This is a genomic window from Antrihabitans stalagmiti (assembly GCF_016482825.1).
Taxonomy (GTDB): domain Bacteria; phylum Actinomycetota; class Actinomycetes; order Mycobacteriales; family Mycobacteriaceae; genus Antrihabitans; species Antrihabitans stalagmiti.
The window spans coordinates 622,171-734,920 of sequence record NZ_JAEMNV010000003.1; the positions used below are offsets into that span (position 1 = coordinate 622,171).

Annotated in this window: 114 protein-coding genes and 2 riboswitches (2 of these 116 running past the window's edge); of the genes, 65 read left to right on the plus strand and 49 right to left on the minus strand. The window is 63.9% G+C overall.

Features of this window, described 5'->3' with window-relative positions; translation table 11 throughout:
- The 4 genes in view from JGU71_RS11620 to JGU71_RS11635 are tightly spaced (at most 41 nt apart) and all read right to left on the minus strand, a layout consistent with a single transcriptional unit that may run on beyond the window.
- Positions 1-371, minus strand: the 5' portion of a protein-coding gene (locus tag JGU71_RS11620; protein ID WP_307829601.1) for a hypothetical protein. 106 nt of this gene lie to the left of the window's left edge; 371 of the gene's 477 nt are visible here — the first part of the coding sequence; its start codon is at positions 369-371; its stop codon lies beyond the left edge, outside the window.
- Positions 362-808 (minus strand): hypothetical protein, encoded by a 447-nt coding sequence (locus tag JGU71_RS11625; protein WP_199704274.1) that lies wholly within the window; start codon positions 806-808, stop codon positions 362-364. Before JGU71_RS11625 ends, JGU71_RS11620 begins: the two co-directional genes overlap by 10 nt.
- Before the next feature lie 41 nt (positions 809-849).
- Positions 850-1,512: a permease prefix domain 1-containing protein gene (locus tag JGU71_RS11630; protein ID WP_199704275.1), complete on the minus strand. Its 663-nt coding sequence runs from the start codon at positions 1,510-1,512 to the stop codon at positions 850-852.
- The gene (locus JGU71_RS11635; RefSeq protein WP_199704276.1) at positions 1,497-1,835 is read right to left on the minus strand and encodes a helix-turn-helix transcriptional regulator; all 339 of its coding nucleotides are present in this window, start codon (positions 1,833-1,835) and stop codon (positions 1,497-1,499) included. Before JGU71_RS11635 ends, JGU71_RS11630 begins: the two co-directional genes overlap by 16 nt.
- A 72-nt stretch (positions 1,836-1,907) precedes the next feature.
- Between JGU71_RS11635 and JGU71_RS11640 the strand changes: the two genes are divergently transcribed.
- The 11 genes from JGU71_RS11640 (at position 1,908) to JGU71_RS11690 (ending at position 12,178) form a co-directional block, all read left to right on the plus strand.
- Positions 1,908-2,573, plus strand: coding sequence for an LppX_LprAFG lipoprotein (locus tag JGU71_RS11640; protein ID WP_199704277.1), 666 nt, complete (start codon positions 1,908-1,910; stop codon positions 2,571-2,573).
- A gap of 8 nt (positions 2,574-2,581) precedes the next feature.
- The gene (locus JGU71_RS11645) at positions 2,582-3,328 is read left to right on the plus strand and encodes an ABC transporter ATP-binding protein (protein ID WP_199704278.1); all 747 of its coding nucleotides are present in this window, start codon (positions 2,582-2,584) and stop codon (positions 3,326-3,328) included.
- On the plus strand, positions 3,325-4,062 hold the full coding sequence (locus tag JGU71_RS11650) for an ABC transporter permease (RefSeq protein ID WP_199704279.1): 738 nt from the start codon (positions 3,325-3,327) through the stop codon (positions 4,060-4,062). The genes JGU71_RS11645 and JGU71_RS11650 overlap by 4 nt, the downstream gene beginning before the upstream one ends.
- A gap of 25 nt (positions 4,063-4,087) precedes the next feature.
- Positions 4,088-4,870, plus strand: coding sequence for an SDR family oxidoreductase (locus JGU71_RS11655; protein WP_199704280.1), 783 nt, complete (start codon positions 4,088-4,090; stop codon positions 4,868-4,870).
- The gene (locus JGU71_RS11660) at positions 4,870-5,559 is read left to right on the plus strand and encodes a TrmH family RNA methyltransferase (protein WP_199704281.1); all 690 of its coding nucleotides are present in this window, start codon (positions 4,870-4,872) and stop codon (positions 5,557-5,559) included. The genes JGU71_RS11655 and JGU71_RS11660 overlap by 1 nt, the downstream gene beginning before the upstream one ends.
- 21 nt (positions 5,560-5,580) lie before the next feature.
- The gene (locus JGU71_RS11665; protein WP_199704282.1) at positions 5,581-6,711 is read left to right on the plus strand and encodes a glycoside hydrolase family 76 protein; all 1,131 of its coding nucleotides are present in this window, start codon (positions 5,581-5,583) and stop codon (positions 6,709-6,711) included.
- A 64-nt stretch (positions 6,712-6,775) separates the two neighbouring features.
- A complete protein-coding gene (locus JGU71_RS11670; RefSeq protein ID WP_199704283.1) occupies positions 6,776-7,870 on the plus strand; it encodes an ABC transporter substrate-binding protein in 1,095 nt (364 codons plus the stop codon).
- Positions 7,870-8,754, plus strand: a complete 885-nt coding sequence (locus JGU71_RS11675) for an ABC transporter permease (protein WP_199704284.1) — start codon at positions 7,870-7,872, stop codon at positions 8,752-8,754. The genes JGU71_RS11670 and JGU71_RS11675 overlap by 1 nt, the downstream gene beginning before the upstream one ends.
- Positions 8,730-9,476 carry an ABC transporter ATP-binding protein gene (locus tag JGU71_RS11680; RefSeq protein ID WP_199704285.1) on the plus strand — a complete coding sequence of 249 codons (747 nt, stop codon included), beginning with the start codon at positions 8,730-8,732 and terminating at the stop codon, positions 9,474-9,476. Before JGU71_RS11675 ends, JGU71_RS11680 begins: the two co-directional genes overlap by 25 nt.
- Positions 9,477-9,495: 19 nt before the next feature.
- A complete protein-coding gene (locus tag JGU71_RS11685) occupies positions 9,496-10,848 on the plus strand; it encodes an LLM class flavin-dependent oxidoreductase (RefSeq protein ID WP_199704286.1) in 1,353 nt (450 codons plus the stop codon).
- A 94-nt stretch (positions 10,849-10,942) separates the two neighbouring features.
- The gene (locus JGU71_RS11690) at positions 10,943-12,178 is read left to right on the plus strand and encodes an MFS transporter (RefSeq protein WP_199704287.1); all 1,236 of its coding nucleotides are present in this window, start codon (positions 10,943-10,945) and stop codon (positions 12,176-12,178) included.
- Here the strand turns inward: JGU71_RS11690 and JGU71_RS11695 are convergent.
- Complete coding sequence (locus tag JGU71_RS11695; protein WP_307829603.1) at positions 12,116-12,991, minus strand: PDDEXK-like endonuclease domain-containing protein; 876 nt, start codon at positions 12,989-12,991, stop codon at positions 12,116-12,118. The two genes, JGU71_RS11690 and JGU71_RS11695, sit on opposite strands and share 63 nt — an antisense overlap.
- A 105-nt stretch (positions 12,992-13,096) precedes the next feature.
- Here JGU71_RS11695 and JGU71_RS29810 point away from each other — a divergent pair, with 105 nt between their 5' ends.
- A complete protein-coding gene (locus tag JGU71_RS29810) occupies positions 13,097-13,696 on the plus strand; it encodes a hypothetical protein (protein ID WP_233529027.1) in 600 nt (199 codons plus the stop codon).
- 96 nt (positions 13,697-13,792) lie between these two features.
- Entirely contained in the window at positions 13,793-14,200 is a 408-nt protein-coding gene (locus JGU71_RS11705; RefSeq protein WP_199704288.1) for a PAS domain S-box protein, read from the plus strand.
- Between the two features lie 10 nt (positions 14,201-14,210).
- Here the strand turns inward: JGU71_RS11705 and JGU71_RS11710 are convergent, their stop codons facing one another.
- Together JGU71_RS11710 and JGU71_RS11715 are read right to left on the minus strand one after the other, a co-directional pair.
- A complete protein-coding gene (locus JGU71_RS11710) occupies positions 14,211-14,870 on the minus strand; it encodes a DedA family protein (RefSeq protein ID WP_199704289.1) in 660 nt (219 codons plus the stop codon).
- 2 nt (positions 14,871-14,872) lie between these two features.
- Positions 14,873-15,559 carry a DedA family protein gene (locus tag JGU71_RS11715; RefSeq protein ID WP_233529148.1) on the minus strand — a complete coding sequence of 229 codons (687 nt, stop codon included), beginning with the start codon at positions 15,557-15,559 and terminating at the stop codon, positions 14,873-14,875.
- A gap of 215 nt (positions 15,560-15,774) precedes the next feature.
- Here JGU71_RS11715 and fbaA point away from each other — a divergent pair, with 215 nt between their 5' ends.
- Both fbaA and JGU71_RS11725 read left to right on the plus strand, forming a co-directional pair.
- Positions 15,775-16,815 (plus strand): class II fructose-bisphosphate aldolase, encoded by a 1,041-nt coding sequence (gene fbaA / locus JGU71_RS11720; protein ID WP_199704290.1) that lies wholly within the window; start codon positions 15,775-15,777, stop codon positions 16,813-16,815.
- Positions 16,816-16,828: 13 nt separating this feature from the next.
- Positions 16,829-17,953 (plus strand): BTAD domain-containing putative transcriptional regulator, encoded by a 1,125-nt coding sequence (locus JGU71_RS11725; RefSeq protein WP_199704291.1) that lies wholly within the window; start codon positions 16,829-16,831, stop codon positions 17,951-17,953.
- A gap of 202 nt (positions 17,954-18,155) precedes the next feature.
- Here the strand turns inward: JGU71_RS11725 and JGU71_RS11730 are convergent, their stop codons facing one another.
- Positions 18,156-19,220 carry an Rv0361 family membrane protein gene (locus JGU71_RS11730; RefSeq protein ID WP_199704292.1) on the minus strand — a complete coding sequence of 355 codons (1,065 nt, stop codon included), beginning with the start codon at positions 19,218-19,220 and terminating at the stop codon, positions 18,156-18,158.
- A gap of 110 nt (positions 19,221-19,330) precedes the next feature.
- On the opposite strand from JGU71_RS11730, the gene JGU71_RS11735 reads away from it, so the two are divergent.
- Both JGU71_RS11735 and JGU71_RS11740 read left to right on the plus strand, forming a co-directional pair.
- A complete protein-coding gene (locus JGU71_RS11735; RefSeq protein ID WP_199704293.1) occupies positions 19,331-19,747 on the plus strand; it encodes a DUF3151 domain-containing protein in 417 nt (138 codons plus the stop codon).
- The gene (locus JGU71_RS11740; RefSeq protein ID WP_233529028.1) at positions 19,734-20,906 is read left to right on the plus strand and encodes an FUSC family protein; all 1,173 of its coding nucleotides are present in this window, start codon (positions 19,734-19,736) and stop codon (positions 20,904-20,906) included. The genes JGU71_RS11735 and JGU71_RS11740 overlap by 14 nt, the downstream gene beginning before the upstream one ends.
- Here JGU71_RS11740 and JGU71_RS11745 read toward each other — a convergent pair.
- Positions 20,899-21,360: a pyridoxamine 5'-phosphate oxidase family protein gene (locus JGU71_RS11745; RefSeq protein ID WP_199704295.1), complete on the minus strand. Its 462-nt coding sequence runs from the start codon at positions 21,358-21,360 to the stop codon at positions 20,899-20,901. The genes JGU71_RS11740 and JGU71_RS11745 overlap by 8 nt on opposite strands.
- 62 nt (positions 21,361-21,422) lie before the next feature.
- Here JGU71_RS11745 and JGU71_RS11750 point away from each other — a divergent pair, with 62 nt between their 5' ends.
- Both JGU71_RS11750 and JGU71_RS11755 read left to right on the plus strand, forming a co-directional pair.
- Positions 21,423-22,373 carry a helix-turn-helix transcriptional regulator gene (locus JGU71_RS11750; RefSeq protein ID WP_199704296.1) on the plus strand — a complete coding sequence of 317 codons (951 nt, stop codon included), beginning with the start codon at positions 21,423-21,425 and terminating at the stop codon, positions 22,371-22,373.
- 66 nt (positions 22,374-22,439) lie between these two features.
- Positions 22,440-23,018, plus strand: a complete 579-nt coding sequence (locus JGU71_RS11755; protein ID WP_199704297.1) for a TerD family protein — start codon at positions 22,440-22,442, stop codon at positions 23,016-23,018.
- On the opposite strand, the gene JGU71_RS11760 is transcribed toward JGU71_RS11755, so the two are convergent.
- A complete protein-coding gene (locus tag JGU71_RS11760; RefSeq protein WP_199704298.1) occupies positions 22,997-23,515 on the minus strand; it encodes a winged helix-turn-helix transcriptional regulator in 519 nt (172 codons plus the stop codon). The two genes, JGU71_RS11755 and JGU71_RS11760, sit on opposite strands and share 22 nt — an antisense overlap.
- 56 nt (positions 23,516-23,571) lie before the next feature.
- Between JGU71_RS11760 and JGU71_RS11765 the strand changes: the two genes are divergently transcribed.
- The 5 genes from JGU71_RS11765 to JGU71_RS11785 all read left to right on the plus strand — a co-directional run bounded on the left by JGU71_RS11765 (position 23,572) and on the right by JGU71_RS11785 (position 28,474).
- Positions 23,572-24,339, plus strand: a complete 768-nt coding sequence (locus JGU71_RS11765) for an acyl-CoA thioesterase (RefSeq protein WP_199704299.1) — start codon at positions 23,572-23,574, stop codon at positions 24,337-24,339.
- A gap of 3 nt (positions 24,340-24,342) precedes the next feature.
- Positions 24,343-25,509, plus strand: a complete 1,167-nt coding sequence (locus tag JGU71_RS11770; RefSeq protein WP_199704300.1) for a thiolase family protein — start codon at positions 24,343-24,345, stop codon at positions 25,507-25,509.
- A 304-nt stretch (positions 25,510-25,813) separates the two neighbouring features.
- Complete coding sequence (locus JGU71_RS11775; RefSeq protein ID WP_199704301.1) at positions 25,814-26,605, plus strand: PP2C family protein-serine/threonine phosphatase; 792 nt, start codon at positions 25,814-25,816, stop codon at positions 26,603-26,605.
- Positions 26,605-27,660: an FHA domain-containing protein gene (locus JGU71_RS11780; RefSeq protein WP_199704302.1), complete on the plus strand. Its 1,056-nt coding sequence runs from the start codon at positions 26,605-26,607 to the stop codon at positions 27,658-27,660. Before JGU71_RS11775 ends, JGU71_RS11780 begins: the two co-directional genes overlap by 1 nt.
- A 64-nt stretch (positions 27,661-27,724) precedes the next feature.
- A complete protein-coding gene (locus JGU71_RS11785) occupies positions 27,725-28,474 on the plus strand; it encodes a GntR family transcriptional regulator (protein WP_199704303.1) in 750 nt (249 codons plus the stop codon).
- A gap of 66 nt (positions 28,475-28,540) precedes the next feature.
- On the opposite strand, the gene JGU71_RS11790 is transcribed toward JGU71_RS11785, so the two are convergent.
- The 3 genes from JGU71_RS11790 to JGU71_RS11800 all read right to left on the minus strand — a co-directional run bounded on the left by JGU71_RS11790 (position 28,541) and on the right by JGU71_RS11800 (position 31,895).
- On the minus strand, positions 28,541-29,857 hold the full coding sequence (locus JGU71_RS11790) for an MFS transporter (RefSeq protein WP_199704304.1): 1,317 nt from the start codon (positions 29,855-29,857) through the stop codon (positions 28,541-28,543).
- Positions 29,858-30,030: 173 nt separating this feature from the next.
- A complete protein-coding gene (locus tag JGU71_RS11795; RefSeq protein ID WP_199704305.1) occupies positions 30,031-30,729 on the minus strand; it encodes a phosphonatase-like hydrolase in 699 nt (232 codons plus the stop codon).
- A gap of 23 nt (positions 30,730-30,752) precedes the next feature.
- On the minus strand, positions 30,753-31,895 hold the full coding sequence (locus JGU71_RS11800; RefSeq protein WP_199704306.1) for a TIGR03364 family FAD-dependent oxidoreductase: 1,143 nt from the start codon (positions 31,893-31,895) through the stop codon (positions 30,753-30,755).
- A gap of 295 nt (positions 31,896-32,190) precedes the next feature.
- Here JGU71_RS11800 and JGU71_RS11805 point away from each other — a divergent pair, with 295 nt between their 5' ends.
- From JGU71_RS11805 to JGU71_RS11830, 6 genes are all read left to right on the plus strand, one after another.
- Complete coding sequence (locus JGU71_RS11805) at positions 32,191-32,697, plus strand: hypothetical protein (RefSeq protein WP_199704307.1); 507 nt, start codon at positions 32,191-32,193, stop codon at positions 32,695-32,697.
- Positions 32,698-32,738: 41 nt separating this feature from the next.
- Positions 32,739-35,339 (plus strand): LuxR C-terminal-related transcriptional regulator, encoded by a 2,601-nt coding sequence (locus JGU71_RS11810; protein WP_199704308.1) that lies wholly within the window; start codon positions 32,739-32,741, stop codon positions 35,337-35,339.
- An 81-nt stretch (positions 35,340-35,420) separates the two neighbouring features.
- Positions 35,421-36,464, plus strand: coding sequence for an alpha/beta hydrolase family protein (locus JGU71_RS11815; protein ID WP_199704309.1), 1,044 nt, complete (start codon positions 35,421-35,423; stop codon positions 36,462-36,464).
- A gap of 2 nt (positions 36,465-36,466) precedes the next feature.
- Positions 36,467-36,826, plus strand: a complete 360-nt coding sequence (locus JGU71_RS11820) for a hypothetical protein (protein WP_199704310.1) — start codon at positions 36,467-36,469, stop codon at positions 36,824-36,826.
- Positions 36,827-36,849: 23 nt separating this feature from the next.
- A complete protein-coding gene (locus tag JGU71_RS11825; protein WP_199704311.1) occupies positions 36,850-37,416 on the plus strand; it encodes a hypothetical protein in 567 nt (188 codons plus the stop codon).
- Positions 37,413-38,963, plus strand: a complete 1,551-nt coding sequence (locus JGU71_RS11830; RefSeq protein ID WP_199704312.1) for a GMC oxidoreductase — start codon at positions 37,413-37,415, stop codon at positions 38,961-38,963. The genes JGU71_RS11825 and JGU71_RS11830 overlap by 4 nt, the downstream gene beginning before the upstream one ends.
- Here the strand turns inward: JGU71_RS11830 and JGU71_RS11835 are convergent.
- Both JGU71_RS11835 and JGU71_RS11840 read right to left on the minus strand, forming a co-directional pair.
- Positions 38,919-39,701 (minus strand): site-2 protease family protein, encoded by a 783-nt coding sequence (locus JGU71_RS11835; RefSeq protein WP_199704313.1) that lies wholly within the window; start codon positions 39,699-39,701, stop codon positions 38,919-38,921. The genes JGU71_RS11830 and JGU71_RS11835 overlap by 45 nt on opposite strands.
- Complete coding sequence (locus JGU71_RS11840; RefSeq protein ID WP_199704314.1) at positions 39,698-40,363, minus strand: hypothetical protein; 666 nt, start codon at positions 40,361-40,363, stop codon at positions 39,698-39,700. Before JGU71_RS11840 ends, JGU71_RS11835 begins: the two co-directional genes overlap by 4 nt.
- A gap of 197 nt (positions 40,364-40,560) precedes the next feature.
- Here JGU71_RS11840 and JGU71_RS11845 point away from each other — a divergent pair, with 197 nt between their 5' ends.
- Entirely contained in the window at positions 40,561-41,850 is a 1,290-nt protein-coding gene (locus tag JGU71_RS11845; RefSeq protein WP_199704315.1) for an adenylosuccinate synthase, read from the plus strand.
- 83 nt (positions 41,851-41,933) lie between these two features.
- Positions 41,934-44,525, plus strand: a complete 2,592-nt coding sequence (locus JGU71_RS11850) for a helix-turn-helix transcriptional regulator (protein WP_199704316.1) — start codon at positions 41,934-41,936, stop codon at positions 44,523-44,525.
- 6 nt (positions 44,526-44,531) lie between these two features.
- Here the strand turns inward: JGU71_RS11850 and JGU71_RS11855 are convergent, their stop codons facing one another.
- From JGU71_RS11855 to JGU71_RS11865, 3 genes are all read right to left on the minus strand, one after another.
- Positions 44,532-45,626, minus strand: coding sequence for an alpha/beta hydrolase (locus JGU71_RS11855; RefSeq protein WP_307829631.1), 1,095 nt, complete (start codon positions 45,624-45,626; stop codon positions 44,532-44,534).
- A gap of 205 nt (positions 45,627-45,831) precedes the next feature.
- Positions 45,832-46,419 carry a methylated-DNA--[protein]-cysteine S-methyltransferase gene (locus JGU71_RS11860; protein ID WP_372433152.1) on the minus strand — a complete coding sequence of 196 codons (588 nt, stop codon included), beginning with the start codon at positions 46,417-46,419 and terminating at the stop codon, positions 45,832-45,834.
- Positions 46,420-46,450: 31 nt separating this feature from the next.
- A complete protein-coding gene (locus JGU71_RS11865; RefSeq protein WP_199704318.1) occupies positions 46,451-46,735 on the minus strand; it encodes a hypothetical protein in 285 nt (94 codons plus the stop codon).
- Positions 46,736-46,796: 61 nt separating this feature from the next.
- Between JGU71_RS11865 and yczR the strand changes: the two genes are divergently transcribed.
- A complete protein-coding gene (gene yczR, locus JGU71_RS11870) occupies positions 46,797-48,284 on the plus strand; it encodes a MocR-like transcription factor YczR (RefSeq protein ID WP_199704319.1) in 1,488 nt (495 codons plus the stop codon).
- Between the two features lie 4 nt (positions 48,285-48,288).
- Here the strand turns inward: yczR and JGU71_RS11875 are convergent, their stop codons facing one another.
- From JGU71_RS11875 to JGU71_RS11885, 3 genes are all read right to left on the minus strand, one after another.
- Positions 48,289-49,998 (minus strand): putative bifunctional diguanylate cyclase/phosphodiesterase, encoded by a 1,710-nt coding sequence (locus JGU71_RS11875; protein WP_199704320.1) that lies wholly within the window; start codon positions 49,996-49,998, stop codon positions 48,289-48,291.
- An 86-nt stretch (positions 49,999-50,084) separates the two neighbouring features.
- A complete protein-coding gene (locus tag JGU71_RS11880; protein WP_307829604.1) occupies positions 50,085-51,869 on the minus strand; it encodes a putative bifunctional diguanylate cyclase/phosphodiesterase in 1,785 nt (594 codons plus the stop codon).
- 220 nt (positions 51,870-52,089) lie between these two features.
- The gene (locus JGU71_RS11885) at positions 52,090-53,175 is read right to left on the minus strand and encodes a CaiB/BaiF CoA transferase family protein (protein ID WP_199704321.1); all 1,086 of its coding nucleotides are present in this window, start codon (positions 53,173-53,175) and stop codon (positions 52,090-52,092) included.
- Positions 53,176-53,414: 239 nt separating this feature from the next.
- Between JGU71_RS11885 and JGU71_RS11890 the strand changes: the two genes are divergently transcribed.
- Entirely contained in the window at positions 53,415-53,897 is a 483-nt protein-coding gene (locus JGU71_RS11890; protein ID WP_199704322.1) for a DUF456 domain-containing protein, read from the plus strand.
- 7 nt (positions 53,898-53,904) lie between these two features.
- Here the strand turns inward: JGU71_RS11890 and JGU71_RS11895 are convergent, their stop codons facing one another.
- Positions 53,905-54,684 carry an amidohydrolase family protein gene (locus JGU71_RS11895; protein WP_199704575.1) on the minus strand — a complete coding sequence of 260 codons (780 nt, stop codon included), beginning with the start codon at positions 54,682-54,684 and terminating at the stop codon, positions 53,905-53,907.
- Positions 54,685-54,777: 93 nt separating this feature from the next.
- Positions 54,778-56,169, minus strand: a complete 1,392-nt coding sequence (locus JGU71_RS11900) for an FAD-dependent oxidoreductase (protein WP_199704323.1) — start codon at positions 56,167-56,169, stop codon at positions 54,778-54,780.
- 250 nt (positions 56,170-56,419) lie between these two features.
- Here JGU71_RS11900 and JGU71_RS11905 point away from each other — a divergent pair, with 250 nt between their 5' ends.
- From JGU71_RS11905 to JGU71_RS11915, 3 genes are all read left to right on the plus strand, one after another.
- Entirely contained in the window at positions 56,420-56,914 is a 495-nt protein-coding gene (locus JGU71_RS11905) for an Rv0361 family membrane protein (RefSeq protein ID WP_199704324.1), read from the plus strand.
- Positions 56,915-56,982: 68 nt separating this feature from the next.
- Positions 56,983-57,098: riboswitch (SAM riboswitch) on the plus strand.
- Positions 57,099-57,150: 52 nt separating this feature from the next.
- Complete coding sequence (locus tag JGU71_RS11910; RefSeq protein WP_199704325.1) at positions 57,151-57,570, plus strand: rhodanese-like domain-containing protein; 420 nt, start codon at positions 57,151-57,153, stop codon at positions 57,568-57,570.
- Entirely contained in the window at positions 57,567-58,802 is a 1,236-nt protein-coding gene (locus JGU71_RS11915; RefSeq protein WP_199704326.1) for an O-succinylhomoserine sulfhydrylase, read from the plus strand. Before JGU71_RS11910 ends, JGU71_RS11915 begins: the two co-directional genes overlap by 4 nt.
- Before the next feature lie 14 nt (positions 58,803-58,816).
- Here JGU71_RS11915 and JGU71_RS11920 read toward each other — a convergent pair whose 3' ends face one another.
- Genes JGU71_RS11920 through JGU71_RS11935 form a run of 4 tightly spaced genes read right to left on the minus strand, consistent with a single transcriptional unit; the run spans position 58,817 to position 61,507 of the window.
- Positions 58,817-59,620: a transglutaminase-like domain-containing protein gene (locus tag JGU71_RS11920; protein WP_199704327.1), complete on the minus strand. Its 804-nt coding sequence runs from the start codon at positions 59,618-59,620 to the stop codon at positions 58,817-58,819.
- Positions 59,621-59,667: 47 nt separating this feature from the next.
- The gene (locus JGU71_RS11925; protein WP_199704576.1) at positions 59,668-60,432 is read right to left on the minus strand and encodes an HAD-IIA family hydrolase; all 765 of its coding nucleotides are present in this window, start codon (positions 60,430-60,432) and stop codon (positions 59,668-59,670) included.
- Between the two features lie 55 nt (positions 60,433-60,487).
- Positions 60,488-61,177, minus strand: a complete 690-nt coding sequence (locus JGU71_RS11930) for a TVP38/TMEM64 family protein (protein ID WP_199704328.1) — start codon at positions 61,175-61,177, stop codon at positions 60,488-60,490.
- A 45-nt stretch (positions 61,178-61,222) separates the two neighbouring features.
- On the minus strand, positions 61,223-61,507 hold the full coding sequence (locus JGU71_RS11935) for a hypothetical protein (protein WP_199704329.1): 285 nt from the start codon (positions 61,505-61,507) through the stop codon (positions 61,223-61,225).
- 280 nt (positions 61,508-61,787) lie between these two features.
- On the opposite strand from JGU71_RS11935, the gene fgd reads away from it, so the two are divergent.
- Complete coding sequence (gene fgd, locus JGU71_RS11940; protein WP_199704330.1) at positions 61,788-62,798, plus strand: glucose-6-phosphate dehydrogenase (coenzyme-F420); 1,011 nt, start codon at positions 61,788-61,790, stop codon at positions 62,796-62,798.
- Here the strand turns inward: fgd and JGU71_RS11945 are convergent.
- On the minus strand, positions 62,795-63,988 hold the full coding sequence (locus JGU71_RS11945; RefSeq protein ID WP_199704331.1) for a GGDEF domain-containing protein: 1,194 nt from the start codon (positions 63,986-63,988) through the stop codon (positions 62,795-62,797). The two genes, fgd and JGU71_RS11945, sit on opposite strands and share 4 nt — an antisense overlap.
- A 33-nt stretch (positions 63,989-64,021) precedes the next feature.
- Here JGU71_RS11945 and pta point away from each other — a divergent pair, with 33 nt between their 5' ends.
- Positions 64,022-66,115 (plus strand): phosphate acetyltransferase, encoded by a 2,094-nt coding sequence (pta, locus tag JGU71_RS11950; protein ID WP_199704332.1) that lies wholly within the window; start codon positions 64,022-64,024, stop codon positions 66,113-66,115.
- A complete protein-coding gene (locus JGU71_RS11955) occupies positions 66,112-67,311 on the plus strand; it encodes an acetate kinase (RefSeq protein ID WP_199704333.1) in 1,200 nt (399 codons plus the stop codon). Before pta ends, JGU71_RS11955 begins: the two co-directional genes overlap by 4 nt.
- Here the strand turns inward: JGU71_RS11955 and JGU71_RS11960 are convergent.
- The 3 genes from JGU71_RS11960 to JGU71_RS11970 form a co-directional block, all read right to left on the minus strand.
- Positions 67,289-69,622, minus strand: a complete 2,334-nt coding sequence (locus tag JGU71_RS11960) for a serine/threonine-protein kinase (protein WP_199704577.1) — start codon at positions 69,620-69,622, stop codon at positions 67,289-67,291. The two genes, JGU71_RS11955 and JGU71_RS11960, sit on opposite strands and share 23 nt — an antisense overlap.
- Positions 69,623-69,786: 164 nt before the next feature.
- Positions 69,787-70,788, minus strand: a complete 1,002-nt coding sequence (locus tag JGU71_RS11965) for a glutamate ABC transporter substrate-binding protein (RefSeq protein WP_233529031.1) — start codon at positions 70,786-70,788, stop codon at positions 69,787-69,789.
- Positions 70,785-72,209, minus strand: a complete 1,425-nt coding sequence (locus JGU71_RS11970) for a GlnX family signal transduction membrane protein (protein ID WP_199704334.1) — start codon at positions 72,207-72,209, stop codon at positions 70,785-70,787. Before JGU71_RS11970 ends, JGU71_RS11965 begins: the two co-directional genes overlap by 4 nt.
- Positions 72,210-72,553: 344 nt before the next feature.
- Here JGU71_RS11970 and JGU71_RS11975 point away from each other — a divergent pair, with 344 nt between their 5' ends.
- Complete coding sequence (locus JGU71_RS11975) at positions 72,554-73,237, plus strand: NUDIX domain-containing protein (RefSeq protein ID WP_199704335.1); 684 nt, start codon at positions 72,554-72,556, stop codon at positions 73,235-73,237.
- Positions 73,238-73,241: 4 nt separating this feature from the next.
- The gene (locus JGU71_RS11980; RefSeq protein WP_199704336.1) at positions 73,242-75,416 is read left to right on the plus strand and encodes a molybdopterin-containing oxidoreductase family protein; all 2,175 of its coding nucleotides are present in this window, start codon (positions 73,242-73,244) and stop codon (positions 75,414-75,416) included.
- A 6-nt stretch (positions 75,417-75,422) separates the two neighbouring features.
- Here the strand turns inward: JGU71_RS11980 and thiE are convergent, their stop codons facing one another.
- The gene (gene thiE, locus JGU71_RS11985; RefSeq protein ID WP_199704337.1) at positions 75,423-76,121 is read right to left on the minus strand and encodes a thiamine phosphate synthase; all 699 of its coding nucleotides are present in this window, start codon (positions 76,119-76,121) and stop codon (positions 75,423-75,425) included.
- 98 nt (positions 76,122-76,219) lie between these two features.
- Between thiE and thiO the strand changes: the two genes are divergently transcribed.
- The 8 genes from thiO (at position 76,220) to JGU71_RS12025 (ending at position 83,047) form a co-directional block, all read left to right on the plus strand.
- The gene (gene thiO / locus JGU71_RS11990) at positions 76,220-77,302 is read left to right on the plus strand and encodes a glycine oxidase ThiO (protein ID WP_307829632.1); all 1,083 of its coding nucleotides are present in this window, start codon (positions 76,220-76,222) and stop codon (positions 77,300-77,302) included.
- Positions 77,299-77,511: a sulfur carrier protein ThiS gene (thiS, locus tag JGU71_RS11995; RefSeq protein WP_199704338.1), complete on the plus strand. Its 213-nt coding sequence runs from the start codon at positions 77,299-77,301 to the stop codon at positions 77,509-77,511. The genes thiO and thiS overlap by 4 nt, the downstream gene beginning before the upstream one ends.
- Before the next feature lie 7 nt (positions 77,512-77,518).
- Entirely contained in the window at positions 77,519-78,271 is a 753-nt protein-coding gene (locus JGU71_RS12000; RefSeq protein WP_199704580.1) for a thiazole synthase, read from the plus strand.
- A gap of 54 nt (positions 78,272-78,325) precedes the next feature.
- Positions 78,326-78,637, plus strand: coding sequence for a trafficking protein particle complex subunit (locus JGU71_RS12005; protein WP_199704339.1), 312 nt, complete (start codon positions 78,326-78,328; stop codon positions 78,635-78,637).
- Positions 78,638-78,787: 150 nt separating this feature from the next.
- The gene (locus tag JGU71_RS12010; RefSeq protein WP_199704340.1) at positions 78,788-79,732 is read left to right on the plus strand and encodes an ABC transporter ATP-binding protein; all 945 of its coding nucleotides are present in this window, start codon (positions 78,788-78,790) and stop codon (positions 79,730-79,732) included.
- Positions 79,732-80,502, plus strand: a complete 771-nt coding sequence (locus JGU71_RS12015; protein ID WP_199704341.1) for an ABC transporter permease — start codon at positions 79,732-79,734, stop codon at positions 80,500-80,502. The genes JGU71_RS12010 and JGU71_RS12015 overlap by 1 nt, the downstream gene beginning before the upstream one ends.
- 186 nt (positions 80,503-80,688) lie before the next feature.
- A complete protein-coding gene (locus tag JGU71_RS12020; protein WP_199704342.1) occupies positions 80,689-82,143 on the plus strand; it encodes a M28 family metallopeptidase in 1,455 nt (484 codons plus the stop codon).
- Positions 82,144-82,180: 37 nt separating this feature from the next.
- On the plus strand, positions 82,181-83,047 hold the full coding sequence (locus JGU71_RS12025) for an adenylate/guanylate cyclase domain-containing protein (protein WP_372433154.1): 867 nt from the start codon (positions 82,181-82,183) through the stop codon (positions 83,045-83,047).
- On the opposite strand, the gene thiD is transcribed toward JGU71_RS12025, so the two are convergent.
- Together thiD and thiC are read right to left on the minus strand one after the other, a co-directional pair.
- The gene (gene thiD, locus JGU71_RS12030) at positions 83,048-83,899 is read right to left on the minus strand and encodes a bifunctional hydroxymethylpyrimidine kinase/phosphomethylpyrimidine kinase (RefSeq protein WP_199704344.1); all 852 of its coding nucleotides are present in this window, start codon (positions 83,897-83,899) and stop codon (positions 83,048-83,050) included.
- Positions 83,896-85,560 (minus strand): phosphomethylpyrimidine synthase ThiC, encoded by a 1,665-nt coding sequence (gene thiC, locus JGU71_RS12035; RefSeq protein ID WP_199704345.1) that lies wholly within the window; start codon positions 85,558-85,560, stop codon positions 83,896-83,898. Before thiC ends, thiD begins: the two co-directional genes overlap by 4 nt.
- Positions 85,550-85,658, minus strand: a riboswitch (TPP riboswitch). Its footprint overlaps the gene before it by 11 nt.
- 166 nt (positions 85,659-85,824) lie before the next feature.
- Here thiC and JGU71_RS12040 point away from each other — a divergent pair.
- Complete coding sequence (locus JGU71_RS12040) at positions 85,825-86,154, plus strand: GNAT family N-acetyltransferase (RefSeq protein WP_199704346.1); 330 nt, start codon at positions 85,825-85,827, stop codon at positions 86,152-86,154.
- Positions 86,155-86,174: 20 nt separating this feature from the next.
- Here JGU71_RS12040 and JGU71_RS12045 read toward each other — a convergent pair whose 3' ends face one another.
- Complete coding sequence (locus JGU71_RS12045) at positions 86,175-86,801, minus strand: TetR/AcrR family transcriptional regulator (RefSeq protein WP_199704347.1); 627 nt, start codon at positions 86,799-86,801, stop codon at positions 86,175-86,177.
- A 20-nt stretch (positions 86,802-86,821) separates the two neighbouring features.
- A complete protein-coding gene (locus JGU71_RS12050; protein ID WP_199704348.1) occupies positions 86,822-88,048 on the minus strand; it encodes an FAD-dependent oxidoreductase in 1,227 nt (408 codons plus the stop codon).
- A gap of 160 nt (positions 88,049-88,208) precedes the next feature.
- Between JGU71_RS12050 and JGU71_RS12055 the strand changes: the two genes are divergently transcribed.
- Together JGU71_RS12055 and JGU71_RS12060 are read left to right on the plus strand one after the other, a co-directional pair.
- Positions 88,209-89,987 carry an MFS transporter gene (locus JGU71_RS12055; RefSeq protein WP_199704581.1) on the plus strand — a complete coding sequence of 593 codons (1,779 nt, stop codon included), beginning with the start codon at positions 88,209-88,211 and terminating at the stop codon, positions 89,985-89,987.
- 51 nt (positions 89,988-90,038) lie between these two features.
- Entirely contained in the window at positions 90,039-90,482 is a 444-nt protein-coding gene (locus JGU71_RS12060; protein WP_199704349.1) for a MarR family winged helix-turn-helix transcriptional regulator, read from the plus strand.
- 5 nt (positions 90,483-90,487) lie between these two features.
- On the opposite strand, the gene JGU71_RS12065 is transcribed toward JGU71_RS12060, so the two are convergent.
- Positions 90,488-91,303, minus strand: coding sequence for an exodeoxyribonuclease III (locus JGU71_RS12065; protein ID WP_199704350.1), 816 nt, complete (start codon positions 91,301-91,303; stop codon positions 90,488-90,490).
- Positions 91,304-91,438: 135 nt separating this feature from the next.
- Between JGU71_RS12065 and JGU71_RS12070 the strand changes: the two genes are divergently transcribed.
- A complete protein-coding gene (locus tag JGU71_RS12070; RefSeq protein ID WP_199704351.1) occupies positions 91,439-92,503 on the plus strand; it encodes a DUF6670 family protein in 1,065 nt (354 codons plus the stop codon).
- A 25-nt stretch (positions 92,504-92,528) separates the two neighbouring features.
- Here the strand turns inward: JGU71_RS12070 and JGU71_RS12075 are convergent, their stop codons facing one another.
- The 4 genes from JGU71_RS12075 to JGU71_RS12090 all read right to left on the minus strand — a co-directional run bounded on the left by JGU71_RS12075 (position 92,529) and on the right by JGU71_RS12090 (position 95,084).
- Complete coding sequence (locus tag JGU71_RS12075) at positions 92,529-92,801, minus strand: hypothetical protein (protein ID WP_199704352.1); 273 nt, start codon at positions 92,799-92,801, stop codon at positions 92,529-92,531.
- A 153-nt stretch (positions 92,802-92,954) separates the two neighbouring features.
- On the minus strand, positions 92,955-93,539 hold the full coding sequence (locus tag JGU71_RS12080; protein ID WP_199704353.1) for a hypothetical protein: 585 nt from the start codon (positions 93,537-93,539) through the stop codon (positions 92,955-92,957).
- A 29-nt stretch (positions 93,540-93,568) separates the two neighbouring features.
- Positions 93,569-94,504, minus strand: a complete 936-nt coding sequence (locus JGU71_RS12085) for an N-acetylglutamate synthase, CG3035 family (RefSeq protein ID WP_199704354.1) — start codon at positions 94,502-94,504, stop codon at positions 93,569-93,571.
- Positions 94,494-95,084 carry a peptide deformylase gene (locus tag JGU71_RS12090; protein WP_199704355.1) on the minus strand — a complete coding sequence of 197 codons (591 nt, stop codon included), beginning with the start codon at positions 95,082-95,084 and terminating at the stop codon, positions 94,494-94,496. Before JGU71_RS12090 ends, JGU71_RS12085 begins: the two co-directional genes overlap by 11 nt.
- Positions 95,085-95,243: 159 nt before the next feature.
- On the opposite strand from JGU71_RS12090, the gene napA reads away from it, so the two are divergent.
- From napA to JGU71_RS12120, 6 genes are all read left to right on the plus strand, one after another.
- On the plus strand, positions 95,244-95,573 hold the full coding sequence (gene napA / locus JGU71_RS12095) for a nucleoid-associated protein NapA (protein ID WP_199704356.1): 330 nt from the start codon (positions 95,244-95,246) through the stop codon (positions 95,571-95,573).
- Between the two features lie 64 nt (positions 95,574-95,637).
- Positions 95,638-96,210 (plus strand): LytR C-terminal domain-containing protein, encoded by a 573-nt coding sequence (locus tag JGU71_RS12100; RefSeq protein WP_372433156.1) that lies wholly within the window; start codon positions 95,638-95,640, stop codon positions 96,208-96,210.
- 131 nt (positions 96,211-96,341) lie between these two features.
- Complete coding sequence (sodC, locus tag JGU71_RS12105) at positions 96,342-97,040, plus strand: superoxide dismutase[Cu-Zn] (RefSeq protein WP_199704357.1); 699 nt, start codon at positions 96,342-96,344, stop codon at positions 97,038-97,040.
- Positions 97,041-97,045: 5 nt separating this feature from the next.
- On the plus strand, positions 97,046-98,185 hold the full coding sequence (locus JGU71_RS12110; RefSeq protein ID WP_199704358.1) for a glutamate--cysteine ligase: 1,140 nt from the start codon (positions 97,046-97,048) through the stop codon (positions 98,183-98,185).
- A 103-nt stretch (positions 98,186-98,288) separates the two neighbouring features.
- Complete coding sequence (locus JGU71_RS12115; RefSeq protein ID WP_199704583.1) at positions 98,289-99,617, plus strand: phosphatase PAP2 family protein; 1,329 nt, start codon at positions 98,289-98,291, stop codon at positions 99,615-99,617.
- 143 nt (positions 99,618-99,760) lie between these two features.
- Positions 99,761-101,017: a phosphatase PAP2 family protein gene (locus tag JGU71_RS12120; protein WP_199704584.1), complete on the plus strand. Its 1,257-nt coding sequence runs from the start codon at positions 99,761-99,763 to the stop codon at positions 101,015-101,017.
- On the opposite strand, the gene JGU71_RS12125 is transcribed toward JGU71_RS12120, so the two are convergent.
- On the minus strand, positions 101,014-101,481 hold the full coding sequence (locus tag JGU71_RS12125; RefSeq protein ID WP_199704359.1) for a winged helix-turn-helix transcriptional regulator: 468 nt from the start codon (positions 101,479-101,481) through the stop codon (positions 101,014-101,016). The genes JGU71_RS12120 and JGU71_RS12125 overlap by 4 nt on opposite strands.
- Before the next feature lie 88 nt (positions 101,482-101,569).
- On the opposite strand from JGU71_RS12125, the gene JGU71_RS12130 reads away from it, so the two are divergent.
- Both JGU71_RS12130 and JGU71_RS12135 read left to right on the plus strand, forming a co-directional pair.
- Entirely contained in the window at positions 101,570-101,956 is a 387-nt protein-coding gene (locus tag JGU71_RS12130; RefSeq protein ID WP_199704360.1) for a PPOX class F420-dependent oxidoreductase, read from the plus strand.
- Between the two features lie 161 nt (positions 101,957-102,117).
- Complete coding sequence (locus tag JGU71_RS12135; protein ID WP_199704361.1) at positions 102,118-102,714, plus strand: dihydrofolate reductase family protein; 597 nt, start codon at positions 102,118-102,120, stop codon at positions 102,712-102,714.
- A gap of 1 nt (position 102,715) precedes the next feature.
- Here the strand turns inward: JGU71_RS12135 and mnhG are convergent, their stop codons facing one another.
- The 6 genes from mnhG to JGU71_RS12165 are packed head-to-tail and all read right to left on the minus strand — an operon-like array spanning position 102,716 to position 108,815.
- The gene (gene mnhG, locus JGU71_RS12140; protein WP_199704362.1) at positions 102,716-103,069 is read right to left on the minus strand and encodes a monovalent cation/H(+) antiporter subunit G; all 354 of its coding nucleotides are present in this window, start codon (positions 103,067-103,069) and stop codon (positions 102,716-102,718) included.
- A complete protein-coding gene (locus tag JGU71_RS12145; protein WP_199704363.1) occupies positions 103,066-103,326 on the minus strand; it encodes a monovalent cation/H+ antiporter complex subunit F in 261 nt (86 codons plus the stop codon). Before JGU71_RS12145 ends, mnhG begins: the two co-directional genes overlap by 4 nt.
- Complete coding sequence (locus tag JGU71_RS12150) at positions 103,323-103,856, minus strand: Na+/H+ antiporter subunit E (protein ID WP_199704364.1); 534 nt, start codon at positions 103,854-103,856, stop codon at positions 103,323-103,325. Before JGU71_RS12150 ends, JGU71_RS12145 begins: the two co-directional genes overlap by 4 nt.
- Positions 103,853-105,469: a Na+/H+ antiporter subunit D gene (locus JGU71_RS12155; protein ID WP_199704365.1), complete on the minus strand. Its 1,617-nt coding sequence runs from the start codon at positions 105,467-105,469 to the stop codon at positions 103,853-103,855. The genes JGU71_RS12150 and JGU71_RS12155 overlap by 4 nt, the downstream gene beginning before the upstream one ends.
- A complete protein-coding gene (locus JGU71_RS12160) occupies positions 105,466-105,993 on the minus strand; it encodes a Na(+)/H(+) antiporter subunit C (RefSeq protein WP_199704366.1) in 528 nt (175 codons plus the stop codon). The genes JGU71_RS12155 and JGU71_RS12160 overlap by 4 nt, the downstream gene beginning before the upstream one ends.
- Positions 105,990-108,815: a Na+/H+ antiporter subunit A gene (locus JGU71_RS12165; RefSeq protein WP_199704367.1), complete on the minus strand. Its 2,826-nt coding sequence runs from the start codon at positions 108,813-108,815 to the stop codon at positions 105,990-105,992. Before JGU71_RS12165 ends, JGU71_RS12160 begins: the two co-directional genes overlap by 4 nt.
- Before the next feature lie 145 nt (positions 108,816-108,960).
- Here JGU71_RS12165 and JGU71_RS12170 point away from each other — a divergent pair, with 145 nt between their 5' ends.
- From JGU71_RS12170 to JGU71_RS12180, 3 genes are all read left to right on the plus strand, one after another.
- Positions 108,961-109,368, plus strand: a complete 408-nt coding sequence (locus JGU71_RS12170) for an NUDIX hydrolase (protein WP_199704368.1) — start codon at positions 108,961-108,963, stop codon at positions 109,366-109,368.
- Between the two features lie 134 nt (positions 109,369-109,502).
- Positions 109,503-110,900, plus strand: a complete 1,398-nt coding sequence (locus JGU71_RS12175) for an HNH endonuclease signature motif containing protein (protein ID WP_199704369.1) — start codon at positions 109,503-109,505, stop codon at positions 110,898-110,900.
- A gap of 26 nt (positions 110,901-110,926) precedes the next feature.
- Positions 110,927-111,499 carry an ASCH domain-containing protein gene (locus tag JGU71_RS12180; RefSeq protein WP_199704370.1) on the plus strand — a complete coding sequence of 191 codons (573 nt, stop codon included), beginning with the start codon at positions 110,927-110,929 and terminating at the stop codon, positions 111,497-111,499.
- 20 nt (positions 111,500-111,519) lie between these two features.
- On the opposite strand, the gene JGU71_RS12185 is transcribed toward JGU71_RS12180, so the two are convergent.
- Positions 111,520-112,750: the 3' portion of a hypothetical protein gene (locus JGU71_RS12185; protein ID WP_199704371.1), read on the minus strand. Its footprint extends 2 nt past the window's final position; only the last 1,231 of its 1,233 coding nucleotides appear in the window; only part of the start codon is in view: it crosses the right edge, with 1 base visible at position 112,750; the stop codon is at positions 111,520-111,522.

Here is a 112,750-nt window from a genome sequence, read left to right on the forward strand (position 1 = left end):
CCTCGCGACGGCCACTGGATCGATTGATAGCCCGCCAATTCGGTTTGCGTCAGATCGGCGATCCAGACCATGGCTTCGGCAGCCGGGGCGTCCCACGGCAGAGCCCCGCCAGTCTCGAACGCGCCGAATCCACCCTTGATCTTTCCGGCCGCGATCCAGCCGATACCGACGTTGTAGTCCTCGTCGATTTTCAGTGTCCAGTGCAGCGGGCTCAGGTCGACGTCGCGGCCGTACCGCAGAAACTGCAGATCGCGGCCGACGGCTTCGAGTGCACGGACCCATCCGGGTGGTGCATCGCTGGCGCCGATCGGCGCAAACATCGGAAACTGCCAGCCGAGAACGTCGTCGCCGAATGGAATGCTCAGGGGCACAGAATGATCCGATCACGGTTCTGTGGGTCCACCCGCACGGACAGCGTCTCGCCAACTGCAAATCGTGGCCTATCCACCGGAGAGAGGTCGTAAACCACACGCCCGCTGTAGGTTTCGGATCCTGGCACGGTGAGTGTGAGCTCCAGTTCGGTGAGCTCGGTCGCGTGATCGGTCTGCCCGACGGAGTGTGCATCGTCGATCCGCGCCCAACCTTCGAGGCCGCGTTTGCGTAGCCGTCGGTCCTCCCGTGTCGGCCTGTTCGCCAACATCATCCCGACGCCGATCAGAAATCCGAAGAGCCCGAGGAGTCCGGCGATTTGATACGGCATCGTGCCTGGTGGGGTGTGTTCGATCAGCCATCCCGCCCAGACCGCGAGCAGGACGACATAGCAGGCGCTGATGCCGAGCACGGTGCGCAGTATTCGCTCGTGGTTCACGTGACCCTCCCCGTCAAGAATATGCCTGGACGGTGCGGGTGTCAGGTGAGCAATGTGCGTCGCATGCGAGCTATCCGCGGCAGAACAGTCACCGCGAAGCAGAGCCGAAGTCCACTTCCTGTTGCGGCGGCCAATAGCAAGGTCATCGTCGATACGGACATCGGCTCACCGAGCTTGGCAAGCAGGAAGCCGATCAGGGCCGCGTCGATGAGCGCAGCGCAGAAGGCGGTGACTAGAACGGCAGAAGCTGCTGTGTGCCAGCCAATATCGATCCACCGGCTCAGCGGTCCGGTGGCCCCGGCGGCAACGGCTGCACATGATCCGGCGACAGTGACGATGCACAGGACGAGTGCGCAGCCGAGGATTGCAGGGATTCCGGAGAGGATGTCCACCGACCCGAACAGAAAAACCAATATCCAAGCGACGCCGATCGTCGGTCCGATGAGCAGAAATCGCGAGCTGTATCGATTGATGTGCTCGGCCGAGATCACCGCGGCGAACTCCGCCGCCATCGATCGTGGATCGCCCATTTCCGCTATGGCCGCCAAGGTTGCCTCGCCGTAGCCGAGACCGTCGGCGAGGTGGTGATCGATCGAATCTGTCAGCCCGTCCGCGATTTCGGCGACAACCGAGGCTCGCGCACGCGAGCGGGGCAGCAGCGCGTGCAGTTCGGCGAGGTAGTCGTCGATCACGTTGTGGGGCATGGCTTTTTTTCGTCGAGTAACGCACCGACCGCTGCGGAGAATTCGCGCCACGAACTGCGTTCGACGCCTAGTCTGCGCTTTCCTGCCGCTGTCAACGAGTAGGTGCGTCGGCGTCGGCCGGTCTCGTCGGACCAGGTGCCGTCTACCAAGCCGGCGCGTTCCAGCCGATGCAGCGCTGGATAGACAGTGCCCTTCGGTAAATCGAACTTTCCGTCGGTTCCAGTTCTCAGCGATTCGATGACGCCGTAACCGTGGAGTGGTTGTGCTGCAAGTACGGCCAGGATCAGGCCGTCGAGATGACCTTTCAATGCTTCCGCCGTCATGGTTAGTGAGACTACCCTTAAACGCAACACGTGGGGTAGCGTGGCTACCCATAGTCGAGGGGATGGGAAAAGATGCGCCGATCGATCGGCGGACTGCTCGCAGTCCTCGCAACGTTCGTGTGCATAGTCGGCTGCGCGGGCGATGGCTCCGGCGGCCTGCCCGACGCCCAATTGATGATCCGAAATGCCGGGTACGCAACGAAAAGCATCTCCAGCGCGCACCTCGTGGTGACGGCGGACGGTTCGGTCCCAGGCTTGTCGATACAGCGCCTCGACGCCGATATCAGCCGCGAATCCAGCCCCGCCGCCTCCGCGGGGAGTGCAGTGACGAATCTCGGCACGATCGATTTCATCGAATCCGACGGTGTCCTGTTCGTGAAGGGACCGTCCGGTAAGTACACACCCGCACCTGCAGGGGTGGCGCTACCGAGTCCAGCAGCCATGCTCGATCCCGAACGTGGCATCAGCCAACTGTTTTCGACGCTCGAAGCCCCGACGACACTCGCCAAAACGGAACTCGACGGGGTTGCTGCTTTCGAGCTGAGGGGCAATGTCCCGCAAACGACGCTCGCGGCCATCCTGCCCGATGCGGCATCGGGCGCCGAGTTCACCGTGTGGTTGCGAGTGCGCGCACCGCATGTGCCGTTGCGCACGATCTTGACGTTTCCCGCAGGTGGCGCGCTCGAGTTCGTCGTCTCCGATGTCAACAAACCGGTGTCGATAGCGCCCCCGACATGAGGACCGATATGGACGAAACTGGCTTGGCCCCAACGGATGTAGCGATCGATGTGACCGACCTGGTTGTCGTGCGAGGCCGAAAGCGCGTGCTGGACACCGTCGGCTTCACCGTTGGTAAGGGCAGTGTGACGGGACTGCTCGGACCGAGTGGTTCCGGCAAGACCACCCTGCTGCGCGCGATCGTCGGCGTCCAGAAGATCACGTCGGGGTCGGTCATCGTGCTCGGTGACGACGCGGGATCCAAGCGTCTACGTCGTGAGGTCGGGTACGTCACGCAGTCGCCGTCCGTATACGGCGACCTCACCATCGCCCAGAACGCGCGTTACTTTGCGCGCAATTACGGCGCGGGTGCCGCAGTCGCCGATACCGCCGTCGCCAATGTCGGGCTCGCAGACATTGCAGGACAGCTGGTCGACACCCTGTCGGGCGGTCAACGCGCACGGGTGTCGCTCGCCTGCGCGTTGGTTGCGCAGCCCGCGCTGTTGGTCCTGGACGAGCCGACCGTGGGACTCGATCCGGTACTGCGTCGCGACCTGTGGCAGCAGTTCCACGACTTGGCGGACGCGGGAACGACGCTGCTGATCTCGAGCCACGTCATGGACGAAGCCGACCGCTGCGACCGGTTGCTCCTGCTCCGCGAAGGCAAACTACTTGCCGACGAGACGCCGGCTCAACTGCTCGAGTCGACGGGCGCCCGCAATTTGGAAGACGCATTTCTCGAACTCATTCTTGCCCAGGACGAGGTGTCGGCATGAGTGTCAGGATCACGTTGAACACTGTCGGCCGCGTCCTGACCCAGATCTGGCACGACCGTCGCACACTCGCAGTTCTCCTGCTGGTCCCGTGCATGCTGCTGACGCTGCTGCGATTCATCTTCGACGGCAGACCCGACATCTTCGATCAGATCGGCCTGATGCTGCTCGGCATCTTTCCGTTCGTGTCGATGTTCCTGGTCACGAGCGTCGCGATGCTGCGGGAGCGGGTGAGTGGCACGCTCGAACGGCTGCTGAGTACGCCCGTGCAGAAGCTGGACCTGCTCTTCGGCTACGGGATCGCATTCGCGCTTGTCGCCATAATCCAGGCCAGTGTGGCGTCTGCGGTCACGTACGGCCTGCTCGGTCTGCGCTCGCAGGGCAGCGTAGCGGTTGTGATTCTTATCGCAGCGTCCACAGCTGTACTCGGCTCGTCGACGGGTCTGCTCACGAGTGCGTTCGCGAAGTCGGAGTTCCAGGCGCTGCAGTTCATGCCCGCGATCGTGGTGCCGCAAATTCTGCTCTGCGGACTCATTTGGCCACGTGAGGAGATGTCCGGCGCGCTACAGGCCCTGAGCAACGTCATGCCGTTGCGCTACGCGGCCGAGGCCCTTCGTGAGGTGGAAACCTACCCGTTGCCGACCGATCTGATGTGGCGCGACCTCGCCGTCATCGTGGTATTTGCGCTGCTCCTGATCGCAGGCGGTGCCGCGACCCTGCGCCGACGTACGGCGTGAGGCCGCGAGCAAATACCCTTGGCACATGAGTAAACCGACCGTGTTCATCACCGGCGCTGCCGCAGGCATCGGCCGCGCGACAGCTTTGCGGTTCGCGAAAGAGGGCTATCTCGTCGGTCTGTACGACGTCGACGAGCCGGGCTTGCGCAAGGTTCGCGACGAAATCACCACTGCGGGTGGCAGCGCATACGCGGGCTTGATGAACGTCGCAGACCCGAAGAATTGGCAGTCCGCGCTCGACGATTTCTGGACCGCACACCAACGGCTCGACATCCTGATCAACAACGCAGGAGTGCTCACCGCGGGACCGTTCGAAGAGATGGACCCTTCGGTGCATCTGCGCATGATCGACATCAACTTTGCAGGCGTCGTCTATGGCACGCGCGCCGCGTTCCCGTATCTGCGCGACACCGAGGGTGCCCAGGTCGTCAACCTCTGCTCGGCGTCGGCAATCTACGGCCAGCCGGAGCTCGCGACCTACGGCGCTACCAAGGCCGCGGTGAAGAGCATCACCGAGGCGCTCGACCTCGAATGGCGGAAGCACAACATCCGTGTCATCGCGATGTGGCCGCTCTTCGTGCAAACCGCGATGGTCGACGGCGTCGAAACCGGATCGACGAAGTCGCTCGGCATCCGACTCACCGCGGAGGACGTCGGCAACGAAATCTGGAGCGTCACGCGCAACCGCAGCTGGTTGCCCGGCGTCCACTATGCGGTCGGCATCCAGGCAAAGGCCTTGGCCATCGCGGCGAAATACTCGCCGGACTTCGTTGTCAGAACGATCAACCGCGTACTGACGCGCAGCTGATGGCGGACGCGGATCGGACCGACGGCGAACGTGACCCGGAACTCGGACCGACCGAATGGGGTGAGAACCCGAACGGGGTCGGGCCGTGGGCGCTCGAACACGGCACTCCGCTACCGACCGATCCGTACTACGACGCCGAACTTCTCGAAAACGGTGATCGGCGCAACGTCGTCGACGCCTACCGCTACTGGACCCGCGAAGCAGTCGTCGCAGATATCGACGCCCGCCGGCACCCGTTTCACGTCGCGATCGAAAATTTCGCCCACGACGCCAACATCGGGACAGTTGTTCGCACCGCCAACGCGTTCGCCGCCGCGGCAGTGCACATCGTCGGCCGCCGTCGGTGGAATCGTCGCGGTGCCATGGTCACCGACCGCTACCAGCACATCGAACATCATGCCGACGTAGCAGCGCTGCTGAATTTTGCTCGTGACAAAGGACTTTCGGTCGTTGCGGTCGACAACACACCGGGTTCGATTCCGCTGGAGACGGCGGATCTGCCACGCGATTGCATCCTGCTGTTCGGGCAGGAAGGCCCGGGCGTCACCTCCGACGCTCGCGACGCCGCCGCGATGACGGTGTCGATCGCGCAATTCGGTTCGACGCGAAGCATCAATGCCGGTGTCGCGGCTGGCATTGCGATGCACGCGTGGATAAGGCAACATGCCGATCTTGGCACCGCCTGGTAGCCGTTGCGGCAAGATCGAGTCATGAATGCGCAGCTGTGGGGAGACCGTGCGGATGCGGCCGAGGCGGCCGTCGTCGCTCGACACCTGCGCCGGGTGTGGGCTCTCCCGTTCACCAAACTCGGAGTCGTCGCGTATCCGGCAGTGCCGAAGGAGCGGATCGCCTGGTTGCCATGGCACTACTGGTGGCAGGCGCATCTCATCGATTGCGCGATCGATGCAGCCGAACGTGATGTGACGCCGCGCCGACTCAAGCGAGTCGAGAAGCTGTTTCGCTCGCATCGCCTGCGCAATACGACCGGCTGGACCAACACCTTCTACGACGATATGGCGTGGCTCGGCCTTGCGCTCGAGCGTGCTGAACGCAATCTGCTCATCGATCACCGCAGTCCGATCGCGACGCTGGAAGCGGAGTTGTACGACTCCTGGGCGCCGGAGCAGGGTGGCGGCATTCCGTGGTGCAAGGGTTCCGACTTCTACAACGCACCAGCGAACGGTCCCGCGGGGATCATGTTGGCGCGCACCGGAAAGATCTGGCGCGCACAGGAAATGGCGGACTGGATCGATACGACACTGCGTGATCCCGAGTCCGGCTTGATCTTCGACGGTATCCGTCCCGCACGCACCGAACACAAGATGGAACGCACCTTCTATACCTACTGCCAAGGGGTTACGCTCGGGTTGGAGACGGAACTTGCTGTGCAGGTTGGCGATCCGCGCCACAGCGCTCGGGTGCACGCCCTCGTCGATGCCGTCGAACGCGGAATGACCACCAATGGAGTGATTTTCGGTGTCGGCGGCGGCGACGGTGGCTTGTTCTCCGGAATCCTCGCCAGATACCTTGCCTTCGTAGCGACGACGCTGCCGGGTGTCACACCGCTCGACAGGGCAGCGCGAGCCAAAGCTGCTGCGATCGTTACGACATCTGCGACGGCAGCATGGGACAACAAACACGATCACGAAGGCCTACCCGTATTCGGTCCTGATTGGTCGGTCCCAGCACAGGTTCCGGGTGTCGGTGACGCGATCGCAAGGTTCACCGATGGCGCGGTCGGGTCGTCCTCGATTCCCGAGCGTGACTTCTCCGTCCAGCTCAGCGGCTGGATGGTCCTGGAAGCTGCCGCACGAGCGGAACGCAAGAACTCACCGATCTAGGGCAGTTCCGATCACGACAACGTAAATGGTGTTGCTCCCACCGCTTCGGCGGTGAAATCTCCCCATGACCACATTTCGCAACACACCCCGTCGTCGAGGACGCCGTGGTGTTGCACTCGTTCTCGCTGCGCTCGCCGCATCCGCAACCGTTCTGACGGGTTGCGCGGGCGAAGCAACCCCGGAAAACGCGCTTGCGTCCGACGCGGCACTGCCGACCGATATCCCGCCGGGGACGAAGCTTGTGATCGCCGACCAGACCGAGCGTCAGCAGCAGTTCTTGCGCGCATCCGGCGAACTCGACAAGTTGCCGTTCGAGTACGAATTTGCCAACTTCGTCGGTGGGCCCGCAATTCTCGAGGCGTTCCGTGCAGGTGCTGCTGATGTTGCCTACGTCGGCGACACCCCTCCGATTCAGGCGTTGGTTGCGGGGCAGGACGTTCCGATCATCGCAGCACTGCAGTCCGACCCGAACAACACGAGACTTGCTGTAGCTCCAGGCAAGTCGATCACCACCCTCGCGGATCTGAAGGGCACCAAGATCGCCTACGCCGAGGGCACTGCGCAGCAGGCAATCGTGTTGCGCGCCTTGGACCGGGCAGGATTGGCTCCGTCGGACGTCGAGTTGGTGCGACTGCAACTCGCCGAGTTTCCCGACGCGGTCCGCACCGGTCAGGTCGACGTTGCTCCGCTCAACGAACCCAACCTGACTCGGTACCTGCGCAACGACGGCGCCTCGCTCATCCCGCTCGAAGAATCCGACGGAACATCGACAGGTCTGAGCTTTCTCTACGCGCGCCGGCAGGCCTTGCAAGATCCTGCCAAGGCTGCCGCTCTGCAGGCCTACGTCGCCGCATACATTCGGTCCATCCAGTGGGCGAACACGCACCCGGACGCTTGGCTGCAGTCCTACTACGTGCAGAACCAGAAGCTGAAGCCCGAAGATGGTCAGCGCATTGTCGATTCGCTCGGCACCTACACGTTCCCGCATCTCGATCAGGCAATAGTCGACCGCCAGCAGCAGACGATCGACGTGATCGACAACGCCGGTGAGCTGCCGAAGAAGGTCAAGGCCTCAGACGGCTTCGATCTCCGGTTCGACGACGTGATCACCAGGACCGTGACCGAGTCGGGCGCGAGCTTCGAAAGAACGGCCAGCTGATGGCCGTCCAGTCGCTGAGTCGTCCGGTTGCACGACGACGACCAGAAGTTGTGCAGTCGTCGGGGACGACTCGGGTCGATCCCCGGCTCGGTAAGCGAAAAGTGAAGGCGCGCAGACTCGGACCGGGACGAGCGATTCCGTTCGGTGCCGCGATCGGCCCGGCGCTGCTGTTGACGGCGTGGATCGTCACCTCGGCAACCGGGGTCCTCGATCCGCAGACCCTGCCTGCTCCGTCGACCGTTGTTCAGGCCGCGCACGACCTGATCGCCGACGGTCAGCTGCAGAGCAACTTGCTGACATCGGTTCAGAGAGCGGGCATTTCACTGGTGCTCGGTGTGCTGATCGGTGTTGTGCTCGCCCTCGTTGCAGGTCTGAGCAGAATCGGCGAGGCGATCGTCGACGGACCCATTCAGATCAAGCGTGCGATCCCGACGTTGGCGTTGATCCCACTGTTCATCGTGTGGTTCGGCATCGGCGAGTCGATGAAGATCATCGTGATCACAACAAGTGTGCTCATTCCGGTCTACATCAATACGCACGCGCATCTGCGCGGTGTCGATGCGCGACACGTGGAACTTGCCGAAACCGTAGGCCTTTCGCGTCTGCAATTCATCCGTCGCGTTGCGCTGCCGGGTTCGCTGCCGGGGTTCTTCACCGGATTGCGCATGGCAGTGACGATTTCGTGGCTTGCGCTGGTTGTCGTCGAGCAGGTCAACGCAACGAGTGGCATCGGCTATCTGATGACGCAGGCCCGTACCTACGGCCAGATCGACATCATCGTCGTCGGCTTGGTCGTCTACGCGCTGTTCGGCCTCTTCAGCGACATCGGTGTCCGTGCGATCGAGAGGAGAGCCTTGTCATGGCGCCAGTCGCTGGGGGACTGAGTGAATCGGTAGTGCGGACAAAGGATTTGCGCAGAGGCTTCGACGGTCGGGCTGTGCTTCGTGGCGTCGACATCGAAATCGCCCGTGGCGAATTCATCGCGCTGCTCGGTCGCAGCGGATCGGGCAAGAGCACGCTGCTGCGCGCATTGGCGGAACTCGACTACGACGTTCCAGGGTCCGGCGAACTCGACGTTCCCGCGAACAGGTCGGTGGTGTTTCAGGATTCACGACTGCTGCCGTGGGCGCGGGTGCTGGACAACGTGATTCTCGGACTCGGCGGTCCGAACGCCCGTGAGCGCGGCAAGATTGCGCTTGCCGAGGTCGGCCTGGCAGGCCGTGAAAAGGCTTGGCCGAAAGAGCTTTCCGGTGGTGAGCAGCAACGTGTGGCGCTCGCGCGGTCGCTCGTGCGCGAGCCGGAGCTACTGCTCGCCGACGAACCGTTCGGCGCGCTCGACGCGTTGACTCGCATCAAGATGCACGTGCTACTGCAAGAACTGTGCGAGCGGCATCGGCCCGCGGTGCTGCTCGTGACGCATGACGTCGACGAAGCAGTGCTTCTTGCCGATCGGGTACTCGTACTCGACGAAGGTTCTATCGCGCTCGACCTCCGAATCGAGCTCAATCGTCCTCGTACCCATCGTGATCCGGAGTTCATCGAACTTCGCGAAATCCTTCTGACCAGCCTCGGCGTCGATCGCGAACCGGTGGCGGCGACCGCATGATCTCCGAAAGGGCATCGATATGACCGACCAGATACGTCAGCTGAGCCTCAACGCCTTCATCTACCCGTCCGGTCACCACGAAGCAGCGTGGCGGCATCCGGACAGCCGACCGGACCGCATCTACGACGTCACCTACTATCAGGAAATCGGCCGAACAGCGGAAGCCGCGAAGTTCGACGCTGTGTTCTTCGCCGACGGTCCAGCGTTGCGCACGAATGTGAAGTACAACGCGGCTCCCGGGCTGGAGCCGATCACTCTGCTCACCGCGATCGCCGCCGCTACAACGCATCTCGGACTCATCGCGACTGCATCGACGACGTACTACGAGCCGTACAACCTCGCTCGACTGTTCTCCTCGTTGGATCACATCTCGGGAGGTCGCGCGGGCTGGAACATCGTTACCACCGGAACCGATTTGGCCGCAGCCAATTTCGGACTGTCCGAACATCCGGTCCATGCCGAGCGTTACTCACGCGCACGGGAGTTCGTCGACGCTGTCGGCGCGCTGTGGGACAGCTGGGAGGACGACGCGATCATCCTCGATCAGAAGTCGGGTATCTACGCCGACCCCGACAAGATCCACGAAATCAACTATGTCGGACGGCATCTGCGCGTCCGCGGCCCGTTCAACTCTGCCCGCACGCCGCAGGGTCACCCGGTACTCGTCCAAGCTGGGGCGTCCAACGACGGCCGGTCGTTCGCGGGTCGGTACGCCGAGGCGATCTTCACGGCACATCAGCGTCTCGAAGATGCTCAGACGTTCTATACCGACATCAAAAGGCGAGTTGCGACCTTCGGGCGCAACCCCGACCACGTCAAGATTCTGCCCGGCATCAGCCCGTTCATCGGGGACACCGAGGCCGAAGCCAAGGCGCTCGAGCGTGAGTTCAACGAACTGACCGTTCCCGAGTACGGCCTTGCTCAGCTGCAGGGAATCGTCGGCAAGGACCTGCGCAGCCTCCCGCTGGACGACACGGTTCCGCTCGAATTGTTCAGTGATGCAGGCAATGTCACCGACAATGCCCGCAGTCGACTGCAGGTCGTCGCAGGTATCGTCGAGCGCGAGCGACCGACTGTGCGCGGATTGCTGCATCGCCTTGCCGGTGCGCGCGGGCACCGGGTGTTCGCGGGTACTCCCGAGCAGGTCGCCGACACCATCGAAACCTGGTTCACCAGCGGTGCTGCGGACGGCTTCAACGTGATGCCGCCGTACTACCCCGGCGGACTGGAGGTCTTCACTGAGACCGTTGTACCGATCCTGCAGGAGCGCGGACTCTTCCGAACCGAGTACACCGGCACCACCCTGCGCGACCACTTCGGTCTGCCTCGCCCGCAGAGTCGGTTCGCCGGCGGGATCGCAGCAGCTCAGTGATCGGCCGCATACCCGACGCGTTGGGCGAGCGGTGACTGCGACAGCAGACCCCGACTGTTCGAAGGAGACGCACCCACACGTTCGCCTGCGGGACATGACGTTGCAGGTGTTCGTTCCTGCCGCGGTCTACGGACTCGGTCAGGGCGCGGCGGCCCCGATCTTCGCGTTGAAGGCGCTCGAACTCGGTGCATCGGCAGCGATCGCGGGCGTGATCGTCGCATTGTCGGGCCTCGGGATGGTGTTGGGCGATCTGCCTGCGGGCCGGACTGTCGCGCGGATAGGTGAGCGGTGGTCCGTCGCGATCGGGTCGGTTCTCGGGGCGGTCGGTGTCGTGCTGTGCATCTGTGCCTGGAATGTGGCCGTGCTCGGGCTCGGCATGCTGCTGATGGGGGTCGCCAACGCGGTATGGGGGCTTGCCAGGCAGTCCTACGTCGTCTCGTCGGTGCGTCAGGCTGATCTGGGTCGGGCGTTGTCGACCATGGCGGGGTCCATGCGTCTCGGATTCTTCGTCGGGCCGTTCATCGGTGCGGTCGTAGTGCACTGGTCGGGTCTCACGGGTGGACTGTGGGTTCAACTCGTTGCGACGCTCGTCGCAGGTGCCTTGATGGTGTCGCTGCCCGACCGGGGTCCGCCCGCAAGTAGTGATCGGGTCGGGCGGTCGCTTACGTCGGTGCTGGTCGAGCATCGGAAATTGTTGAGCACCTTGGGGTCCGGCGCTCTGCTGATGGGTGCCGCCCGTGCGTCGCGTACAGCGCTGCTGCCGTTGTGGGCTGCACATATCGGGATGAGTGCGGCCGCTACGAGCGTCATCTTCGGGATCAGCGGTGCGGTCGACGTGCTGTTGTCCTATCCGGCCGGTGTGCTGATGGACCGCTACGGTCGGCGTGCGATCGCGGTGCCCTCGATGGTCTTCTTCGCGGTGGGCTACGCAGCGCTTCCGTTGTCTTCGAACGCGATTGCGGTCGGCGCGGTCGCAGTTTCACTCGGTGTGGCCAACGGGTTGAGCAACGGCGTCATCATGACGATCGGGGCAGACTCCGCGCCGCCCGGCCATCGTGCCGAGTTCCTCGGGGCGTGGCGTCTCACCCATGACATCGGCATGTTCACAGGTCCGATCGTGGTCGGGGTGATCAGTGGGGTCGCAGTGCTCGGTGCGGCGGCGGTCGCACTCGGTGCGCTGTCAGGGCTCGGCGCCGCTGCGATGCACCGCTGGGTACGCGAGGTGAAAGATGCTGGATTGCTCTCGGATTCCGGGAGCAATCCCACATCATCTGCGGGCGGCCAGCGCGGTTCGGATGGACTCCAAAGCGGTCTCGGGGCTGTCGTGTAATTGGTGCCAGGTGAACCGAAGGACGTGCCAGCCTGCGTTGACCAGGATGTTCTGGCGTTCGGCGTCGCGGACGAAGCGATCGGCGTCACGATGCCAAGCCCAGCCGTCGACCTCGATGGCCACCCGCTGAGCCTCGAAGGCCACATCGATCTCGAATCCGCAGCTGCGGACGTGCTGGCTCCAGCCTCTCAGCCCGGACCTTCGAAGCAGCCGTTGCAGCATTCGTTCGGCCTCCGACGCGCCACCTTCGCCGGCCGACCTCAGTAATGCCGCGGCTGCTGTGCTGCCGGACCGCCCTGCGTTGCGCTCGTGGGCAGCCGTCAGCACTGGTAGCGAAACATGTTTCTGCAGTGCGCGATCCATCATTGCGGCGCCATTGGGTAGCTCGACCGCAGCCTCGAGAACGGTCAGCGCAAGCGCAGTGGTCGGGAGTCCGCGGCGAGAGCCGAGGTCGGCAGCGGGCAGATCTCGACGACGCAGCCGGAGTCCAGGACGATCCCGGGGTGTGCGCCGGCAGGGGACTGTGACCCAGTTCTGCCTCGGCGGAGTGTCGATGAGGCCGAGCCACCAGGCAGCGCTTGGTCCGTAGGCGACGGCGTCCGGTCCGGCACCGTAGACCGCCGCGCGCAGCCCCGCCGCGGGGCCGCACGTTCGATCGGAGCGCAGGTAGATGCCGGTCGACAAGCGCCGCCATTCACCTGCGCACACCCGTCTGCTCACGCCTGCGTCTGACATGCCGGCACCGAGCGCCTGGGCCAGAGTCACGACGCCGTCCTGGGCCGCCATGATCGAGTGCACTTTCTTCGGGGTCACACCGGTTTGGACGTGTCAGGGCCGGATCGGTTCCATTGGCGCCGAATCTTGGGTGATAGCTCCCGGAATCCGAGAGTTATCCAACATTCTTTGAACTGTGTTGCCATGCGCATCTTCCACCCCGCGACCGATGTCGACGGCGGACCCGTGCGCTGGGCAGATGTCGCGCGGGCCAACGGGACCACGGCACACTCCGTTATGGAGTGGGGTTCGATCGTGGGCAGTTGGTCGAAAACGGAACAGGCCGGCCTCTGGCACGAGTCACCCGAGGAAGGATCGCTACCTCTACCTACGCTGCACGCGCTCGTCGACATCCTCCGGCAGTTCACGCAAACACCGGACAGCTGCTATTTCGCGCACTGGGAAGGGTCGGGCCGCGTCAACGAATTGACCGACCCACCCCGGCTGACTATGCCGGGTAGAGGCTTGATCGTGTTCGAAGGAACGCTGGCGATGGCGGATGTTCAGTTCGGGTCGAGCCCGACCTTCCCGATCGGCATGAGTCCACATCTGTGGTGGCCCGACGACCGTGCATGGTGCGTCGCAACAGACATCGACCTCATGACGACCTACCTCGGAGCCAGTGGTGACTGCGTCGACGCAGTTCTTGCGAGCACCGATGTGGAGGCGTTGCGGGCAAGCGTGGATCAGCAGGTCACGTGGAACGGCGACACCATCAATCCGCTTCCGCCGTACCGCCGGTAACGCGGTTCGGTGCGAATCGTGGGATCCTGGCCGGGCGTCCAGTGGTTGTGACTAGGATTTGGCTTTGACTCTGTCGGAAAGGTGGCGGGCTTACACATGCACGAGCGGAGAAAGCCGCGGCCAGAGGAATCTTTCGGCTATCTCGAACAGTTGCCGTCGTCGGTGTTGTTGCGACGGCTTTCGGTGCCGATGCTCGCTGTGCATCACGACGACACAGTCGTCTCTGCAAACCCCGCGTTCGAGGAGATGCTCGGCTACGAGCCGGATACCCTCGCGGGCACGGCGGCGCGACGACTTGTGGCCAACGATCCTGAGTTCGACGTAGTCGGCGTCGACGTCATCCGCGATTGTGCGGGTGCGGTGATTGCGCTGCGGCACAGTGACGGGTCGATCGTGAAGGCCCTCGTCACGAAATCCGTCCTGGCCCGCGACGACGACGAAGTGGCGTTGATCGGCTTCCACGACGTGACCGACCATCTGTGGGAGCTCGGCTCCGACCGCTAGACGGACCGCCCTATTCGACCCCGCCGACCTCGACCTCTTCGGCGGGTTTCGCCATCTCCTGAAAGTAATGGCGAATACCGAGCACCGTGCCGACGAGCAGGACGGCGATCATGCCGCCGATCACGAGCGGCATCAGCCACGGGATGCGGTCCAGGAACTCGCCCGCGTAGAAGCCGAGCAATATCAGTACAGGGGCCCAGACGATCGCGCCCAGTGTGCTCGCGATCGTGTACTTGCGATGGTCCATCTTCGCTGCGCCCGCGACGATCGGGCAGAGCGTGCGGACCCACGGAATCCAGCGTGCGACGAGGACAGCCCAGAACCCGTGCTTGTCGAGCATGCTGTTGACCTTGTGCAGATTCGACGTGTTCAGGTATTTGCCGTCGCGTCGTGCAACCAGCTTCGCGCCCGACCGGTGGCCGATCACGTACCCGACCTGGTTGCCTGCGATCGCGGCGATCATCGCGCCTAGGGACAGCGCCCACGCTTGTTCGCGTCCGGTCGAATGTGTTGCAAGCACGATGCCTGCCGTGATCAGCATCGAGTCGCCAGGCAGGAACAGTCCGACTATCAGCGCACACTCGAGAAAGACGAGCGTCAGGACGACTACCCAGACGACGGTTGGACCCGCGGATTCGAGAACGTTGAATCCGCCTGACGCGACGATCATGGTCAGCCTGTCGGGTCGTTCGGAGCTGTTACCGCTTCAGGCTGCACACCTTCAGGCTGCGCTCCGGCCTTGCGGGACGCAAGGGCGCGCTGTCCGACGTGAATGATCGCAGGCAGGATCGACAAGAAGACGATCAGCAGGAAGATCGCCTCGATGTTCTTCGCGATGAATGGAATGTTGCCGAGGAAGTAGCCGAGAATCGTGACGCCGCCACCCCAGAGAATGCCGCCGACGATGTCGAACGTCAGGAACTTGCGGTAGGTCATCTTGGAGACGCCGGCGAGCACCGGCGTGAACGTTCGGACGATGGGAACGAAGCGCGCCAGGATGATGGTCTTCGGACCGTACTTTTCGAAGAATTCGTGCGATTCGATGACGTACTTCTTTTTGAAGAGCCGCGAATCTTCCTTCGTGAACAGCGCGGGCCCTATTCGACGCCCGATCCAGTACGCGGTCTGATCGCCCGCGATTGCGGTGACGACCACTGCGGGAACGAGTACCCAGATCGAGACCGGTGGCGGCGTCTGTGCCGCGAGCAGGCCGCCGGTGAACAGCAGCGAATCACCAGGCAGCAGCGGAAAGAGCAGCCCGGTTTCGATGAAGACGATGATGAGAATCGCAGGCAGAACTGCCGATGCGAAGGGGCCGTCACCGGTCAACATCTTCACTGGGTCGAGGAAGTCCGGCATCAAAGCCAGGTTCGTGGTCACTGAGTCCGCTGCCTGCACAATCACGTCGACCACAGTACCGGCGTCGCGACCCCATCACCCCACTTCGGCACCGGGGGAGTTCAATACCACAAGCTTCGGGTCCGGTGTCGGCAGGACAGTGTTCTCCCTTAGGCTATGAAGACCAGTGCCGACTCCTACCGGATCGGGCTCACCATCACACGGAGGTCTTCTCAGTGCCAATCGCGACTCCCGAGGTCTATGCCGAGATGCTTGGTCGGGCGAAAGAGCACGCCTTTGCCTTTCCTGCGATCAACTGCACGTCGTCGGAAACGATCAACGCCGCCATCAAAGGCTTCGCGGATGCAGGCAGCGACGGCATCATCCAGTTCTCCACCGGCGGAGCCGAGTTCGGTTCGGGTCTCGGTGTCAAGGACATGGTTGTCGGCGCAGTAGCGCTCGCGGAATTCGCGCACGTCATCGCAGCCAAGTACGACGTGACGATTGCACTGCACACCGATCACTGCCCGAAGGACAAGCTCGATTCCTACGTGCGTCCGCTGCTCGCGATCTCGCAGGAGCGCGTCGACGCAGGTAAAAATCCGTTGTTCCAGTCGCACATGTGGGACGGTTCGGCCGTGCCGATCGACGAGAACCTCGAGATCGCGAAGGATCTCCTCGCCCGCGCAGCCGCTGCGCGCATCATTCTCGAGATCGAAATCGGTGTCGTCGGTGGCGAGGAAGACGGCGTCGAAGCCGAAATCAACGACAAGCTCTACACCTCGTCGGAAGACTTCGCCAAGACCGTCGACGCTCTCGGCGCAGGCGATACCGGTTCGCGGTACCTCCTCGCTGCAACGTTCGGCAACGTGCACGGCGTCTACAAGCCCGGCAACGTCGTGCTCAAGCCGGAGGTGCTCGCGGAAGGTCAGCGCGTCGCATCCGAGAAGCTCGGGCTTCCCGAAGGTTCGAAGCCGTTCGACTTCGTGTTCCACGGTGGCTCGGGTTCGCTCAAGTCGGAGATCGACGACTCGCTGCAGTACGGCGTCATCAAGATGAACGTCGACACCGACACCCAGTACGCATTCACGCGTCCGATGGTCGGGCATTTCTTCTCCAACTACGACGGTGTTCTCAAGGTCGACGGCGAGGTCGGTAACAAGAAGTTCTACGACCCGCGCAGCTACCTCAAGAAGGCCGAAGCCGGCATGAGCGCGCGCGTGATCGAGGCCTGCAACGACCTCAAGTCCGCGGGTCGTTCTGTCAGCGCAGGCTAGAGGCGCGTAGGCGATGACCGGTCCGCGCGTAGATCTGCGCGTTCTCGGACCGGTACAGCTGACGGTCGACGGGCAACCGTTGGCGATCGGCGGTCCGAAACCGCGGACGATGCTGGCGCTGCTTGCCGTGAATAGGCGTAGAACCGTGCCGTCCGAGGCGATCGCCGACGCGGTATGGGACGACGATCCGCCCGATGCCTACGCATCGAGCTTGCAGGTGTTCGTGTCGAACCTTCGGAAGACACTGCGCACGGCCGGAGTCGATCCGGCCGCGCTGCTCACCACCGCGTCTCCCGGCTACCGGCTCGAGATCGCGGACGTCGAATCCGATCTCGGTCGGTTCGAAGCTGCGCGTTCGGCAGGAACCAAAGCCGCGGAGTCCGGGGACCAGGCCGGTGCGGCGTTTTTCTTCGGTGCTGCACTCGCCGAGTGGTCCGGCGCGGCGCTTGCGGATCTGCGTGGTCTGCAGTTCGCCGACGACTTCGCCGCTGCGATGGACGAAGAACGTCTGCTGACGATCTCGGCGCGCATCGATGCCGACATCGCGTGTGGGCGGGCGGCTGCGGTCGTCGGCGAATTGGTGGCACTGACAACGGAGCAACCGTTGCGCGAGCCGCTGTGGGGCCAGCTCGTCACCGCGCTGTACCTCTCGAATCGGCAGGCAGAGGCTCTCGATGCGTGTCGGCGCGTGCGCGCCATTCTTGCCGATCTGCTCGGAATCGATCCGAGTCCGGCGTTGGTGCAACTCGAGCAGCGTGTGCTGCGGCAGGAGCCGCTGACGGTGGGTTCGGTCGAACAGGCCGCACGGTTGGCGAAGGCGATGAACGAAACGATCGGCGAGATACCGCAGGCTGTGCGGCGTGGCCGACTCCGTCTCGACGACGGTCGTGTCGTCGCGATACCTGCTGACGGGCTACGAATCGGTCGGATGACGGACAACGATCTCGAACTCGACGATCCGAAGGTCAGTCGCTATCACGCGCAGATCAGGCCGAGTCCGGCCGGATTGTTGATACGGGATCTGCAGTCCGCGAACGGCGTCTTCGTTCAGGGCCACCAGATCGACGGCGGTTCGATCCTGTCCGACGGCGACGCGATCCGAATCGGGTCGACGATGATGAGTTTCGAAGGCCGATAGGCGGCTTCGCCGCTCGTGAGTCTTTTCGGTGGGCGGGCGCGCCGAAAGTGCGCACGAGCGCGGAGCGCCTCACCCGGAGCTGGGACCCGATCCACATCCCTCCAAATGGACCCGGCCCCAGCTCCCCCCTCGTGGGTAGGACCTAGGTTGCCGTGCCCCGCATGGGGTTTGCTTAAGAAGTGCTTAAAGCGAGCGGACCCGATCAGGCGGGCGGGTCGCACACCTTCCAGCCGTCGTCGGATTCCTCCAGGTTGAGGGTCCGCGACACCCGGTTGCTCGGGTCGGCCTTGGTGTACGCGGTCACCGAAGCGATCGCTGTCCTGTCCGTGATCTGGACGGCGTCGACGCTCTGCACGACAGGGATCGCCGCTGTCTCGACTGCTGACTTGTAGACATCGGCGAACTGCTCGTCGGTGAGACCGTTGTAGTACTCGGCGCTTGCACCGCACGACGTACGGCGAAGTGTCTGAATGTCGCCGTCGCCGAGTGCCTTCGAATACGACGCGATCGATTGTCGAATTTGCGCTTCGGGAGTGTTTGCGTCTTCGTTGGTTCCGGTCGCAACGACAGCGACCGCGACGATCGCTGCAATCAGCAGCAACGCAGCGAACGCAGCTGCGAACCACTTGCCACGCTTGCGTTTGGGAACTTGGGCGGGAGCGACGCGTTGCGGCTTGGCGACGGGCGGCGGCGGTGGTTTGCGATCGGACTGCTCCGGCGCAGGCGCGGCTGGGGGCTGCTGCGTTGGCGGTGATGCCGGCGGTGGTGTCGCCGCAGCGGGAGCGGGCGGACGCGGTGCAGGCGGGCGGGGAGCAGGCGGCCGTGGCGCGGGAGGTGCGGGAGTTTCGGCAGGCGCAGTAGCAGGAGGGACCGACGGCGCGGCGACGTGAGGTTCGGGTTTGCGAACTTGAACGGGCCGGACCGACATCTTCTTCGGATCCGTAGCTTTGGCTGCGGCGGGGATCGCTTCGGTGACTGCCTCGTCTGCGGGCGACGTCGCAGCCTGCGACGTCGGTGCAGCCTGCTGCACCGGGATGGCAACGGTCGGAGCTTCGGCGCGGGCGGTCTCGGCGGCGGCCTGCTGCGCAGGGATGGCCACTGTCGGCGCCGCAGCAGCGGAAGGGGTCGGCACGGCTGCCGGCTCAGCGGCTGTCTTTTCAGGAGCTGTATTTTCGGCAGCAGAGGCGGCAGTCTTCGCCTGGTCTGCTGCGGGCGCGGTGGGACCGGTCGGGGACTGTGGCGTCTTGTTGTCGTTCGCGTCCGGCACGCACTACCCCTTGTACTTGTTGACCTTTATTGCGGTGTGTGATGCCAGCAGAAGGGCGGAACTGGCACGTCGCTGTTTGCCCCGCCTCGCCGACCGGCACAATGTAACCTATGACGTCCTTTGGTGACCTGCTTGGACCACAGCCGACACTGCTTCCGGGGGATGACGACGCGGAGTCCGCGCTGCTGAACCACGAAGACCCGGCGACCGTTGCCGCCGCACATCCGACAGCGTCGATTGCATGGGCGTATCTGGCGGAGCGCGCGTTCGACGAGGGCGCAACCATCACGGCGTATGCCTACGCCCGGACCGGCTACCACCGCGGTCTCGATCAGCTCCGACGCAACGGGTGGAAGGGATTCGGTCCGGTTCCCTACAGCCACGAACCGAATCGCGGCTTCCTGAGATGTGTTGCGGTGCTTGCCAAGGCCGCGAATGCAATCGGTGAGTCGGACGAGTACGCGCGCTGCCTCGACCTGCTCGAAGATTGCGATCCACGCGCCGCAGAAGCACTTGGCGTCGACTAGACGTTTCGTCCCGAATCGGGCCAAGACCAAGGACCGAGTCCGGGATTCACTGCATCGGGTTCGTGCGTCACTGCTCCCGATTCTGCAGTGCGCGCTGGCTGCGGGCGGGGCGTGGTGGATTGCGACGGAAGTCGTCGGTCACCCGAAACCGTTCTTCGCGCCCATCGCTGCTGTTGTGTCGCTCGGCATCGCGCTCGGCGCGCGGATGCGGCGGTCCATCGAGCTGATCGTCGGCGTCTCGGTCGGCATCGGTATCGGCGACCTGCTGATCGTCCTGATCGGCAGCGGGACCTGGCAGATCGTTCTCGTCGTAGCCCTTGCCATGACGATCGCTGTTCTGCTCGACGGTGGACCCATCATCGCGGTGCAGGCGGCAAGTTCCGCAGTGCTGGTCGCGACGTTGCTACCGCCCGGTGCGAGCGGCAATTTCGATCGGATGCTCGACGCGTTGGTCGGCGGGTTGATGGGCATCGCGGTGGTTGCGATCGTGCCGACCCATCCGATGTTGCGTGCGCGCGACACCGCGGGAGAAGTTCTCGGTGTGGCGTCGGATGTGCTGCGACTCTGTGCCGACGGATTGATGGAGCAAAATCCCAAGCTGCTCGTCGAAGCGTTGAAGCAGGCGCGCGCGAGCCAGACGAAACTCGATGCGCTCCGCAACGACCTCACGAGTGGTCGTGAGATCAGCCGAATCTCGCCGCTGCACTGGAATACGCGCTCGCGCGTCGTCCGGCTGGACGCGATGGCCGAGCCGCTCGACAACGCGCTCCGCAACATTCGTGTGCTGGTGCGGCGGTCGCTGTCCCTCGTTCGTGACGACGAGATCCTCGACCCACGACTGGTCGACGAGGTGGAGAAGCTGTCGCATGCGGTCGACGTGCTGCGAAGCATGATTCTCGCGAAACCTGGCGAGGATCCCGACGAACTCGAAGTGCAGCGGGTACTGCGTGCGGTGGCGGCGGGTGCGCGCTACGAGTTGGTCAGTAGGGGCGGCTTGTCGGCAAACGTGGTTCTCGCACAGCTACGTTCGACGATCGTCGACCTACTGCAGGCGTCGGGCCTCGACCGTAAGGCCGCGTTGTCGATGCTCCCGCCGACGGTCGAGCATCCGTACGTAGTGCCCGTAGAAGGAATCGGTCCGGACGAAGCGGCTACCTAGTCGTTCGTCTGATCCCCTTCCCTGGCTGCCACAGGTCGACGTGCAGGCGCTCGTCGTCGACGGTGACGAGCACGGCCTCCTCGATGTCGAGCACAAAGAAGTGTGCTTCCCCTGGGTTTTCGGGGTAGCAGTTCACGATCGTCGTCTTTTCGTCACCGTCGAGCTCGCGGGCGCGGCCACTGATCTTCGCGTCGCCGCCGTCCATGGTGTGGTGTCCCGGATTGCTGTGCAGTGCGAAGCGTGGTTCCCGTTGCAGATCAAGGGCTTTGCGCGCACCCAGCATGGAGCCGAGTACCAACTGACCCGCGAACATCTCGACCTCCGTGCCACTCACGCGGGGTGAGCCGTCTTTGCGGAGCGTGGCTATGACGTGATGTTTGTGTGCGCTCAGTCGCGCCGCGATTGCCGAGGCCAGGTCGGGTGCTTCGTCGTTGAACTGCTGCCAGGTCGCCATGGCTACAGTCTGCGGGGCGATCACTGACATCTTCTGTCAGTAATTAGGATAGGCTCGACTGCGTGCGATCCAGTCGGCTCGTCGAAATGATGCTGCGCCTGCAGGGCAGCCGTAGGACGACTGCTGCGGCGCTCGCAGCCGACCTCGGTGTTTCGCTTCGAACTGTGTATCGCGACATCGCCGACCTCTCCGCAGCAGGCGTTCCGCTGTGGACCGAGACGGGTCGCAACGGTGGCATCAGGTTGCTCGATGGCTGGCAGTCGAAGCTGTCCGGGCTTACCGGTGCCGAGACGTCTGCGCTGATGTTGCTCGGTGTGCCCGCGCTCGCCGACGACCTCGGGCTGGGTTCGGTTGCCGCCAGCGCGGAGTCGAAGTTGCTCGGAGCGCTGCCACTGCCGTTGCGAATCGGTGCCGAACAGTGGCGTGATCGACTGTATGTCGATACTCCGGGCTGGTTTAGGCGTCCGCGTACAAAGGATCCGCAGCTGCCGACCGTTGCGGACGCGGTGTTGCAGGGCCGACGTCTGCGGATGGACTACCGCGGCTCCCAGCGGACCGTCGACCCGCTTGGACTGGTCGCGAAGGCAGCTGTCTGGTATCTCGTTGCCCGCAGCCGCGGCCGAATACTGTCGTATCGGACGTCGCGAATCACGTCTGCCGTCGTGCTCGCCGACACCTTCGACCGTCCGGACGGGTTCGACCTTGCGGCATGGTGGGAGCACGCGGAGGCGGAGTTCGATCGGTCGCTGCTCCGGTTCGCAGCCACGCTGCGGTTGTCGCCGACGGCGTGGCGCGATATCGCTCATCACATCGGAACGGAGGCGGCTAGGGTCACGCCGTCGGCGCCGGACGAATCGGGCTGGGTCACCGTCGAGTTGCGGTTGGAATCGGAAGAGGTCGCGCTCGGGCAGCTGACGGCGTTGGGTGCGGGGGTGGAAGTCGTCGCGCCGCAATCGCTTCGGCGGCGATTGGGTGCTGTCGGTGCGGCGATGGCCGCCCGCAACGCTCGATGACTGCTAATAGAATCGAGAGGGTCGGGTGGCCTGCTCGGCGGACTGCACAGGAGGAGGGGTTATCGCATGGGCGTGACACTGGCAAAAGGCGGCAACGTATCGCTGTCGAAGGAATCGCCGAACCTCACCGCCGTGACGATCGGGCTCGGCTGGGACGTCCGTGCGACCACTGGCGTCGAGTTCGATCTGGATGCGAGCGCCATCGGTCTGTCGGATGGCGGTAAGGCCGTCAACGACAACTTCTTCGTCTTCTACAACAATCTGCGCTCGCCGGACGGTGCCATCGAGCACACCGGCGACAACCGCACCGGCGAGGGTGACGGCGACGACGAAAGCGTCAACATCGATCTGCTGGCGTTGTCGCCGGCTGTGCAGTCGGTGGTGTTCCCGGTGTCGATCCACGACGCCGATGCCCGCAGGCAGAACTTCGGGCAGGTCCGCAACGCCTTCATTCGTGTTGTCGATCGGACGTCCGGTACCGAACTGGCGCGCTTCGACCTCAGCGAGGACGCGTCGTCGGAGACGGCTATGATCTTCGGTGAGCTGTACCGCCGTGGCGCTGAATGGAAGTTCCGAGCGGTCGGTCAGGGGTACGCATCGGGGTTGTACGGCATCGTTCGCGACTACGGGATCAACGTGTCCTGAGCGGTCAGCTCCGCCCATTTTCGGGGCGACACTTTGATTTTCAGGTGTTCCATCTCGACGACTTCGTCCGCGTCTCCGCGTAGTTGTACACGAATGGGCGTGTCCGACTTCTCGTCCAGGATGGTCAACGGTGCTCCGCCGGGACCCTGCAGGTACCTGTCGCCCCATTGCATCAGAGCGATGACAGCCGGCAGCAGGTCGCGGCCCATCTGGGTGAGCACGTATTCGTGACGGGTCCGCTTGCCGGGCTCGCGGTATGGCTGCTTCTCGAGTAATCCGGCTGCGGTCAGTTCTTTGAGCCGGGTTGCCGCGACCGCCTGGGTGATGCCGACACGCTCGGCGAAGTCGTCGAAACGTGTTGTGCCGTAGAAGGCTTCGCGCATCAGCAGGATCGCCGACCGGGTGCCGACGATCTCCATCGCCTTCGCGATCGAACACTCCGCTGTATTCCAGCGAGTGCGGTCGGCGAGGGCGCCAGCGAGTTGCATTCCGGACATGTGTTTCATACTACATCTAACTTGCATAAACCATAGTCAGGTCGTACGGTCTAGCTATGGCAATGCAAAGTCAGCTAGCTGTAGCCGAGACGGCGACGGTCAAAACCAATTTCGACGCCACGTGGCTCGGCTTCGGCGGTGTGCACGGCGGTCTACTCCTCGCCACGCTCGCGGAAGCCGCGGCAAAACACGTCGACAGCATCCCGATCGGGATATCGGCGCACATGTACGCGCCGGTCCAGCCGGGTGAGGTGGAGATCGCGCTCGATGTCGTACGTGCCGGCCGGACCGGCAGCGTGTCCGCGACTATCGAGGGTCGGGCGACAGCCCTGGTCCGAACGAGCCGCGAAGCGTTCGGCAACCGCACGTGGCCGAAGGTCAATCCGGTTGCGGCCGAACAACATCCGGAACAACTCGAACCGCTCGTGCTTCCGGTCGACTTCGTCCCGTTCTCCCAGTACGTCGACATTCGGCCCGTGAACTCGGCGCGTCCCTTCGCAGGTGGGCCCGATCCTGAGTTCATCGTCTGGATTCGACTGCGGGAGAACTACGGACTGACCGAGCAGGGGCGCGCGGCCGTTCTCCTCGACGCCTTGCCCCCTGGACTCTTCGCGACCATGACGAGCCCCGTGCTCATACCAACGATCGAGATGACGGCACACTTCGCGCCGACCTCGAACTCGGGTAGCGATTGGTACTACCTGCGGCATCGCACAGCCTGGTCGACCGCCGACCTCAGTGTCGACGAGACCGAACTCTTCACCGCGACAGGAGAACTGGCAGCACAGGCGCGTCAGCTTCGTCGCATCGTAAGAAAGGGATGAATGATGAGAGATGCAGTAATCGTCGAAGCCGTTCGTACGCCGATCGGCAAGGGAAAGCCAACCGGCGCATTGCATTCGATCCATCCCGTCGATCTGTTGGCGCACAGCCTGCGTGCTGTCGTCGAACGGACGGGGATCGATCCGGCGTTGATCGACGACGTGATCGGCGGCGCTGTGACGCAGGTCGACGAGCAGGCTGCGAACATCACCCGCAATGCCATTCTTGCAGCGGGCTATCCGGAATCGGTACCGGGAACGACCGTCGACCGGCAATGCGGAAGTAGCCAGCAGGCAATACATTTCGCGGCTCAAGGGGTGCTGTCGGGTGCGTACGACATCGTCGTCGCCGGTGGTGTCGAGTCGATGAGCAGGCAGCCGATGGGCAGCAATATTCGCGACAGTTCGCCGTGGAGCCCAGGACTCGCGCAGCGGTATCCGAGCGGTCTTGTACCGCAGGGAATCAGCGCTGAACTTATTGCGTCCAAGTGGAAGTTGTCGCGAACACAGCTCGACGAGTTCGCGTTGCGTAGCCACGAAAAGGCTTATGCGGCAAGCCAGGGTGGCCTGCTGAGCAAGCAGCTCGTGTCGTTGCCTGAGCTCGGTACCGACGAAGGCGTCAGGGCGGGAAGCACATTGGAAACGCTGAGCGGTCTGCGTCCGGCCTATTACAGCGAGGCCGCGGCGGCACGTTTTCCCGAGATCGGCTGGAACGTCACCGCGGCGAACTCGAGTCAGATCAGCGACGGCAGTGCAGCGGTCATGATCACGACGAGCGAGAAGGCGAAGGAACTCGGACTCACCCCGATCGCGCGGCTGCACAGCTTCGCGGTAGTCGGTGACGACCCCTTCCTGATGCTGACGGCCGTCATCCCTGCGACCGCGAAAGTACTCGGTCGTGCGGGGCTGAATCTGGACGACATCGGCGTCTTCGAAGTCAACGAAGCGTTCGCCTCGGTTGTGCTCGCGTGGGCACACGAGACCGGTGCCGACCTCGATCGCGTCAACGTCCACGGCGGCGCCCTCGCACTTGGGCACCCGCTCGGTGCAAGTGGCGCCCGCATCCTGACCACGATGCTCGGCGCCATGGAAGATCGCGGAGCGCGGTACGGACTGCAGACGATGTGCGAGGCGGGTGGGCTGTCCAACGCAATGATCGTCGAACGCCTGTAACCGTTCCCTGACCCTCGACCTGGCGCCGTATTCGGTGCCAGGTCGAGGCGTGTCTGCACAAAGTTGCCCAACTGCGGTGGTTCAACCGAGCGAACAGCGCGTTGCGTGACATCGTTGGTCCGGGTTCTGTCGTGACTACCAACGAGCGAACGGGAATGCCTTCGATGAGCCATCTGCTGCCGACACAGGCGCTCGGCGTCGATGCCGTGTGCCGACATCTGCAATCGGCGCGTACTTGCGGCGCTGATGTCCGTACGCTGGGAGCGACAGTCGAGATCGGCGCAGGCAGATTCGGAGTTCGGCGATGACAGGCACCGCAGCTATTGCTGGGGCGACGCTCAATTGGGGTGTGGCGACCGATGTCGGTGCCGTGCGTCAGATGAACCAGGACTCCTACTGCACGCAGCCGCCCGTGTTCGTCGTCGCAGACGGTATGGGTGGTCAATCCGCCGGCGACGTCGCAAGCCGGGAGGCGATCGCGGCTATCTCCGCTCTCGCCGATCAGGTTCCGGTGACGGGCGAAATGCTGACCGCGAGTCTTGCGGACGCGCGCGCACGGATCGCTCGGATCGACGTCGACCACGGCCGTCCGCCGGGCACCACGCTCAGTGGCGTGATCGTCACGCAGGACGATGCGGAGCCCTACTGGATGGTCGTCAACATCGGCGACTCACGCACGTACAAGCTCGATTCGGATGGATTCAAACAGGTCACCGTCGATCATTCGGCTGTTCAGGAACTGATCGATACCGGCGAGATCGATCCCGCTACGGCTAACTTCCATCCGATCCGAAACATCGTCACGCGCGCGCTGTTGCCCAACACGGAATATCCGGCTGACGTATGGCTGCTCCCGATGATTGCGGGCGACCGAATCATGGTGTGCTCGGACGGTCTGACCCGTGAGGTCGACGACAACGGCATCGCAACGGTCCTTCGTGAGGTCGCAGACCCGCAAGCTGCTGCCGACCAACTCGTGCGCGACGCCGTTGCTGCAGGTGGACATGACAACGTCACCGTGCTGATCGTCGACGCTGTGCAAGCGGGCGCTCCGTCGGATGCGACGTCGCCGATGCCGGTGCAACGGATGCAGTGATGCGCCACAGATATCGCCCTGGCGGCTGGCCGGCGGTTGTCTGTGATCGCGGTTTGATCTTGCTGTCTCCTGTTGTTCCGCCTGCTGTCGTGTTGGAGCTCTACGACGCGCTCCTCGACGAAGCAAGCGATGATGCTGTGCTTGCGCTGCTCGAGGTTGCGTACGCCTACGTGTGGGTCAGCCGCGAACCTGGCCTGTCGGGTCGAGGCCGAGTTGCGATGCGTGGCAATCTTTTTGCCGAACTCACCGTCAGCGGCGGGGAACGTTCGGTGGTCCGCGGACGAGATCGCGAGACTTCGATCGAAGGGCCGTTCGACGGTGCGCTCGCCGCGGTGACCGCTCGGCTCGGCGACGAAAGCGGTTCGAGCGCAGTCGAATTGCCGATCGCTTCGGGAGTTGTACTTGCATCCGAAGTGTCGTTGCGGTGGGAAATTGCACCGCGACCCCAGGCGGTGAAATCGTTCGGTCCCGTCACCGCACCGGCGGCAGCGGTTGCGCCGCTGGTTGCCGATCCGATGCGAACCGCGGTCGCGGCGGTGCCAGGGGGTGCCGCCCCTGCTGTCTCTCCTTCCGACGGTGCCGCCCCGAAGGGGTCGGGTCCGCCTGTGCTTGCCCTCGTATGTCCACTGGGACATGCGAATCCGCCCGATCGGCGGGTGTGCCGGTCGTGTTCGGCGCCGCTGACCGGTGACGCGCGAGAGGTCCGTCGTCCGACGCTCGGGATGATCCGCTTCTCGACCGGAATGCTCGTTCCGATCGACAAGGCTCTTGTGATCGGGGCTCGGCCGAGTGTTCGGGAAGTCTCCGAACTCGATCTGCCACAACTGGTTACGGTCCCGAGTGCGGCTCGGGAAATCTCGCGGAGCCACCTCGGGATCAAGGTCGACGGGTGGCGAGTCGTCGCGCTCGATCTGCACAGTACAAACGGGTCCTATCTCCGTAGGGACGGCCGAGCGCCGTCGCGTATCCGTCCCGACGAGCCACTGACACTGGCGACGGGCGACACCATCGATATCGGCGACGGCGTCATCCTGTGTTTCGAGGATCTGCCGTGAGAACGGCACCCGCGAGCGGCGTATTAAGCTCGGCACCAGGTGTCGGGCAACGAAAGGGTGGTCGGTGAGCGAGCCGCGCTACGAAGTGGTCGCGCGTGAGCTTCGACTGCAGATCCTCGGTCGCGAGTACGAGGTCGGCGACTCGTTGCCGAGCGAGAGTGCCCTGTGCACGCAGTTCGGGGTCTCGCGCGGCCCTGTCCGGCAGGCGCTGGCAATGCTGAAAAACGAAGGGCTCGTTGTTCTCTCACGCGGCAAACCGGCGGTGGTCCGCGGGTTCGACGTCACGCAGACCTTGGATACGTTCACCCCGTTCACGCAGTGGGCGCGACTGACCGGTCGCGACGCAGGTAGCCGCACCGTGGAGATTTCGCGTCGCCGAGTGTCCGAGCCCGCACAGTCGGCGCTTGGGATCGGTCCCGACGATTTCGTCGTCGAGATTCTGCGGCTCAGGTTGTTGGACGGCGAACCGACGATGCTGGAGCGCACGTCCTACATCGAGAGCGTCGGTTCGCTGCTGTTCGACTTCGATACCGACGGCGGATCGATCACCGACTTCCTCACTTCACGCGGAGTGCGCTTCGAGTCGATGCGGCACGTCATGGATGCCGTCTCGGCCGACGGCGTCGACGCCGACAATCTTGGGATCGACGCAGGGAGTCCGTTGTTGCGCGAGCGCCGGACGTCGTGGAACGAGCGTGGCGAACCGTTCGAGTTCGCCGACGACCGCTACCGACCCGACAGAGTCGCTTTCAGCATCGTGAACGCCCGCACGATCGATCCGCGCGATCATGCAAACCATGCTGTCCGCAGCTGAGCTCTGGTACTGACAGCCGAACGCCGGGATGCAGTGTGACTGCATCCCGGCGTTGCTATGGGTCGTTCAGACGGTGGCGGGCATCCGGCGCCAGTGCGGGATCAGCAGCAGCATCGCGATGAACGCAGCACCCGCGAAGCCGTAGAACAGCTGCTCGGTAGCGATGTAGCCGGGGAGCAGTCCGCCGAGGATCGCGCCGACCGAACCGCAACCGTTGATCGTTCCCGCTGCGGCTCCGGCATGCTTGGAGGTGCCGAAGTCGACCGCTGCGACGCACGAGATCATGGCATCGGCAGCGTAGACGGTCAGCCCGATCGCGGCGAGGAGAGCGACCATGATCCACATGTTTCCGGTCTCCGTCAGCGGACCGAACATCGCGAGGGCGGCGACCAGACCGGCCAGGCTGACCACACAGGCCGGCACGCGCCGAGCCTTGAACACCTTGTCGGAGATGCGGCCGATCAGAACGGGCGCAAGGAGGCCTGCGACGCCGAACGCGATGGGAACGGTGATCGCTTTGAAGTTGCCTGCGTCGTTCAGACGTTCGGCGACGATCACCGGACCCCACAGCAGGATTGCGTACCGAGCGGGCTTGAGCAGGAAGTATGCGGCGCCGAGCGTCATGACCATCCGGTCTTTCGTCACCGTCAGGAAGACCTCGCGAAAGGATGCGGATGGTTCTGCGATAGCCGTGGCGTCCTTGTCGAGGGGCGGCAGGTCCTCGAGGGAGTGGTAGTCCTCGATAGGCGGCAGACCGACGTCAGCGGGCGTATTTCGCTGGAACGCGATCACGAGGACGAGGACGCCGGCGACCACGATCGCACCGGTGAAGAACGAGATCCGCCAGCTGTCGAACACGCTGTAGGCAACCCAGCCGAGGAACGGTGCAGCGGCAAGTCCGCCGAAGGCGTAGTTGGTGCTCCAAAGGCCGAGGACACGTCCGCGTTCGCCGATCGAGAAGAACTGCGCGATGTTCTTCAGCGTTCCGGACCAGCCCGTCGACTGGGAGAGGCCCTGCACGATCATCAGCGGAACCAAGAAGATCAGAGCAGGCAGCAGGCCCATGAACAGCGTCGCGATGGCCGACATCGCGAGTCCGCCGATGAGCACGATGCGCGGTCCGTAGCGGTCGGACACCGAACCCCAGACGAACTGACCTGCCGCATATGCGGTGAGGTAGACGGCGTCGAGGTTGGCCAGGGTGCTTTTCGTGAGTGTGGTCGACAGCACGGGGTCCTCGAGGATTCCCAGTTTGGCCACGGAGAAGGTCTGCCGGGTGAAGTAGAAGCCGGCATAGGCAATCCAGGTGATTGCGAAAATTTGGCGTCGCCAGCGTTCGTAGCCTGGGATCGTGTTACGAGGGGTCATGACTGTGTTCGACATGGTAGGCACCTAGCCGGGAGTGGGGTGGCCGAAAGCTCGAATGATTTGTGGCAGGGCACGATTGCGCTGCGAGGCAACGCCGGTGTGCGGCCGCCCGGGGGCTGAATCCGGGTGGAGGAGGGCCGCACACCAGCGGCGGTGGGTGGATCGGGTGTTGCGGTGTTACAGGTGGATCAGACGAGAGTTGCGAGCAGAGCGGGCAGCTCTGCAACGCTGTCGAGCACGTGTGTCGCTCCTGCGTTTCGGAGCTGTTCGGCGTTGTGTGCGCCGGTCAACACGCCGATCGAGGCACGCGCACCGGATCGGACGCCGCTGGTGATGTCGGACGAGGTGTCGCCGACGACCACCATCTGCTGGACCGAGTCGGTGCCGGTGCGCAACAGAGCTGTGAGGGGCATATCAGGGTAGGGCCGCCCACGTACGCCTTCGCCGGGGCACAGGACGACGTCGGCGAGGTTCTCCCAGCCGAGTGCCCGGATGATGGCCGACTGGGTCTCGTGCGCAAAGCCGGTGGTCAGCGCGACCTTGACGCCTTGCTCCCGCAGTGCCGAGATGGTTTCTACGGCCCCTGGAACCGGACTGCAATTGCCGTCTTCGACGAGCTGCGCGTAGCAGCGCTCGAAGGCTTTGTTGGCAGCTTGAGCCTGCTCCTCGTTGCCGCGGCTGAGGTGCCGGAACACGACGATCTTCGACTGTCCCATCGTGTCGTGGACGTAGCGCAGCATCTCGGCACGCTCGTCGGCGTTCTTCGACAGGCCTGCGTACTCGTCGGCCGCGAGGAACGACTGCTGGACGAGGCCCGTGTCCTCGACGGTTGTTCCCGCCATGTCGAAGACGACGAGGGTTGTCTTGGTCTGTTCGGTGGGGGTCATGATTCTCCTTGTGGACGAAATGGTCAGGCTGGGATACGAATGTTGTTGCGCAGCAGAGCGTTTTCCACGGTCTCCAGGGCGAGGCCCATCGAGGTGGTCATGCCGATTCCCGTCGTGACGGTTACGACGTGAACGCCGTCGATCGGTTCTTCGATCAGGAATTCTTTGTTGGGAGCGGACGAATAGACGCCTTGCCAACGTTCCGTGACGGTGAGCGGGACGCCGAAGAGCTTCTCGGCTTCGTCGATCAAGACCGCAAAACCCTTCTCCGACTGGAACGGCGACGTCGAAACGTCTTTCGCGTGGGTGTCGCCGACCAGGATCGAACCGTCGGGTTGCGGGGTGTACATCTGGTGCAGGTCGATGTCCACGTAGTCGGGGTATTCGGCGCGTAGACGTTGCAGGACAGCGTCTTTGGACGCGAGCTGGTCGAATCCGGAGTACCGAACCAGGGACCAGCCCGTGAAGAGCGGGGTCGGCAGGGTGAAGGCGAGCGGAGCGTGCGCGCGCAGCATGTGTAGCCGGCAGCGCTGCAGTTCGTCGCGGTCGGCGAATTCGGGGAAGAGGCGGTCGATGTCGTAGTTGACGGTGACGAACGTTGTCTCCGTGTGGAGGTCGCCTCGCGTCGTGTGGACAACGCCGGTGTCGAAATGTGTTGCTGCGGTTCGCCAGTAGAAGTCGACACCGGATGCCTCGAGCCATCGCGCGATCGACGGCGCCGCAGATCTCGGGTCGACCTGAATATCGTTCGGCAGGTACATGCCGCCGGTGACGCCTTCTGGCCGGATCGGCAGTCGGTCGAGAATCTGGGATCGGTCGAGCAGTCGAACGTCGGTCGATCCGCGTTCGGCGGCGAACTCGTTGATCAGCGCAAGCTCGTCGTCGTGTCGGGCGACGCACAGGGTGCCGACCTCTGCGGACCAGAAGCCCGCCTTGCGGGAGAGGTCGAGCCAGTGTTGGCGGCCTGCTGTTCCGTAGCGCAGGGCCGTGCCGGATTGCGCCGTGATGCAAGCGTGGCCGAAGTTCTGAACCGATGCTCCCGTCACGCCGTCGGCGTGGTCGACAACAGCGACCCGAAGGCCACGGTTGTAAGCGTGGTACGCGTGCGCGAGTCCGACGATGCCGGCACCGACGACCACGACGTCGTATTTCGTTTCGTTTGCCATGGACCAAGTGTGAGGGTCGTCACCACAACTTGTCAATACAAGTAGGGAGTAATTCTTAACTAATAGATATAAGTGGCCAATGAGGGCGCTCCGCGCCTCGTGAGTCTTTCAGGAGGTCCCAACCACCAAAAAGACTCACGAGCGGCGAAGCCGCCTCGGTGGTTGGCGAAGACAGGTAGTCCACTACTCAGGCGCTGGGTAGCACCTCGCACCTAGCGTCCTAGGGGACTGCGGCCACGAGGGGGGCCGCAGTCAATAACTTTCCAGGCTGGGGGACGTTCGACAAAGGGGGACGATGTTCTCGCCGACACTGGACATGTTCGACCGGGTCCGGCTCGTGGCCGCGGAATCCGAACTGCGCAGACGGGGCGGGCTGCTGCAGACCAAAGCGGTCGATGCGGCGCGCCGAATACTCGACCTCGGGGTAGCGCCCATGACCGCCGAACGCGGCGGGTCCTGCGCATTTCAAGTACAGCCACACCGCACGGCCGGGGCCGAGTTGTACGCGCGAGCCGACAGGTCGACGCCGGATCTGGAGAACGTCAGATTCACCCTCGACCAGGAGGTCGGCGGCCGATCGCCGCTCGACCTCGGCTTGTTCGCGGTGGTCTGGTTCAACCTCGAGTCGCTGACCGGTGGCGTTGCCAGAATGGTCGTCCCCGCAGCGACGGTGGCGTCGGACACGACGTGCGCGGCATCGGTAACCATAGGCCGAGGTGGCGTCGTAGCAGCGATGGTCGAGTTGACGGGCGGGCGCGCCAATTCCGAACAGATCGCGCCGGGCTTCGCATACCTGCATTGACGCGCAGCGACAATCGCACCCGCGGCCAATAGGATCCCCGTATGGGAACTGCTTGGCCGACCCTCGGTAGGGCGACGCACCTCGACGCCATTGGATCCTCGCTGCTCCCCAGCAGCGGCGCGAACGGTGTCGTCCTCACCGGCGGCGCCGGCGTCGGCAAGACGACACTCGCAAAAGACGCTGTCCGTGACGCCGGTGTGCCGTTCAAGTGGGTTGTCGGAACCGAGACTGCGCGTCGAGTCCCACTCGGTGCCTTCGCCCACCTGATCTCGGTGACCAGCCCGATCGAGCCCGCGACGGTCCTGCGGTCCGCCCGTCGCGACATCGTCGCCGGTATGGCCGGAATGATCATCGGAGTCGACGACGCGCACCTGCTCGACAACTTTTCGGCGACACTCGTCCACCAGTTGGCGATGGGCGGAAGCGCGCGCCTTGTCGTGACCATTCGCGACAACGAGCCCGCCCCCGACGCCATCACGGCACTGTGGAAAGACGAATGGCTGCACCGGATCGAGCTGTCGTCCTTCACCCGTGAGCAAACCATCGACCTGTCCGAAACCGTTCTCGGCGGACCCCTCGAAGCGCCGAGCGCGGACCGTATCTTCCGTGTGTCGGAGGGCAACCCGCTGTTTCTCCGCCACCTCATCGAGGGGGCGCTCGACGCGGGCTCGCTGCGCGAAGTCGCGGGAGTGTGGCAGCTGCGGGGTGAAGCTGCCATCACGCCGCACCTGAACACGTTGGTGGAGAGCAGAATCAACAGCCTCTCGGACACCGAACGCCGAGTGCTCGAGCTGCTTTCCTTCTCCGAACCGCTCGACCTCGACGTACTCACCGACCTCAGCTCGGCTGACGCCGTCGAAGCCGCCGAACGTGACGGCCTCGTTCGGGTCACGAGTGGGGAAGCAGGACTTGTTGCGCGCCTTGGCCATCCGCTGTACGGCGAAGTTCTGAGCAGCCAGACCGCAAGCCCAACGGCTCGCCGGATTCGTAGCGAACTCGTTCGGCGGATGTCGGTGACCAAGCCGACTCACATCATCGACAAGATCCGTCTGGCGGCCCTCGCGCTCGACAGTGACATCCCGCCCAACCCCGAACTGCTGGTGGACGCCGCTCGCGACGCGTTGCGGATGGGTGCGATCACGCTCGGCGAACGACTCGCCAATGGCGCCAAAGCCGGTGGTGGAGGTTTCTACGCGTCGGTGTATCTCGGCTTCGCCCTGGCCTGGCTCGGCCGCGGCGAGGAGGTGGAAGCCGAACTCGGCCAATACGATCCGGCTGCGCTCAGTGAGATGGAGATGCTGGTATGGGGTTTGCCGCGCGCGGCGAACTTCTACTGGATGCTCGGTCGACCGGCGCAGGGCCGCGCCTTGCTGGAGCTGATGAAGGGGCGAGCGACCGAGAAGCTGGTCGACAACTTGCTCGACGCGCTCGACGCGACCTTCATGTTCTACGAATCGCGCTTGTCCGAGGCCGTCGACGTCGTTGCGCGGCTGATGGATTCGCCCGCAAGCACGCCGCTCGCTCGGGCGTGGGCAGGCTCGTCGGGTGCGGTCAGCCTCGCCTTTCTCGGAAGATTCGACGAAGTGGAGGCGCTGGCCGAGCCCGGACTCGAAGCTGCGACCCTCGCCGAAAGTGGCAACGTCCGATTCACCTGTGGGCTCGGCCAAACTTTCGCGCTGATCATGACCGGTCGCCTCGACGACGCGCATCGTCTTGCCAAGCACTACGTCGACTTCGCGGAACAGCAGCAGCCGGGTCGGTCGATCGGCGGCGTACTGCTAGGACAGGTGCTGTTCGCACGCGGCGACCTGCCTGCCGCGTGTGCCGAATTCAAGTCGTCCGCAGCAGGTCTCGAAGGCACCGGGTACTCGTGGGCAATGCTGTCGGCGACGCATTTGGCGCAGGCAGCCGCCGCTCTGGGGCGCCGCGACGAGGCGCACGACGCCTTGGCGCGAGCCGAGCGGCTCTTCGGCGACAACGTCGCGATCTTCGAGCCGGAGTTGCTGCTTGCCCGGGCCTGGGTCGCCGCGTCCGATGGGGACAGCACCACCGCGAGGAGCCTGGCCCGCGAAGCCGCTGATGTAGCGAGGAACGGCGGTCAGACGGCTGTGCTGTGCCGAATGCTGACGACAGCAGCACAATTCGGCGACCGCACCATCGCGGCAGACCTCGTCACGGCCTCCCAAGCGGTGCCGGGTGAGTTCGCCGCAGCGGCAGGCAAACTCGGTGCCGCTCTACTCGAAGCCGGTGCCGGAAAACTGCTCTCGGTGAGTGCCGAATTCGAGCGGATGGGACTGCTGCTCATCGCGGCAGACCTTGCCGCGCTCGCGTCGGCCGAGTACGCGAGTGCCGGGCAGCGCTCGGACGAGTTGTCCGCGGCCGCAGCTGCACACAGGCTTTCCGCGCTGTGCGGGCACGCGCTCACGCCGGCGCTGTTGGTATCCGCGCGCTCGCTCCCGCTGACGAACCGTGAACGCGAAGTGGCGAAGATGATCGCCGACGGACTCTCCAACCGCGACATCGCCGACCGCCTCGTCGTCTCCGTTCGGACCGTCGAGGGTCACATCTACCGGGCGTGCACCAAACTGGAGGTCGTCGACCGGGCCGCGTTGGCCGCAGCAGTGAGTGCCGAGAACAGGTAGTCGATTACTCATGTTCCACTGCGCCTGAGCGATCACAATCTAAACCGTGTAGTCGGGGGCCGATCGATGGCCGGAGGCGTTGTGACAGGTGTTCTGAATGGGGCGTTCGAGACGATCGGCTTCGACGCTCTCGATGGACGGCGGTTGCTGCTTCACCGATTGCAGCCGAGGTCGGGGGTCAACGAGCTCGGTCCGGTGCTGATGATCGCTGGAACGAGTGTGCGGGCAGGGATCTTCAGCCCGCCACTGCCGCGGACGTTGCCTCGAATGCTGTCCGACGAAGGCTACGACGTCTGGCTTCTCGACTGGCGAGCGAGCATCGACCTACCTGCGACGGACTTCACACTCGACGACGCCGCCGTATACGACCATCCCGCTGCCGTCGCCACGATCTGCGCCGTGACGAAGCGGGACAGGATCAAAGCGATCGTGCACTGCCAAGGATCGACCAGTTTTATGATGTCGATCGTCTCCGGTCTGCTGCCTCAGGTGTCGACGGTCGTCAGCAATTCCGTTGCCCTGCACCCGCATGTGCCGAAGTTGATGTGGGTGAAGATGCCGTTGGCGATGGCGGCCCTGCGCCCGTTCGTCACGGAACTCAACGCGCAGTGGGGTTTGCACGCACCGGGTGCGGTGCCGAAGCTACTGAACTTTGCGATGCGGGCGGTCCATCACGAATGCAACAACTCGGTGTGCAAGATGTCGAGCTTCATGTACGGCACCGGGTTTCCGACGTTGTGGCGGCACGAGAACCTGACGGACGCAACACACGAGTGGCTCAAAGGTGAAGTGGCGCAGGCACCGATGTCGTTCTTCCTGCAGATTCAGGAGTCTATCGAGGCGGGCGAACTGGTGTCGTCGGATCGGCATCGCGACGTACTGCCTGCAACGTTCACCTCGAAACCACCGCAGACCGACGCGCGGTTCGCCTTCGTGACAGGCGAACGGAATGCAACCTTTCTCCCGTCTGGGATGGCGAAGACCTTCGAATTCTTCGACGCCTACGAGCATGGTCGGCACAGCTTCCGGGTACTGCCCGACTACGGACATCTCGATGTGTTCCTCGGGAAAAATGCTGCGACCGAAGTCTTTCCGATGATCATCGACGAGTTGGGCAAGGACTGACCATGCCGCGCGTGATCCTCTTCAGCAACCTGGCGCTACTGGCAGGAGCGTCGATATTGCTCGGAGCCGGACTGGCTCGCCAACTTGGTAGCACTGCCGCACCGCAGCATGTGCTGCCCACCGGCTGGTTCTTCGTCCTGACCTACCTTTGCCTGGCAACCGCTGCAGTGCTACTGGTCACAGAGTGGTTCAGCGGGGTACGTGCGGCCGGTGTGATCGCTTTCGGGTCGGCTGTCGTGTCGACGGTTCTGGCCCATCGTGACGTCGAAGGTGCTGTAGCACTTACAGTTCGGCTGATCGTCTGGGCAGCCGTCGCCTGCTGGTTCTACAAACTGGCCTACCTCGCGAGGGCCGACCGATGAGCGGAGTCACCTTTCGTGAAGTCATGACTGGGCAATTGTCGCTCGGCACAACCGATCCGCGTGCGGGTTACCAGAACCCGAACTCGGTGGGATTCGTTGTCGATGCGACGATCGACATCCCCGACCTCACAGCATTTCTCGACGATCCGAACCATCGTGGCGGCTTGCTCGCCGACGTAGATGTGCCGAGATGGGGCGAGCAGTTCGGCTCCCGTGTCGCCGGCACCTTCGGTCTGTTCACACCGACCGAGCACGCCAGGACGACGCACATGATCTACGAGCTGCCGGTTACCATCGACGGCCGTCCGCACTGGATCGTCGGCGTGAAACATATCCGTGTCGAGGCTGTTTGGCGATTGTGGCCGGCGACGACAACGCTGTACGCGACCGTCCACGAAGGACACGGCAGCAGCGGCACCATCGTGGGCGCCGGGATTGTGCGCCTGAAGCTGTCCGGCGTGTTGGCGATGCTCGCGACGATGCGCGGCACTCGCGCGCGCTGGCCCGTTCGCGTGTGGAACGTGCTGCGATTTCTGACCTTTTTCACCACCGGCTTGGTATCGACCTATCTGTTGCGGAGGCGGGCATGAACAGCGAGCCACTCGACTTCGTCGTTGTCGGTAGCGGATTCGGTGGTGCGGTTGCGGCATGCAGGCTGGCAGAGGCGGGAAAGGGGGTCCTCGTTCTCGAACGTGGCCGGGAGTGGGAGGTCAAGGACTATCCGAGCCAGTCCGGACGAAACTGGTTCTACAGCAACCGAAATCCGCAGCGCTGGAACGGGTGGATCGAAGTTCGCCGAATGGACGGCGACATGACCGTGGTCTGTGGAGCCGGGGTCGGCGGCGGTTCCCTCATCTACGCCAACGTATCCGTCGATGCCGGCGAGGAGGCGTTCCTGAAGAACTGGCCGCCAGAGCTGACATCGGCTACGTTGCGGCCGTTCTACAAGAGGGTCGAAGAGGTCATGCCAGCGGAAGTAGTTCCCGACAATCAGCTCTCCGTGCGATACCACCTGATGCACGATGCGATCACGCAAGTCGACCCGGCCGCCAAGTTTCGCAAGCTCCCGTTGGCCGTCAACTTTTCCTCGAATGGTTCGACGGACGAGAACGGGCAGAAGGCGTGCATCCATTGCGGTAACTGCGACATCGGTTGCGCGGTGGGCGCCAAGCACACCCTCGATGTGAACTACCTTGCCCGGGCCCGTGTGGCAGGAGCGGACATTCGTCCACTTTGCCAGGTGAGTCACCTCTCGAAAGCGGGTGACGCCTGGGTTGTGCACTACCGGGACTTCCGAACGCCCGTGCCGACAAACGAAACCGTGTTGGCCCACAACGTGATTCTCGCCGCGGGCTCGCTCGGTTCGACCGAGATCCTCCTATGGTCGCGGGATGTCGAGAAGACGCTGCCCGACCTGCCGAGTGCACTCGGCAAGGGTTGGAGTTCCAACGGCGACTTCCTCACCATCGCGCGCTACCGCAACAGACCCGTCGAGCCGACGAAGGGACCGGTGATCACCGCAGCGATCGACTACCTCGACGGACCCGATGCGCGTTTCTTCGTCGAAGACGGTGGTATACCCAACCTCGCTGATGTGTTTTTCAAAACCGACGCGCAGTCCCGCGGATTCAAGAAGTGGCTGCACAATCGTGGTGCAGCAGTGTCTTTCATGCCGTGGTTCGGCCAGGCGATCGACGCGTCCAACGGTGAGCTCTACATTCGCCGATCGTGGCGTCGTCGCCGATCGCCGGCGCTGAAGATGAAGTGGGATCCCGCGGATTCGATCCAGACCATCGAGGCGATGCGCACGAAGCATCGAGAATTGACCGCGAAGACCGGTGGAACCACATGGCCGTCGTTGTTCTGGAAGCTTTTTCGAGGATTGATCACCCCGCACCCGCTCGGTGGTTGCAACATGGCGTCGTCGCCGGACAAGGGTGTTGTCGACCATGCCGGCAAAGTGTTCGGCTACGAGGGCTTGTACGTCATGGACGGTTCGATCATTCCGTATGCAATCGGTAGAAATCCGTCCAAAACGATTGCGGCCGTGGCCGAACGCGCGGTCGAAATACTGCTGGGCGAGACGGCGGCGTCAGAGCCCGCGCCAGAACTGGGTGAGGAAGGCGCCATTGCCTGACCACCACGACGGTATCCCCGACAGCTCGAACAGCCAGTAGATGCTGTCGAAGAACGCCGCGTTGAGCTGCGGGACGAAAAGCAGCGCCAACACGGCAAGCAGACCGAGTGACTTGTACTGCTCCAACGTGTGGCGAGTCTTCGGACTCAGCGACGGCTCCAGCGCGCCGTAACCGTCGAGGCCGGGTATCGGCAGCATGTTCAGCACCGTTGCGGTGATCTGCAGGAACGCAAGGAAACTCGCTCCGAACCAAAATGCTTCGTTTTCGGTGGAACTGCCGAACATCTTGACGATCGTCAGCAGAACAACCGCGCACGCCGCGTTCACCGCGGGTCCAGCCAGACTGATCCTGCGCTGCACCGCAGGGCCGAACATGCCCGACCGTACATAGACCGCACCGCCGGGCAATCCGATGCCGCCCATCGCGATGAACAGAACCGGCAATCCGATGGAGAGCAACGGATGGCTGTACTTGAGGGGGTTCAGCGTCAGATAGCCGCGGACCTCGACCTCGCGATCACCGGCACGCCACGCTGTGTAGGCGTGTGCGAACTCGTGCAGACACAGGGACACGATCCAGCCGAACACCACGAAGATGATCACGCCGACGTGGGCGAGGATGCTGTCGACGTCAGCCGACCACGCGATCGCACCACCTACCGCCGCGAGCGCGATGACGGCCAGGAACACCGGGCTCGGCCGGACAGCGTTGGCGCGTATGCGTGACGGGTACGTCATCGCACCAGCAGCCAGGGCTCGTGGTGGCGGTAGAAAGCCGACCTGGTCTGGCTGTGCGCACTCGGGACCCCGTCACGAACGAGCACTGCGGTACGGGCACCGAGTTGCATCGCTCGCCCCGACACCCACCGGCGTCGAGTGAAGACGGTGCGGCGCCGGACATATGCGCGCAACCCCGGCAAAGCGGCAGTCGGCTCGAGCGCGATCGACTCGATCAAACCGGTGAAGAGTTTGGTGTCGTCGACGTATGCCTCGCCCTCGAGTTTTTCCCCTGGCGGGCCGGTGATCGTGGCGCCACCGACGAGGACGATGCCGAGGTCGTCGCGGATGAGCGGCATTTCGACCGGGGAGCCGTTGAGGGCGTTGTTCGCTGCCTGCGCGCCGGTGCCGGTCGAGTAGATCCGCGCGGACGGCGACGGGTCGCACGGGACGTACCCGACCTCGACCTGCAGTCTTTCGGTTCGCATCAACACAGTCAGGACCGCCGCGAGCGCCGAATCGTCGCCGAGCACGATCAATCGGGGCTGCTTCTCGTCGTCGATCGCATGCAGCAGATCCTCGAGATCGCTCGCAGTCGGGATCGGTGGCACCGTCGTCGCAGTGTGGGACGCCAGTGCAAGAGGCACCGGTCCGTCGCCACAGCGCAGGACGAAGATGTGCACGTAATGCTCCTCGTGTCGGGCGCGGGAATATGACGCGGTGCGAGACTGCCACGATAGCCGCACGCTGAATGCGCAGAGCATGGTTGGGGTGGACCGCACCCTCTCGACTAGACTGTGCTCCCGGCCACTGCCGCAGGAACGGCAGGACGCTGCAGCCAGCCTTCGCGACGCTGCGCAACGACCGTAGGAGAAACTCAATGCCGGCAATAGTGCTGATCGGCGCCCAATGGGGCGACGAGGGCAAAGGCAAAGCTACGGATCTGCTCGGTGGCAGCGTCCAGTGGGTAGTTCGGTATCAGGGTGGCAACAACGCAGGCCACACTGTTGTGCTTCCCAACGGCGACAACTTCGCGCTGCACCTGATTCCCTCGGGCATTCTGACGCCGGGCGTTTCGAACGTGATCGGCAACGGAGTCGTCGTCGACCCTGGTGTATTGCTCGACGAACTCGCCGGACTCGAAGCCCGCGACGTCGATACCGACAAGCTCCTGCTGTCGGCCGACGCGCATCTGATCATGCCGTACCACGTCGCCATCGATAAGGTCACCGAGCGCTTCCTCGGCAACAACAAGATCGGTACCACCGGTCGTGGCATCGGCCCGTGTTACCAGGACAAGTTCGCTCGGGTCGGGGTTCGCGCCGCCGACGTGCTCGACGAGAAGATCCTCACCCAAAAGGTCGAGGCTGCACTGGAATTCAAGAACCAGGTGCTCGTCAAGATCTACAACCGCCGCTCGCTCGACGCCCAGCAGGTCGTCGACGAGGTGCTCCAGCAGGCAGAAGGCTTCAAGCACCGCATCAGCGACACGCGCCTGCTGCTCAACGATGCACTCGAGCGCGGCGAGACGGTGTTGCTCGAAGGTTCGCAGGGCACACTGCTCGACGTCGATCACGGCACCTACCCGTACGTGACGTCGTCCAACCCGACAGCCGGCGGCGCTGCCGTCGGTTCGGGTATCGGACCTAACCGGATCACCACCGTTCTCGGCATTCTCAAGGCCTACACAACCCGAGTCGGGTCGGGTCCGTTCCCGACGGAGCTGTTCGACGAATACGGTGTCTACCTGGCGAAACAGGGCGGCGAAGTGGGCGTGACCACCGGTCGGGCACGGCGCTGCGGCTGGTTCGACGCTGTCATCGCTCGTTACGCGACGCGGGTCAACGGCATCACCGACTACTTCCTGACAAAGCTCGACGTGCTGTCGAGCCTGGACACCGTGCCGATCTGCGTTGCCTACGAGGTCGACGGCGAACGCTTCGACGATATGCCGATGACGCAGACCGGTTTTCACCATGCGAAGCCGATCTACGAGGAAATGCCCGGCTGGTGGGAAGACATCTCGGGCGCGCGCACGTTCGCAGACCTGCCGAAAAATGCACAGGATTACGTGCTGCGCCTGGAAGATCTGGCGGGAGCGCACATCTCGTGCGTCGGCGTCGGCCCCGGTCGCGATCAGACGATCGTGCGCCGCGACATTTTGGCATAGGCAGCTCCGCTGCTCGTGAGTCTTTTCGGCGGGCCCGCCCACCAAAAAGACTCACGAGGCGCGGAGCGCCCTAGAATTCGTTCATGTTGTCGCCGTGGCCCACCGTTGCACGGCAAAGCCACCTGACCACCCTGTCGGCCGCGTTGCGCAGCCGAGGCGGGCCGCGCGGTGTCGTACTCACAGGCGGGTCCGGGCTCGGCAAGACGACGCTCGCTCGGCACACGGTGAAACAGCTCAGCGGCACTACGCGCTGGGTTGCGGGAACCGAGACCGCGAAAGGTATTCCGCTCGGCGCTTTCGCTCACCTCGTCGAGGTGTCCGACCGGCGGGAACCCCACGCGATACTGCGGACCGTCCGCGAGCACCTGCTGCTCGGCGACCCCAACGTTGTTGTCGGTGTCGACGACGCGCACCTGCTGGACCGACTCTCGGCCACCGTAGTTCATCAGTTGGCGATGGAGCGGGCCGCACACTTTGTCGTCACCGTCCGAATCGAGTCCGATGTGCCGGACGCGATCAGTGCGCTGTGGCGCGACGGCCTGCTCACCCGGGTCGATCTGAGCCCGTTCAGTCGCGACGAGATTGTCGACGTCGTCGAAACCGTTCTGCAAGGACCTCTCGAGGACGTCAGCGCCGACCGGCTGCTGCAGACGTCGCAAGGCAATCCGTTGTTTCTGCGACACCTCGTCGAAGGCGCGATCGAAGCGGGCAATCTGCGACGTGTGGCCGGCGTGTGGCAACTCCGGGGGCCGACGGTGATCAATCCACAACTGTCGACGCTCGTCGAGGCGCGGCTGGCGGGCTTGCCCGAGGAATCGCTGAAGGTCGTCGAACTGTTGGCGTTCGGCGGAAATCTCGACGCGGACGTACTGCGGTCGTTGCGTGAACCCGGTGCGGTCGATGCAGCTGCCGCCGCAGGCCTGACGAAGTCGCTGAGCAACGCGGACAAGGACACTGTCGCCCTGTCACATCCGATCTACGCCGAGGTGATTCGTGCACGCACCGGGACGCTGAAGGCGCGACGGATCAGAGGTGAACTCGTCGGCGCGCTGTCTGCGAGCAGACCGACCCACGTCAGCGACCGAATCGCGCTTGTTGCCCTCGCACTCGACAGCGACCGTGAACCCGACGTCGAGTCGATGGTCGATTCCAGTGGCGACGCAATGACATTGGGCAATCTGGAGCTCGGTGAGCGACTTGCACGCCGCGCGGTCGCACTCGGCGGCGGGTTCAAAGCTGCTCTTGCACTTACGCAGTCGCTGTCCTGGCAGGGCAAAGGGCGCGAAGCCGAAGCGGTTCTCGCCGAGCTCGACCCCGATGGTCTCGACGAAATCCAGCTCGCGATCTGGTCGACCACCCGCGCTGCCAACCTGTATTGGATGCTGGGGGACCGTGATTCGGCCGACACCGTGTTGCGCGGCGTCCGTTCCCGACTGACGGCGCGGCCGATCGTGGTGTTCGTCGACATGTGGCAGGCGATGGTCGACAACGACGTCGGGGCATCACTTCGAACGGCACACGAGGTGCTTGACTCCGACCTCACAGGTCCTGCGTCGCAGGGCTGGGCGGCCTTCATCGCCGCGAGTATTCATCTGCAGTCCGGTCGAATCGAGCAGACGCTCGACCTGGTCCAGCGGGGTCTCCGCGCTGCCTCGCAATCGAAGTCCGGTCTGCTGCGTTTCAATCTCGGTTTACTCGAAGTCCCCGCACTCGTGATTCATGGCGATCTCGAGGCTGCCGAGGTCGCTGCCAACCGGTATGTCGGCTACGCGGTAGGTCAGCAACCAGCGCGTGCCAAAGCCGGTGTGCTGCTCGGCCAGGTCTACCTTGCAACGGGCCGGCTCGAGTCTGCTCGTCGTGAGTTCGAGCAGGCGATCGCGGCACTGCAGGGCGTCGGGCAGTCGTGGGAATTCTTCGCGGCGACCAACCTGTGCCAGACGGCGGCGTTGCTCGGCAAGGTCGAGGTGGCGACGCAAGCACTCGCGCGCGCGGAGAAGTTGATCGGCGGCGCTGGGCAGCTTCTGGAAACGGAACTGGAAATTGCACGTGGCTGGCTCGCAGCCGCGCAGGGGCAGTCGTCGGCCGCGGTCGCGCACGCACTCGAATCTGCTTCCATCGCAGCACAATCCGGCCGCTGGACCGTCGAGGCCAACGCGCTGTTCGCGGCGGCGCGATTCGGAGATCGAAGCGTCGCAAAACGATTGGCCGAGTTGACGGATTCGGTCGACGCCGAGCCGATGCGTATGCAGGCCGCGCACGCGGCGGCCTTCGCCGCTGACGACGGTTCCGGGTTGATCGTCGCGTCCGCGCTGTGGGAACGGATGGGGGCGATCCTGTTGGCGGCAGACGCGGCCGCGCAATCCTCGATCGCCTACGAGCGCAACAAAAATCGGCGCGGCCAGGTGTCGTCGGCAGCGACTGCCGCACGTCTTGCCAAAGAGTGCGACGACGCCAGATCACCCGCGATCATCGACGCGTCGAATCCGCTACCGCTGACGTCGCGGGAGCGTGATATCGCTGCTCTCGTCGCACTCGGCTTGTCCAACAAGGAGATTGCCGACAAGCTCGCGGTTTCGGTTCGGACGGTCGAGGGGCACATCTACCGGGCCTGCATCAAACTCGACGCGCCCGATCGAGATGCGCTCGCTCGTGCGCTCAAACACGCGCTGACTTGAGATCGTTTACGCCGAGCGAGCGGCTGAATTGGCCACCAGCGTGCGTTCGACGAATCCGACAACCTCGTCGAGCGCCGCAGCAGCTTCGGGAACGATGCTTGCAGCCGCTTGAAACACGTGAATCTGCCCGTGCCACACCTGCAGTTCGCAGGAAACGCCTGCCCGGCCGAGTTCGACTGCGAAACGCTCGGCGTCCGGGTACAGCAGCTCGGCGTCGCTGACTTGGATCAAAGACGGCGGGAGTCCGGTGCAATCGGAGCCGACCAAGGAGCGCGGCACAGTTCGACTCGCGACCATCTTCATAAATTCACGAGCGAACGACTTCGTGAACATGGCGTCGTTGTGCGCGGCTCGAAGCTTGGATTCGAGCTCGAATTCGGTCGGCGGTGAGATCGATACGATTGCACCTGGCACCGGAAGGCCTTGCTCACGCGCGACGATCGCAGTCATGAAGACGAGGTAGGCACCCGCCGAATCGCCTGCAAACACAATCTGTTCCGCGGGAACGCCACTGGCAAGTGCGTAGCGATACGCGTCGAGGCAATCGGCGACACCGTCGTCGATCGAATAGTCGGGCATCATTCGGTAGTCGACTTGGAGTACTTCGGCCGACAGGTCGCGTGCCAGCCGCGAGATCAGCTGCGAGTGCAAATGTCGGCCACCGACGAGAAACGCGCCACCGTGCATGTAGACGACGTAGCGGTCGCTGTCGACGCGCTCCGGCGTCGCAATTTCCGCCTTGCAGTTCGGTAGGGAAACACCTCGTCGGGTGGTGCCGGGTACCGAAGGCAGCAACCGGCCGATCTGGTCCAAGGCTTTGTACGGCCACGGAAGATTTGGCGCCAACGCCCAGGCCGCGATGAGTGGTCGGACGGTCAGTCGAATGCCGAGGTCCAGTCCGCGGGACTGCAGGCTCCGATCGGTGAACTCGTTACGAACGTGCGTCTGCTCGGACCTGACCTGAGCAACCTTGCGGACGCGAGACGCGTCTTTCCTTCGACTGGCAACCACGTTGTAGCCCCTTTCGAAAATCGGGTCGGGCAGAACTGCATGTACGACGCCGTCGTCGCACACCGACCTGATGTCGAAGACAAGTATCACGGCTTGCAACAGGGGTGTCTCTAGGCGGATACAACGAATGTTGCTCGGCCGTTTGTTACCGGTAACAATGCGGAGATGCACTCGCTACCGCAGTTGTCGCCCGATGCACTGATTTCCACACGGAAAATTCCCCGGCTGCGGGAGGTCGCCGAAGCGGCTTTGGCAGCCGCTCTCGTAGCGGTCCCGAACGGTGTCTGCTCGACGGTCAGAAGAGCGTCGGAGCATCGAATCCTGGCGCCTGCTCGATTGCCAGCAGCTGTCGCTTCGTCTGGGTAGAGCCGAAGGCGGTGAACCCGCCGACCTTGTTGCCGGCGGCAAGAACTCGGTGGCACGGAATGATTATTGGAAAAGGGTTGCGCCCCAATGCTTGTCCAACGGCTTGCGCAGCGCCGGGCGCTCCGACCAGCGCGGCGACCTCGCCGTAGGTGAGTGTCGACCCCGAGTCGATTGCTCGGATGGCCTCGTAGACCCTGCGGTTGAACTCCGGAACTCCGGTCGTGTCGAGTTCGATCCATCGCAGGTTGTCGGGGGAGCCGTCGAGATGGGCAATGATCGCCTCGATCGCTGTCGCAATACGCGACGGCGGTGCTTGTGGCGGCGTGTGGTCGGAGCTGCCCGAGGCCAGCGCCGAGCGCATCGCCGTGTCTTCCACATCGCGTTCGGGTAGCTGCAGACCGACGACCCCGAGGTCGTTCCAGGCGATACCGCAGGTGCCGATCGCGGTATCGAACAGCGTGTATCCACCGCTTGCCACCCGACCGTCTGTCATGTGTTCGAGTATCCCCGTACCCACCGACAGTCAGTCCAGTTCTGAAAACTGGACTTCACGCCGCAAACTTCTGCGAAGGCTCCTCCGGGACTTCAGCGGCCTTGGGGGTCGCGGGCCTCGCGTATTCGGGCCACTCGTCGTCGTCGCGACGGCTCGCGATCGCGTTCAACTCCTGCTGGAGCCGATCCTGCTCGCGGTCTCCGTAGAAGAAGCCCGCCAGCGGAGCCGCAGGTCGGAACTGGTCGAGGTGGAAGATTCCGTGTTTGGAACCCTCGGGTGCGTAGTGGTACACGATGGCCGCGAAGGTCGCTATCGCCAGGAGCGCCAGGAAAGTAGTCATAGGAAAACAATGCGGCGAGCTGGCCTTGCAAAAAAGAGCCAAGTCGCAAATACTGGACTGCATGGCTATGAGAGTGTTGGGCGTGAGTTCGCTGACCCGCGATCTGGGGCAATGGCGGCAGGGCCGCCACGACGACTCGGCAAGTTCCCGAAAGTCGTCGAAGCCCGCCTATCAGGCACTGGCCGACAACATTCGGTTGCTGATCCACGACGGTCGGGTGCCGCTCGGCGTTGCACTGCCGAGCGAGCGCGACCTCGCGAGCGCACTGGCCCTGAGCCGCACGACCATCACATCCACCTATTCGCTGTTGCGCGAGGACGGCTACCTCATCAGCAGGCAGGGGAGCCGAAGCACAGTCGCACTACCTTCCGGTGCGACGCCGAACGGCTTGATGTTTCAGGCGACCGTGGCCAAACCGGACCGCCCTGCCGTCGATATGAGCTACGCGGCACTGCCCGCGCCGCCCGAGGTCGAAGGCGCCTACGCCGCTGCACTGCAGGCATTGCCCGCCTACCTGCCGTCCCACGGTATGGAGCCGATCGGGATCGCGGTGCTGCGCGAGGCCATCGCCGCGCGCTATCGCGCTCGTGGGCTGCCGACCGAGCCGGAACAGATCATGGTCACTCTCGGCGCGCAGCATGCACTGCGGCTGCTTATCGCCGCCCTCACCTCGCCCGGTGAGCGCGTCCTGATCGAACATCCGACCTACCCGAACGGTATCGAGGCTATCCGTAATGCAGGCGCCAGGCCTGTTCCGGTCGCACTGCGCCCGGAGGACGGCAACTCGGGTGGCTGGGATCTCGACGGAATTCGTAGTGCCGCAAGGCAAACCGCAGCCAAGATGGCCTACTTCGTGCCGGACTTCCACAACCCGACCGGCCTGTGTCTCGACGATCACGGTCGGGCCGAACTTGCCCGCATCGCACGCGAGACCCGGATGACCATCGTCGTCGACGAATCGATGGCCGAGTTGAATCTGGACGTCGAGCCACCGACGCCGGTTGCATCGTTCGCACGAGGTTCGGAGATCGTCACGATCGGGTCGGCGTCCAAATCGTTCTGGGGTGGACTTCGAGTCGGGTGGATTCGAGCGAATCCGGCACTCGTCACCCGCCTCGCAGGCACCCGATCCGCAGTGGACCTCGGAACTCCGATCATGGACCAACTCGCGACGGCACACCTCCTCGCCGACGCCGACGCGATACTGGATGCGCGCCGCAATCTGCTTCGAAGGCAACGTGATTCACTGCTGACCGCGTTGGCCGATCACCTGCCCGACTGGAGGCCGATCAACGGATCGGGTGGCATGTCGCTCTGGGTGCAACTGCCGTCGCCGGTGTCGACGTCACTTGCGGCAACCGCACCGAACTTCGGGGTATTGCTCGCTGCCGGTCCCCGATTCGGCGTCGAAGGCGCCTTCGAACGGTTCATTCGCTTGCCGTATGCGCAGACCGACGCGGATCTCTGTCTAGCGGTGTCCGCCCTCGCTGCCGCCTACGACATGTTGTCGCCGCGCAACGAGCAGGAAGCAACGCTCGTGTGCGTATGACGGCTCAGGTGGGGATGGGGTGGTTCGCCGCGAGATCTGCGAGCAACTGCTCGACCGACTGCGGCCGTCCGTAAAGGTAGCCCTGTGCGAACCGATAGCCGAGCGTCGAAAGTGCGGTCGCTTGATTCGTGTACTCGACGCCTTCGGCGATGATGTACAAGCCAAGCGCTGCACCGAGTTTCGCGATCACCTCCAGTAGAGGAGGGGGCGGAGAATCGGGCGCGATCGAGGCGACGAACGAGGCGTCGAGCTTGAGAATGTCGGTCGGCAGGGTCATCAAACGACTCAGTGACGAGTACCCGGTACCGAAATCGTCGATGGCGATTCTGATACCTCGTCGGCGCAGGGCAGCCAGGTTGGCGATGGCGACCGGCGTGTCGATGTCGAGGAACGTCTCCGTCACCTCGACCACCAGTTGGTCTGCGGGCCAACCGGTTCGCCTCAGCACCTCGTCAACTCCGGCGATGAAACCTGCCTCGATCAACTCGAGCCCGGACGCATTGACGTTGAGCGTCAGCTTCTCACCCGGCGTCGCCTTGGCCAACCGCATCGCTTGTTCGCAGGCACGTGCGAGAACGAAGGCACCGAGGTGTGAGATCAAGCCGTTTTCTTCGGCGGCACGGACGATTTCGGCGGGAGTCACGGTCTGTGCCGAGGTATCGCACCATCGGACGAGCGCTTCGTAGCCGACCACCTTGCCGCAGGCTTGGAGGTCGACGATCGGCTGCAACGCGATATCGACGGCATCGGACCGGATGGCATCCAGGATCGCGGCGGTCGGCTGCGGATCGTGTCCGGTTTCGAGAACGGACCGATTGCGCCCGGCCAGTTTCGCCCGGTACAGGCCGACCATGGCCCGACTGACCATATAGGACGCAGACTCGCCCTGCTGCCACGACGTGACGCCGGCGGAGCAGCCGACCTCGATCGCGTCTCGCATCCGGTCGGCGAGCAGAATCACGCCCTGCTCGCTCATGTTCGGCATCAGCAGCGCGAACTCGTCGCCGCCGTACCTCGCCAGAATTCGATTCGGACCCAGCAACTTTCGCCAGATGTCGGCGATACGCTGCAGTTCGGCGTCGCCGTCGGCGTAACCACGGGAGTCGTTGAAAAGCTTGAAATGATCGAGGTTCAACACCGCAATCGCCGGTCGCGTTCCGATTCGGCCGGCCCGCGCGATTTCCAGGTCGAGGCTCCGGTCGAAGCCACGCTTGTTCACGAGGCCCGTCAGCGCGTCGATGTCTGCGTCGGACGCCATCCGAGCCAACACCGCTACAGAGCAGGCAACCGCAAGCGATACCCCTGCGGGTACCAGTCCGGTCCACCACGGGATATCCGGCCGGACCGCAATGCCGACCATGCACATCGTGACGGTGAAGACGGTGTTGACCGCACCCCACGCCCACGAGAAGAAAAAGGCGGCATCACAGATGATCGCGACGTAGAGCGACGCGAAAGCCAGGGCCGCGATGCTGCTTGTCGCGTTGACGATCGCGACGGTAAGCAGGACCGTCGCGGAGAGAATCAGCACCGGATGTGTGCGCGGATCGACTCGTCGTCCCAAGATGAGCAGCGTCGCACCGATGATCAGTGCCGATGCACCGACACTGCCGACTATCAGGCGATTGCCGCTCGTCTCGTTCGGCATCAGAATCGTCACCGTCGTGCCGAGGACGCCGCCGAAGACATAGAGTCCGCCGGCCGTGCGAGACATCAGAGAAGGAAGGATCAGTGTGGACGGCGCAGAGCGTCGGATCGATCGTCGATTAGCGCGATCCGTGCTCACCCCCCACCTCACATTCAGGTACCTACCGAGGTCGGGGTCCCCAGGCTGTCGATCAAACCCCTCGCGGACTGCGGTTTACCGTAGTAGAAGCCTTGGGCGAGCGAGTAGCCGAGGGCGGTGAGAACGGCAGCTTGATGCGAGTTCTCCACACCTTCGGCAATCACGGGAAGGCCGAGTGAAGTCGAGAGCAACGCAATGACCTCGAGTAGCGGCGGAGCTTCTCCTTCGGACGTTATCGAGGTGATGAACGACCCGTCCAACTTCAGGAAATCGGTCGGCAGCGTTTTGAGCCTGCTCAGCGACGAGTAGCCGGTACCGAAGTCGTCGATCGCGATCCTGATGCCGCGCGTACGAAGGTCGGTCAGGTTCGTGATCGCCGTCGGCGTGTTCACGTCGAGGACGCTTTCGGTCACTTCGAGCACAAGCTGCGCCGCGGGCCAACCGGTAGCGCGCAACACTTCGTCGACTCGTCCGACGTAATCTTTTTCGACCAGCTCGAGGCCCGAAACGTTGACGTTGAGTATCAGGCGACGGTCCGCGACCGCACTCTGGAAATCGTGCGCGTCCCGGCACGCACGGTAGAGGACGAACTTGTCGAGGTTGCCGATCAGGCCGTTCTCTTCGGCGACCCGGATCACCTCTTCGGTCGTCACCGACGGCTGCGTCACCGACTGCCACCGCACGAGGGCTTCGACGCCGACGGTCTGCCCGTCGTCGACGAGGCTGACGATGGGCTGGTACTGGACCTCGAGGGTCTCGCGCGCTATCGCCTCGACAAGTTCGACAGCGAGGGGTGGTCGTCGTGACGATTCCAGGACGGTTCGGTTTCGGCCTGCCTGCTTTGCGCGGTAGAGCCCGACGTCGGCGCGGCTTACGAGGAACGAACCCGATTCGCCGGGCTGCCACGACGTGACGCCTGCGGAGCACCCGAGCGCGATCGCCTCACGCATCTGGTCGGCGAGCGATATCGCACCCTGCTCCGACATGTCCGGTACCAGTAGCGCGAATTCGTCGCCGCCGTAGCGGGCGAGAATCCGGGTCGGCCCGAGTAACTTCTGCCATTGATCGGCAACACGTTGCAATACGGCGTCACCGGAGCGATGGCCCAATTCGTCGTTGACAGTTTTGAAACGGTCGAGGTCGAACAAAATCAATGCGGGACGCAAACCTGTACGAGTGGCTCGCGCAATTTCCAAATGGAGACGCCGATCGAATCCACGTCTGTTCAACAAGCCGGTCAGCGAATCGATATCGGCATCGGAGGCAAGTCGGGCGAGGACACCGACGACGCAGCCGACCGCGATGGTGACGCCGGACGGAATCAACCCCGACCACCACGGCAGTTCGGGCCGCAACATAAGGACCGTCATACAGCACACGACGGCGAACAGGATCTGTCCGGCAGCGCGAAACCACGAGAAGAAGAACGACGAATCACAGGCGACGAAAACGTAGCAGCTGGCAAGTGAGAGAGCTGCTGCGTTGCTCGTCGATTGGTGGACGGCGACGGTGATCAGGATCGTCCCGAAAACCACCAGGATCTGGTGGGTGCTCGGGCGTACTCGATCACCGATCACCACCAGACCGAGACCGAAACAGACAGCGCCGAATGCTGCGACTGCGACGACGAGTCGATTGCCGGGACCGTCGTGGGGCATCAGGACGCTGAGTACGGTGCCGAGAATGCCGCCCATCGCGAAGAGACCGCCCGTAGTACGCGCCATGACGGTCGACGTAGCGAGAGCGAACGGCACGCGTGCCGGTGCGCCTGCTTCGCCGAGCCGCTGGGTTCGCCGCACGCTGTTCACATTACCGCTCTATCTCACCCTCCCCGGTTTGCTGGAGGATGCCTAGTTGAATATCCGGATTATTGCGCGCTGGGAGGACTGCCGGTTCGGCTTTGAAGCTTAATCTCTCGAGTGTGTGCATGTTGGTATGAGCCCGTTTTTCCAACGTAAGCAAAACCGGCAAAATTACGGCGGCAGGTTTCTCGCGGTTTGTCGCTGCGCAGGCCGGCCGTCAGCGCCAGACCGTCGACGGGTCGGTCGCTTCCCGCGGCGGCGCGGTAGGTACGGCATTCGGCGTGCGAGAGAACCGCGGCGCAGGTAGGTGGGAAACAACGCCGTCGACCTCGATCAAAGAGCCGCGGGCCGCAATATGGGCATTCGAGTTCGCTTCCTCGAAGGTGAGCACCGGTGTTGTGCATGCGTCCGTACCTGCGAAGATCTCGGCCCACTCGTCACGGGTCTTCGTCTTGAACTTTGCGGTGAACAGTTCGCGCAGCGTCGGGAATCCGGCGGGATCGATCTGATAGGGCAGGTCGGCAGGATCGAGCTCGAGGCCTGCGAGCAACTGTGCGTAGAACTGTGGCTCGAGAGCGCCGACGGCCATGTACTTGCCGTCCGAGGTCTCGTAGGTGTCGTAGTAGGGCGTACCGGTGTCGAGCATGTTCACACCACGCTCGTCGGACCACATGCCGACGCCGCGCATACCCCAGATCATGTGTGAGAGGGCAAGCGTGCCGTCGATCATCGCCGCATCGACGACCTGACCTTCACCCGACGTCTGGCGCTCGACCAGAGCCGCAAGGATGCCGAAGACGAGGAACATCGAGCCGCCGCCGAAATCGCCGACCATGTTGAGCGGCGGAACCGGTCGCTCGCCCTTGCGGCCGATGGCGTGCAGCACGCCGGTGAGGGAGATGTAGTTGATGTCGTGGCCTGCCCGATCTGCCAGCGGACCCTCCTGCCCCCAACCCGTCATCCGGCCGTAGACGATCTTCGGATTACGGGCATGCACGTCGGCGGGACCGAGCCCGAGCCGCTCGGTGACCCCCGGCCGAAAACCCTCGATGAGGACGTCCGCGCGATCGAGCAGGTCGAGCACGATCTCGACGCCCGCCGGGTCCTTCAAATTGGCTTCGACGACCGTGCGGTTACGTAGCTGCGCGCGATCCATCCCGCCGGGTAGTTGCCCAGCTCGCTGGACTCTGACGACATCCGCACCGAGGTCGGCAAGCAGCAATGCCGCGTGTGGGCCGGGTCCGATGCCGGCCAGTTCGACGACGCGTACTCCGGCTAGCGGGCCTTGTTTCGCTGTGCTCACTCTTCATCCTCGTTCCGGGTTGGAGCTGGGTCTCGATTCGACATGCTTACGATTCGATACGCTTTCGATTCGACAGTGTACGAATCGGCGTGTTTCACGCACGAGCGGGTGCCGTTGGCCGTGGGTCAATAGCGCCGTCGCCGCCGAGCATGCGGCCGCACCGCGCGATGGGTGGTTTGCCCGGATAGGGTTTGGCCCATGATCAATCTCGTACCCGGCGCTCGGATCGCGGCAGCCGCATGAGCGGCTGGGGTGAGCTCCTCGTCGGCCTGGTGATCCTCGTCGGTCTCATCGGCGTCGTGGTTCCGATATTGCCCGGCGTGGTGCTTGTTTTCGGTGCGATCCTGGTCTGGGCGATTGTCGAAGGCGGCGTGAGCAGCTGGGCCGTTTTCGCGATTTGCACTGTGCTGCTTGTTATCTCGGGTGTGGTCAAGTACACCTGGCCAGGCAAGAAGATGCGCGACGCCGGGGTGTCGAAGCGGTCCCTCGTGATCGGCGCACTGTTCGGCATCGTCGGGTTCTTCGTCGTCCCGGTGATCGGCCTGTTCATCGGCTTCATCCTCGGCACGTATCTGTCCGAGCTGCAGCGGCTTTCGCGTCACGACCAGGCGTGGCCCGCGACGTGGCACGCCACCAAGGCGGTCGGCCTTTCGATGCTGATAGAACTGCTCGGTGCCCTGCTCGCGAGCGGCATCTGGTTGGTAGCCGCAATCGCGACGTGATGCGCCGTCAGCCGAGCGCTGCCGACGATTCGTTCTGCTGGACAGCGCTTTTCGGTGGCACCCGGTAGAAACTGCGGGCATTGGTATCGAGCACCGCGCCGAGATCGTCGCCGACGGCGTCGGCGATCACATCGATATCCGAGGCATCGAACGCACGTTGAGCGCGCGTCCCCGGTAGGTCCGACCCGAACATCAAAGCTTCGGGACTCACCGCATGTATCTGCCGCAACGTGTCGAGGATGTCCATGTCGACCCGACCGAAGCCGGTTGCCTTCACCTTGACCCCACGGTCGACGAGATTCAGCAGGTACGGCAGACCGTCGGTGGACATGCCCATGTGATCGACACTTGCCGCTGGCAGCTTCGTCAACACGGGTTCCAGCGACGGCAGCAGCGAGCCGTCGACGTAGAGCTCGGCGTGCCAACCGGCAATCTCGTGGGCGCGCAACGCCTGCAGGGTCAATCCGGCGATGTCGATCGCCCCGCGCTTGAGGTTGAAACGGATCGCGCGTACCCCCGCGCGATCGAGTTCGACGATGTCGTCGTCGGTCGCATCGGGGTCGAGTTGGGTCACCCCGACCCAGCTGTCGCCGAGTTCGGCAAGAGCTGCGACCAGGTAGGTCTGGTCGGTTTCCTGCCACGAGCCGCTGACGACGGCACCGCCTTCGACGCCGAAACCGCTCATCCGCTCGCGGTACTGGGCGATCGTGAAGTGTTCAGGAAGATAGCCGTTGTTTCCGACCAGCGGAAACCGCGGGTCGATGATGTGAAGATGGGCGTCGAACACAGCTCTAAGCATGCCCCACAAGCCAAGCGGGCAAGACAAGATGCGGCGTATTTCACGCCCGGACGAGGCAGGTGGGGATCAGGCTGCTTGGGGTCAGGCTTTGTGCGGCTCGCTGGCGCGGAGCATGTCTTCGCGCTCGACGACCTTGATACGTTCGCGGCCTTCCGGCTCGCCGAGTGAACGTTCGTGGGCATCGAGGCGGTACCAGCCCTGCCACGTCGTGAACGGGATGGACTTGCTCTCCAGGAAGTCGATGATCGAGCTTTCCTCGGGTTCCGGTGCGCCGGTGAAGCTTTCGCTGTCGTCGAGCAGGCACGCCACGGTCTCGTTCGCATCGCCCTTGGTGTGGCCGATCAGCCCGACCGGCCCACGCTTGATCCAGCCGGTGACGTAGGTCGCGGCAACGTGGTTGCCTTCGTCGTCCAGCACCCGGCCCGCCTCGTTCGGCACGGTCCCGGCTTGGTCGTCGAAAGGCAGGTCCGAGACGTTCTGCGACAGGTACCCGACAGCGCGGTACACGGCGCCGATCTCCCATTCCTTGAACTTGCCGGTGCCACGCACGTTGCCGGTGCCGTCGAGTTCGGTGCGTTCGGTCCGCAGCCCGACAACTTTTCCGTCTTTGCCGAGGATTTCGGTCGGCGATTCGAAGAAGTGCAGGAACAGTTTGTGGGGGCGGTTGCCGACGTCGCGGATCGCCCAGTCCTGGATGGTGTTTGCGACCATGTCGACGATCTTGGAGTTGCGGCGGGCCGCCTCCGAACCTGCGTCGTAGTCGATGTCTTCGGGGTCGACGATCACTTCGATCGTGGGGGAATGATCGAGTTCGCGCAGTTCCAGCGGCGTGAACTTGGCCTGCGCGGGTCCGCGGCGACCGAAGACGTGCACCTCGACGGCCTTGTTCGCCTTGAGGCCTTCGTAGACGTTGGCGGGGATTTCGGTCGGCAGCAGCTCGTCGCCGGTCTTGGCGAGCACACGCGCGACGTCGAGGGCGACGTTACCGACACCTAGAACAGCAACCTTCTCTGCGTCCAGCGGCCAGCTGCGGGGCACATCTGGGTGCCCGTCGTACCAGGAGACGAAGTCGGCGGCGCCGTAGGACCCTTCGAGGTCGACGCCGGGGATTTCGAGTGCGCGGTCGGCGTTGGCGCCGGTGGAGAAGATGACGGCGTCGTAAAAACGCCGCATGTCGTCGAGGGTGATGTCGGTGCCGTAGTCGATGTTGCCGAGCAGGCGGACGTGCTCTTTGTCGAGCACCTTGTGCAGGGCGGTGATGATGCCCTTGATGCGCGGGTGATCGGGTGCGACGCCGTAGCGGATGAGGCCGAACGGTGCAGGCATACGTTCGAAGAGGTCGATGCTGACCTCGGCGTCGGATTTCATCAGTGCGTCAGCGGCGTAGATGCCTGCCGGACCTGCGCCGATGATGGCCACGCGAAGCGGACGGGACTGGGCGGGCGACTGAGCCGCTCGAGACTGGTCTGTCATCTTCTACCGTGCACCTTTTCGACGAAATGGACGTTCGCTGACGCGAGCTTAAACTTAGCTGAGCCTAATTAGCCAAATCTCTAATCTGCCAAGCTCTGATCTGCCGAAGCAACGAGCCGAACCGATCCGCTCTTCGAGAAGTTCGCTCGCGTGCGCGGCAGGCTCGGCCGTTGAAGTCTATCGTCACCCCGCACGCCGACTTGCCGGGTGCGCGTTTGCCCCACGCGCGGCGCCCGTGGAGGATTCCCTCGTGACCGCCAAGAAGAAGAAAAACAACAGGGACGACGAGGCAGCGCATCAGGTCGCCGCAGATTCCACAGACACGAATGCGGTCGTCGAAGGCGCCGACACCGAGTCCAAGTGGGAGCGCACTCCCGTCCCGTTCATCGCCGCCGTCGCGGTCGTAGCGGCGATCATTGCGGCCATCGTCATCGGCGGGATCGTGTCACCCGCCGAAGAGAACGTCTCCGAAGCGCAGCGCGTCGACCAGGCGACCATTGCCTACATCAAGGCCCGCAACGGTGAGGATGCGCAGTTGAAGGGTGCTGTCTGCCCCGGTTTCGACGACGAGGCCTTCGTCGTGAAGCCCGGTGGCGACAAGATCACCTACAGCAAGGTCGAGAACGTGAAAGTCGACGGCGACCGAGCGAAGGCCGATGTCACCGTCGCGGCCGACGAGAAGGACCTGCCGGTCGCGGAATGGAACTTCGTCCGCAGCGATGGCGGCTGGCTGGTGTGCAACTGATCGCAATTACTGGCGATTCAGTGCGCAGAAGTTGACAGAAGCAGGGGTTGCGAGCGATCCTCTGCTGAGGTCATGAGTACCAGCGAACAGCCCCGGCTAGCTGGTCGGCAACCCTCCTCCGCGGTGGGGTGCTCCGGGTGACGACCTGGCCGTGCTTCAATTCCGGACGCGGCAAGCGCGGACTCCAAGGCCAGTGCAGTGCCGGCGAGTCCAGGGCATTGTGAAAGGCGCATGACGTGAGCTATGCAGGCGATATCACCCCGCAGGAGGCGTGGGACCTGTTGACCGAGCACCCCGAGGCGGTGCTCGTCGACGTCCGCACCGAAGCCGAATGGAAGTTCGTCGGCATCGCCGATACCACCCCGATCGGCCGGAAGTCGTTGCTGGTCGAATGGGTCGGCTACCCGGGCGGTGCACGCAACGACAATTTCGTCGACCAGCTGAAAGAGGCAGGTCTCACCCCCGGAGTCGAACGGCCGGTCGTGTTCCTGTGCCGTTCGGGTCAACGATCGGTCGGCGCGGCCAAGGCGGCGACCGCGGCCGGGATCGGCCCGTCCTACAACATCCTCGAAGGTTTCGAAGGCCCGATCGACGCTGACGGCCACCGCGGCGCGATCGGTTGGCGTGCCATCGGGTTGCCTTGGACGCAGTCATGAGCGACGGCAAGATCAGCCGCCCGACCGGTGGCGCGTTCGAGAAGCCGCTCCCGGCGGGAGTCGGTCCCGCGACCATCGGAGTCCGTGGCGGACTGATGCGTTCGGGTTTCGAAGAGAACGCCGAGGCGCTGTATCTGACGTCCGGCTTCGTCTACGAGAGCGCCGGAGCTGCCGAAGCCGCGTTCACCGGCGAAGTCGATCATTTCGTCTACTCGCGCTACGGCAACCCGACGGTTGCGATGTTCGAAGAACGTATGCGGCTCATCGACGGTGCCGAGGCATGTTTTGCCACCGCGAGTGGGATGGCTGCCGTGTTCACCGCGCTCGGCGCGCTGCTCGGGGCAGGCGATCGTCTGGTCGCTGCACGCAGTCTGTTCGGCTCGTGTTTCGTCGTCTGCAACGAAATCCTGCCGCGCTGGGGTGTCGAGACCGTCTTCGTCGACGGTGACGATCTCGACCAGTGGGAGCAGGCACTGTCGGTACCGACGACGGCCGTGTTCTTCGAAACACCGTCCAACCCGATGCAATCACTCGTCGACGTGCCGCGCGTTGTCGAGCTCGCGCATGCAGCGGGAGCAAAAGTGGTGCTGGACAACGTTTTTGCGACGCCTATACTGCAGCGCAGCTTCGAACTCGGCGCCGACGTCGTTGTCTACTCGGGCACCAAGCACATCGACGGTCAGGGCCGAGTGCTCGGCGGCGCGATCCTCGGTTCGCAGGACTACATCGACGGACCCGTCAAAACCCTTATGCGGCATACCGGTCCGGCGCTGAGCCCCTTCAACGCGTGGACCCTGCTCAAGGGACTGGAGACGATGCCGCTGCGCGTTCGGCACTCCACCGAATCCGCGCTGACCATCGCGAAGTTCCTCGAAGGCCACAACGCGATCCGTTGGGTGAAATATCCGTACCTGGAATCGCATCCACAATATGCGCTTGCCCGGACCCAGATGAGCGGCGGCGGAACGGTCGTCACGTTCGAACTCGACGCACCCGACGGTATGGGCAAGAAGCGTGCATTCGAAGTGCTCGACGCACTTCGCATCGTCGACATCTCCAACAACCTCGGCGACGCGAAATCGCTGATCACACATCCGGCGACGACGACGCACCGAGCAATGGGACCCGAAGGCCGCGCTGCGATCGGCATCACCGATTCGGTCGTCCGGATCTCGGTCGGACTCGAAGACATCGAAGACCTGCTCGGCGATCTCGATCAGGCCCTGAGCTAGCCGAGCAAGCCGAGCTAACCCAGTGACACCAGCTCGGTGATGTCGTCGATCGGCAGCATCCCCTCGACGACGGCGGTGACCCACACGTGGTTGAGCCAGATGTCGCCGCTGTGGTTGTCGAGAAACGCCGTATCGGCCGAATCACGGCCGGTAGCAATGCGCACCAGCGTCGACCGTGGCGCCAGACCGGTCGCATCGACGACGCGCCACACACCGTCGACGTACGCCTCCGCGACCGCGTGGAAGTCCATGGGGACACATCCCGGCGCGTACACCGCGACCACTCTGGCAGGCACATTCATCGCACGAAGAAACGCAACGACCAGATGTGCGTAGTCGCGGCACACCCCGGCGCCGGACAGCAGAGTGTCTGCCGCGCCGTCGATCGGATCGCTGCTGCCCGGCACGTAGAACATCCGGGATCGCACCCACCCCGATATCTGCGCGAGCAGTGTTTCGGAGTCGCGGTACTGGCCGAATTCCTTTGCGGCGAAACCGAAGAACTTGTCGGCCTCGGCGTAGCGGCTAGGCCGTAGATAGACCGAAAGGTCGTAGTCTGTCGCCTCGTCGGGTTCTGCGCGACCGGTGACGCTCGCGTGATAGCTCGCAACGAGATTGCCTTCGCCGACCTCGAATTTGTGAATCCTGGTGCCGTGCAAACCGATTATCTCCGCAGCCTCGACCGGGTTGCCGTCGTGAGTGAACGACAACGACTCGGTCACCTCGATGCCCGGCAGCTTCGCAACGGCAATTTGGAACTCGAGGGTTGTCGCAGCCCTGATATCGACATCGAGATGGGCAGACACGTCGCGCTTCACTCCTCGATCGTGCCAGTCGCGGTCGGGGCTCCCTGCGCTGGGTGCGGTCAGCTTTCGAACGGATTTCGCGTTCGTCCGATGAGGTCGGCGACCGAGTCGACAACGAGCGTCGGACGATAGGGAAAGGACTCGACACTCTGCCGGGTGGAGATTCCCGTGAGTACAAGAATCGTCCGCAGTCCCGCCTCCAGTCCGGAGACGACGTCGGTGTCCATCCGGTCGCCGATCATCAACGTGTGTTCGGAGTGTGCGCCGATCGCTCGTAGCGCCGATCGCATCATCAGCGGGTTCGGTTTGCCGACGTAATACGGTTCGCGACCGGTGGCCCGCGTGATGAGAGCAGCGACCGATCCCGTTGCGGGCAGTGAACCTTCACGAGACGGACCCGTTGCGTCCGGATTGGTCGCAATGAACCGTGCACCGTTCTCGACGAGTCGAATCGCCTTGGTGATGGCCTCGAAGGAGTAGGTGCGCGTCTCGCCGAGGACGACGTAGTCGGGGTCGGTATCGGTGAGGACGTAGCCGATGTCGTGCAGTGCCGTGGTCAGCCCGGATTCGCCGACGACGTACGCGCTGCCACCTGGGCGCTGATTTTTCAGGAAGGTCGCCGTCGCAAGTGCGGAGGTCCAGATCGACCGTTCGGGAATGTCGAGACCCGATCGCACCAGCCGCGCATGCAGGTCCCGAGGGGTACGAATCGAGTTGTTCGTCAGCACCATGAACGGTGTCTGGTTCTGCCGTAGCTCGGTCAGAAACTCGTCCGCGCCGGGGACGAGGTGTTCCTCGTGGACGAGAACTCCGTCCATGTCCATCAGATACGACAGTTGTGCGTCGGGGTCGAGTTCGGTCGCTGTTCGCGTCACCACCTCATTGTGCTGCCTTGCCACGCCAGCGTCGATATCCACGCCGCGCGGCGTAGGCGCCGACGATGGCCATTGCGCACCACACCGCGATTGCCGAGTAGGCAAGCGGTGAGGACAGATCGCCGACCGAAGCGCCAAGCGCCGTGTAGACGAACGCCCGCGGTGCCGACCCGATGAAAGCCCCGATTGCCATCTGCCACAACGGAAGTCCGAATGCGCCGAAGGCGTAGGCAGACAACGCGTCGGGTGCGCCGGGAACGAACCGCTGACCGACGACAGCCCACAGGCCCCAGCGTTCGATCTGCGCGTCGACGCGATCGGACCGCTCGGGGCCGAGTAGGGCGCGGGTGCTGTTACGGCCTGCCCGGCGACCGAGGAAGGCACTCGTCAGTGCGGTGCCGACCGTTGCGGCCAGCGTCACGAAGGTGCCGAGCACCGGTCCGAACAGCAGTCCGCTGCCTGCGGCGAGGATCGGCCCAGGCACGAGTGCTGCGCCGAGAGCGGCCGCCAACACGACGTAGGTCAGCGGCGCTGCCGGGCCGGTCGCCGCAACCGTTGCCCTGAGGTCCTCGACATCGACGACGCGCGTCACAGCAACGAGAACGAACAGGCCGAGCAGGAAAGTGGCGAAAAGAACGAGCCGCACGACGTGTCGCATGCGGGTTGCCCGCGGGTTGTCGTCGATGTCGGTCATGGCAAGGCAATCTTGCCCCACCGGGGTCGTCGAGTCGTGTCGGGTTCAGCTCGAACCGGTGTAGAAGAGCTGGTTCGTCCACTCGCGCAACGACATGCTGACCTCGGGTCGATCGGTGTCGCCTTTACGATCGTCGCCCGAAACGTCGTCGGGGAGTCGATGTGCGCGGTGGCGGGCGGGTCCATCGCCGACGAGGGTGCCTGCGCCCGGGAGATCCGCGGCCGCTCGGTGCCTCGCGGCCCGTATCGCTGCCTCTTGGCTCTGCGCCCGATGGCGGGGTTCCTTGGTCGACTGTCCGGTCGAGCGGGAGAGATGTCTGGGCTGTGGCATTGGACCGCCCCTTTCATGGCACCGCTGCCGCGCAGTCGGCGTTGACCCGAGCACCTCACGTTGCTCGTACCGCACCCGTGCCGCGAACAAGTCCCTTACCTCACACCTAGGTGCGTAGTACAGCCTCGAAAGGTCTCGGAAATATAACAGACCGGCCGTTCGCTATGCGAGAGCAAACGCCGAAAAACTTGGGCAATTCCTACTGCTCACGACGTTGCACCGCCCGGATGCGCGTCGGGGACTCTCGCTAGGCTCGGGTCAGCCGACAAAGGAGTAGTGCATGCCTGAGCTCAAGCTGGGATACAAGGCGTCCGCGGAACAATTCGGACCTCGCGAACTCGTCGAACTGGCAGTCCTCGCCGAGCAACACGGCATGGATTCCGCCACGGTCAGTGATCACTTTCAACCGTGGCGCCACAACGGCGGCCATGCCCCTTTCTCGCTCGCGTGGATGACTGCCGTCGGCGAGCGCACCGAGCGGATCCAGCTGGGGACCTCGGTGCTCACGCCGACCTTCCGATACAACCCTGCCGTGATCGCACAGGCGTTCGCGACCATGGGCTGCCTGTATCCGGGACGGGTGATGCTCGGCGTCGGTACCGGCGAAGCGCTCAACGAGATCGCAACCGGATACGCAGGTGAGTGGCCCGAGTTCAAGGAACGTTTCGCGCGGTTGCGCGAGGCAGTTCAGCTTATGCGCGAACTATGGGTCGGGGATCGCGTCGACTTCGACGGCGAATATTACAAAACGAAGGGCGCGTCGATCTACGACGTTCCCGACGGTGGCGTGCCGGTCTACATCGCAGCGGGCGGACCCGTCGTCGCACGGTATGCGGGACGAGCGGGCGATGGCTTCATCTGCACGTCGGGCAAGGGTATGGAGCTCTACACGGAGAAACTGATGCCCGCACTCGCCGAGGGTGCCGCAAAGGTCGACCGCTCGACCGACGTCATCGATCGCATGATCGAGATCAAGATCTCCTACGACACCGACGCCGATGCAGCACTGGAGAACACACGATTCTGGGCGCCGCTGTCCCTGACACCGGAGCAGAAGCACAGCATCGAAGATCCGATCGAGATGGAAGCAGCTGCCGACGCCCTGCCGATCGAGCAGGTCGCCAAGCGCTGGATCGTCGGTTCAGACCCCGACGACGTCGTCTCGAAGATCACGCCGTACCTCGATGCAGGCCTCAACCACCTGGTGTTTCATGCGCCTGGACACGATCAGAAGCGGTTCCTCGAACTGTTCGAGCGAGATCTTGCGCCGAGGTTGCGCGCGGCCGGCTAGCTTTCGAGCGCGTCGTCGTCGGAGCTATCCCGGATATCGGCGATATCGGCGATATCGCGGGAAACGCGGTCGCGGCCGGCTCGTTTCGCCTCGTACATCGCCGTGTCCGCTCGGTCGAGTAGCTGCTCGAGCGCGTCTACGGCATCGGCCGCCGAACCTGCGAACAAGTCCCGCTTCGCGATCGCGAAGCCGACGCTCGCAGTGACAGGTGCGCGGTCGGCCTTGGCGCTGATCGCGACGCGAATTCGCTCGGCAAGCTCGTCGGCGTGCGTGAGGGGCAGCACGTCGAGCACGACGAATTCTTCGCCGCCGAGCCGGGCCAGCACCGCGTCGCTGCGGACCACCGACCTGATTCGGCGTGCGCTTCGTAGCAACACCTCGTCCCCGACCGAGTGCCCGAGAGTGTCGTTGATCGTCTTGAAGCGGTCGAGGTCGATCGAGATCAGCACAACCGTGTCGCCGGCAACACGTTGTCCTCGTGCGAGTTGTATCGATTGGGTCTGCAGTCCGCGTCGATTGAGCAGCCCCGTCAGTGGGTCGACAAGCGAGTCGACAGCGTCGGAACGGATGAGCGTGTAGCTGATCTGCAGGATCGGCGGCAGGACGACGACAGCGGCGATCGTCACGAAGGCTTTTCCGATGGCTGTCGCAGGATCGCCGTCCGGTCCCGTCGCGACGGGAATCGCAAGTGCGACGACCGTGAGCAACGACCACGCGAGCTGGGCACACAGCGGCCGAGGGCCGTGGAAGAACGTGACGTACGCACCGATCAGAACGAACGTCGTCGTGCCTGCGAGCCCGGACAGGGCGTTGCCGTGCAGCAGGCAACACACAGTTATCGCGATGTCGGCCCAGATCACGAACAGGGCGGAGCCGAATGCCGTCGGCCATGGTCCACGTAACCAGCGCACACTCCAAGCGGCGGCGGTCACCATCGCGACGACGAGCAGTGCCCGCCCTGCGATGTGGTCGGGCGCGTCGTGGGTGAGCAGGCCCAGCGCGGGGACCACCGCGAGTAGTGCAGCTATGAGTGCGATCAACAGCCGAACCGGGTCCGTCAACGACCTACTTGCCAGAAACTCACGCAGCCATTGGAAATCGACGGGCGACACCCACCACTCACGCACGACCTCACCGACGTTCATCAGCGCCGACTGTTCGGTCGGGTCGGGAAGTCGGTCAGGGGACATAGCAGCCATTGTGGTGCAACTATGCTTCGGCGCATGCCGTCCGTGGAATCTGACCTGCATCGAATCTCCAGTGTTTACGTAGCAGCACCCGAAGGTGACACCGGAAAGTCGACGGTGGCTCTCGGTTTGCTGAACATGCTGAGCGCGACAACGGCACGTGCCGGGGTGTTTCGGCCGATCGCGCGTTCGACCGACGAACCCGACTACATCCTCGAACTTCTGCTCGAGCACAGCACCGCTGATCTGACGTACGAGCAAGCCATGGGCGTGAGCTACGAGCAGGTGCACGACGATCCAGAAGGTGCCCTCAGCGAAATCGTCATGCGCTTCCATACCGTCGCCGCACTGTGCGACTCGGTGGTCATCATCGGCAGCGATTACACCGACATCGTCAGTCCGAGCGAGCTCAGCTTCAACGCGCGTATCGCCGTCAACCTCGGCGCACCGGTTCTGCTCACCGTGCGCGGGTCGGGACGGACGTCGGAGGAACTGCTGCACCTGGTCGAGGTATGCCAGGCGGAGTTGGCCTCGCAGAAGGCGCATCTCGTCGCGGTGATCGCCAATCGCTGCGATCCGGAACTGCTCGATCAGGTGCCCGCTGCGCTCGAGTCGACGGGTGTGCCGTCCTGGAGCCTGCCGGAGGTCCCGCTGCTGATGGCACCGACGATGGCCGAACTGCAGACCTCGATCGACGGTGAGCTCTACAGCGGCGACACCGAGTTGCTGCAGCGGGAGGCGCTGCGGGTGATGGTCGGCGGTATGACGGCCGAACACATTCTCGAGCGTCTCACCGAAGGTGTGGTCGTCATCGCTCCGGCGGACCGCTCCGACGTCTTGCTCAGCCTCGTCAATGCCCATGATGCCGAGGGCTTTCCGTCACTCGCAGGCATCATCATGAACGGCGGCATGCTGCCGCATCCGTCCATCGCGAAGCTTGTCGCAGGTTTGAAGCCACGACTGCCGATCCTGACGACCGGACTCGGCACGTTCGACACCGCGAAGGCGGCCTTCGAAACGCGGGGACGCGTCGCCGTCGGATCGCAACGCAAGATCGACACCGCGCTGAGCCTCATGGAGGAACGGGTCGACGCCAAAGCACTGCTCGAGCGCATCGATGTTCCCATTCCGTCGGTCGTCACGCCGCAGATGTTCGAGTATCAGTTGGTCTTCCGGGCTCGTGAGGCCAGAAAGCACATCGTGCTGCCGGAAGGTGGCGACGATCGCATTCTGCGTGCCGCAGGCCGCGTGTTGCAGCGCCAGATCGCGGACCTAACCATCCTCGGCAAGGAGAACGAAATCCGCGTTCGGGCAGCCGAACTCGGCGTCGACCTGAGCGCGGCGCGCGTGCTCGATCCGAGCAACTGCGAGTACTTCGACGATTTCGCGGAGGAGTACGCAAAGCTGCGCAAGCACAAGGGCATGACGGTCGAGCGTGCCCGTGAGGTGATCACCGACATCTCCTACTTCGGAACGATGATGGTGCACATGGGAATTGCCGACGGGATGGTTTCGGGCGCCGCGCACACGACAGCGCACACGATCAGACCCTCGTTCGAGATCATCAAGACCGCGCCGGGTGTCGACACCGTGTCCAGCGTGTTCCTGATGTGTCTTGCCGACCGCGTGCTGGCCTACGGCGACTGCGCAATCGTGCCCGACCCGACGGCGAAACAGCTTGCCGACATTGCGATCTCGTCATCGATCACCGCCGAACAGTTCGGTATCGAACCACGCGTCGCCCTGCTGTCCTACTCGACCGGCGAATCGGGGACCGGTGCCGACGTCGACAAGGTACGCGAAGCGACGCGACTCGCCCGCGAACGCCGACCCGACCTCCTGCTCGAAGGTCCCATCCAATACGACGCTGCCATCGAACCATCGGTCGCCAAGTCGAAGCTGCCCGACTCCGAAGTAGCCGGTCGTGCAACGGTTTTCATCTTCCCCGACCTGAACACGGGCAACAACACCTACAAGGCGGTCCAGCGCAGTGCCGGCGCCGTGGCCGTCGGACCCGTGCTGCAGGGTCTGAACAAGCCGGTCAACGATCTGTCTCGCGGCGCGCTCGTGACCGACATCGTGAACACGGTCGCGATCACAGCCATCCAGGCTGCAGGAGTGAAGCCATGACGGACTCGCTTGTCCTGGTCATCAATTCGGGTTCGTCGTCGCTGAAGTATCAGCTCGTCGACACCGCGACCGGCGCTGCGGTTGCCAGTGGTCTCGTCGAAAGGATCGGCGAAGCGGACGGCATCATCGCCCACACCGTTGACGGCGAGACGATCGAGCACAGTGGACCGATCGCCGACCATGCCGAAGGCTTGCGCTTGGCATTCGACATGTTCGAACGGACCGGGCACGGCCTGACCTCGGCCGGTGTCGCGGCGGTCGGTCACCGGGTGGTCCACGGCGGCAACGTGTTCTACGAGCCGACCCTGATCACCGACGACGTCGTCGCCGAAATATCACGACTGTCGACCTTGGCGCCGCTGCACAATCCCCCGAACGTCGTCGGTATCGAAAGCGCACGAGCGCTGCTGCCGCAGGTGCCGCACGTTGCCGTGTTCGACACCGCGTTCTTTCACGGTTTGCCAGCTGCGGCAAGCACATACGCGATCGACATCGATGTTGCCAAGCGTCATGGTGTGCGGCGCTACGGTTTTCACGGCACCTCGCACGACTTCGTTTCGAGCCGAGTTGCGGAATTCCTCGGCCGCGACCGAGCGGACTTCAATCAAATCGTGCTGCATCTCGGCAACGGTGCGTCGGCGTCGGCAATCGAGCGTGGCAAGGCAATCGACACGTCCATGGGTCTCACCCCGCTCGAAGGGCTGGTAATGGGCACCCGCAGCGGCGATATCGATCCAGGGATCGTTCTGCATCTGCGCCGCAGCGCAGAACTCGACGTCGACGCGATCGACGAACTGCTCAACCGGCGGTCCGGACTCAAAGGCCTCTCCGGCGTCAACGACTTCCGCGAACTGCAGGGCCTGATCGACGCGGGGGACGAGGGCGCGAAGCTTGCCTACGACGTCTACATCCATCGCCTGCGCCGCTACATCGGCGCCTACCTGATCGAGCTCGGTGGCGCCGACGTCATCACATTCACGGCCGGGGTCGGTGAGAACAGCCCAGGGGTTCGCGCCGATGCGCTTGCGGGACTGACACGCTTCGGAATCGCCGTCGACCCGGATCGAAATACCGCGAAAAGCCGCGAGGCGCGGGTGATTTCGCCCGACGGCGCGGAGGTGACGGTGCTGGTGGTGCCGACCAACGAAGAACTGGCGATCGCGCGTGCCGCGATCAGAACCAGCTCTTCGGCCTGATCGAATTGGCAAGGTCGACCAGTCGGTAGCGATGGGTTCGGCCGGGGGCGGTCCGTGCCAGTGCTCGCAGGCCGGCCTCGGTACCGCAGCGCAATCCGCGTTCGTCGAAGGTCACCCCGAGAAGGGTGCCTTCGGGAACATGTGCGGCATCCCCGGTTCGGGAGCTGTCCCGGAGATCGGCCCGCAGCCACTCGAGGGCGGTACCGAGAACGAGGGTCCGCATCTGGACCGCCCTGCCCTCGTCGGGCGGTAGCGACTTCACGCGCGCCGCGGCGGACCTGATGGCATCCTCGTCGATATCCTCGGTTGCTCGACCGGTGAGCAGCGTCAACACGCTGGTCATGCGGGCCACGTTGAAGTGGCGTGACGACGGCGACACCTGGTCGAGCGCGTGGATCGATCCCGGTATGTCGCCACGCTGAGCGAGTTGCCTCGCCAACCCGAACGCCGCGCTCACGATGCCGTGGTCGGTCCGCCATACCGTCCGATAGAAACTCTCCGCGAACTGCTGCCACTGCTCTGGTTCGGGTGTATCCCACTGCTGCAGAACAAGTTCCGCGGTCGCTGCGAGGGCGAGCTTCGGGGCTATCTCGCCGGGCACCGCAGCAAGGACCGCGTCGAAATGGGTGAAGGCGGACTCGTATTCACCGCCGAGCAGTGCTGCGAGACCGCCGTACCAATCGATCCGCCAATTCGCCCCGATCTTCGTATGCAGTCGCTTCAGTCGCTGTTCGGCTGCTGCTGTCTCCCCGAGGTCGATGTAGGCCTTCACCTCGGCGAGGGTGATCTCGAGATCGAACGATTCGACCGCGTCGGTCGCACTGTTCTTTTCGCGGGCTTGGCGTAGTGATTCGAGGGTCTGGCTCGGCTCGCTGTGCACGGCGGCCGCGACGAGGGGCGCGCACGGGTCGGTCGGATCGACCAGCGGCACCGGCAGCGCGTGCGCGACTTCCCTTGCGCTGATGAATTTGTCGCGACGAACGCCATCGGCGTAGACATCGGTTTGGCTGACCGCCTCGTCGGTTCCGAAGCTTGTCCGTTGCGGGCTGAAGATGGTGGACAGGCGGGGATGTTCGACTCCGGTTTCGAGCGCGAGAATTTCGCGCAGAACGCCGGCGAGCTGCCCGGACAGCTCGTGGGCCGACGCAAAACGAAGTGCTGGGTCGGGATTGGTCGCACGAAGCAGGAGTCGATAGAAGAACTCGTAGCGACGCAACAGCGGATCGTCTGCGGGGGAAGGTATTCCGTCGAGGTAGCGGCCGTGTTTGCTCGGCAGGTCCAGCGTCAGCACGGCGAGGGTCCTGCCGACGGTGTAGATGTCCGACGCCACCGTCGGACCGGTCTTGGTGATCTCGGGAGCCTGATAACCGGGTGTGCCGTAGAGGTAGCCGTAGGACTCGATACCGGCGAGCGCGCCGAGGTCGATCAACTTCAGCTGATCCTCGGTGAGCATGATGTTGTCCGGTTTGAGATCGTTGTAGACCAGACCGGTCGAGTGCAGGTAGTCGAGTGCAGGCAGAATCTCGATGACGTAGGCGATCGCTTCGGGCACCGGAAGTCGTTTGTGCTCACGCTTTTTCAGTAGATCCCGCAGCGACTGGCCGCCGACGTACTCCATCACGATGTAGCCGACCGGGTCGCCGTCGGGCAGGGGATGTTCGACGAAGTTGTGGATCTTGACGATGCTCGGATGGTTGAGTTCGGCGAGGAACTGCCGTTCCGCGACCGCCACGGCCTGAGCCTCCGCATCGCCGGTCTGGAGCAGGCCTTTCAAGACCACCCAACGATCGCTGACGTTGCGGTCGATCGCGAGGTAGATCCAGCCGAGACCGCCGTGCGCGATACAACCCTGCACCTCGTATTGGCCTGCGACCATGTCGCCTTCGTGCAGTTGCGGCCGGAAGTCGAACGGCGCACCGCAATGCGCGCATTCTCCTGTTCGCTTGCCGCGGCCGGTGCCGTCGCTGCGGCCGACGGGCTTGGCACACTTCCAGCAGAATCGTTTACCCTCCGAGACGACGGGATCGACGAGCACCGCCGATTTGGGGTCGACCGGCGCCACTGCGGGAACCTCGACGAGGCCGCCGCCGAGACGACGAATTCCTGGGCGGGACCGGACCGTTCGCGAACTGCGCCCCGACGACCGGGACCCCGACGTTGCGGTTGTCGCAGTCGTTGCCGATCCGTCGGAGCGCTGGGTCCCGCTCGTCCGGCCTTCTGCCGCTTGGGTACCGGCCGCTCGAGTACCGGCGGACTGGGTTCCGGCTGCTTGGGTTCCCGCCGCCTGGGTGCCGATGTCCTCGTGTTCCATCGCCGCCGCCTGCGTGCCGACCTCGACAGGCTCGTCCCGCTCGCCGGCCGACAGTTGGGTACCGACCTCGTCGGGGACGAATACCGCAGCCTGCGTGCCTTGTTCGTCGGCCTCGTCGTCGCGCCGAGGTTCGTCGGCTTCAGGTTCTTCGATCGCCACGGCGCTCAGTCCTCGTACTTCGGCTGCGGAGGGCCCGGCGACGGACCGAGGACGGCCAGCCACCGGTTGTAGATGGCGTTCCACGTGCCGTCCGCACGAATCCGATCGAGCGTGGCGTTGACGAAACGGACGAGGTCCTCCTTGCCTTTGCCGATCCCGATCCCGTAGGGCTCCGGGCTGATGCTCTTGCCGACGACCTCGAGGTAGGGATCCTGCGCGGCAAGGCCCGCGAGTATCGCGTCGTCGGTACTCACCGCATCCACCTGGCGCTGCTGCAGCACCACGAGGCAGTCGGCCCAGCCAGGCACCGTCAAGATCGAAGCAGCAGGCTGCATTTGCTGAATGTGCTGCAGCGACGTCGTGCCGCGAACGATGCAGACGCGCTTGCCTGCGAGATCTTCGATACCGCGGATCCCGGAATTCTTGACGGCAAGGATGCGCTGGTTCGCCTGGTAATACACGGTCGAGAAATCGACCTTCTGCCGCCGCGCACAGTTGATCGTCATCGTCTTCACCACGATGTCGACCGCGTTGGACTGCAGTGCGGCCTCGCGCTCGGCCGAGCCGAGTATTCGGTACTCGATGCGTTCGGGGTCGGTGAACAGGTCGCGGGCAATCTCTTTCGCGATCTCGACGTCGAAACCTTCGATGGTTCCGCTGATCGGGTCGCGGAAGCTGAAGAGGTTGCTGCCCGTATCGAGTCCGACGACAACGCGTCCACGTGCGCGAATTGCGTCCACGTTGGGTCCTGGTGGTTCCGACGGGTCGGCGAGCGGGCGCAGGCTGACTGTCGGGTCGCCGCAGTCGTTCGTCGGCGTTGATGGCTGGGTCGTTGGGGCAGAAGCATTTTCGGCTTTGTTGGGCAGCGGCGGTTCGGTGTAGCTGACGTCGCGTGCCGCCGGGTCGTCGAGGTCGGCAGGTGTTGCCGAGCAGGCGGCGACACCGAGCAGTGTGCAGGCGAGGGCGGCGGTGAGCCAGGTGCGGGTTGTGCCGCGCTGCACCATCATCGGTACTCCCGCAACCGCGGCCACAGGCCGACGAGGACGAAGAACGCCGCGGCGAACGCCAGTGTCAACGCTCCCGGCGTCAACTTGTCGACCACGGTCGAGGCACGGGATACGTTGGACCGCAGCGTGTCTCGGGTATCGACGATGCCCTGCTGCACGGCTGTGTCCAATGCTTCGAATTGAGCGGTCGAATCTGCGTCGCCCGGCCCGATCGCGACGATCGACGCTCCGGTGAAATCGCCGGTCGCCAACGTGTCGTTCATACGTTTGTGCGCGGCGAGCCAACCGGTGTGGGCCCTGAGCGCGTCGGCGACGCGATCGGATCCTTCGATATCGGATCCGTAGTCGGTGAGGACGGCGCCGAGTCGTGCCATGTCGTCGTCGAACGCAGCGTCGTACTCGCCGGAAGTGTCCCGACGCACCAACTTCAGTGTTTCGTCCGACCGTGCCTGCTGCGCGAGGATGCGCCCCTCGGTGAGTTTCGCGAGCGGCAGGGTGCCGTGGCCGAGCGCGCGGTCGGCCGCAGCAGCGGACAGTGAGCCACCGACCGCCATCCACACGAACAGGGCAACCATGATCGCCGACGCGACAATGAGCCCGGGATTGAGGATTCTGCGCCAGTGCCTGGCAAGCAGTACTTGCACGCCGAACAGCGCGACGAGGGCGAGCACTAGGAGTGCAAACGAGAACCACGGCGGTGTCGTGTACGCGCGCTGGGCGTCGACGACGGCCGCGGACTGTCGCGCACTGAGATCCTCGGCGGCGGGCAACATCGTTGTCTGCATCAGCGTCGATGCTTCGCCGAGATAGGCAGCGCCGACCGGATGGCCGTTACGGTTGTTGGTCCGCGCAGTTTCGACGAGGCCCGCGTACACGGGGAGCTTCGAGGCGATCGTCGCGGCGAGCTTGCGAGCATCGGCGTCCTCGGGGTCGGCCGCTCCGACCGCCAGTTCCGCGGCCGCTTCGCCGATCGCCTGCGAGTACGCGTCGCGAACGGCTTTCGGTTCGATACCACCGGAGATGAAGGCGGTCGACGCGGCCGCGTCCGCGATGGACAGCGAGCTGTAGAGCCGCTGTGACGACGCCGCATAGGGCTCGGTCTCGTCGAGGACGGTATTCAAGGTCTGCTGCCGGTCGCGGACCGTCGCGGCGGCAACCGCACCCGCTGCAACACACAGGACGACGAGCACGATGCCCATCGCGATCAGACGGGCGGGCGACGACCGCAGAAAGACCCGCACATCGCGAGGGTCGAGGTGCTCCCGAACGATCGCGGCGGCTGCTTTGGGAGTGAGCGATCCCTGTAATGCGGACAGCGGCGGCGTCGCGTCCTCCGACCGTGATCCGACCGGGCCGGGCTGCGACGATGTCGGGCGTTGCTCGCCCTCCTCGACAGCCGAGGCCGACGGGGCAGCGACCACGTGGACCTCCATCGAGGGGACTGCTCACTGGCGTGAGCGCAGACGAAACGGAACTCTATTGTGGTCCGGCTCGGTCCGCTCGTACTGCATTTCGATGACCGGAGGGTCAGATCGGGTCGACGACGAGCATTTCTGCCCAGTATCGAGCTGTGTCCATTCCCACGATCGGGGTGAGCAGATCGAAGAGCAGGTACGACATCGAGTTGGAACCTTCCGTCGGGTGGTGAGTGCGGGTTGCTTCGAGCGGGTTACCCAACTCGTGCGGAACGAATCACGCGATAGGGTCGAAGCTGACGACGGCCGGATCCTTCGGTCCTCGAGGACCGAACGGGTGAGGCAGTTCGATGCGTGGTGACGGTGACGGGTGGTCGTGGAGCTCGGACGGCAGTCGGCACTGGGGTAAACACGGCGCGGCCGGGTTGTTGCTGCGCGCACCGCTGGCGAGCGGACACCCTGCGGTGCTGCTGCAGCATCGCGCGGTCTGGAGTCATCAGGGTGGGACCTGGGGACTTCCTGGTGGCGCGCGGGACAGCCACGAATCGACCGTTCACGCCGCAGTCCGCGAAGCCGAAGAAGAGGCGGGCATCGCGGCAACCATGCTGCGCGTGCGGGCCGAGCGGGTGACCGCGCGGGCACTGAGCGGGTGGACCTACACCACGGTCGTCGCCGATGCCGCGTCACGATTGGCGACGACGTTGAACATGGAGAGCGCCGAACTGCGCTGGGTACCTGAGGCCGACGTCCATGCGTTGCCGCTGCATCCAGGTTTCGCAGCGAGCTGGGAGGAACTGCAGACCGTTCCGGTGCAGCTGCAGATCGACGCCGAGGCCGACCGTGCGGCGTTGACGGAGGCGCTACCTCGGACGATCGAGTTGCCGTCGGGTGGCTTCGGTTGGCTCTACCCGTTCGACGATCCGTTCGCCGGTCGGGATTCCGCGCTCACTGCTGTGCTGGCCGAACATGTGCCGAACGGCGTCGATATGGCCGGAAATGTCATAGCAATCCCGACCGACCAGGTGCTTAATTGACTGTATGCCAACAGAGGTCGTCACCTACTGCAGGATCTGTGAGCCCCTCTGCGGGTTGATTGCGACGGTCGAGGACGGCAGGTTGGTGAAACTGCGGCCGGACAAGGAACATCCGCTCTCGCTCGGCAATGCCTGCCCGAAGGGAATCGCGTTCGCCGAAGTGCAGAACGACCCCGACCGTGTGCTGCACCCGCTGCGACGTCGTGCCGACGGCGAGTTCGAACAGGTGACCTGGGAGCAGGCGTACGACGACATCGGCGCGCGGCTGAAAGCCGTCGTCGACACCCACGGCCGTGACAGCCTCGGCTGGTACTTCGGCAACCCGAGTTCGTTCTCCTACTCGCACACGTTGTGGATCCTCGCGTTCGCAGTCGGCAGCGGTATGCGGCACCTCTACTCGGCTGGATCGCAAGACGTCAACAATCGATTCGTCGCCAGTCAGCTGCTGTACGGCTCGCTGACCGCCACTCCGATTCCCGACCTGGATCGGACCGACCTTCTGTTTATGGTCGGAGCGAATCCGCTGGTCTCGCACGGCAGCGTCATGACAGCGCCGCGAATCAAGGACAAACTGCGCGCGATCGTCGACCGTGGTGGTCGAGTTGTCGTCGTCGACCCACGTCGATCGGAGACAGCGAAGGCCTTCGAGCATCTACCGATTCGACCGGACGGCGACGCCTGGCTGCTTGCCTCGATGTTGCAGGTGTTGTTCGCGGAAGGTCGTACGGACTCGGCGGCCATCGCCGCGCAGTCGGTAGGTGTGGATCGGTTGCGGGCAGCGGTTGCGCGCTTCACACCCGAGCGCACGCAGGCGTTCACAGGGATCGCTCCCGATCGGCTTCGCGCCATGGCACGCGAACTGGCCACGGCCCGTCGTGCCGCCATCTACGGCCGCACCGGGACGTGCCTCGGCAGGCAGGGCACCCTCGTCGCGTTTCTGCTCGACGCTCTCGCGCTCGTGACGGGCAACCTCGATCGCGAAGGCGGCGGCGTATTCGGTGAGGAGGCGTTCCTCGGCCTCGATTTCGCGCAACGAACGGGAATGATCGGTTACGACCGACGCCGCTCGCGCATCGGGAACTTCCCCGATGTCCTCGGCTCGTTCCCCGCAGCCGTCATGGCGAAAGAAATCACCACACCAGGGAAAGGTCGCCTGCGAGCGCTGTTCACCTCCGCGGGCAATCCGGTGCTTTCGGTACCGAACGGCGACGAACTCGAAGCCGCGCTCACAGAACTCGAGCTGTTCGTTTCGATCGACCTCTACGTCAACGACACCAACCGCAAAGCCGACTACATCCTCCCCGCGACGACCTTCCTCGAACGCGACGACATCCCGCTTCCGTTCGGCGCTCTGAGTACGACACCGTTCATCCAGGCGACCGAACGGGTCGTCGAGCCGTACGGCGAGGCGCGGGAGGAATGGGAGATCATCGACGAGATCGCCAAACGCATCGGAGTCGTACCGTTCGTCTCGACCCCGAAGCGGGTCGGTGCGGTTCTGAGCGGACTGATCAGGCGCGTTCCTGGATCCAGTGCGGCAACGACGCCGAAGGTGCTCATCGACGTCGCGCTGCGACTCGGCGCATACGGCGACAGGTTCGGCCTCCGCAGGGACGGCCTGAACATGACGAAGCTACGCGCCAATCCGCACGGCATCGTCCTTCGCGAACATGTCGAGACCGGTGTGCTGAAGCGGGTCGTCAAACACAAGGGCGGCAAGGTGCGGCTGGCGCCCGACGAGATCATCGACACGTTGGCGAGCCTTGGCGATCGACAAGACGACCCCGACTTCCCGTTGCGGCTCATCGGACTACGCGAACTCAAGTCGCACAATTCGTGGATGCACAACTCGGAGTTCTTGATGCGTGGCAACAGAGCACACACCGCCCGGGTCAATCCGGTCGACGCCGAAGCTGCCGGAATCGAGGACGGCAAGCCGTTCCGAATCGCGTCGGCACACGGTTCGATCGAGCTACCTGCGTTCCTGACCGACGAGGTCGGGGCGGGAACCATTGCGGTGCCGCACGGTTGGGGTCACCGCGGTGGCTGGCAGGTCGCCAACGCGGCGGGTGGCGTGAATGTCAACCTCCTGATGTCGACGGCCGTCGAAGACATCGAACCCCTCGCGGGCATGGCACATCTCAACGGTGTTCCGGTCCGGATCGAGCCGGTCGCCTAGGTCTGCTCAGTCAGTCGGAGTGAGCCGGTCCTTCAACCGTCGCGCCGCGGCTTCGGGGTCGGGTGCCCCGGTGATCGCGCGGACCACGACGATCCGCGTCGCGCCTGCCGCCAATACCTCCGGCAACCGTTCTTCGTCGATGCCACCGATCGCGAACCACGGTCGGTGGGGTTCGGCATCTGCAGTCGAGCGCACGAAGTCGAGGCCGGCCGCCGCGCGACCGGGTTTGGTCGGCGTCGCCCAGACCGGACCGGTGCAGAAGTAGTCGGCACCCTCCTCGATCGCTGCCAGACTCGCCTGGGCTCGGTTGTGCGTCGAGCGGCCGATCACCACATCGGGTCCGACGATCCGGCGCGCGTAGTGCACCGGTAGGTCGTCCTGGCCGAGGTGCAACACGTCGGCCTGCGCGGCAAGCGCGATATCGGCGCGATCGTTCACGGCGAGCAGAGCGCCGTGCCGTCGTGTCGCTGCCCGCAACTCGGCGAGTGCGGCCAATTCCCCTTTGACGTCCATGGGTCCGAACTCGGCTTCGCCCGCCGACCCCTTGTCGCGTAACTGGATGATGTCGACACCACCGGCCAGCGCCGCATCCGCAAACCTGGCGAGGTCGCCTTTCTCGCGCCGGGCGTCCGTGCACAGATACAGGTATGCCGTAGCCAGGCGGTCGCGAGTGGTCGAGCCCCTGAAAGAATGCGATGGATGCACGGCTTCGACGGTAGCGGCTACCGTGGAACGGGCTGATCGGTGGGCGGGAGAACAGCGTCGCGACAGCTCCGAGTGGTGTGGGAAGTGAGGTGGAGACAGTGCGAGACGAGCGGACCTTGGCCGTGGTCGGCGGCGGCGTGATCGGTCTGTCGATCGCCTGGCGAGCCGCCGAATCGGGCAGGCAGGTCACGCTGTTCGATCCCGCGCCGGCGTCGGGAGCGTCGTGGGTCGCCGGCGGCATGCTTGCGCCGCTGTCGGAGGGCTGGCCCGGCGAGACCGACGTTCTCGAGATCGGCGCAGCGTCGTTGGCACGCTGGCCGGAATTCGCCGCGCGACTGGCAGCAGCGTCAGGGTCATCTGGTGCAGATGTCTTCAGCGCAACGGGTTCGCTCACCGTCGCGCTCGATGCCGCCGATGCGCAGGATCTGCGGACTGTCGCCGAATGGGTCGGCGCACAGGGCTACGAACTCGAACTACTCGACCGAGCGCAGGTGCGTGCCTACGAACCGGCGCTTGCCCGCAGCGTCAGGCTCGGTTTGCTTGCCCCTGCCGAACTTGCCGTCGACAATCGGATCCTGCTCGACGAATTACGACGCGCGGTCGCCGGTGCAGGGGTGCACGTCGTCGAGCGTGAGGTCGTCGATCTCGACGATCTCGACGCCGACCAGATCGTCCTTGCGGCAGGCGAGCGGTCGGCGCGCCTGTGGCCAGGCCTGCCGGTACGTCCGGTCAAAGGCGAGATCTTGCGACTGCGAGCCAGGCCCGGTGTGACGCCTGCGCCGACGCACGTCGTCCGTGCTCGGGTCCATGGTCGACCCGTCTATCTCGTGCCCCGCGGTGACGGCATCGTCCTCGGTGCGACGCAGTACGAATCGGGTCACGACACCGCTGTGACTGTTGCCGGTGTTCGCGACCTGCTCGCCGATGCGCAGGAGTTGATGCCAGGCATCGGCGAGTACGAGCTAGCCGAGTCGATCGCAGGACTGCGGCCGATGAGTCCGGACAACGTGCCGCTCATCGGCAGAGTCTCGGATCGGGTGGTCGTCGCATCCGGGCACGGCCGCAACGGCATTCTCTTGACCCCGATCACGGTCGACGCGGTGCTCGGCTTACTCGACGGAGTAGAACTGGTCGAAGCCAAGCAGGCCGACCCCGACAGATTTTCAGGAGCTTCCCGATGACGCAGGTACTGATCGGCATCACCGTCAACGGCAAGGAACACCTGCTGACCGAAGAGATGACGGTCCGGGAGTTGCTCGACTATCTGAAGCTTCCCGACAAGGGCATCGCCCTCGCCGTCGACCGCGCTGTTTTCCCTAAGTCGCGCTGGAGCGAGCAGGTCCGCAAGGGCTGGGAGATCGAAGTCCTCACGGCGGTGCAGGGTGGCTGATTCGGTGATGAGTCCGCTGGTCATCGCGGGTAGGTCGTTCGGGTCGCGGCTGATCATGGGTACCGGCGGTGCCGACAATCTTGCGGTGCTGGAGGAAGCGCTTGTCGCTTCCGGCACCGAACTTACGACCGTCGCCATGCGCAGGGTCGACGCGGCGGGAGGCACGGGCGTCCTCGATCTGCTGAAGCGTTTGCAGATCGCGATGCTTCCCAACACCGCGGGCTGTCGCGGCGCAGCCGAAGCTGTACTGACCGCCCAGCTTGCCCGCGACGCTCTGGAGACGGACTGGGTCAAACTCGAGGTGATCGCCGACGAGCGGACGCTGCTACCCGACGCCGTCGAACTGCTCGATGCGGCCGAGCAACTCGTCGACGACGGATTCACCGTGCTGCCGTACACGACGGACGACCCGATCCTCGCCCGTCGGCTCGAAGAAGCAGGGTGCGCCGCGGTGATGCCGCTGGGGTCGCCGATCGGAACCGGCCTCGGCATCGCCAATCCGCACAACATCGAAATGATCGTCGACGGTGCCGGAGTGCCGGTGATTCTCGATGCCGGTATCGGAACAGCGAGTGACGCCGCGCTTGCGATGGAACTCGGATGCGATGCTGTGCTCCTCGCCACAGCCGTCACCCGCGCGAAAAATCCACAACTTATGGCGACCGCGATGGCGGATGCCGTCAGAGCTGGACACGCCGCACGTCATGCCGGTCGAATCCCCAAGCGGTTCTGGGCGCAGGCGTCCTCGCCGAGTCTGTAGGACACTTGCGGGTCCGATCCTGCGATGTACCCTCGATGTAAGAAGGGGTACAACGTGAATTCAAGGCGTGCAACGGTTTTCCGAGTAGAAGACGATGGTCTGGACGCGGCTGCGTTCATAGCGGGTGTGCGGCGGGTCGTGCTCGCCAATGCGCAGTTCGATTCTGTGGTGACGGCAGCGATCGTCAGACACATAGATTTTCTGTTGACCGCGAGCGAGGTCAACGATCGCGATCTGCGGCTGGAGGAGCGGGCGTCGCAGATCGAAGCGGCGCTGCGGAGTGTGCTGCCGCTCGAAGGCGACACAGCCTCGCCGAACACAGCGCAGTTCAAGACATTCATGGCGAAATCCAAGCCGAAAGACTGAGGGCGCTCCGCGCCTCGTGAGTCTTTTCGGAGGTCGGGCGCTCCGGAAGGACTCACGAGCAGCCTCAGGGTTTCCTCATCCGAAAGGATGACGACAGTCGCGACCTGCGGTCGATGTGCAGGTGCCTACTCATGAGCGATGCTTCTTCACATGATCGAAGTGAAGGGTTTGACCAAACACTACGGGCCGACTGTGGCCGTCGACGATCTGTCCTTCACGGTCCCAGCGGGCCAAGTGACAGGTTTCCTCGGGCCGAACGGCGCAGGTAAATCGACGACAATGCGCATGATCCTGGGCCTCGACAAGCCCACCTCCGGATCGGCGCTCATCAACGGCAAGCCGTACCACCAGCTTGCCCATCCCCTCCGTGAGGTCGGTGCGCTGCTCGACGCGCGGTGGGTGCACCCCAACCGCTCGGCGCGCGCCCATCTGCAGTGGATGGCGGCCTCCAACGGCATCGCCAAGTCCAGGGTCGACGAGGTTTTGCGCCTCGTGGGTCTCAGCGAGGTCGCAGGCAAAAACGCAGGCGGCTTCTCGCTCGGCATGTCGCAACGACTCGGACTGGCAGGCGCGCTGCTCGGCGACCCGCCCGTGCTGCTCTTCGACGAGCCGGTCAACGGCCTCGACCCCGAAGGCATCCTGTGGATCAGGCGATTCATGCAGCGGTTGGCAAGCGAGGGCCGCACGGTGCTCGTCTCCAGCCACCTGCTTTCGGAGATGTCGCAGACGGCGGAACAACTCGTCGTCATCGGCCGCGGTCGGCTGATCTCGGACTCGACCGTGCAGGAGTTCATCGACAAATCGTCGGAGTCTGCAGTCCGAGTCCGCAGCCCGCAACTCGACGCCCTGCGCAGCCTGCTGATCGCACGTGGGCTCACCGTCCGTGAAGACGGCGAGTCTGAGTCGGGTCCGGCACTGCTCGTCGTCGGCGCGACGACCGAGGTGATCGGTGCAGCTGCAGGCGAGAACGGCGTCACGTTGTTCGAGCTCTCGGCTCAGCGTGGATCGCTCGAAGAAGCATTTATGAAGCTCACCGGCGGCGACGTGCAGTACCACGCCGAAGGCATGGAAGAAGTGATGGGAGGTGCGCTCTGATGGGCGTATTGGCAGCAGAACGTATCAAGATCACTTCGACTCGATCACCGTGGTGGTCGGCGGCAGTGATCATCGCACTCGGCCTCGGGCTGGCAGCGATCATGGGTTGGGTTGCCAACCAGGCGATCGCCAATCCCGAAGATTCGGAAGGCTTCCCCGGTCTGACACCGGCGACGGCAGCCACAGGCGTTACCGGTTTCGGCGTCTTGGTCCTGATGATCATGGCGGCGCTCGTCGTGACCAGCGAATATCGCTTCGGCACGATCCGGACGACGTTCCAGGCGATGCCCCACCGCGGCACGGTGATCGCTGCGAAGGCAGCACTGATCGGTGCTTTCGGCGCAATCCTGACAACGGCCCTCACCTTCGGATCCATCGAGGTTGCAAAACTGGTCGCCAACTCCGACGCGCAGAAGCCACTCGCCCTCTCGGGTGAAGAAGCGTGGCGCGGGGTCTACGGCGTGCCGATCTATGCCTTCCTCTGTGTCGTTCTTGCTGTTGCGGTCGGCGCGCTCGTCAAGCAATCGGCCGCCGCGATCTCACTGGTTGTGCTGTGGCCGTTGCTGATCGAGAGCCTGTTCGGACTGTTCGGAAGCTTCGGCCGCGAGGTGCAGGCCTTCCTGCCGTTTGCCAACGCTCAGCACTTCATGAGTGGCGACACCGGCATCGAATTCCACTGGGGTCCGTGGGGCAGCCTGATCTACTTCACGGCCTTCGTCGCGGTCTTCTTCGCTGCAGCGATCGTCGTCGTGAACAAGCGCGACGCATAGCTTGTCGCTGAAAACGAGCCAACCGAATGAGGGGTGCGACTCCTGTCGGGGGAGTCGCCTCACAGCACCTGATCCGAGCCGCTGCCCGGCGCGGTAAAGGTGACATGTCGGCCCGGTGTGGGATGTTCATCCGCACCGGGTTGATGTGTTTCTCGGTAGGGTGAGTAACGACCGGGAGGGGATTCGATGAGATCTGCAATACGGTGCGCGATTGCAGGATTGGCGGTTGTACTCGGAGCGGCGGCCTGTACGTCGAGCAGTTCCGACGACGAGCCACAGCAGGGCGCGCAAGTCGCGAGCGCGGTGCAGATAGACGCGCTGATGGCTCACCTGGAGAATCTGGACCGCATCGCGAAGGACAACGACGGCAACCGCGCAGCGGGCAAGCCCGGATACGACGCGAGCGTCGCCTACGTCACAGACAAATTGAAAGAAAAGGGCTTCGAGGTCTCGACGCCCGAGTTCGAGATCAACACCTTCGATCTCAAATCCGAAAGCCTGACGGTCGGCGATCAACAGGTGAAGGTCGCGACGTTCGGCTACTCGCCGGGTACGGACAAAGCAGGACTCGTGACGCGGGTCGTCGAGGTACCTGTCGACGACACACCCGGCTGCGAGGCCTCCGACTACGACAACCTCGATGTGACGGGCGCGATCGTGATCGTGCGACGTGGTATCTGCCCGTTCGCGGCCAAACAACAGATCGCGGCCGAGCGCGGAGCAGCGGCCCTGCTGGTCGCGTTCGTCGGCGAGCAGGTCGGCGGCGGCACGCTCGGCAGTCGTGATGTCGCGAAGATCCCGACCGCAGGTATCGGCGTCGGCGACGTCCCTGCACTCGTCGCACCCGGCGCGAACGTGAAGCTGCTCATCGACGCCGATGCCACAACGTTCACGACTCGCAACATCATCGCGCAGACCAAGACGGGATCCGCAGACAACGTCGTTATGGTCGGTGCGCACCTCGACAGCGTCCCGGATGGGCCTGGTATCAACGACAACGGTTCGGGCTCGGCTGCAATTCTCGAGACGGCGCTGCAAATGGGCAGCGAGCCCGACGTGCAGAACGCCGTGCGGTTCGCCTGGTGGGGTGGCGAGGAACTCGGCCTGCTCGGTTCGACGGATTATGTGTCGAAGCTCAGCAGTGACGAACGCCTGAAGATCGCGCTTTATCTCAACTACGACATGATCGCCTCGCCGAACCCTGCCTACCTGACCTACGACGGCGACGACTCCGACAAGACCGGCGAACCTGCCGGGCCGGACGGGTCCGCGGCGATCGAGCGGATGCTGAACGCCTACCTGCTCAATCAGGGGATAACTCCGGAGGGCACCGACTTCGACGGCCGCTCCGACTACGGGCCGTTCATCGAGCACAAGATCCCGTCGGGCGGCATCTTCACCGGCGCAGAAGACAAGATGTCGGCCGACCAGGCGCAGAAGTGGGGTGGGGAGGCCGACGAGCCTTTCGACGCGAACTATCACGCGTCCGGCGATACGCTGGCAAACATCGATCGTGACGCTTTTGCCCGAAACGGTGCCGCCGTCGCGTACAGCGTCGAGACCTACGCGCAGTCCATCGACGGGCCCAACGGCGTACCAAGCAGAGCAGACCGTGAGGCGGCTCGAGGCGATGAGAAGTGAGAGGCTGCACGGCACAGAGCTGAGCTACGCTCGATCCGTGACAGACCGGCCCGACAGCACTCGCGACGAGCGGCCGGTCGAGTCCAACAAAGCTGGCTCCGGACGCAGCGATCGACGTAGGCCTGCGTTTGCCGAATGGTTACACGCAGCGAATCGTGGCACGCAGGTCATCGACGCCGTCCGTCGCGTTCGGGTGCTGCTGCCAGGCGACCCGGCGTTCGGTGACCCGCTTTCCACGTCCGGGCCCGGTAGCGCGCGAGCGGTCGCTCGGGCAGCAGAACGTTTCGCCGGCGACGAACCTCGCGCTGCACGCGAAATCGGTCTCGGTGCGCTTCAGGTTTGGCAGGCGGCGTTGGAACGTGTCGGCCGAGGCAAGGGCAGCCGAGAGGTGACGGTTGTGTTCACCGACCTGGTCGGTTTCTCCAGCTGGTCGCTCGGCGCAGGCGACGAAGCCACACTCGAACTGTTGCGCAAGGTTGCCAAGGCGATCGAGCCCCCGATCGTCGATCGTGGCGGTCACGTCGTCAAGCGGATGGGCGACGGCCTGATGGCAGTGTTTCCGTCCGCGGACAAGGCGATCCAAGCGGTCGTCGCTGCCAAGAAGAACCTCGCCGACGTCGAAGTGGCTGGATTGAGACCCGAGATGCGGGTCGGTATCCACACGGGTGCGCCGAAAGAGATCGGTGGCGACTGGCTCGGCGTCGACGTGACCATCGCCGCCCGAGTCATGGAAGCGGGTGGCAACGGCAACGTCATGATGTCTGCCGCGACGCTGCAGGCATTGCGCCCTGACACGCTGGAGGACCTCGGCTACACGGTCAAGCCGTACCGCCGCAGCTTCTTCGCAGGCCCGCTGCAGGGAGTGCCCGAGGATCTGCGGATCTTCACCCTCAAGCGCATCTGATCAGAGTTCGTTCGTACGCAGCCGCCACAGTGGAGAGGCAGGGCCGTGGCCCGCGCCGAGGTCGTAGGACGCTGCCAGGCACCGGGTGACCCAGTCCTTGCCGAACTCGACGGCGTCCGGGACCGAGTAGCCGTTCGCAAGCGCGCAGACGATCGCCGCGCCGAGAGTGTCGCCACCACCATGGTCGTTGCCCGTGTCGATCCGTGGGCTGGTGAACTCGAGGAACTTGTCTCCGTCGAACAGTAGGTCCGTGCTGGAGGTGGACGTCCGCAGATGCCCGCCTTTCACCAGCGACCACTTGGCACCGAGCGCGAACAATGCTTCGGCTGCTTGCCGCGCTGTTCGGTCGTCGACGACGTCGATTCCGGTGATGAGCCGGACCTCGTCGAGATTCGGTGTCACAACTGTCGCGATCGGAATGAGTGTGTTCCGGACGGCGTCGAGCGCTTCGGGATGCAGCAGCGGATCGCCGTGCATCGACGCACACACGGGGTCGACGAGTAGCGGGACCGGTTGGTCCTTACCGATGCCGACCTCGGTGCACACCGCGGCAACCGCCTCGATGATCGAACTCGACGCGAGCATGCCGGTTTTTGCTGCGCCGATACCGATATCGCCGACAACCGAACGCACCTGCGCTGCGACGATCTCCGGAGGGATTTCGTGAAAGCCGCTGACCCCGACGGAATTCTGGACTGTTACGGCTGCGACGGCGACACATGCGTGGACGCCGCACATCGCCATGGTCCGCGAATCCGCTTGAATGCCCGCACCACCGCCGGAATCGGTTCCGGCGATGGTGAGCACTCGTACGGGCGTTGTTCCGTCGGGGGCAAGGGGCAACAGGTTCACGGTCGGGACACTACCGGCAGATAAACCTGGCCTCCTGCGTCGGTGAATTCCGCCGACTTCGCCGCCATTCCCGCTTCGATCGCTTCCACGTCCGTGAGGCCGTTGCGTTCTGCGTACTCGCGGACATCCGCAGAGATGCGCATGGAGCAGAACTTTGGGCCGCACATCGAGCAGAAGTGTGCGGTCTTCGCGGGCTCGGCGGGCAATGTCTCGTCGTGGTATTCGCGCGCCGTGTCGGGGTCGAGCGACAACGCGAACTGATCGCGCCAGCGAAACTCGAAGCGCGCCTTGGAGAGTGCGTCGTCACGTTCCTGTGCGCGCGGATGTTGTTTGGCGAGATCGGCTGCGTGCGCAGCGATCTTGTAGGTGATGACGCCGACCTTGACGTCGTCACGGTTGGGCAGGCCGAGATGCTCCTTCGGCGTGACGTAGCAGAGCATGGCTGTGCCTGCTTGCGCGATGATTGCTGCACCGATCGCCGAGGTGATGTGATCGTATGCCGGCGCGATGTCGGTTGCGAGTGGGCCGAGTGTGTAGAAGGGCGCTTCTTCGCACAGCTCTTCCTCCAAGCGGACGTTCTCCACGATCTTGTGCATGGGGACGTGGCCCGGACCTTCGATCATCACTTGCACCCCATGCGATTTCGCAATCTTCGTCAGCTCGCCGAGGGTTCGCAGTTCCGCGAACTGTGCGGCGTCGTTGGCGTCCGCGATCGATCCGGGGCGGAGGCCGTCGCCGAGGGAAAACGTCACGTCGTACTCCCGCAAGATTTGGCACAGATCGTCGAAGTGGGTGTACAGGAACGATTCGCGATGGTGAGCGAGGCACCATGCGGCCATTATCGACCCGCCGCGGGAGACGATTCCGGTTACTCGTTTGGCAGTGAGCGGTATGTAGCGCAACAGCACGCCGGCATGGACCGTCATGTAGTCGACACCTTGCTCGCACTGCTCGATCACTGTGTCGCGGTAGAGCTCCCATGTGAGGGCAGCCGGATCGCCGTTGCATTTCTCGAGAGCTTGGTAGATCGGAACGGTGCCGACCGGAACGGGGGAGTTGCGCATGATCCATTCGCGGGTTTCGTGAATGTTCTTGCCGGTCGACAGGTCCATGATGGTGTCGGCCCCCCATCGGGTAGCCCATACCATCTTGTCGACCTCGTCTGCGATCGACGATGTGACAGCCGAATTGCCTATGTTCGCGTTGACCTTCACTGCGAAACGTTTGCCGATGATCATCGGCTCACATTCGGGATGGCGGTGGTTGGCAGGGATGACCGCGCGTCCCGCGGCAACCTCGTCGCGTACCAGCTCCGGCGAAAGCCCCTCACGTGCAGCGCAGAACCGCATCTCATCGGTAATGATGCCTGCCCTTGCCCACACGAGTTGGGTGACCGCACCGTCGATCGGCTCGAACCTGGCCCAATGGTTGCGTAGTTTCGCCAGCCCGGCTGTCACATCGATGTCTGCGTCGGTATCGGTATAGGCACCCGATGTGTCGTAGAGATCGTGATGGTCGCCGTTCGTCAGGTGGACCCGTCTGACCGGAATCGTCAACCCGGAGCTGTTCGCGACGTCGAGATATACCTTGCTGCTGCCCTCGATCGGTCCGGTGGTTACGCCGCGGCCCGTCGGGCCGTTCGAAATAGAGGTATCCCTCATCAGTTCTCCCTACGCCGGCATTATCCGGTCAGGTTCATACGGTCGACGGCCCTAGCCGTCCTCTCAGCCCGCTGGTGCGAGCCCCCGTGGATGTGTAGTTGTCGCCGGGGTTTCGGCCCGACGGTGTCGACCGTAACGCAGACGTTTCCTCCAGACGGTGACAAGTCACGCTTTGAACGGTTGAATAGTGGCGTGCATCACAGCGTCAACGTTGTCGCGGGTGGGGATCGAACGGCTCGACAAGTTGATGGTGGAGGGCTTTACATGCTGTCGGATGCAATCACTACGGAAACCGTGGTCAACGCTGCGCAGAGCCGTTTCGAGCTGTGGCTCAACGGCGATCTGGTCGGCATCATGGGGTTCTACGAGAGCGAACTGACGAAGGGCGGGCGTGCGGGCCGACCCATGGTCGTGTCGTTTATGCACACCGTCATCACCGAGGACTTCGGCCACCGGGGTCTTGCGGGTGTGCTCGTTCGTGGCGCGCTCGATCACGCACGGGTCTACGGCTGGAAGGTTCGGCCCGTCTGTACGTACGTGCAACGGTTTCTCGCAGACAACCCGGAGTATCGCGAGGTTGTCGTTCCGCTCTGAGGGCGAATCTGCCTGTACAGCTACGCGTTCGGCGACATCAGGTTCAGCAGACTGCGGGTGAAGCGGCCGAAACGCTCGGCGGTGAACTCGTCCGGTGCAGCGAGCAGCAGCCGGGCGCCCTGTTCGCCGACCACAAGCAACGACATTGCTGTCAGTTCGAGGTCGAGATCGGCAAAGTCTGGTCGCGTCGTGGCTCCCCATTCGAGGAGTGCACGTAACTGCGCGAGCGCGAACTGTCGGCCTGCCTCGAAGTTGTCGCGGACCTGCTGCGGGGCGTCGTCGGCGGGAAGTAGCAGTGGTCGCCAGGAATCCGGATCGGCAGCGACAGCGTGCAGGAGGTTCGTTGCTGCACCGACGAGGATGTCGTCGAATTCGGCGTCGCTGTCGAAGGCGGGCATCGCGTCGGTCAGTGTGGCGATAGCGCGCTCGCGTTCCCTATCGAGCAGCGCGAGCAGCAGTGGTTCGACACCGGGATAAGCAGCGTAGATGCGCGGCTTTGCGAGTTCGAGTTCGCGGGACACCGCTTCCATGGTTACCGCCGAAAATCCGCCGCGGTTGAGCAGCCGCAGCGCTGCGTCGAGCACTTGTTCGCGTCGCTCCTCGATCACCATCCTCGGCTGCCGTGGCCGCTTTGCTGCTGGTTTCACCCGTACGACGGTAGTCATCCTCAGTAGTAGCCTCTCGAACCTAGGTGGGGAGTCGGGATTTGGACCGGTCCGTTGGCGAGCCACGCTCCGGCCGGCCAGACGAATGGCGCGACACGCGAGGCGATGGCGCGTTTGAACCGAGTCGACCGATCGGTGCCGCGCATCTGTCGCAGCGCCTTCGACGAGACATCGCGGTTGTGGATTCCCCATTTCCTGCCTTGCGCTGCGCAATCGTCGATCAACCTGCGACGTCGCGTCGGATCGTCGGTTGCCGACGCCGCAGCGATCGCGGTGGCCGCGTCGGTGGCATCGAAGACGCCCGAGTTCAGCCCCCGTCCACCCCACGGTGCAAACAGGTGTGCTGCTTCACCCGCAAGGAGCACCCGCCGGTGTTCGTCGGTGTAGGAGTCGGCGACGACCTGGTGAAAACGGTAGGTGGAGATCCACCGAATGTGGTCGCCGTACCAGGGACCCACGATCGTGGAGACCCATTCGCGAACACCGGCTGGGCTGGACAGATAGTCGACGTCGTCTCCCGGCAGGCACTGCAGGTCGACGCGCATCCCGGTGGCAAAGGGCATGTGCATGACGTTGCGTCCGCCGATCACGGGGTTGTTGTAATGGAAGTTGCCTGCAGTCGGCGTCGACCCGTCGGGGTGCTCGTCGACGTCGACGATGATGAACGGTGTCTCGTCGGTGACACCTTCCATCGTGACGCCGATGGCTTTGCGCACGATCGATCGGGCGCCGTCGGCTGCGATCACGTACGACGCTGCGATGCGTTCACCGGACGCCAGCGTGATGGTCACGCCGTCGGGGCTGGTATCGAGTTCGGCGACCGGGCTATCCCACCGAAACTGGACTCCTGCCGCGATGCACTCCGCGTAGAAGATCTCCTCCGTCGTCGATTGAGGAAGGCTGGCCGCAAGCCGCGGGGTGTACCAGTTCGACGGATCCAGGTGCTGGCTGAACACTCGGCGCCCGTCGTAGTACGCGTCGTAGCCGGTCGGTGTGACTCCCGCTTCGGTGACCTGGCGACCGAGCCCTGGCAGCACGTGGTCGAGGCGACGCAGAGTTGGGAACATCAACGCGATGGCGCGGCTTCCTGGACGCACCCGATCCTGTGTTTCGGCCTCGAGGACGACTACCTGTAGTCCCTTTCGAGCAAGCGCGAGGGCGGCGATCAAGCCGACAGGGCCGGCTCCTACGACGACGCACGGATCGAGTTCTGCTGTTCGGTTGGACATCGTTTCACCCTTCGAACCACTAAGTACGGTACCGTAGTTACGGTAACGTACTTATTCGTTGGCGACAAGCCCAATTTTGTTAGTTAGCAATATGCAACTAATGTGACGGTCAGCGACCAGATCATCAGGAGCCCTTGTGAGCAGTGACATCAGCGAAGACGTGAATACCGGCAGGGTGCAGACCGACAAGGCAGACGTCCAGACCATTCGGAGAAGACTCCGGGTCGACCACGATCACCCGCACTACAAGTGGATCGCGTTGTCCAACACCACCCTCGGCGTGCTCATAGCGACGATCAACTCGTCGATCGTCATCATTTCCCTGCCCGCGATTTTCCGCGGCATCCATCTCGATCCGCTTGCGCCGGGCAACGTCAGCTACCTGCTGTGGCTGCTGATGGGTTTCCTGCTCGCGTCGGCTGTGCTTGTCGTGATGTTCGGCCGGCTCGGCGACATGTACGGCAGGGTGAAGATCTACAACCTCGGTTTCGTGGTGTTCACCGTTGCGGCGGTTGCGCTTTCCGTCGACGTGTTCGACCGCGGCGGGGGAGCGATGTGGCTCATCCTGTGGCGCGTCGTGCAGGGTGTGGGCGGTGCGATGCTCATGGCCAACTCGACGGCGATCCTCACCGATGCGTTTCCTTCGAATCGTCGCGGTATGGCGCTTGGCATCAATCAGGTTGCCGCAGTTGCTGGTTCGTTCCTCGGTTTGATCATCGGTGGCGTCCTGTCGGAATGGAACTGGCAGGCGGTCTTCTGGGTGAGCGTTCCGATCGGCATCTTCGGGACGGTCTGGGGGTACCGATCGCTACACGAGCTCGGCGTCCGGAACCCTGGAAAGCTGGACTGGGCAGGCACATTGACGTTCGCAGGCGGTCTCACCGCGCTGCTCGCAGGCATCACCTACGGCATTCAGCCCTATGGCGACTCCTCTACCGGCTGGTCGAATCCCCTTGTGCTGGCTGGTGTGTTCGGTGGTCTGGCCTTGCTCGTTGTGTTCTGTGTCGTGGAAACCAAAGTGGCGGAACCGATGTTCCAGCTGTCGCTGTTTCGCAATCGCGCTTTCGGGTTGGGCAACGTTGCCGGCCTGATGGCGTCGGTCGGCCGCGGTGGGCTGCAATTTATGCTGATCATCTGGCTGCAGGGAATCTGGTTGCCGCTGCACGGCTTCTCCTACGAGTCCACGCCGCTGTGGGCAGGCATCTACCTCTTGCCGTTGACGGTGGGTTTTCTTGCTGCCGGACCGATTTCGGGCTTCCTGTCGGATCGCTACGGCGCTCGTCCCTTCGCGACGGGCGGTTTGGCGATCGTTGGCATCACCTTCCTGCTGCTGCTCGTGATCCCCGTCGACTTCAACTACTGGGTGTTCGCATTCATCGTGTTGCTCAACGGAATCGGATCCGGTCTGTTCTCCTCACCGAACACCGCGGCCATCATGTCGAGCGTCCCGGCGAATCTGCGCGGTGCTGCGTCGGGTATGCGCGGAACTCTGTTCAACGGCGGTACTGCGCTCTCGATCGGAATCTTCTTCTCGCTGATGATCATCGGGCTCTCCAACACGTTGCCCGGTGCACTCAGCTCCGGTCTGCAGGAGCAGGGTGTGTCGGCGGGCGTTGCACAATCCGTCGCCGACCTACCTCCCGTCGGGAGCCTGTTCGCGGCGTTCCTCGGGTTCAATCCGATCGAGGAACTGCTCGGCCCGAGCGGCGCGCTCACGCAACCCGGTGTCGCGAGTGATGTCCTCACCGGCCAGGAATTCTTCCCACATCTGATGTCCGGGCCGTTCCACTCGGGACTGATCGTCGTGTTCCTTGCCGCTGCGCTCATGATGTTCGCAGGTGCCCTCGCGTCGTGGCTTGCGGGCGGACGCTACGTTCACGACGAAGAGGCGGAGTTGGCCGATGCTGACCGCGAGGCCGAGAAGGTCGCTGTCGGGTAGACGGCGGACCGGGTGACGACCGCGCGACCGGCATACGCGAGAATCGGACAAATGGACCAGCAGGCTCTTGGGGAAGCAGCAGAGTTGTACTTGTCGCTCGGTCGGATAACCCGGGCATTGCGCCGATCCGGTGACGCGGGATCACTCAGTCCCGGAGTTGCGTCCGCGCTGGCGACGCTTACTCGCAGTGGGCCCGCAAGGCTCGGTGACCTCGCCGCTGCGGAACGGGTGACGCCACCGACGATGTCGCGGATCGTCACCGCGCTCGAGAAGTCGGGTTACGTTGTGCGACAGGCCGATCCCGATGACGGCCGTGCCTCGCTCCTGCAAGCGACCGACAGTGGCGAAGCGCTGGTCAACGGCTTGACGTCGTCTCGTATTCAGAATTTCGCCGTTGCTCTGGAGCGATTGGACAAGTCGCAGCGAGCGGCGCTGATGGCTGGGATGTCCGCACTCGAAGGGGCTCTGTTCGAGCCACTGGAACCCGCGCAGTAGCCCGGCTACTCGAATTCGACGACGACGGGTGCGTGATCGCTGGCCCCGGTGCCTTTGCGTTCCTCGCGGTCGATCAGCGCGGCCGTCGCTCGTGCTGCCAACGCGGGTGAGGCGAGCACGAAGTCGATCTTCATCCCTTCCTTGCGCGGGAATCGCAGCCGCGTGTAATCCCAGTAGGTGAACACGCCGGGACCAGGTGCGTAGGGCCGGACGACGTCGCTGAATCCGGTGGTCACGAAGGCGTCGAACGCCGCGCGTTCCTGCGGCGTCGTGTGTGTCTTGTCGGCGAAATATTCGACCGACCAGACGTCGTCGTCGGTCGGCGCAATGTTCCAGTCGCCGACCAGTGCGATCTGAGCGGCAGGGTTGTCGACGAGCCACTTCTCGGCGTTGTCGTGAAGTCGCGCAAGCCAATCGAGCTTGTACTCGAAGTGTGGATCGGTCACTGCCCGACCGTTGGGTACATACAGGCTCCACACCCGGACGCCGCCGCAGGTCGCTGCGATTGCGCGCGAGTCGACGACCGGTTCGGCGAACAGCGTGTCGGCTGCGTCGCGATCGAATCCGGGTTGGCCGTCGAAGGCGATCTGTACGTCCTCCAGACCGACGCGTGACGCGATCGCAACGCCGTTCCACTGATTGATCCCGGCATGAGCGACCTCGTAGCCGGCCGCGTCGAAGCGGTCGTAGGGAAACTGGTCGTCGCGGCATTTCGTCTCCTGCAGCGCGAGGACGTCGATGTCGGACCGGTCCAGCCAATCGATGACGCGATCCAGTCGAGAGCGTACGGAGTTGACGTTCCACGTAGCGAGTCTGAGCACTCAGGGATCTTGTCAGTTGCGAGGCGCTGACGCAGCATCCGAGTCTCCCGAGGATCGGATGACGGAATACTCTTCTCAACTACTCCGGTAGCGATGCACTCGCTGTCGACAACAGATTTCGATCAGAGGTACTCGATGTCAGAATCACCGACCGACCTCGCAGCCCGGCTGCTCGCCGTGCCGGCGCTTCGAAAGATCTTGAACAGTCACGCGAGTACGGACGCGCCGCTGCCGAGCGGCGAACTGCTGCTCCCACACACGGCCGACCGCCGCTACGGGGCAAGCCATTACAACGTGGTCATCCCCGATCTACCCGCGCCGCACCGCTATCTCGGCTGCGCGGTGATCATCGGCGGGGTCGGTACGCGGGCTTTCGACATCGACCATGCCGTCCACGGCTCACCTCGCAACACCGCAACGATTGCGCTCGGAACCGCTGCGACCGCCCCGGACGGCTTCTGCAGCTACTCGATCGAAGACGACTGTGACTTGCGGGAGGACGGCTCCCTGCTGCGGTTCGGCGACGACCTCCGCATCGAGGGCCGGTTCCCCGACTACCGGATCACCGTCCAACGGCCCGACTTCACACTCGACATCGAGGTCGCGGCAACAGACGAGATCACCTGGTTCGCCCGCAGCCCGATCTACGACCACGTCGGTTTTCCGGCGCGCTATCGCGGCACCCTCACCTACCGCGGCGAGTCCACCGAGGTCGATGGCGTGCTCTCGTTGGAACACGCACGGTTGCTCAGTTTGCCTGGATTGTTGGGTCGCCCGTTCCCCGCGCAGATGAAGTTGCCGTGGACCTTTTTCACCTACCACGTCATCAAGGTCGGCCCCGAAGCGCTGTTGATGCTCGCCAGCGCCGAAATGTTCGGCCAAGACCTGCTCACGTCTGCGTACTACAAGGAGATCGGTGGCCGCCACGACCGCTGGGTGCACGGAGTGGAGTTCGACGTGCTGAGTTATCGCGATCGACCCCAACTAGCTCCCGACGGTGACGCAACCCGAATCCCGCACGAGTTGCGGTGGCGGATCACCGACGGCGACGCGGTCGTCACCGAGATCGTGGGCACAACCGACACCGACCTCATCTACGGACTCGGTCGCGGCTGGATCGGCGGATACACCTACAGCGGCCACCACCTCGGTGAACCCGTCGGAGGGGACGCCTACTACGAATACGTCGACCAGCGCTGACCTACCGAAGTTGCGTGTCGGCTACTCACGCCGCAGATCGGTCGGCGACGATTTGCAGGCCGAGTTCACGAAGTGCGGCGTCGTGGCTGGTTGCGGTTCCGTCGTCGAGTCGGCGTAACAGCGTCGACGACAGGTCGAGTAGGCAGTAGAGCAGATCTCGGGCATCGCCGACCTCGCCGTCGAGAACGTACTGGCGGGCGATCGATGCTGCTTCGGACGGACCGCCTGGTCCGTAGGCAGCGGTGAGGACTGCCATTGCAGGTGCCATCGCGGGGTCGTACTCGGTGTGCTTGTTCACGAGATCCTCTGGAGTTGCCCGGTAGTCAGCAGAACAACGCACCGGGGTCCAAGGTGCGTGTCGACTACCTGTAGCTGAGCAAGGTGGTCTAACAGAGTGTCGTCGGCAACGCGCCGATAGTTACTTGTCTGTGGCTCGTGGCACACACTGGCCTCAGCCGACCCGCCCTGCAACTGCTTCAGCGAGTTCGACGGCTGCCTTTTCTTTTTTGTCGTCGGCCAGATCGACCTGAATCCAGACCTTGTACATGGTGCCGTCCTGCAGCCAGTAGGCAGCCTGATCGAGTGCTCCGATGAACGAGTCGGAACCCAGGTTCGGAGCGGGACGAGTCGGGTCGCCGTACAGCGACTTCTCTGTGTCGAACTCGTCTGCGGACTTCGCTTCGGTCTCGATGTCGACGATCGGCGTCGGATCGGCCTCACTCGGCTGCCAACGGCACTCGGTCTTACGCACGACGCTCGAGTAGGTCGGCGCTTCGCCTGTGGCTGCCGCAATCTCAGCCGCCGTCAGAAGGGCACACGGACCTTCGGTGGACAACGCTCCCGACGCGGACGTGGCGTCGGGAAACGTGAGCCTTTCGGGTGTCGCAGTCGCCGGGCTCGTCGTCGCCGTGCCGCTTTCGGCAAGGATAAACTCGGTCTCGCTCACCGCGGCCGACCCCGAGTCACCCGAACCGCAGGCCGAAACTGCCAGCGCTGCAATGCATGTGATCCCGAATGTGATCCGCGAAATCCGCATGTCCCGTCTCCTGTCGGTCTGGCACAGCTCTATCGATCGGCAGGCGCCGCGTAGCGGTATCGATGATGCTCCATGAAACCGATGGCGCGATACATTGCGACCGCGGGCCGGTTGTCGACGGCAACCTGTAGGTAGGCATGCGTCGCGCCCTGCTCTTTGCCCCAGCGAATCATCCGCGCGCACAGCAGCGTTCCCAGCCCATGCCTGCGGTGTTCCTTTGCCACCTCCACCGCGGTCAGCCCGACCCACCGCCGACCATCCGGTGCGGTGGTGACCGCGGCACGAGCGATCGCGAGTGGGTACCCGCCGACACCGCCGAGTTGGCCGAACCCGAGCACGCCGCTGCGGACCGCTGTCAGCACCTCGATCGCCTCGGGAGGCGGGACGGAGCCGCGATACCGGTAGAGCGAAAGCCAATCCGAGCCCGGCTCCTTGGTGATGGTCGCCATTGCGGGTCCGTCGGGCAGCGGCACATTGGCTATGTCGGCTGCGAGGACGTGCACCTCGTCCCAGGTCTGCCAGCCGGGTGGGACGGTGCCGAGGCGGTCGGGAAGGAGTAGTCGCACACCGAGGCCGCGGTCGGCGTACCACTTGCCGATGGTCCCCAGGCTCGACGTGTCTGCCGAAGTCTCCAGCGGCGCAGCGGAATTGGCACGTCCGGTGAAGCCGGCGCCGGATCGCAGCAACCAGCCGTCGACCCATTCCTGCTCTGTTCCCGGCCAGCCGTCGGCGGCAGCGATTTCGAGGTTGCGGATCTCGCTTGTCCGGATCGGCCTGGGACCCAACGTCTTCAACGCGACGACACGGTCGGCCGCGATGCGAACCGTTTCACCGTTCGCCGTCCTGACGGTCGGCGGATCGAGTGACAGCAATTCGCCGATGACGTCCGTCATCGGATGGCTGTAGCCCTCCGGCAGTCGGTATCGAAGTACTACTCGTGAGCCGACCGAAGGGTCAGTCGTCATGACCGAACGGGTCTTCGACGGTGCCGGGTAGCCAGCTCAGTCCGGGCACCCCCCAGCCGTTCCGTTTGATGGCTTTCTTTGCGGCGCGGGCGTTTCGGCCGATGAGCACGTCGGTGTAGAGGAACCCGTCGAGGTGACCGACCTCGTGCTGGAGCATTCTCGCGAAGAAGCCGGTGCCTTCGACGACAACTGGTTCGCCGTCGGCGTCGGTGCCTGTGACGCGAGCCCAGTCGGCGCGTCCGGTCGGGAACTGCTCGCCAGGAACCGAGAGGCAACCTTCGTCGTCGTCATCGGGGTCGGGCATCGTTTCTGGAATCGTCGAGGTCTCCAGCACCGGATTGATCACCGCGCCCTTGCGTCTGCGTGGCTTGTCGTTCTCGTCGAGGTCAGGGCAGTCGTAGATGAACAGCCGTAGTCCGACGCCGACTTGATTGGCCGCCAACCCGACTCCGTTCGCGGCAGCGAGGGTTTCGCGCATGTCGGCCAGCAACTCCGCGAGTTCTGCCGGTGTTTCGGTGACCTGCTCGGTTGGCTCGTGAAGGACCGGATCACCCACGATGCGAATCGGAAGAATTGCCATGGTTGACAAGGATACTGGGCACGCGGGCATCGGAATTTCCGACGCGCACGCCACAACCCCGTTGACAAGAGGTCGGTCATGGTTGAATGAGCGTCGAAGAACAACTGTGTAATTCGCCGCGCCGAGCGAGCGGAGCGACGGTGATTATCAAGGAGTGAGATGGACAGCGCAGCAGCGCGCAGCCGGAATCAGCCTGGGGCAGCGGGAAACTCGGCGAACGCCACAGAACGCGGCGAAGACGGTCTCACGCGTCGGGAACACGACATTCTGAGTTTCGAGCGCCAATGGTGGAAATACGCCGGCGCCAAGGAAGAAGCGATCAAAGAGCTGTTCGACATGTCGGCCACGCGCTACTACCAGGTGCTCAACACCTTGGTGGACCGCCCGGAGGCTCTCGCAGCCGACCCGATGCTCGTCAAACGGCTGCGTCGACTGCGTGCAAGTAGGCAGAAGGCTCGTGCCGCTCGTCGACTCGGGTTCGAGGTCTGACGCGGTAGGGCCGAGGGATGCGCAACACCGTCACCGACCGTGACCGTCGATTAGTGTCAGAGAAGTGAGCAACTCGAATCAGCCCTCCGGTGGGCCACCACTTCGTGCGCTTGCGATGGTTCTCATCTCGCTGGCGATCGTGTTCGGCGGTCTGGGAGCCTTGTCCCTGAGTAATTCCGGCGACGACGAGGCCGCGACCGACAACACCTCGGCGACCACCACTGCAGCGACTGTCGGCAACGCCACGCCGCCCGCGGCAACGACCGGCTCGTCGGCTACCGATACATCGGCTACGTCGTCGGACGAAACCACCGCCTCGGCAAGCTCCGGGACCTCGACGTCACGAGCCGCGGGTTCGGTCGACAAAGCGATCTCGGTGCAGGTCCTCAACAACAGCAACGTCACCGGTCTCGCCGCCAAGACGGCGACAACGCTCACCGGTAGCGGCTGGACGAATGTCGAAAGTGCGAACTACAGCCGCACGGACGTCGCAACCACAACCGTCTACTACGGCAAGACATCCGGTGAAAAGGAAGCTGCCGAAGAGATAGCGAAAGAGCTCGGCGTCAGCGCGCAGCCACGCTTCGCCGACATCGTCGGTGAACCGGCCGGCGTCATCGTCATCATCACCAGCTGACTTCGGTCGGCTCGACCACCTTTCGGTCCGACCTACTTTTCCCACGTCTATGATCAAGTCCACTTGGATCATGTCCATTTCCACCATGTCCAGATGCTCTTGGCTTGCCCACCTGTAGAGGAGCGGTTCGAATGGCTTTGTCCACACCTGTTCGTGCATCTTGGCGTATTGCGGCGCCATTCGCGGCGGTCGCCGCACTCGGCCTTGCCGCATGCAGCAACGGCCAGGTGGCGAGCGACCAGCCGGGAACGACGCCGGCTCCGTTCACAAGCTCCGCTGCGCCGAGTGCCGAGGTTCAAGAGGGCGGCATGTCCGCAACGGAGAACAACAACCCCGAAGGCTCTTCGTCGAGTTCGAGCACGTCGCGAATCGCCGATCTGACCGACGCGACCGGGAAGAAGCTCGGCACCGTCACCTTCACCGCGGACGGTGAGTACGTCGAGATCGCGGTGAACGCCACCGGCTTGACCCCAGGTTTCCACGGTTTCCACATCCACCAGGGTGCCGAGTGCAAGCCGAACTCCGCAGCTCCCGATGGCGAGGTCGGCAACTTCAATTCCGCTGGCGGCCACTTCCAGAAGGACGGCGCCACCGGACACCCCGCCACGGGCGACCTGACCTCGCTGCAGGTGCGTAAAGACGGCACTGTCGAACTCGTCACCACGTCGGATTCCTTCACTCTCGACGACATCGACGGCAAAGCGGTGATCGTGCACTCCGGCGCCGACAACTTCGCGAACATCCCAGAGCGCTACGCGCCCGCACCGGACGAGGAGACCCTCAAGACCGGTGACGCTGGCACTCGCGTTGCCTGCGGCGTCATCGGGTAGAGCGAGTGTCAGGCGTTCGCGAAGTCCCGTTCGCAGCGTCTCCGCGACCCACACTCGGTGTGGAATGGGAGATCGCGCTCGTCGACAAGACCTCACGTGATCTCGTCAACAACGCCTCGGACGTCTTCGACGCGGTAGGTGAATTGCGGGCACACGACGGCACACAGCAGGTCACGAAGGAATTGCTGCGCAACACCGTCGAGTTGGTCACCGGCGTGCACAACACGGTCGGGGAAGCTATCGGCGAACTCGGCGCGACGATGGACGTCGTCCGCCGGGCAGCCGACCCACTCGGTGTCGACTTGTATTGCGCCGGAACACATCCTTTCGCACAGTGGTCCACTCAACAGCTCACACGATCGCCGCACTACGACGAGCTGATCGAGCGCACCCAGTGGTGGGGACGTCAGATGCTCATCTGGGGTGTGCACGTACACGTCGGGGTGTCGCATCGGGAGAAGGTCTTTCCGATCCTCAACTCGCTGCTGCTGCAATACCCGCACCTGCTTGCGTTGTCCGCGTCGTCACCGATGTGGGCCGGCGCCGACACCGGCTACGCGAGTAATCGCGCCTTGATGTTTCAGCAGCTACCGACTGCCGGTTTGCCGTTCCAATTCGAGAACTGGTCGCAGTTCGAATCGTTCATTCACGACCAGCTCAAAACCGGCGTGATCGACCAACTCGGCGGTATGCACTGGGACATCCGGCCGGCACCGAAGTGGGGCACGATCGAGGTCCGTGTTTGCGACGGTGTCTCGACTCGGTCGGAACTCGCGGCGTTGGTTGCCCTGATTCATTGCCTGATCGTCGACCTCGACCGTCGGCTGGAAGACGGCGAGACACTGCCGAGTATTCCGCCGTGGCACGTGCAGGAAAACAAGTGGCGGGCCGCGCGTTACGGGCTCGATGCCGAGATCATTCTCGATGCGGATAGCAACGAGAGGCTCATCACCGCCGATCTCGACGATCTGCTGGAACGTCTCGCCCCGACGGCTGTGCGGTTGGGTTGCTCCGACGAGCTGGCCAAGGTTGCCGAAATCCCTCGTCGCGGCGCGTCCTACCAGCGGCAACGCCAGGTCGCGGCCGACGCGAACGGCGATCTGGTCGCTGTGGTGAACTCACTCGTCCGGGAGCTCGATTCGTGATGTGATCGAGGTGTTCCGGCTGCCGGTCGCGTGGCGCGTCCGTTGCGTCTCGGCGAATCAGCGGTGAACGCTCGCTTATTATTTCGATGTGTCGAACAAGGTCATGCATGGGGGAGCTGTGCACAAGGAGCGATCATCCGTCGCGGTGATCGCTGCTCTTGTCGGCGGCGCCATCCTGCTGATCGGTTTGCAGATCGCTGCGACCCGAGAAGGTCTTGTCGGTCCGATCTGGGGTCTGATCAGGGAATACGGCGCGACGCCCGCGCTGTGGTCGGTGCCGTGGGCTGGTCTCGCGGTCGCCATGGTCGGGCTGAGCAATCGGCGCAGAACCATTGCCCTTTCGGCGGCTCTTGTCGTCGACATCGTCGTCCTCGGAATTCGTCTGATCATCGGCAATCGGCTTGCCCTCGGCAGCGGACCGCTGATCGTGCTGACGGTGCTCACTATTTACGCCGCCGTGCGCTGGTCGGACCACGAGCGGGTGGCTGCGTTGCGCGCCTGCGCGCTCGGCTTTCTGCTCATCGTTGCGGCGAAGGTCGCGGCAACCTTCCTGCCGCTGACGGCGTTGACCCGACCGATGGTGCTCGACGAATACGCGAAGGTGGCCGACCACGCGCTCGGCAACCCGTCCTGGCTGGTCTTTCAGGTCGTCGACGCTCTCGGACCGGTGGGCAACGGCATCATCCACGTCGTCTACAACGAGTTACCGCTTGCCACCATGGTTGTGGCGTTCTGGCAACTCCGCAACATTCGACTCGGGCCGGAGTACTGGCCGAGTCACTATCTGGTCCGGACCTTCCTGGTGATGGCGATGATCGGACCCCTGTTCTACTTCGTCTTCCCGCTCGTCGGTCCGGTGTACGCCTTTTCGACCGAGGGCAACGGATATCAGGTCTCCGACATCTGGCCGCACATCGTGCCGACAATCGACGTGAACCCCGTCGAGATCCCCTTCGACGACGAGACGCCGCGCAACTGTATGCCGAGTATGCACACGGCCTGGGCACTCGCCATCTTCGTGCACTCCCGCGGCGGACCTCGGTGGTTGCGCTACCTCGGTGCCTTCTGGTTGGTCGGAACACTCACCGCGACACTGGGTTTCGGCTATCACTACGGCGTGGATCTGCTTGCGGGCGCGTTCCTCTTTCTCTGCGTGGAGAGCGCGCTGCGTGACTCCGATCGAGGCTGGGGCTGGTTCAGGATTCGACTGGTCGTCAGTTTCGCGGTGTTGATGCTCGTGCTGATGTGGGCGGTTCGATACCTCGCGGTGCAGATGGCGCAATACGCCCAAATTGCGGGTCCGCTGCTCGTTGCGACCATGGCAGCGGCTGTCGTCGCTTTCTACGCAACGTTTTACGCCAGACCGGACTCGACTCTCGGAATCTGGGGTCGGCGTCCTGTCGAAGCTACATCGGACAGAGACACCGTTTAGCTCGGACGCTCGACGAATACGGTCTTTGTTCATCTGCCGTTTACTATGTTCGGGTGCTGTTCAAAGCCCCGAAGGGGGGGTTCCCGGGTTCGAAGGCGTCGCTGACGCTTGTCTTGATCTTGATCGGTACCTGCGCGGCTCTGATGATCGGCGTCCAACTCGCCGCGGAGCATTTCGGATTTCAAGGCCCGATACATAGTCTGATCAGCGATTACATCGCGACACCCAAGGCTGTGTCTGTGCCGTGGGCCGGTTTCGGTCTGGCGTTGATCGGTCTCGACAATCGCCGACGCGCCATCGCACTTGTTGCCGCGATCGGGATCGACCTCGTATTTATGCTCGAGCGCGTCCTGCGTGGCGGCGTGTTCACGTTCGGAAACGGTCCGCTGATCGTGCTGACGGCGATCGCCGTCGTTGCCGCTGTGCGGTGGATGGGTGCCGAGAAGGCCAGCGCGCTACGCGGCGTTGCGTTCGGCGCACTTTTGATCGTCGCGTCGAAGGTCGCCGTCACCTGGCTGCAGATATCGGCGATCACGCGGCCGATGGTGCTCGACGAATACACCCAACTTGCCGACCACGCACTCGGTAACCCGTCGTGGGCTGCGTTGCGGCTGATGGACGCACTCGGGCCGGTCGGTCAGGCGTTCATCGACTGGATCTATTTCGAGCTGCCGATCGCTGCGATGCTGGTCGCCTTCTGGCAGTTGCGCCACGTCGGTCGGAATCCCTTCGCGTGGCCGACGCATCACCTCGTTCGCACGTTTATGGTGCTGGCCATCATCGGGCCGGTGTTCTACCTGATCTTCCCGCTTGTCGGTCCGGTGTTCGCCTTCGGTGCGGACGGTGCCGGGTTCCAGATTTCCGATAGTTGGCCAGGCGGTCAGCCGCCGTTCGACCTGACGCCGCAGCCGATGCTGTTCGACGACTTCACACCGCGCAACTGCATGCCGAGTATGCACACCGCGTGGGCGCTCGCGCTGTTCATCCATTCCCGGTCGGGTCCATGGTGGGTGCGGCTGTTCGGCACCGTGTGGCTCGTCGGAACGCTTGTCGCGACGTTGGGATTCGGCTATCACTACGGCGTCGATCTCTTGGCGGGCGCTGTGCTTTGCCTGACCGTCGAGGCTGCACTGCGTGATCCCGAACGTGGTTGGGGTTGGTTCCGTTTCCGGCTCGTGGCCGGCGGCACCTTGCTCTTCGCGGCGCAGTTGCTGTCGTTCCGCTACCTGCCGGTGCAACTCGCCGAATACCCGGAACTCGGTGGCTTCCTTCTCATCGGTACGGTCGCGGCGTTCGGTTGCGCTTTCTACGCGACCTTCTTTGCGAGGCCCGGCGGGACACTGGCCGCCTGGGGTGGCCGCGTAGAGGTCGAGCGGGAAGTGGAACTGGCGGCTCGCTAGTTCGGTGTGGGTGACGGAGCCGCGCCGGGACCTGGCAGCAGGTCGACGTTGTCCGCGTGGATCGGCTCTCCGCAGTGACTGCACCGTTGATCCACTCTGCCGATCTCACCGCAGGTGTGATGGCGATAGAGCACAGGTGGACCGGCGTCGCCTGCAAGCCACCGATCCCCCCAGTTGGCCATCGCCATCAGCATGTCGATGAGCTCGGTGCCCTTCTCGGTCAGCACGTATTCGTAGCGTGGTCGCCGGTCGTACGGTCGGCGGTCGAGCACGCCGTTGTCGACGAGATGGTTCAGCCGCTCGGTCAACACTTTGCGCGAGATTCCGAGGTCGGTTTGGATCGCATCGAATCGGGTGGATCCTGCCCATACGTCTCGCAGGATCAGTGGTGACCAGGGCTCGCCGACGACGTCGAGGGTCCTGGCGATCGAGCAGGCCATGTCCTGGAAGTTCGTGCGTTGCATGGAGTCAGTCTAGCAATTGGGGTTCCTTGAGGGAACTCTGGATGTTACCGTCGTGGGGTCTTCTGAAGGAACCCCGAAAGGAACGGTCATGACCATCGAACCAGACATCCGGCTTGTACTCGACGGCAATCCGCTCGCCCACGTCGCCAGCGTCCTTCCCGACGGTGGACCCCATTCGGTTCCCGTATGGATCGGTACCGAAGGCGATCACATCGCCATCTTCACCGGGCCCGGTTCGCGAAAGGCTCGCAACCTGCGGCGCGACCCACGTGTTGCACTGTCGTTGACGCCGCCCGACAACCCGTTCGAGCCCGTCATCCTACGAGGCAGGGTCGTCGAATGGGTGGAGGGTGACGCAGGCTGGGCCATCGTCGACCGAATTGCGCTCAAGTACACAGGTCAGACCTACCCTCGCGACGAGGTGCGGGTTGCCGCTCTCATCGAGCCCGACCACCAGTCCATCGGCATGGGCTGAGTTGGCACCGAGCTTGCCGAGTGGGCAATGGCTGTGAATTCCACTCGAACGATGCCGCAGCGAAAGCCCACTCGCGGATGGATGTCGAAGTGTCGACCCCGACTCCGACCTGTAGGTGCGGATCGCTCGGACCGAGTGATCACCTACGAGAGGTAGAGACCATGGGACGCGTATTTTCCAACATGTCGATGTCGCTGGACGGTTTCATCGAGGATGCCCACGGTAGCGTCGACCAGCTCTTCGAGTGGTACACGTCGGGTCCGGTCGAGACGAAGACCGCGAACGATGGCGTCACATTCAACCAGTCGGACGAAGACGCCGAGCTGATGGAGCAGGTAGTCGCAGGCATCGGCGCGCTGGTCACCGGTCGGACGCTGTTCGACCTGACGCAGGGCTGGGGTGGGTCGCATCCTGTCGGCGTCCCCGTAGTCGTTGTGACGCACAACGTCCCGACCGCCGAGGAATGGCCGCATCAGGACGCGCCGTTCACGTTCGTCACTGACGGTATCGAGGCGGCGATCGCGAAAGCGAAGGAACTCGCGGGCGACAAGGACGTCGTCATCGCCAGCACGACCATCGCGCAGCAGGCACTCGATGCCCAGCTTCTCGACATGATCAGCGTCGACCTGGTGCCCTACCTGTTGGGATCCGGCAAACCGTACTTCGCCAATCTCGCCAACAAGCCTGTGCGACTGGAGAATCCGACTATCCGGAAGGGCAATCGCGCCACACATCTGACCTACGAGGTGCGCTACTGAGTCAGTCGTCCTCGTCGTTGTCGAGCTCGTCGTCGGCCATCTCGTTGACGGCCAACAGGCCGTCGCGACCACGCTGCTCGCGATAGGCAACCCGACCGACCATGTGCGCGATCACGGGTGCGGTCAGGATCGTGAAGAGACCGACGAGGACCAGCATCCAGATGTCGATGTTGCCGCGCAACCGAATCACGGCCCCGATCAGCACGAGGATCAGTCCGACGACCTGAGGCTTGGTCGCCGAGTGCATCCGCGACAGGGTGTCGGGGAAACGGACGATCCCGATGGCAGCCGTCAGCGCGAGTAGGGCGCCGACGAGGATGAAGGTGGCGGCAATGACGTTGAGCACGGCGGTCATTCGTCGTCACTCACCCTGAATCGGGTGACGCTCGCCGAGCCGAGGAAGCCGACCAGCGACAGCGCGACGATGGCAGGCACGATCGTCGTATCGCCGCTGTAGGCAGCCCAGACCGCGAGACCCGCCATCGACACGGCGATGAGGGTGTCGATCGCGATCATTCGGTCGAGGGTGTTCGGTCCCGCAAGCGCACGATAGGACGTGAGAATCGCGGCTGCCAGCAACATGGTTCCGGCGATGATGTCGACGACGTTCATCGGTCCACCTCCGCGATCGGGTGGCGGTCGGCGTCGGGTTCGAACGCCAGAATGAACAGTCGTTCCAGTCGCCGAGTCGAGCGATAGAACTTGGTGACCGCTTCGTCGCTGCCGACATCGAGGACGTGGACGTAGACGGACCGGCGGTCTTTGTCGATCTCGAGCACCATCGTTCCCGGAATCAAGTTGAGTGCGTCGCAACACAACACGAGCACCAGGTCGGATTTGATCGTCAGGCGTACGCGCAGTACCCCTGTGATCGGCGCCGGACCGGGTCGGAGAGCGAGCCACGCGACCTGAACACTGGACTCGAGTGCGTAGTACACGATGACGGCGAGCAACTGCAGGATTCGAAGCGGTTGCGCGGTACCTGCAACGCCCACCCGTGGCAGCGGCAACAGGACTGTGATCAGCACACCGATGAGCAGTCCGGCGAGCATGTTGCCGATGCTGATGTCGCCCCACAACCAGACGTAGACGATCGCGAGCCACACGATGACGGAGGTCTGCACGCCTACGGTGCGAGTCATTTTCTCGCTCCTGACATTTCGGTCCAGCCGGGTCCGAGGACGGCGTCGATGTAGATGCTGCGATCCTGCAGGTCGTTGGCTGCGCGGTCACTGATGCCGATGATCGGTCCCGCGAACACCGTCATCGCAACCCCGATTCCGACGAGCACGACGGTCGGGATGATCATAAATACAGGCATGCGGCCGACGTCCATCCGCTTGTGGAACGAGACGTCGAAGGACTCGTCGATCAGGGCGGACGGCGCGTTGTCGGCAAGATCGCCTTCCGGCGCGTCAGCGCGGGAACGCCAGAAGGCTTTGGTCCACACCCGGGCCATGACATAGAGGGTGAGCAGGCTTGTCACCGTGCCGCCGGCAACGAGTATCCACGCGAGCGAACTTGCTTCGCTGGCACCGGCCTGCAGCAGGAAGACCTTGCCGATGAACCCCGAAAACGGCGGGATGCCACCGAGATTGAGAGCCGGTATGAGGAACAGGATGCCGAGAAGTGGGCTCGCTGCCGCGAGACCGCCGAGTCGACGCAACGACGAGGACCCTGCTTGCCGCTCTATCAGTCCGACGACGAGGAACAGAGTCGTCTGCACGAGAATGTGGTGCGCAACGTAGAACACGGCACCGGCGAGACCGGCTTCGGTCGAGAGCGCGATACCGAACATCATGTAGCCGATATGGCTGACGAGGGTGAACGAGAGCAGTCGTTTGATGTCGCTCTGGGCGATGGCGCCGAAGATGCCGACAAGCATCGTCAGCAGTCCGGCGACCAGCAGCACGTTGTCGAGTTCGCCCCCTGGGAACAGCAGCGAATGCGTTCGAATGATCGCGTACACACCGACCTTGGTCAGCAAACCGGCGAAGACCGCGGTCACGGGTGCAGGGGCGGTGGGGTACGAGTCGGGCAACCAGTTGGACAGCGGGAACACTGCGGCCTTGATACCGAACGCGACGAGCAGCACGGCGAAGATCGCGGTTCGCGTACCGGTCGGGACGTCGTCGAGTCGGGCTGCGAGTTGCGCCAGATTGAGCGTTCCGGTTGCCGCGTACGCGAACGCGATGCCGACAAGGAAGATCAGTGACGACACCATCGACACCATGACGTAGCTGACGCCTGCGCGCACCCTGTCACCGCTTGCACCCAGCGTCAGGAGGACGAACGAGGCCGCGAGCAGGATTTCGAAGCCGACGAACAGGTTGAACAGGTCGCCTGCGAGGAACGCGTTCGAAATACCTGCGGACAGTACGAGATACGTCGGTGCGAAGATCGAGGTCGGCTGTTGGTCGGTGCCGTCGCGGATGCCCTGACCGACGGCGTAGACGATGACGGCAAGGAGCACGATCGACGAGACGACGAGCATCATTGCCGACAGACGGTCGACGACGAGGGTGATACCGATCGGCGAATCCCAGCCGCCGACCTGGATCGCGGTCGTACCGTCGCGGTCGGCGAGGTAGAGCAGCACGATCGAAACCGCAAGGGCGGCGGTCAAGGCGAGGACGGCGGTGAAACGCTGAGTGCGTGGTCGTCTGCCGAGTACGAGTGTCACCGATGCGGCAAGCAACGGGATCAGCACCGGCAGTGGTGCGAGGGTTCCGACCAGGGCAGGATCGAGTGTCATCGTCGATCATCCTCGGCGGTGTCTTCGTCGACGAGATCGTGATCGGGCAGTTGGTCGAGGGGGATCGGGTTACCTTTCGCGTCGAAGGCGTCGCCGGACAGGCTCGGCTCGCCGGTGACGGGATCGTCGGAACGGTCTTGGTCGGGGGCATCGGCGCGCGAGCGACGGGTTTGGATGACGCGCAGGTCCTCGGGGTCGTTCTCGACGCGATCCTTCGTCGTCAAGGTGTAGGACCGGTATCCGAGCGCCATGACGAACGCGGCCAGGCCCATCGTGATGACAAGAGCGGTGAGGATCATGGCCTGGGCGAGCGGGTCCGCCGTCGACTCGGCGTCTGTCCTGGTTCGACCGACGATCGGGGGCGCGCCGTCGGGTCCGCCTGCTGTGAGGATCAGCAGGTTGACAGCGTTGCCGAAGAGCACGATGCCGAGCAGCATCTTGGTGATGCTCCGCTCGAGGATGAGGTAGACGCCGCATGCGGACAGCACACCGATGACGATGAGTAGACCGAGATTCGCGCTCATCGAGTGGTCACCGACTCCGCTGCCGAATCGAGGCGAGCGCCGAGACTGCGCAGCACGTCGAGCACCAAGCCGACCACGATCAGGTAGACACCGAGGTCGAAGAACAACGACGTGACGAGTTTGATGTCGCCGATCAGCGGCAGCGTCACCTCGAGCGTGGCCGAGGACAGGACGGGTGCGCCGAGCAGCATCGATACGACTGCCGTGCCTGCCGAGAAGATCAGGCCGACACCGAGGATCTGGCCTGCGTCGACCGGCAACGCTTCGCCGAGTTCGTACCGACCGCCGGCTAGGTAACGCAGAACGAGGGCAAGGCCCGCGGTGAGACCACCTGCGAACCCGCCGCCCGGTGCATTGTGGCCGGAGAAGAAGAAGTAGATCGACATCACCATCATGGTCGGGAAGACGAGTCGGGTCGTGATCTCGAGGACGAGTGAGCGATGCCGCGGGTGAACGAGGTCGCCGCCGCGCAGCCACGTCGTCTGGTCGCCGAGCATGCCGAGATGTTCGGCGGGAGCGTCGGAAACCCTTGGTGCGGCGCCGAATCGTCTACTGCGGAAGACCAGCGATGCGACGCCGGTGGCGGCGACGAGGAGCACCGAGATTTCGCCGAGGGTGTCCCATGCGCGAATGTCGACCAGTAGAACGTTGACCACGTTCTTGCCGTTGCCGATGTTGTAGGCGGCGTCGGGAAGGTCGAGGGCGATCGGCGTTGCCCTGCGAGCGTTCGTCGCGAAGGCGGCGATCGTCGTAATCGTCGCGCCGACAGCGACCGCGAGCAGGGCGCGCGGAATGTTGAACGCCGCAGCGCCACGGTCGTCGACCTCCGCGGGGAGTTTACGAAGGACGAGCACGAAGATGACCAGTGTCAGGGTCTCGACGAGAAACTGGGTGAGCGCCAAGTCGGGAGCGCCGTGCAGCGCGAAGACCACACCGCAGCCATAGCCGACCATGCCGACGAGAAGAACGCTCGCCAACCGGTTGCGCATGACTGTCGCACCGAGTGCGGCGGCGATCATCATCGCGCCGACGACGATCTGCAACGGCGAATCCCACAGTCGCAGTTCGACTCCCGACCGGGTGCCCAACGCAAGGAAGACGACCGGTAGCAACACGAGAGTGGCGAGGATGGTTGCCTGCGTGACCGGAAGCGAACCACGCTGGGTCGTGCCGGTCATCCGCATCGAGGTCCGGTCCATGAAGCGCAGCGTCGCGTCGTAGGCGCGGTCGGCGTTGCCGAAAACTCGCCGGGCGGGTTTGATCCGCGTGATCAGGTCGTGGCGTAGGTAGAGGGCGACACCAGCGACGACGACGATTGCGGTCAAGCCGAGTGCCAGCCCGAAACCGTGCCACAGCGCGAGGTAGTAGTCGCCGGTGCCCGGCAGCGTTCGCGAGTAGCGCTCCAACAGCGTGCCGAGGTGGGCCGGAGCGATTCCGACGACGAGACCTGCGACGGCAAGGATGGCCGGGGCTGCCAACAACAGCGGTCCGGGTGGATGCAGTTTGGCGACCGCGTTACTCGGCTCGGTTCGTTGCTTACCTGCGAACGCGTCCCAGACGAACCGCAGGCTGTACGCGAAGGTGAGGATCGCTCCGACCACGACTGCTACGAGCACAACGGTTCTCAGGCCGGAGTCCAGTGTCGGCGTCGTCGAGATGGCCGTGAAGGCGGCTTCCTTCCCGATGAACCCGAGCAGCGGCGGTAGTCCGGACATACTCAGCGCGGCCAGCGCCGCGATGACGGCAAGCGCCGGAACCCGGCGACCCAGATGGGCCAGTTTTCGGATGTCGCGAGTACCCGTCGAGTGGTCGATGATGCCGACGACCATAAACAGCGTCGCCTTGAAGAAGGCGTGCGCGACCAGCATCGTCATGCCGGCGAGTGCTGCGTCCGGGCTGCCGATCCCGACCAGAATGATCAGCAGTCCGAGTTGGCTCACCGTGCCGAAGGCGAGGATCAGCTTGAGGTCGTATTCCTGCAGCGCACGCCAGCCTGCGATCAGCATCGACGCGATACCGAGCGGGATGATCGTGACTTTCCACGCCGTCGTATCGGCGAAGCCGGGCGCGAGCCGGGCAACGAGGTAGATGCCTGCCTTCACCATCGCGGCCGCGTGCAGATACGCGCTGACCGGCGTCGGTGCTGCCATCGCTCCCGGCAGCCAGAAGTGCATGGGTACGACTGCCGATTTGCTCAACGCGCCGATCAAGATCAGCACGATTGCTACCTGCGACAACCAACCCGTGGGCGGTGCTGCGATCAACTCCGACAGCAGGTACGTCCCGTTCGACTGGCCGATGACGATGATGCCGACAAGCATCGCCAGACCGCCTGCCGTGGTGACGAGCAAAGCCTGCGTCGCCGCGCGACGGCTCGACGCACGTTCCGCGTAATGGCCGACGAGTAGGAACGACAACACGGTCGTCAGTTCCCAGAAGACGTACATGACCAGCAGGTTGTCGCTGGTCACGAGGCCGAACATCGCCCCGGCGAAGGCCACCATCTCTGCCGCGAAGACGCCGAGCCGAGGTTCGTCGTCTTGGAAATAGCGAGAGCAATAGACAAGTATCAGGCTGCCGATGCCGAGGATGATCGCCGACATGATCGCCGCGAGGGCGTCGAAGCGCAGGTCGATGTTCATCGAAAGACCAGGCGCCCACGTCACATGTGTGGTCGCGTCGGAATTCCAGTTTCCGATCACCCAGCCGAGACAGGCAAGGGGAACCAGCGCGAGAACCAGGAACCCGTTGCGTCCGAGATATCGCACGCACACCGGTGCCATAAGCGCAGCAACCACGTGGGCGAGCAAAATCGCGAGCAAGCTATCACTCCGTCGGTCTGGCCGGAACCGAAGTCGGTCGGGCGGCGGGGTGTCGGGCGGCGGGGTGGGGAACGAGAACGAAAGGTGTGGATAAAGACGCGTCCGAGGGACTCGACCTTGACCCCATCCTAGTAACCTTTCGCCCGTGCCCGAGATTCGGACCGCTGCCCTCGCCTATGTGCGCGACCGTCGGCTGCTGCAAACGCGGTCGGTGGACAAGGAAGCGTTCTACATGGCAGGCGGCAAAATCGACGCAGGCGAAAGTGCCGAAGACGCTCTGCATCGCGAGATTCGCGAGGAGCTCGGGTCGGCGTTGGTCCCCGCCAGCGTCTCGGAGTTGGGTGTGTTCGAGGCCGAAGCTTTCGGTCACCCGGCCGGGACGCATTTGCACATGACGTGTTTTCTCGCCGACCTGGTCGACGAGCCGGCTCCGACAAGCGAAATCGCTGAGTTGCGATATTTCACCGTCGCCGAATACGCGGCGATGCCCCACGTGGCCCCTGGTTCGATGTTGGTGTTTCGCCGCCTGCAGGCAATGGGATTGGTGGACTAGGGCGCTCCGCGCCTCGTGAGTCTTTTCGGTGGTTCCGCCCTCCGAAAAGACTCACGAGTAGTAGGTGGAATTGTGGTCTTGTGCAGGCACTTTGCGTCGGAAACCGTGTCGGTGGGTGCCGCTATAGTTAGCACATGCTTTCGAACCCGACACCGCAACCCGCCACGGCGGTGGAAGCTGCGATGGTCGCGTTCGAAACAGCTCTCCAAGGGTTGCGTGACGTCGGATTCGGCGAACTGTCGAACAACCGCGACCGTCTCGACCTCGTGCAACGCTTCGAAACCGCAACACGCACGATCTCCGGTTTCGGAACCGTCCTGATCGCCGACATGCAGGAACAATGGATCCCCGGCGAGCTCGGCGACTACCGCCTCGCCGACGTCCTCGCCGACACCCTGCGGATCCATCCCAGCGAAGCCAAAGCCCGCCGCAAGATCGCCGAAGACCTCGGACCCCGCACCGGATTCTCCGGCGCACCCCTGGACCCGATCTACCCGCACACCGCCGCCGCCCACCGTGACGGGGCGATCGACCGTGCCCACATCACCGTGATCCGCGAATTCTTCGCCCAGGTGCCCAGCTACGTCGATGCCGAGACCCGCGAGCAGGCCGAAGCCAAACTTGCCGAGCAAGCCCGGATCCTGCGGCCCGATCAACTCCGCCGCGCAGGCAACCGGATCCTCGCCTACCTCAATCCCGACGGCAACGCACCCGAGGTGGAGCGAGACCGCAAACGGACTTTCATCCTCGGCAAACAAGGCACCGACCTGATGACCAAAGGCAGCTTCTGCGTCGACCCGGAACTGCGGTCCTACCTCGAAGCACTGTTCGCGAAATACGCAAAACCCGGTGTCGGAAATCCGCACGACGCTGACTCGACGGTCGATGCCGAACCGAACGAGGACGTCGTCCGACGCGACGACCGGTCGGTCGGGCAACGTCAACACGACGGGTTGACAATGGTGCTGCGGGACGCGCTCGCCTCCGGCACCCTCGGCCAGCACCGTGGACTGCCGGTCACCATGGTGGCGACCATGACCGTCAAAGAGCTCGAAGAGGCATCCGGACACGCCATCACCGGCGGTGGATCGTTACTTCCGATCCGGGATGTGCTGCGCATGGCACGACATGCCCATCACTACCTGGCGTTGTTCGACGACGACGGTCGACCGATCTATCTCGGTAGATCGAAACGGATCGCGCAGGGTGATCAGCGTCTGGTGTGTTATGCCCGGGACAAAGGCTGCACCTTCCCGGGATGTTGGCGACCAGCGAATATGTGTCAGTGTCATCATTGCCGGGAATGGGTGGCCGAACTCGGGCTCACGGATGTGGATCAGCTTGCGCTGGTGTGTGATTCGCATCATCGGTTGGCTGGACTCAAAGACACCGATTGGCACACCATCGTCGCCGGACCCGATCATCAGTATCCGGGCCGGATTCTGTGGGTTCCGCCGAAACACATCGATCCGGAACGAAAACCGAGGATCAATCACTATTTCCATCCCCACGAATATTGGGACCTCGTCTGACAGGTCGGCTCCTGCGATACTGACGCATGCTTTTCACACCGGCTGCCATCGAGGGCATTGCCGCGGGTCGAGTGACGCTTGCCTTCCGGCGCTGGGATCGTCCGCGCGTCAAGGTCGGCTCGACGATCACGAATGCTCTCGGGGTGATCGAGATCGTGTCGGTCGAGCAGGTGGATTCGATCTCCGATACAGAAGCGATAGCAGCAGGTTTCACAGATGCAGCGGCGCTGAACAAGATCATCGACAAGCAATCGCGTAATGGCGGCGAGCTATATCGCGTGGGCGTCCGCTACGGCGGTCCCGATCCGCGTCACGCCTTGCGTGCGGATGTGAGTCTCACCGCCGACGACGTGGAGGACCTGCGAAAGCGGTTGGCGCGCATGGATGGTGCGCAACCGTGGACGCGGCAGTATTTGCGGCTCATCGAAGCCAATCCCAAGGTCGTTGCCCGCGAACTTGCGCCGCAGGTCGAGATGGAGCGCGACCCGTTCAAGCTCCGCGTGCGTAGGCTCAAGAATCTCGGCCTCACGGAGAGCCTGCCCGTCGGCTATCGACTCAGTCCGCGCGGTAAGGCATTCCTCGACTCGGAGACCGCGTGATTCTCGAACGATGATGGAGTTCACTCCTTCGTCGCGCGCGAGAACCACCCCACCGCAACGGTTCCGATTGCGCAGGCGAGCACAACCCCCGCGAGCGCGATACGCGGACTTCCTTGTGCTTCCGCGTCGGCGATGGATGCAAATGCCGCTGCCGTGGCTGGGATGGTCAATGCGACTACGGCCGCCAGCGGGCCGGCTCCGGGGAGGCAGACGCCGAGGGCGAAGCCGCCGAGCACCGCGACCCCGGTCAGTGCGAACAACTGCGGCAGCGCGAGTGCGATCGGGATGAGAGCGAGCGCAATGATCACACGCCACGGACGGTGTCGAAACATCACACCGGCGGTGATGCCGGCACCGAGGCACAGCAGCGGGATGAGCAGCAATGTTGCCGAGGACGTGTACTTCTCGCCTGCGGTCGCGTACCCCGCGGCCGTCACCGCCGCCATGACGATCAAAAACGTCCCCGACCACGGACCGTCGATCCTGCCGACGAGCACCGCGCAACCGAGGATAACGGCGAACAGGACTGCCAGGGCGGCGTAGCTTCCGATCGTTCCCTTCAGGATCTGGTCGCCGACGAACACCTGCGCGGCAAGCAGCGTGACCGTCGCTGTAACCGAGACGAACGACAGCCGTAGCGGCGCGCGAGTCTCGGTCACGGGTTTCGATGTCGCCATAAACGCAGCTATCGCGGCGAGAGCCACAGCGACGACGAACAACCACATCGGCGCTGACGGGTCGGTCGGACTTGTCGCAGACGGGGTGTACGACGCCCATGGGCGCGAATCGTCTTGCAGATAGCAGTCTTTCAACAATGCAGAACCGGCGAATCCTGTGACGAGCGCGATCGCAGACGTACCCGACGCCCGTCGCCATGCTGCTGCCGCGGCGGCGCCGAGCGCAATACCGGCTGCGATCGCTCCGACGATGGTGACCACAGTCGTGGTGGTGCCGGCAGCCAATCCCGCAACGAGCAGGGCACCGGCGGCGACCCACCACGCTGCACGGGACCCACGCAGGGCAGCACCCGCGACGACGGCGGCAACCGCGCCGAGCGCGATGCCAGCCGCGTTGACGTGCGGATTGTCAGTGATCAGTTCCGACGTGAGTACCTGAACAACGCGGTCCTCATGATCGAGCAACGCCCGCGGCGCGACCAGCATCGACGCGGCCGTGATCGCGACGGCGAAGGATGCCGCGGTCTCGATGGCACCGGCGGACACCGTGGCTGCCGCCGTCCGCGAGGTCTGC

Bases quoted from the DNA above. Each gene is read 5' to 3' on its own strand.
- JGU71_RS11630 (WP_199704275.1), bottom strand. From the start codon at position 1,512: ATGCCCCACAACGTGATCGACGACTACCTCGCCGAACTGCACGCGCTG.
- JGU71_RS11635 (WP_199704276.1), bottom strand. From the start codon at position 1,835: ATGACGGCGGAAGCATTGAAAGGTCATCTCGACGGCCTGATCCTGGCC.
- JGU71_RS11640 (WP_199704277.1), top strand. From the start codon at position 1,908: ATGCGCCGATCGATCGGCGGACTGCTCGCAGTCCTCGCAACGTTCGTG.
- JGU71_RS11645 (WP_199704278.1), top strand. From the start codon at position 2,582: ATGGACGAAACTGGCTTGGCCCCAACGGATGTAGCGATCGATGTGACC.
- JGU71_RS11650 (WP_199704279.1), top strand. From the start codon at position 3,325: ATGAGTGTCAGGATCACGTTGAACACTGTCGGCCGCGTCCTGACCCAG.
- JGU71_RS11655 (WP_199704280.1), top strand. From the start codon at position 4,088: ATGAGTAAACCGACCGTGTTCATCACCGGCGCTGCCGCAGGCATCGGC.
- JGU71_RS11660 (WP_199704281.1), top strand. From the start codon at position 4,870: ATGGCGGACGCGGATCGGACCGACGGCGAACGTGACCCGGAACTCGGA.
- JGU71_RS11665 (WP_199704282.1), top strand. From the start codon at position 5,581: ATGAATGCGCAGCTGTGGGGAGACCGTGCGGATGCGGCCGAGGCGGCC.
- JGU71_RS11670 (WP_199704283.1), top strand. From the start codon at position 6,776: ATGACCACATTTCGCAACACACCCCGTCGTCGAGGACGCCGTGGTGTT.
- JGU71_RS11675 (WP_199704284.1), top strand. From the start codon at position 7,870: ATGGCCGTCCAGTCGCTGAGTCGTCCGGTTGCACGACGACGACCAGAA.
- JGU71_RS11680 (WP_199704285.1), top strand. From the start codon at position 8,730: ATGGCGCCAGTCGCTGGGGGACTGAGTGAATCGGTAGTGCGGACAAAG.
- JGU71_RS11685 (WP_199704286.1), top strand. From the start codon at position 9,496: ATGACCGACCAGATACGTCAGCTGAGCCTCAACGCCTTCATCTACCCG.
- JGU71_RS11690 (WP_199704287.1), top strand. From the start codon at position 10,943: ATGACGTTGCAGGTGTTCGTTCCTGCCGCGGTCTACGGACTCGGTCAG.
- JGU71_RS29810 (WP_233529027.1), top strand. From the start codon at position 13,097: ATGCGCATCTTCCACCCCGCGACCGATGTCGACGGCGGACCCGTGCGC.
- JGU71_RS11705 (WP_199704288.1), top strand. From the start codon at position 13,793: ATGCACGAGCGGAGAAAGCCGCGGCCAGAGGAATCTTTCGGCTATCTC.
- JGU71_RS11710 (WP_199704289.1), bottom strand. From the start codon at position 14,870: ATGATCGTCGCGTCAGGCGGATTCAACGTTCTCGAATCCGCGGGTCCA.
- JGU71_RS11715 (WP_233529148.1), bottom strand. From the start codon at position 15,559: ATGCCGGACTTCCTCGACCCAGTGAAGATGTTGACCGGTGACGGCCCC.
- JGU71_RS11725 (WP_199704291.1), top strand. From the start codon at position 16,829: ATGACCGGTCCGCGCGTAGATCTGCGCGTTCTCGGACCGGTACAGCTG.
- JGU71_RS11735 (WP_199704293.1), top strand. From the start codon at position 19,331: ATGACGTCCTTTGGTGACCTGCTTGGACCACAGCCGACACTGCTTCCG.
- JGU71_RS11745 (WP_199704295.1), bottom strand. From the start codon at position 21,360: ATGGCGACCTGGCAGCAGTTCAACGACGAAGCACCCGACCTGGCCTCG.
- JGU71_RS11755 (WP_199704297.1), top strand. From the start codon at position 22,440: ATGGGCGTGACACTGGCAAAAGGCGGCAACGTATCGCTGTCGAAGGAA.
- JGU71_RS11760 (WP_199704298.1), bottom strand. From the start codon at position 23,515: ATGTCCGGAATGCAACTCGCTGGCGCCCTCGCCGACCGCACTCGCTGG.
- JGU71_RS11765 (WP_199704299.1), top strand. From the start codon at position 23,572: ATGGCAATGCAAAGTCAGCTAGCTGTAGCCGAGACGGCGACGGTCAAA.
- JGU71_RS11770 (WP_199704300.1), top strand. From the start codon at position 24,343: ATGAGAGATGCAGTAATCGTCGAAGCCGTTCGTACGCCGATCGGCAAG.
- JGU71_RS11775 (WP_199704301.1), top strand. From the start codon at position 25,814: ATGACAGGCACCGCAGCTATTGCTGGGGCGACGCTCAATTGGGGTGTG.
- JGU71_RS11780 (WP_199704302.1), top strand. From the start codon at position 26,605: ATGCGCCACAGATATCGCCCTGGCGGCTGGCCGGCGGTTGTCTGTGAT.
- JGU71_RS11790 (WP_199704304.1), bottom strand. From the start codon at position 29,857: ATGTCGAACACAGTCATGACCCCTCGTAACACGATCCCAGGCTACGAA.
- JGU71_RS11795 (WP_199704305.1), bottom strand. From the start codon at position 30,729: ATGACCCCCACCGAACAGACCAAGACAACCCTCGTCGTCTTCGACATG.
- JGU71_RS11800 (WP_199704306.1), bottom strand. From the start codon at position 31,895: ATGGCAAACGAAACGAAATACGACGTCGTGGTCGTCGGTGCCGGCATC.
- JGU71_RS11805 (WP_199704307.1), top strand. From the start codon at position 32,191: ATGTTCTCGCCGACACTGGACATGTTCGACCGGGTCCGGCTCGTGGCC.
- JGU71_RS11810 (WP_199704308.1), top strand. From the start codon at position 32,739: ATGGGAACTGCTTGGCCGACCCTCGGTAGGGCGACGCACCTCGACGCC.
- JGU71_RS11820 (WP_199704310.1), top strand. From the start codon at position 36,467: ATGCCGCGCGTGATCCTCTTCAGCAACCTGGCGCTACTGGCAGGAGCG.
- JGU71_RS11825 (WP_199704311.1), top strand. From the start codon at position 36,850: ATGACTGGGCAATTGTCGCTCGGCACAACCGATCCGCGTGCGGGTTAC.
- JGU71_RS11830 (WP_199704312.1), top strand. From the start codon at position 37,413: ATGAACAGCGAGCCACTCGACTTCGTCGTTGTCGGTAGCGGATTCGGT.
- JGU71_RS11835 (WP_199704313.1), bottom strand. From the start codon at position 39,701: ATGACGTACCCGTCACGCATACGCGCCAACGCTGTCCGGCCGAGCCCG.
- JGU71_RS11845 (WP_199704315.1), top strand. From the start codon at position 40,561: ATGCCGGCAATAGTGCTGATCGGCGCCCAATGGGGCGACGAGGGCAAA.
- JGU71_RS11850 (WP_199704316.1), top strand. From the start codon at position 41,934: ATGTTGTCGCCGTGGCCCACCGTTGCACGGCAAAGCCACCTGACCACC.
- JGU71_RS11865 (WP_199704318.1), bottom strand. From the start codon at position 46,735: ATGACTACTTTCCTGGCGCTCCTGGCGATAGCGACCTTCGCGGCCATC.
- yczR (WP_199704319.1), top strand. From the start codon at position 46,797: ATGGCTATGAGAGTGTTGGGCGTGAGTTCGCTGACCCGCGATCTGGGG.
- JGU71_RS11875 (WP_199704320.1), bottom strand. From the start codon at position 49,998: ATGTCTCGCACGGCCGGCGGACTCTATGTCTTCGGCGGCGTCCTCGGC.
- JGU71_RS11890 (WP_199704322.1), top strand. From the start codon at position 53,415: ATGAGCGGCTGGGGTGAGCTCCTCGTCGGCCTGGTGATCCTCGTCGGT.
- JGU71_RS11900 (WP_199704323.1), bottom strand. From the start codon at position 56,169: ATGACAGACCAGTCTCGAGCGGCTCAGTCGCCCGCCCAGTCCCGTCCG.
- JGU71_RS11915 (WP_199704326.1), top strand. From the start codon at position 57,567: ATGAGCGACGGCAAGATCAGCCGCCCGACCGGTGGCGCGTTCGAGAAG.
- JGU71_RS11925 (WP_199704576.1), bottom strand. From the start codon at position 60,432: ATGGACATGGACGGAGTTCTCGTCCACGAGGAACACCTCGTCCCCGGC.
- JGU71_RS11930 (WP_199704328.1), bottom strand. From the start codon at position 61,177: ATGACCGACATCGACGACAACCCGCGGGCAACCCGCATGCGACACGTC.
- JGU71_RS11935 (WP_199704329.1), bottom strand. From the start codon at position 61,507: ATGCCACAGCCCAGACATCTCTCCCGCTCGACCGGACAGTCGACCAAG.
- fgd (WP_199704330.1), top strand. From the start codon at position 61,788: ATGCCTGAGCTCAAGCTGGGATACAAGGCGTCCGCGGAACAATTCGGA.
- JGU71_RS11945 (WP_199704331.1), bottom strand. From the start codon at position 63,988: ATGTCCCCTGACCGACTTCCCGACCCGACCGAACAGTCGGCGCTGATG.
- pta (WP_199704332.1), top strand. From the start codon at position 64,022: ATGCCGTCCGTGGAATCTGACCTGCATCGAATCTCCAGTGTTTACGTA.
- JGU71_RS11955 (WP_199704333.1), top strand. From the start codon at position 66,112: ATGACGGACTCGCTTGTCCTGGTCATCAATTCGGGTTCGTCGTCGCTG.
- JGU71_RS11960 (WP_199704577.1), bottom strand. From the start codon at position 69,622: ATGGAACACGAGGACATCGGCACCCAGGCGGCGGGAACCCAAGCAGCC.
- JGU71_RS11965 (WP_233529031.1), bottom strand. From the start codon at position 70,788: ATGATGGTGCAGCGCGGCACAACCCGCACCTGGCTCACCGCCGCCCTC.
- JGU71_RS11975 (WP_199704335.1), top strand. From the start codon at position 72,554: ATGCGTGGTGACGGTGACGGGTGGTCGTGGAGCTCGGACGGCAGTCGG.
- JGU71_RS11980 (WP_199704336.1), top strand. From the start codon at position 73,242: ATGCCAACAGAGGTCGTCACCTACTGCAGGATCTGTGAGCCCCTCTGC.
- thiS (WP_199704338.1), top strand. From the start codon at position 77,299: ATGACGCAGGTACTGATCGGCATCACCGTCAACGGCAAGGAACACCTG.
- JGU71_RS12000 (WP_199704580.1), top strand. From the start codon at position 77,519: ATGAGTCCGCTGGTCATCGCGGGTAGGTCGTTCGGGTCGCGGCTGATC.
- JGU71_RS12010 (WP_199704340.1), top strand. From the start codon at position 78,788: ATGATCGAAGTGAAGGGTTTGACCAAACACTACGGGCCGACTGTGGCC.
- JGU71_RS12015 (WP_199704341.1), top strand. From the start codon at position 79,732: ATGGGCGTATTGGCAGCAGAACGTATCAAGATCACTTCGACTCGATCA.
- JGU71_RS12020 (WP_199704342.1), top strand. From the start codon at position 80,689: ATGAGATCTGCAATACGGTGCGCGATTGCAGGATTGGCGGTTGTACTC.
- thiC (WP_199704345.1), bottom strand. From the start codon at position 85,560: ATGAGGGATACCTCTATTTCGAACGGCCCGACGGGCCGCGGCGTAACC.
- JGU71_RS12040 (WP_199704346.1), top strand. From the start codon at position 85,825: ATGCTGTCGGATGCAATCACTACGGAAACCGTGGTCAACGCTGCGCAG.
- JGU71_RS12050 (WP_199704348.1), bottom strand. From the start codon at position 88,048: ATGTCCAACCGAACAGCAGAACTCGATCCGTGCGTCGTCGTAGGAGCC.
- JGU71_RS12060 (WP_199704349.1), top strand. From the start codon at position 90,039: ATGGACCAGCAGGCTCTTGGGGAAGCAGCAGAGTTGTACTTGTCGCTC.
- JGU71_RS12070 (WP_199704351.1), top strand. From the start codon at position 91,439: ATGTCAGAATCACCGACCGACCTCGCAGCCCGGCTGCTCGCCGTGCCG.
- JGU71_RS12080 (WP_199704353.1), bottom strand. From the start codon at position 93,539: ATGCGGATTTCGCGGATCACATTCGGGATCACATGCATTGCAGCGCTG.
- JGU71_RS12085 (WP_199704354.1), bottom strand. From the start codon at position 94,504: ATGACGACTGACCCTTCGGTCGGCTCACGAGTAGTACTTCGATACCGA.
- JGU71_RS12090 (WP_199704355.1), bottom strand. From the start codon at position 95,084: ATGGCAATTCTTCCGATTCGCATCGTGGGTGATCCGGTCCTTCACGAG.
- napA (WP_199704356.1), top strand. From the start codon at position 95,244: ATGGACAGCGCAGCAGCGCGCAGCCGGAATCAGCCTGGGGCAGCGGGA.
- sodC (WP_199704357.1), top strand. From the start codon at position 96,342: ATGGCTTTGTCCACACCTGTTCGTGCATCTTGGCGTATTGCGGCGCCA.
- JGU71_RS12115 (WP_199704583.1), top strand. From the start codon at position 98,289: ATGCATGGGGGAGCTGTGCACAAGGAGCGATCATCCGTCGCGGTGATC.
- JGU71_RS12120 (WP_199704584.1), top strand. From the start codon at position 99,761: ATGATCGGCGTCCAACTCGCCGCGGAGCATTTCGGATTTCAAGGCCCG.
- JGU71_RS12125 (WP_199704359.1), bottom strand. From the start codon at position 101,481: ATGCAACGCACGAACTTCCAGGACATGGCCTGCTCGATCGCCAGGACC.
- JGU71_RS12130 (WP_199704360.1), top strand. From the start codon at position 101,570: ATGACCATCGAACCAGACATCCGGCTTGTACTCGACGGCAATCCGCTC.
- JGU71_RS12135 (WP_199704361.1), top strand. From the start codon at position 102,118: ATGGGACGCGTATTTTCCAACATGTCGATGTCGCTGGACGGTTTCATC.
- mnhG (WP_199704362.1), bottom strand. From the start codon at position 103,069: ATGACCGCCGTGCTCAACGTCATTGCCGCCACCTTCATCCTCGTCGGC.
- JGU71_RS12145 (WP_199704363.1), bottom strand. From the start codon at position 103,326: ATGAACGTCGTCGACATCATCGCCGGAACCATGTTGCTGGCAGCCGCG.
- JGU71_RS12150 (WP_199704364.1), bottom strand. From the start codon at position 103,856: ATGACTCGCACCGTAGGCGTGCAGACCTCCGTCATCGTGTGGCTCGCG.
- JGU71_RS12155 (WP_199704365.1), bottom strand. From the start codon at position 105,469: ATGACACTCGATCCTGCCCTGGTCGGAACCCTCGCACCACTGCCGGTG.
- JGU71_RS12160 (WP_199704366.1), bottom strand. From the start codon at position 105,993: ATGAGCGCGAATCTCGGTCTACTCATCGTCATCGGTGTGCTGTCCGCA.
- JGU71_RS12175 (WP_199704369.1), top strand. From the start codon at position 109,503: ATGCTTTCGAACCCGACACCGCAACCCGCCACGGCGGTGGAAGCTGCG.
- JGU71_RS12180 (WP_199704370.1), top strand. From the start codon at position 110,927: ATGCTTTTCACACCGGCTGCCATCGAGGGCATTGCCGCGGGTCGAGTG.